Below are 115,343 nucleotides of genomic sequence, written 5' to 3'. Positions count from 1 at the left end.
AATAAAATAGTAAAGACTTTTTCTTTTGTTTGTACTATAATAAAAACATATGAGGTGAAATAGATGGAAATTTTATTAAAAACAGATTCAAGAAAAGTAAAACCTGGAGATACATTTATTGCAATTACTAATGTGGTTAGAGATGGACATGATTATATCGAACAAGCCATAGCTAATGGAGCAACTAAAATAATTGCTGAACATGGTAATTATAGTGTTGAAACGGTGATTGTTGAAAATACACGTAAGTATTTAAATGAATATTTATATAAAAACTATTATCCTTTGATTAAAGACATTAAATTAATTGGAGTTACGGGAACTAATGGAAAAACAACAACTTGTTTAATGATTTATCAAATGTTATCAATGTTAAAACAAAAGGTGGCTTATTTAGGAACTGTTGGTTTTTATTATGGTAATATAAAAAAAGAAGTTGTTAATACTACCCCAGATGTTGATGTATTATACAGTATGTTATTAGAAGCCAAAAATAATGGAGTAGAATATTTTGTAATGGAAGTAAGCTCGCATGCTCTAGCAAAACAGAGAATTTATGGATTAGAGTTTGATGAAGTTGCTTTTACTAATCTTACTCAAGATCATCTTGATTATCATAAAACATTGGAAAATTATGCTAATGCTAAAAGAAAATTATTTGAAAAAACAAGAAATAACAAAATTGCAATAATCAATGGGGATGATATTCATCATCAACATTTTATGTTAGAGGGTAATAATAATATTGTTATTGATCGTGATGTAAAAATTGAAAATGTTGATTTTTCACACTTAGGAACTGAATTTGATTTTAGATATTTAGATAATAGCTACCATGTAAGATTAAATATGGTTGGTAGATATAATATTTATAATTATTTAACAGCGTTATTATTAGTAAATAAATTAGGGTTTAAGATTGAAGATATTTTATTGTTAAATGAAAAATTAAAAGCTCCAGCTGGACGAATGGAATTGATAAAATATAATACAAATAGTATTTTTGTTGATTATGCTCATACCCCTGATGCAGTTGAAAATGTTTTAAAAAGTGCTCAAGAGTTCAAAAAAGGAAAAATTATTACAATAATTGGTTGTGGTGGTAATCGTGATGCTACTAAGCGTCCAATCATGGGTAAAATTGCAGTAGATAATAGCGATTATGTTATTTTTACAAGTGACAATCCTCGTAAAGAAGAACCAGAAGCTATTTTAAATGATATTACAGCTAATTTAATTAGTGATAATTTTGAAATCATTGTTGAGCGTCAAGATGCTATTTATAAAGGAGTAAAAATGCTTGATGAAAATGATATTTTGATGATTTTAGGAAAGGGTCATGAAAATTATCAAGAAACAAAAGATGGTAAAAGACATTTTAGCGATCAAGAAGAAGTGCTTAAGTGTATTGATGGGTGTAATTGTTAATGAGAGTTCAACAAGTCGATATTGAAGAGATTATTTTTATTAAAAAAGATTATCGAAAAAGTATGTATGAATCAATTAAACGAATTGGCTTATCGTTTCCTATAAAAGTAGTTATTGAAGATGGTAAATATTATTGTCAAGATGGTCATAAGCGTTTATCAGCAATCATGGATATGAAAGAAGAAGAGATTTATTTTAAAAGACGGAAGATAAATATTATTGTAATGAATAATGGTAATAGTCGTTCTAATGATTGTTGGCGTTCAAAAAATATGCATTAAAAAACTGTAACTTTTGTTACAGTTTTTATTTGACTATCTTATTCATTAATTCTACTGTATCCATAGCATCTTTAACATAAAAATCAGCATTTATTTCTTTAGCAAAATCAGCTGTTAATACAGCACCTCCAACAAAAATAGGACACATATTATCGATTTCTTTTAATAATGCAATAGTTTTTTCCATGGAAACAACAGTAGTAGTCATTAAAGCACTTAAACCAATGGCTTTTGGTTGATGCCTATGATATGCTTCAACAATTGTTTCAGGTGGTACATCTTTACCTAAATCAATTATTTTATATCCATAACTTTCTAAAACCACTTTGACAATGTTTTTACCAATATCATGGATATCACCATGAACAGTAGCCATAATAATAGGACCTTTAGTTGCTGAAGTTTCTTTAAAAGTTTCTTTAATTACACCAAAAGCTATTTTTGAAGTTTCAGCTGCTTGAATTAGTTGTGGTAAAAAAATGATATTATTTTCATATTGTTTTCCTACAGTATCTAAAGCTGGAATTAAAATTTGGTTGATAATTTGTAAACCAGGTTGTTTTTCTAGTTGTTTTTTTGTTGCATTTATAACTTCTTCTTTTAGACCATGAATAATAATGTCATTTAAGCTAAAATCTGATGGTTTTGATTGGCTTGTAATAGTTTGATTAGATTGTTTTTGAATATAATTAGTAGCATCATGATCATAATTAAATAAAACATTAAAGGCATCAATAGCTGCCATCAATTCTTGATCTAAAGGATTGATGATTGGTAAATCTAATCCATTAGTCATAGCCATTGTAAGAAATGTTTTATTTAATAATGGTCGATTAGGTAAACCAAATGAAACATTACTAACTCCAAGAACAGTATGAACCCCTAATTCTTTTACCATTTTTACAGCTTTAATTGTTTCTATAACATCTTTTTGTTGAGCAGAAACAGTTAAAACTAAGCAGTCAATAATAATGTTTTCCTTACTAATACCAAATTTTTTTGCAGTAGCAATGATTTTTTTAGCAATTTCATAGCGGTCTTTTGCCATAGATGGAATACCATTTTCATCTAATGTTAAACCAATTACGACCCCACCATATTTTTTTACAATAGGAAAAATTGCTTCCATTGTTTCCATTTTACCATTAACTGAATTAATCAATGGTTTACCATTATAATAACGACATGCCTGTTCAATTGCCTCAGGATTAGAACTATCAATTTGCAATGGTAATGAAATTACTTCTTGTAATAACTTAATAACTTTTTTCATTGTACTAACTTCATCAATACCTGGAAGTCCAACATTAACATCAAGTACATGAGCACCAGCTTGATCTTGTTTAATTGCTTCGACAATCAATTCATCATAACGTTCTTCTTTTAACGCTAGTTTTAATTTCTTTTTCCCAGTTGGATTTAAACGTTCACCACAAACAACAATATGATGACCAAATTCAACTGTTTGATTACCGCTAGATACCCTAGTTGCAATCACTGGTTTAGTTAAAGTAATTTTTTCAGGTAAAGCATCTTTTAATCTTGCGATAAATTCTGGTGTAGTTCCACAGCAACCACCGATGATTCGTACACCATTTTTTACATGTTCAATACTTTTTGATACAAATGTATCAATATCCATGTTATAACACGTTTTACCTTCGACTAAGCATGGTAATCCAGCATTAGGTTGAATCATCACAGGGACAGTAGCAACTTTTAAAATATCATTGATAATTGGAGTTAATTCAATTGGCCCCAAAGAACAATTAACACCTAATACATCAACATTTAATCCTTCTAAAACATTAACCATTGTAATAGGATCACAACCTGATAAAGTTCTTAAATTACTTTCAAATGTCATTGTTACAAAAACTGGTAAATTACTATTTTCTTTAACAGCTAAAATACCAGCTTTAGCTTCATAAATATCAGTAAATGTCTCTAATAAAATCGCATCAACTTTATCTTTTGCAATCAAAACTTGCTTTTTTATAATTTCATAAGCTTCATCAAAAGTCAAAGTACCCATTGGCTCTAGTAATTGTCCAATTGGTCCAATATCTAAAACAATATAACTGTCATTTTCTCGATTAGCTTTTTTACGAGCTATAATTGCATTATTGATCGCAGTTTCAATTATTTCATTATATTGATATGGCGCATCTTTTAATTTTAATGGATTAGCTCCAAATGTATTAGTTGTAATAAAATTAGCACCAGCATTTAAATAGTCAAGATGAATCTTTTGAATTAAATATGGATCAGTTATATTTAAATACTCAGGAATTTCTCCAGCTTTTAATTTTGCGGCCTGCAATTGTGTTCCCATGGCACCATCAAAAACTAAAATTTCTTTTTTCAATCTTTCTTGTAACATCTTTGTCCCTTCTTTCTATATATACAATCATTTAAATTAACACATGAAAAACAATGTCTAATCTTTCTTGTATCCCCAATACCGATTAATCCAATCATTGATTTTTGTGGAATCAATAGATTGTTTTCCTGGACAGTTAACCCAATATGTTTATCACAAGCTAAAGCTTGTGATAATTTTTTATTTAGTTCAAGAGGTACACTACCATAACCAGGACAAAAACGATAAGTATGACTACCAAAATGTTGCTTATTTTCAAATTCATCACATTTAGCTTCTAGATAACTACTAGCTAACGCATCTAAGACAGTCATTTTAGTTATATCGATCATTGCATAATAACGAAGCATTTTATCAATTTCAATACCTAATGAACAAGCAATAATAACTACTTTATTACAACTATCAAACAAATCGATTAATTCAGGATAATCTAATGAAATATCTAATTCTTTTATTTTTAGTGGATGATGTTTTAATGTATAAATTTGATACATGAATTTAGGTTGAATCTTTGATATTTCTTGTAAACATTCATCCAATAATAAATCAGTTTTTTTATCGACTTGATTATTTAAATAACCTAAATACTTTAAAGCATTTTCTTTAATCATTGATAAATTCTTTTAAAATATTATCTATTCTAGCGATTATTTCTTTGGCTATTTCAGGTCGATTCATCGTATAAATATGAATTCCTTCAACACCATTAGTAATCAAATCGATTATTTGGTATACAGCATAATTGATTCCTACTTCTTTCATAGCTTTAGGATTGTTTTTGAAACGTTCAATCATTGCTGATAAATTATATGGGATATTGCTACCACTAAGTTTAGCAATCTTTAATAATGATTTAGAATTAGTTGCTGGCATTATCCCAGCAATAATAGGGACATTGATGCCTTTGATTCTAGCTTCTCTTAATAAACGATAATAATAGTTATTGTCAAAGAAAATTTGAGTAATTAAATATTGTGCTCCAGCATCAACTTTTTTCTTCAAAGCATCTAAATCATTTTCTAATGAAGTAGCTTCTTGATGTACTTCAGGATAACAAGCACCACTTAAACAAAAAGTATCAGGATAGTTTTTGGTAATAAATTCATTTAATTCACTAGCGTATTTAAAATAATGATATGTATTCTTAGGATCATAATCTTTAGGATAATCACCACGCAATGATAAAATATTTTCAATTTTATTTTCTTTTAAAGCATCGATAATTTTAATAAGTTGTTTAGGTGAAGCATCGATACAACTTAAATGAGCAACAGCTTCAATGTTGTAGTCATTTTTAATTTTTGAAGCAATTTCAACTGTATTTTTAGTAGTCGATCCCCCAGCCCCATACGTTACAGAAATAAAATCAGGTTTTAATTTTGATAACTCATCAATTGTTTGATAGATTGAACTAATATCACCATCATAATTTTTAGGTGGAAATATTTCAAACGATAATGTCGGTCTTTTATGTAATAAATCAATAATTTTCATACTTCTTCCCTCCAATAAAATATTATGATTATTATAGCGATAATTGAGGTATATCGTCAACTAAATATTTTTAGAATCGTTGTCAATAATTCCTTCAATAACATTAATTATTTGATTAGCTAAATTTGCTAGAACTAAGATTGCAATTAGTTTTTCATTTTTATCATTAATATCAAGTTGATTAGTATTGATAAGATTATCAATTAATGGCTTTAATTGTGTTTGGTTAGTAGTTATTTCAATAAAACGATCATAGATTATTTCTAAATTTTCGTTTGTTTCATATATTGGTAATAAAAGATCTTTGATTTCTTGAATTGTAATAATATTTTTTAAATTATAAATTATTAACATGCCAATAATTTGTTCTTTAGTATATTTTTTTCCTTTAACTGGTTTAATGATTCCTGCTTTGGAGTAATTATTAATCATTGTTTTAGTAAGTAACTTATCATCTTGATAGCGTTTATTGTCATTTAAATTTGTTTCAAATAAAGTCATTATTTGATCCATATATAAATCTAATGAAGGAATATCTTGACTTTTTAAAATACTTTTATTAATTACTTTATCAATAATCTGTTCTAGTTCGTTCATATAATCACCTCAATGATATTTTATCTTATTTATATATAGGATTCAATAACTGATTGACATATATTATAATAATGATATTATATAATATAGTTATGATAACTATATAAGGAGGTATTATATGTGGATAATTGATAGAGCAATGGATAGAGTTAGTTGTTTGACACATTTGATTGGAGCGATATTTTCGTTTTTGATGCTGTTTGTAATGATTATAATGGCAAAGATTTGTAAAAGTGATTTAGTAAGTTTAATAGGGGCGATTGTATTTGGAGTATCGTCAATTGCTTTATACAGTGCTAGTAGTATGTATCATTATTATAATGGAGATAATAACAATAAAATAAAACGTTTTTTACGTAAATTAGATCATTCAATGATTTATGTATTGATTGCAGGAACATATACACCAATATGTCTAAAATATTTATCATATCCTCATAGTGTTTATTTCTTGAGTGTAATTTGGTTTATTGCAATCGTTGGCATTATTATTAAATTATTTTGGTTAAATGCGCCTAGATTTATTTCTACTGCTTTTTATTTATTGATGGGATGGGCTTTGATTTTTGATTTTCAAGCATTCAATAAAGTACCTTTAGGATGTTTTGGTTTAATTGCTGTAGGAGGGATAAGTTATACAGTTGGAGCAATTATTTATATTATAAAAAAACCAAATTGGTTTAGCAGTTTTGGTTTTCATGAATTGTTTCATATTTTTGTAATGATTGGTTCATTGTTTCATTTTTTAGCAGTGATTATTTATGTTTTATAGGGGTGTTTATTGTGGTTAGCAAAAGTTTATTGTATAATGTCTTTGGGTGATAAAATGAAATTAACAAAAAGAGATAAAATATTGTATTTGGTTACATTGATTTTAATAATTGGTGGAGATCAGTTTACTAAACATTTAGTATCATCATCAATGCAACTTGGACAGTCACAGGAAATAATCGATAACTTTTTTTATTTTACATATGCACAAAATACCGGTGTGGCCTGGGGAATGCTTGCAGGTCATTTAGAATTATTTATTATAATTGCATTATTGTCGGCTATTTTTATGATTTATTTTTTTACCAAAACCAAAAGTAGAGAAGTTTTAACACGTTTTGGATTAGTACTTACTTTTGCTGGAATGGCTGGTAATTTAATTGATCGTATTGTACTTGGTTATGTACGTGATTTTATAGATTTTGTTATTTTTAATTATAATTTTCCAATTTTTAATATTGCTGATATTGCAGTTGTAATAGGAGTTATATTAATCATTTTTGAAATTATTTTTGAGGAGCGCATACATGGAAAAAATTAATTTATTGGTAGAGAATAACAATAATTATCGATTAGATAAGATTATTGCTTTAAATATGGAGGAATTATCAAGAACACAGATTCAAGAAATGATTGGTCGAGGTTTAGTTTTAGTAAATGGAAAAGTAGAAAAGGCGAGTTATAAGACAAAGTTAAATGATCAAATTGAAATCACTATTGAAGACAATAGTGATTTAGAAATTGAAGCTGAAGATATTCCTTTAAATGTTGTTTATGAAGATAAGGATGTAATTGTGATTGATAAACCTACAGGAATGATCGTTCATCCTTCACCGGGAATTACTAGTGGGACTTTAGTTAATGCCCTTTTATTTCATTGCAAAGATTTATCAGGAATCAATGGAGTAAATCGTCCGGGAATAGTTCATCGAATCGATAAAGAAACAAGTGGATTATTAATGGTAGCTAAAAATGATATAGCACATCGTTTTTTATCAGAACAATTAAAGGATCATAGTGTTACAAGAAGATATGTTGCTTTAGTACATGGTTTGATTCCTCATGTTCAAGGCAAAATTGATGCACCGATTGGACGTAATCCAAATGATCGTCAAAGTATGTGTGTAACAAAAAATAATAGTAAAAATGCGATTACAAATTTTACAGTTTTAAAACGTTATAAAAATATGAGTTTAATAGAATGTCGTTTAGAGACAGGACGAACTCATCAAATTAGGGTACATATGAGTTATATTGGTTATCCTGTGTATGGTGATCCTAAATATGGATATCGTAAAGATGATTGTAGTCATGGACAGTTTTTACATGCTAAAAAATTAGGTTTTATTCATCCTACGACAAAAGAATATATGGAATTTGAAAGCGAATTACCGGATTATTTTAAAGCTAAATTGGATGAATTAGAGGAGGAAATGAAAGATGAGTAAAGTTATAAATTGGACACAATATTTTATGGGTGTTGCAAAATTATCGGCTTTTCGTTCTAAAGATCCTAATACTCAAGTAGGGGCGTGCATTGTTAGTCCAGAAAATAAAATCGTTGGAGTAGGCTATAATGGTCTTCCTTGGGGTTGTGATGATAAAGAATTTCCATGGGAAGTTAGAGAAGGGGATTTATATGATACTAAATACCCATATGTAGTTCATGCAGAATTAAATGCAATTTTAAATAGCATTGGAAATTTAAAAGGATGTCGTATTTATGTTTCTTTATTTCCATGTCACGAATGTGTTAAAGCAATTATTCAAAGTGGTATTAGCGAAATTGTTTTTGAAGATGATAAATATAGTGGAACTGATAGTGATCGTGCGGCAAAAAGAATGTTGGATGCAGCTGGAGTAAAATACACTAAAGTACCACCGATTTCAATTGAGTTTAAATAAGATATAATTTGTAATTAAGTTATATCTTTTTTTATTTTATTAAAACCTAATATAAAAAATCGATTATCCGCATAAATATGGTATTTAAAGACTATTCATCAATTAGAAAAGTAACTATTTTACTACGAATTTACCATGATTGAATAAGTCTTGATATGACGGAAAAAAGTAAGGGAGATTGAACAAGATAGTGTCTCTCCCTTTTATCGACTATGCTTATAATGTATTTTCCTTTGCACCAGCTTTCAATGCTTTTTTATGTCACGTTTTTTAAGTCCTAACACAATATCACTCCTAAAAATAGAATAGTTCCTGAAATTTTTTATCAAGTGCAATACACAAAATAAGTGCAAGTTTAGCAGTAGGATTGAATTGTCCTGTTTCAATGGAACTAATTGTATTCCTAGATACTCCAACCATTTCCGCTAAAGCTGATTGTGATAGTTTTTTTTGTTCGCACCTTTTTGAGATTGTTTTTTAATACCAGTTTATCCTTCATTAAAATAATTCCACACAAAATTTATAAAAGCAGTATGCAGAAAGTACCAATAGAATATTTCCACAAATAAGATTAAATTTCTTTTTCAGTTTGATACCCTCATAAACAAATGCTAAACCTGATGTGCAAGTAAAGAGGGATATTATATCTGCTGGGGATTGAACTCTTATCAATTTAATTATCATTATGGTGCAACCTAAAATAATAAATCACCAAAGCGAAAATGCGTCACTTTTGGTACGTATATCTTTTTCTCGTTCATCGCCTAAAAAATTTTCTCGTTTTGCTTTTGCTAAAACTTCTTCTTTATTCATAAAATGCCCTCTCTTTTTGTTAAGTTTTATTGTCGATTGCTTTTGCACAGTTTACTTGTCAAAAATACTGTGTGCAAATCTGATGAGAAATGTATGTGTAAAGCATATATTTAAGGTATTGTATTGAATGTTAAAGTTACTACTTTAAAGATAGAAACCATAATTAAAAGTTAAAGTTATAGGTTTCTATCATTTTTTTATCAAATAATTAATAATAGACATGTGTTGTTATTTACTTTTAATTTATAAAAAAGAATTTTTTTCAATGTAATATTGGTAGTTTTTCTTGAATTTTATTACGTTTAGTGATATATTTATTACAGTAACCGTAGTAAGGAGGGATAACTTATGCGGGATAATGTAAATGGTGGTGCGCTTACAGAAGTTACATTTTATATCTTACTTTCTCTTTATACACCTAAACATGGATATGCTGTTATGCAATTTATTGAAGAAAAAACAACAGGACGACTTTTATTAGGTGCAGGGACTTTGTATGGTGCATTGAATTCATTGAAGAAAAAAGGCTGGATTATGCCTTATGGAGATAGCGAAGATAGAAGGAAAGAATATATCATTACCACGCTTGGAAAAGAAATAGTAAAAAAAGAGCTTATAAGACTAGATCAACTTGTAAGTGTTGCAAATGAAATTGTTGGAGGGGCAATATGAGAAAAAAATGTTATCGCTTTTTTGGAGGGCTGTTGATTGTGCAAGCAAATTGGTTAAATAAAATGTCTGAAAAAGGTTATCGTCTTGTTCAAACAGGGAAAATGTTATATGAATTTGAAGAATGCAAACCAAATCAAGTAAAATATTGCGTGGAGTTTATTGGTCATAAAACAAAAGATGATGCAAAAGATTATTATGATTTTTTAGAAGATATGGGTTATAAGGTATTTTATAAAAATATTAATCTTAATTATTCAATTGGAAAAGTACGCTGGCGCCCATGGGCTGAAAAAGGTGGGCGAATTGCAACCAATAATAGTACTTTTAATCGAGAATTGCTAATTGTAGAAAAGAAGAATGATGGAAAGCCATTTGAACTTCATACTTCTTTTGAGGATAAAGAAAACTACTATCGTAATTTACGTAATCCATGGCTCTTAATTCTACTTATGTTTGTCATATTTACTGTTATGGATCGTTCTTTAGTTTTTGGTGTATTTGCTTTAATTTCTTTATTTCCTGTTATTATATATCAAATGGAAATAATGAAAGTAAGATATGAAGCAAAGACAAAAGAATGGTAACTTATATATGCATTAAATAACTGATTTATTATGATAGTAGCCGCATTGATTTTCTTGTTTAATAAGATGAAATTAAAAAACTAATCTGTTTATGGATTTGAGTTATATCAAAACGAATTAGGAAATAGATTGCATAATTCAAAAAGCAGGTATACTTAGAGGTATTACCTGCTTTTAACATGTTCAATATGTAATAGTATAATAATTATTGACGAAGTCTAAATGTTTTAGAAGCATAACGATAAACTAAGATACTAGCAATAATTATATAAATGACACAAAAAGCAATCATTATCAAACCAAATACAAATGCATTCATTCGTAAATAAATAAAAGCAAAACAAATTAAATAAGTTAAAGACATAATAACATTATATGTACTACTTTTTGTTTCGGTCATACTATTATAGGGCTGTAAAAGATAATAACAAGTAAGATAATGAATTGAAAAGAAAATACTTGTTGCAATAATACAAATAAAAACTATCAAATATATCCATGGATCAGTATTTTTATCAGTTATGTATAATAAAATAGGAAGTCCAATAGCGATTATCGATGCTGGCATTAAATTAATACAAATGACATCACGTAAACGTAAATAAAATAAAGAAATAATTACGTCTTTACGACGATAAAACGAGTATGTAAGCATACTGTGATCACAATTACGAAACATTGCTTGAACGACTGATTTTCCAGAATTAAAAGAATAAATAATGAAAACAAAATATGGTAAAAAGTTTAATAACATTTTATTCATTTGAGGGTGTATATTTGGAAAAGAAAGTAATGCTATAATTGCTGCAATTAATAATCCAAGTGCAAATACAGTAATTCTTTTAGCGCTACGCCATAGTAGTTTTTGATGACGTTTAACAAATAGTTCATTAAAATAAGCATATCCTTTTTTCTTACTAGTAATTGATGCATCACTACTAATTGATTTTAAATAATTATCGTTTGTTATTTGTTTTATTGAAACATTAATAGCCGAAAATTTTTGTCCAAGTAAAACTTGATACATTGGTCGATATAAAGAAAAACGATAAATATAGCTAAATCCACAAATTCCTAAAGACATGATAATCAAAATTATTATGCCAACTGATAATGGTAAAACAAAACCAGTAAGGAATGGAAGATAAGCTAATAACCAACAAATTCCAATCGTTGTCCAAACAGCTTTAACAGGACTATTTTCATTACGGATTTTACCTTTAGCTTTATATTGATAAAGTGAATAACAGCCAGAAATAATCTTAGCACCACAAAGAGCTAAAGGAGATAACAAACAAAGATAAAACGGAAAACCAAATACAATATTAGCATAAATTAAAAAGCCCAAAAAACCAATTACAATTTTTAATAATTCATATAAATAATTAGTAACTGTATATTTAGTAGCATCCATCTTCATTAAAATAATTGCATAATATTTATCGCGACTAGGATCAAAGAGACGATTATTAGAAACAGCTCCAGCTATCGTTAAAAACAATAAAATATGAACAAAATATGTTGGTTGAAGACTGATATCAATTCTACCAAGCATTATAGGAGCGATTAAAAAGATTCCTAAATAAAGACCTTTATACAAAAATATTTCAACAATTTCCCATAGCAAAGAAATAACATATGCGATTCTTTTTAAAATATTGCTTGCATATAAAGAAGCAGGAAGAATTTTTTTTATTAGAGGTAATTGTTTTAATGAATAGATAATTGTGTTGACTCGATAAGTAATTTTTAATTTAAAGGCAATCCAAAATGTTTTAAGCATAATCTTCCTCCCTTAGCATCGCTAAGATCTTATCTTTAAATTCATCATTATCTAATTGATCTTTTGATACTTCCTGTAGTTTACCATGATTCAAAATAACAATTTCATCACATAAATCCAATGCTAACTCCATAATATGTGTAGATAAAATTAAAATACGATCTTCTTTTAAATGACGTAAAACATTTTTCATTTCTTCAGCAACTACAACGTCTAATGAAGTTAATGGTTCATCTAAAAGTAAAACATTAGGTTTTAAAATAATATTTATCAGCATTTGCATTTTATTTTTCATTCCATGAGAAAAATCTTTCAACAAACGATCACGATCTTCTTTTTTTATATTAATATAATCAAAATACTCATCAATACTTTTTAAATCAGTAATTTGTTTTTCATTAATTTCTAAAAAGAATTTTAAAAACTCACGTGCTGTTAAAAACTCAGGAACAGTAGGAGTTGAAAGTACATATCCAATATCTTCAATTTCAAGAGCACGTTGTTGATTATTTTCTTGTAATAATACAATACCTTTATCTATTGTTATATCTTGATTAAGACAGTTAAATAATGTTGTCTTTCCCGCTCCATTTCGCCCTAATAGACCATATATTTTCCCCGGTTTAAACGTAAAACTAATGTCTTTTAGTACTTCTTTTTTTTCAAAACTTTTTTGTAAATGTTCAATAATTAGTTCCATTAATATTCCCCTTTATAATAAAATATATATTATTATATAATATTTATAATTATTTTAAAATAAATAATTTCTAAATAAATATGATATTTTATTTAAAGTATATTTGAATCATATCAATACATAATAAAAAAAGGATAACAAAAGTTATCCAATTAAATTTTTAATGCGTTTGTAATTAGTCATATTAGTTTTTGTAACTTTGTTTAACATCTTAGGACCGTATTTTTTTGCAATTTCAACTGCAATAGCATCAACACTAGTGCTATTACCATGAGGTAGATTCATTTTTAAACTACGTGACATATTAGTGAAATATTGCAAATATGCATATTTTGACAATATCATTGAGCAAACTATGGCTAAATACTGTTCTTCTCCTTTTTGAACAAAGGTCAAGTCTTTTACAACAATTACTTCATGTTTTAAATAATTATAATACGTTTTTGGGGAAACAAATTGATTAATTAATTTGTTTTTAACTGGCATACCTACTTTTTGCATGACATTAGTAACAGCCTGATTATATAATTTTGCTTTAATATTAGCTAAATTATTCCCTGCTTTTACCATTGCATTATAATGCGAATTATCAAGGAGCAATAAACTATAAATTAACCGGTCTTTTATCTCTCTAGCAATACGAACTAATTCGTGTACATCCATTTCTTTTGGATCACGGATATTTAGACTAACTAACCAATCTATGTCACGTTCATCTACATAACAAGCAACAACGCAAAGTGGGCCGAAGAAATCAGCTGACCCAGTTTCATCACAACCAATATGGCTAATCTTTTGATAATTATTAGGGTCTTTAGAAGAGCTGTTTGCTGTTTTAGAGTCGCTAAAAGCCACAAGTTTATCGTAAGCATGCATATTAATAAAGTTCATTCTTTTAGAATTATTGAGTTTTGCTACATTCATGTTCATTACTTGTCCTCCTAGTCCTACTAAAATAGTATAACATATTTTTAAATTTTTTGACAGTATAAATTTGTTTTGTTAAAATGTATATCAAAGAAAATGAGGTGTTTTCATGGATTTTGCAATAAATTCATTAATTATTGATGTAATAATAGTTTTTATTTTATTAATAATGTTAATTTTAGGGTACATAAAAGGTTTTGTTTATCGGGGCTATGATTTAATGGCAACGATTGTTTCTTTAGTGATTAGTTTATATGCTTCTTCACCGTTAGCTAATATATTTAAAATTTATCAAGTTGAAGGAATAGGGGAAGTTATTGGTGATATAGTAAATCGTTTTATTATCTTTTTGATTTTATTAGCATGTTTAAAATTGCTGCTTTTTTTTCTTGGTTTAATTATTAAACCACTTTTAAAAAGGATTATTTATGCATTTAAATTATTTGAGCATATTGATCGTTTGCTTGGAATAATTGCTAGTTTTATTGAGGGAATAATTATTATTTATTTAGGATTAGTTTTTATTATTATGCCAATATTGTCTGGAGGTAAGGAAGCCGTTGAAAATACTATTTTTGCTAAAAAAATTTTGAATTTAGTACCGACTGTTACTAATGAAATAGAAGCGATTAATAATGTTGGTATAGTTATTGATAATGGAATCAATTATGATAGCTTTAATAGTGAAAACATTTATTATATTGCACTTACTTTAAATAAAGCATATGATAGTGGTATTATTAGTCAAGAAAAATTAGATAAAATGATGAATAATTATTGGCAAGACTTTAATCAAATTGAAAATCCTATTAATTTAACTCAAAAACAATATGATGAAGTAATCAAATTATTAAATAAGTTAGATAGTACGAAAATAAATGTAGAGATGATATTAAATAAAATAGTAGTGAGTGAGTAAAGATGAAAAACATATATGATACATTAGAATTTAATCAAATTAAAAATAAAGTTATAAGTTTTTGTGTAGGAAATTTAGCTAAAGATAAAATTACTAAATTACAGCCCTTTGATGATTTAGACGATTTAAAATTAAACCAAAAGTATCTTGATCAAGCGATGCAGCTTATTTATAAATATGGTCGTTTACCAATTGGATACTACAATGATATTGAAACTTTATTATCAAAAGCTAATAAAGATGGGATGTTATTTGGTGAAGATTTTGTACAAATAGTTTATTTATTAAATAATGTTAAAGAAATAATTAATTATTTATCAGATAAAGAATTAGAAGAAAATGAATTGATTCAATTATGTAATCAATTCATTTTACCAAAACAACTATTAAAAGAAATTAATCGTTGTATTGATAGTAGTGGTAATGTTTTAGATAGTGCTAGTAAAGAATTACGTCGAATCAGAAGACAAATATTATCGATTGAAACAAATATTAGAGCTAAAATGGAACAAATTAAAGTTGCCAATAAAGATTATTTATCACAAGAAGCTATTTCTAGTCGTAATAATCATTTGGTTTTACCGGTTAAAGCTGGAAATAAAAATAGTGTTAAAGGAATTGTTCATGCTGTTTCAGCTACTGGTTCGACAATGTTTATTGAACCAGAAGTGATTGTAGCAATGAATAATCAGTTGATTCATGCTCGTGATGATGAAATCAAAGAAATTAATCGAATTTTAATGGAACTTTCAAAACAAGTTAAAGATAATTATGATTGTTTACATGAAAATCAAGAATTATTAGTAAAAGTTGATGTAATTTTTGCTAAAGCTGGTTATGGAATTCAAATTGATGGTGTTGTTCCTAGTATTAACGAAGATTATGCTAATTTTAGTTTAATTAAAGCTCGTCATCCGTTGATTGATCGTGATAAAGTTGTTGCAAATAGTATTGTTTTAACTAGTCCTAAGCGAATATTGTTAATCAGTGGATCAAATACTGGAGGAAAGACAGTAGTTTTAAAAACAGCTGGGTTATTAAGTTTAATGGGATTATGTGCAATGGCGGTTCCTTGTAATCAAGCAACGATTCCAATGTTTGATCAAATATGTGTTGATTTAGGTGACGAACAGTCAATTGAACAATCATTATCAACATTTTCAAGTCATATGAAACGTTTAGTTGAAATTACTAATGAGGCAACTGAAAAATCGTTAGTTTTATTAGATGAAATTGGTTCGGGGACTGATCCTAAAGAGGGTCAAAGTATTGCAGAAGCAATTTTACGATATTTACATCAAGTAAATCCAATTATCGTAGCTTCTACACATTATTCTGGTTTAAAGGAATATGCCAAAAATGAAGAATATATTTTAGTAGCTGCAGTAGAATTCGATCAAGAAAATATGAAACCGACATATCGTTTAATTGAAGGTAGTGTTGGTAATTCATATGCTATTGAGATTTCTTCAAGATTAGGTTTAAAAAAAGAAATTGTTGAATTAGCTTATCAAATTAAAGAAAGTAGTTTGACTGATAGTGATAAATTATTGGAAAAGCTTCAAGATGAATTAGCCCAAATTCAGATTCAAAAAGATCAATTAGAAGCTTTAAATCATGAAGCTACTAATAAGATAAATAAATATAATCGTTTAATTAGTAATTTTGAAAAACAAAAAGATGATTTAATGGAAAAAGCTAAAAAAGAAGCTAATCAATTATTAGAAGATTCAAAACAAGAAATTGATTTAGTCGTTGAGGATTTAAAAAAACAAGCAGTATTAAAACAACATGTTGTTATTGATGCTAAAAGAAATCTTGATTTATTAAAACATGAAGAAAAGAAAGTTGTTAATGAAACAAATCATGTTTATCAAGTGGGGGATATTGTTAAAGTATTGTCTGCTAATCGTCAAGGAGAAATTCTTTCAATTAATAGAAAAGGGATTTTAACAATTGATATGAGTGGTTTAAAACTAAATGCTAAACCTGAAGAAGTTAGCTTTATTTCTAAAAAAGTTAAACCTAAAAAAGTTAAATCAAATCTTAAAGCATTACGTAAATCAACAAATCAAAGTTTTGAATTAAATATAATTGGTAAACGCTATGAAGAAGCAATGGCACTTGTTGATAAATTTTTAGATGATGCCTTAGTAAATAATTATTCAATGGTAAGAATTATTCATGGTATGGGTACTGGTGTTTTAAGAAATGGTGTGCGTAAATTACTTGATAAAAATAAATATGTAGTTAGTTATCGTGATGGCGGTCCTAACGAAGGAGGGCTAGGGGCAACCTTAGTATATTTTGAATAATGAACCGTAAAATGATAAAAGATAAGCTTTCTTTATTACCGCTATTACCTGGTTGTTATTTGATGAAAGATAAAAACGGTGATGTTATTTATGTTGGAAAAGCTAAGAAATTAAAAAATCGTGTTTCTTCTTATTTTGTTGGAGCTCATAATTATAAAACAACTAAATTAGTTCATGAAATTGTTGATTTTGATTATATTGTTACTGATTCTGAAAAAGAAGCTTTGTTATTAGAAATAAATCTAATCAAAGATTATTCACCAAAATACAATATCTCTTTTATGGATAATAAATATTATCCATACATCCAACTTACTAAAGAAAGACATCCCCGTTTAAAAATTGTCAGAAATGCCCAAGATAAAAAACATCGTCATTTTGGACCATTTCCCGATGGAACTGCTGCAAGAGAAACATTTAAATTATTAAATCGTCTATATCCATTAAGAAAATGTAATCACATTCCTAAAAAACCATGTTTATATTATTCCTTAAATCAGTGCCTAGCACCATGTATTCAAACAGTAAATGAAGAAACATATAAACAAATAACATCAAATATTACTAAATTTATTCAAGGGGATACTAAGCAAATAATTAATGAATTGCAAGAAAAAATGTATAATGCTAGTGAAGTGCAAAATTATGAATTGGCTAAAGAATGTCGTGATTTAATTAGTCATATTCAACATGTTACTAGTAAACAACATGTTCAGTTTAATGATTTAGTTGATCGTGATATTGTTGGATATTATCATGATAAAGGATATTTGTGTTTGCAATTATTTTTTATGCGTAATGGTAAGCTTTTGGCCCGTGATTTGAACTTAGTACCAATGCAAGATGATTTTCAAGAACAAATTATTTCTTTTTTAGTGTTATTTTATCAAGAAAATACGGAACCAAAGGAATTATTAGTACCAAAAGAATTGGATGTTTCGTTATTGCAGGAAATTATTAAATGTAAAATTATCAAACCCCAAAAAGGAAATAAAGCTAATTTAGTAGCTATGGCCAATGAAAATGCTAAGGAACAATTGGAAAAGAAATTTTTATTGATTCAAAAAAATGAAGCTTCTACAATTGGTGCAATTAAGCAATTAGGTTCATTGTTGAATATTGACTTACCTAGAAGAATTGAATTATTTGATAACTCTAATATTCAAGGATCGTATGCTGTTGCTGGAATGGTTTGTTTTAAAGATGGATTGCCATCTAAAAAAGATTATCGAAAATTTAAAATTAAGACAGTTGAAGGACCTGATGATTATGCAAGTATGAAAGAAGTAATTTATCGACGTTATTATCGGGTTTTAATGGAAAATTTAGAAAGACCGGATTTAATTATTGTCGATGGTGGTAAAGGGCAAATCAAAGTAGCTAAAGAAGTAATTGATAGTTTGAATTTAAATATTATGGTTTGTGGCTTAGCTAAAGATGATAAACACTCTACTTCAATGCTTTTAGATAGCGAAGGTAATGAAGTTGCTATTGATAAAAAAAGTGAATTATTCTTTTTATTAGTTAGGATGCAAGATGAAGTACATCGTTATGCAATAAGTTTTCATAAAAATGTTCGTTCAAAGTCATTGTTTCAATCAATTCTTGATAATGTTGAAGGAATTGGACCGAAACGTAAAAAATTATTATTAAAAGAATTTGGCAGTGTTAAACAATTAAAAGAAGCAAGTTTAGAACAATTAGAAAAAGTGTTACCCAAAGAAGTAGCAGCTAATCTTTTTAACGTTTTGAAAAAAGACACGTAAAATTAATTCTCTCATATATTAAATTAAGAGGTGAATTAATTAGTGAATATCATTCTTACTCCAAGAGAAAGAGAGGTTTTTACTCTTTTAATAAATAATCATTCAACTAAAGAAATTGCTCAAATATTAAAGATTAGCGAAAAAACGGTTCGTAATCATATTTCTAATGTTATTCAAAAATTAGGAGTTGATTCAAGAATTCAAGCGGTTTTTGAATTGGTTAGATTAAAGGAATTGGAGTTTTAATAGACCGAATTAAATTCGGTCTATTAATTTAAAGTGGTTTTTTATTTATTGTTGGTATATAATGATACAAGGTGATGTTATGAAATTAAAGAGATGGCATTTATATGTAGTAGTAACGTTATGTTTTTGTATTGCATTTATTTCAATAAATCGTAAATATGATGAGTTTTATCGAGTGAATGGAATTAATAATGATAATCGAGCATTGATTGAAATGTATTTAGATGATGAAGAACAAGAGTATTTGATTGAAAATGCAATTGCAGTCAATGAGTTTATTAAATATATTGAAATTCCGGATTTTAATTTAATGAATTATAAGTTTTATAATGCTTTGGATAAAATAAATAAATATCCTGATTTAAATAATTTGATTAGTGTGGGTAATCAGTTGGCAGATAAATTAGAGGTATCTTTTGCAAGTAGGGCTTTAAGTTATTGTGATATATTGATTAAAAATGATCTTGTAGAAGCATATATTAATCAAGAAAATTTTGATTTTGATAATATTGAATATTATCAGATGTTAAGAGCTATTTATGATGAAACTGATTATACATATGTGAGTGATACAAATAATTATTTAAATAAAATGAAAGAGATTGATCAATTAGATGATAATGAATTATATGATAGTTTTAAGCAATTATGTGTTAATTATAATAAAACTTCATTAGCAACACTATTTAATCAAGATCTATTACCGAATGCTAAAAGAATATATAATCCAAGTAAATTATCTATAGTTATAAATAATGAGACATTTATAGGGGGTTATGAACCTAAAAAATTAGTCATTGCCTCAGGAATTCCAAGAATTAAACATTTTATGTATTTACAAGAAGAAACATATCAAAATCTATTAGAAATGTATCGTGCTTGTTATAAAGAATGTGATAAGGGGCTTATTTTAACTAAATCATTTATTGGATATGATGTGGCTCTTTTAGAAGATCGAGGTGTAGTAGCTGGGTATAATGAGTATCAATTAGGAAGTACTGTTGATTTACAAAAATCAGAAATAAGCGTAAAAGATTTTAACCAAACCGATATTTACGCTTGGCTAATGGAACATAGTTATGAATATGGTTTTATTTTACGTTATCCAGCAGATAAAGTAGAAGTAACTGGACATGAATATAGTCCAACTACATTTAGATATGTAGGTAAAGAAATCGCTACTATTTTACATAATCAAAATTTAGCATTAGAAGAATATAAAGATAATAAGGAGTAATTAAATGGAAAGAGCAATCGGAGTTTTTGATTCAGGAGTAGGTGGTTTAACCGTTTTAAATTCAATTAAATCATTGCTTCCAAATGAAAATATCATTTATATTGGGGATAATTATCATTGCCCTTATGGCGATAAGACCCCAGCTCAATTGTTTAAATATGCTAGCGGTATCGTTGAATATTTTATTAAACAAAATGTTAAATTGATTGTTTTAGCATGTAATACAACTAGTTCTACAGTATTAGAACGTTTACAAATGACTTATCCTGAAGTAATGATCATTGGGGTAATTGATGCAACAGTTAATGATTTTATTAATCGTAAGGTAGCAAATACTTTAATAATTGCTACTGTAGCAACAATTAAGTCTAATAAATATCCTGAAACAATTAAACAAATTGATAGTAAAATTGAAACTTTTTCACTAGCAACTCCTAAATTGGTACCTTTGGTAGAATCAGGAAAATATAAAGAAGGAATTTATGATATTTTACATGAATATCTTGATGAATATAAAGAAAGAATTCAATCGATTATTTTAGGATGTACACATTATCCTATTTTAAAAGAGCAAATAGAAAATGTATTGCCTAATATTGAATATGTTTCTAGTAGTGAGGCAATTAGTAAAAGTGTTAAGGATATTTTATTAAGGAAAAAGTTATTAAATTTTAATAAATGTAGTTATACTAAAATATATACTACTGGTGATGTTGATGAATTTATTTATTCATCATCAGGCTTTTTTGATTATACTAATTTAAAAGTTGAACATTTGATTATAGATTAGCTAAGCTAATCTATTTTTTATATTAATGAAAAGATTTTTTGGTATTTTAAAGTATCTGTTTCATAAAATATGATGAGGTGGTAAGTATGCGAATCAAAGTACTTTTAAGCATTTTTGTATGTTTATGTTTAGGATTTGGAATCATTTATTTTAAACAAGATGATAAAAAGGAAAAAAAAGAAGTAGTAAATACAAATTATCAAACCGTTGTTTTTAGAGATGATGATAATATGCTAGTACCGATTGAGATTGATTTAAAACAAAATTTAGAAGACGATAGTAAATATCGTAATTTAATTGAAGTAATGAAATCTAAAGACTATGAGTATTTAGGATTACATCCAATTTTAGATGCAAATTTACAAGTAAATGCGATTGCTATTAATGATAAATCATTAACATTTGATTTTAGTGATCATTTATATGTTGAAAATAATCAAGAAGCTTTGGATATTTTTGAAATGCTATCTTATGTTTTTTGTGTAGGCGACATTGAAAAAATTAATTTAAAAATTGATGGTAATGATGTTAGTACGTTAAAAAATAGTACTATTCCAGCTAGCTGTATTACTAATAGACTTGGAATTAATAATTTTGAATCAACAAGTAATTATTTATATAAAACTGTACCAGTAGTTGTTTATAATACTAAAACAATTAATAATCAAGAATATTATGTTCCAATTACTAAAAGAATTGAGACTCAAGATAATGATATCGATACTAAAGTATCATTGATGTTAAAGGAAATTGAATCTGAACAACCTTTAACATTAGTACAACAGTGTTCATTAAATGAAGGGCATTTAAATATCTATTTAGCAAGTAATATTTTAAATGATAATGAATCAATTGATAATAATTTATATAATCAAATAGTAAAATCAGCAAGTCATTTAGAAAATGTAAAAAAAGTTTCTTTATACATCGATGGTCAAGAAATAGCACCAGTAGAAGATGTAAATGGTAAAGTTGATAATCGAATTAAAATATAATTCAAATTTGTAAATTAATTGTGTATAATGTTATTGGTGATGTAGATGAAGAAAATAGTAATAATGTCTGATAATCATGGATATCGAAATATAATTGAAGAAATAAAAAGATTAGAACCAGATGGGGATTTTTATGTTCATTGTGGTGATAGTGAAGGAATGGAAAAGGATTTAAAAGGTTGGATAAGTGTTCGTGGTAATAATGATTGGATGGCCAAGTTAGATGATGAAATTATGTTCGAAACAGAAGGTTTAGCATTTTTGGTAACACATGGGCATCGATATGGATATTTAAATAGAGAAACGATGATGGTAGATGATTTGCAACGTCATGGTTGTGATGTTTTATTATCTGGACATACCCATGTTCCTCAATGTGATAATATTGATGGATTTTATTTAATTAATCCTGGCTCTACAACTTTGCCAAGACAAGGGAGTAATAAATCGTATTGTGTAATTTATGTAGATAAAGGGCAGCTTGAAGTAGAATTTAAAGAAATTATTTAAAAATACTTGCGCATCTCTTTTGAATATGTTATAGTATTTAAGCAGTCAAGAGAGAGGTCTACGTAGCTCAGCTGGATAGAGCACACGCCTTCTAAGCGTGCGGTCAGGGGTTCGAATCCCTTCGTGGACGCCATTTTAAAAATAATGAGATTGATGAAATCTCTGCAAACCTTTGATACTAATGGTTTTTATCAAAGGTTTTTATTTTTCGTGTAATATGTTTATGTGCAAGCTATGTCCGTTAATTTTAAAACAATATTGTTTAAATGTAATGTCAGATATATAATTATATGAAAATAAAGTGAGATAAAATTTTCTTTTAGTATTTTAAGGTAAAGATAAAATAAAAAATACTTGCATTATATAATTTTATATGTTATATTATTTGAGCAGTTGATAAAGAAGTCTACGTAGCTCAGCTGGATAGAGCACACGCCTTCTAAGCGTGCGGTCAGGGGTTCGAATCCCTTCGTGGACGCCATTAGAAAATAACACACATTAGTGTGTTTTTTTGTTAGTGTGCCACGCATGACATAAGACTAGGTGGTGAAAGTCCACTGTGGGGGTTTCGTACTACCAACCACTAGCCGAAGACAAGGTATCCATCGTAAGGTGTGAACGGGAGGAAGTTGGAGGCAAAGTCCTGACCCAAGGAATACGAACTATTTTAGGCAGAAGCTTATCGGATGAGATTGCTAAACAAATCGAAGTCCAATAGTACGACGGAATAAGCAGTGTAAAGATAGTGGGTACATAGGATGAAAGTGTTATGTCTTACCGTGGGAGGTCCTAGGAACATGATGAAAATGTAATCATGGTGGAAACGTTTGTCCTAGGAAGTCAGCCGAGGTCATAGTAGTGATGATGATAACTGTAATGGTTATCTAGCGAAGGACCGAACATAAGGAGGTGAACTGGAAATGAAAGATACTCAAGATAAAATAGGATACTGTCAACTATCATTAGGCTTACTCTATGAAGATAGTACGGAATACGACAATAGTGGAGAAGTGTATCCTACATCAAAACAAGAGATATCACATACGAAGAACACCAATAGATTTGTAGTACATGAGAAGTTACTTGAAACAATTATGGAGGATGCCAATATAGAAAAGGCAATCCAAAGGGTTATGAGTAATAAGGGAAGTGGTGGTGTAGATAAAATGCAAGTCGCAGAAGTTCGTACGCATTTCGCACAACACTGGTCTTATCTAAAGAAACTTATCATGGAGGGACATTATAGTCCACAAGCCGTTAAAAGAGTAGAAATACCAAAAGATAACGGAAAGAAAAGAGAGTTAGGAATTCCAACAGTGACGGATAGGGTCATACAACAGGCGATAGTACAGGTACTGACACCAATATTTGAACCCCAATTCAGTGACAATAGTTATGGGTTCCGACCAAGAAGAAATGCCCATCAAGCAGTAAGAAAAGTAGTCGAATACGCCAATGAAGGATATCGATATACAGTAGACCTAGATTTAGAGAAGTACTTTGATACAGTCAACCATTCAAGACTTATACAGATATTGTCACAAACTATTAAAGACGGAAGAGTTATATCACTCATACATAAATATCTCAATGCAGGAGTCATAGTAAAACATAAGTTTGAAGAAACTACAAAAGGAGTACCCCAAGGTGGGCCACTCAGCCCATTATTATCAAATATATATCTTAATGAATTTGATAAAGAAATGGAAAGAAGAGGAAATCGATTTGTAAGGTACGCAGATGACTGTGTCATACTATTCAAAAGTAAAAGAAGTGCAATGAGAGTCAAAGAAACAGTGACAAGATATTTAGAAGAGAAATTATTTGTAAAAGTGAACCAAGAGAAGACAAAGGTAGCCTATATTACTGATATAAAATTCTTGGGCTTTGGATTTTATATAGAGAAGAGTGGTAATGTACGAATCACTGTTCACAAGAAATCTAAAGAAAAGATGAAAAAGAGAATAAAGGAAATCACCAAAAGGAACCGACCAATATCAAGTAAGGAATTAGCTAAAGAGTTAAAAGAATACATTACAGGTTGGGTGAATTACTATAGGATAGCGAATATGAGTAAACATCTAAGGGAAATAGACTCATGGATGAGAAGAAGAATACGAATGATATATTGGAAAAGATGGAAGTTAGTAAGAACAAGGTATAGAAATTTACAAAAACTAGGTATTAATAAAAGTAAGGCATGGGAATGGGCAAACACAAGAAAAAGCTACTGGCACATCGCCAATAGCTTCATACTAAAAAGGACACTTACAAATGAAGTATTAAAAATATACGGATTTATAAGTGCACTAGATTATTACAACTCTATAAACTTATGAAACGCCGTGTAGGGAACCCTACGCACGGTGTTGTGAAAGGGGCGAAAGATTTTAATTCTTAGCCCCTATTCAATTTTCTTTAAATAAAAAAAGACGGAATAACCGTCTATAACAATCCTAAAAGTGCTTGCATCAATAAACATACACATGTAATAGAAACCCAACATGTAAACCCTAATAAAATTGGCTTAGCACCACTTTTTATCAGCTTTACAATGTTTGTATTTAACCCGATTGCTGCCATTGCCATTACAATAAAAAATTTACTTAAATCTTTAATTGGAGCGGTAATTGTTGTTGGTAAACTAAATACGGTTGTAATAATTGATGCTAAAACAAAGAAAAGGATAAAATATGGAAAAATATTTTTGAGATTTACTTTGCTGTTATTTTTTTCATTATCACGAGTACGTTTAAAAGCTAGAACTAGAGTAATTGGAATGATTGCAAGCGTTCTTGTTAGTTTGACGATTGTTGCATGGTCTAATGTATTGCTACCATGAATTCCATCCCAAGCTGTAGCTGTAGCTGTAACTGATGAAGTATCATTAACTGCACTTCCTGCAAATAATCCAAAACCATCATTTGAAAGACCAAGGATCCCACCTAATGTAGGGAAAATTAACGCTGCTAGGATATTGAATAGAAAGATAACCGAAATTGCTTGGGCGATTTCTTCGTCATCGGCTTCAATTACTGGAGCGGTTGCAGCAATTGCAGAACCACCACAAATTGATGAACCAACACCGATCAATGTTGCAATTTTTGATGGAATCTTTAAAAGTTTACATAATACATAAGCAACTACTAATGATGTTGTAATTGTTGACAAAATGATTGGCAAAGATGTTGTCCCAATTTTTAAGATATCTTTTAAATTCATCCCAAATCCAAGTAAGATAACAGCGTATTGTAGAATCTTTTTAGATGTGTATGTAATCCCATCTTGAACTTTACTTTTGTCTTTAACGAAATAAGTAATAATCATCCCCATTAAAATAGCAAACACAGGACCACCAACTAGTGGGAAAAGAGTTCCTAAATAGTATGCAGGTAAAGCGATTGCTAAACATAAAATAACGCCTAAAGTATTGTTTTTGATTTTATTCATTGTCTTCCTCCTTTAATCGAGCATATTATACATGATTATTATAATAAATAAAAATTATATATATTTATATAATAATAAAAAAATGTTATGATTGATAAGGGTGATACAATGTTAGATTTTCGAATTGATACTTTTTTAACAGTATGTAAATTTATGAACTTTACTAAAGCTAGTCAATTTCTGAATATTACACAACCAGCTGTTTCAAATCATATTCATTATTTAGAAGAATACTATAATGTTAAATTATTTTATTTTCACGGTAAAAAAATGCAACTTACTAAAGAAGGGCAAATTTTATTAGAATATGCAACTACATTAAAACATGACGATATTTTTTTAAAAAAGCGATTTAATGATATGAAAGAAAAGCATGAATTGATTTTTGGAGCAACACTTACAGTTGGTGAATATATCATGCCTAATATTATTGATGGTCTTTTATCAGATGAAAGTAATACAGTGATTAAAATGAAAGTTGCCAATACTAAAGAATTATTGAACTATATAAATGAAGGAGCGATTGATTTTGCTTTAGTAGAAGGATATTTTAACAAGTTTGAATATGATTTTTTACATTATTGTCAAGAAAGATATGTATGTGTTGCATCAAATGATTTTAAATTAGATCATGTTGATGATATTAGTGAACTGTTTAAATATAATTTAATTATTAGAGAAGTTGGTTCGGGTTCTAGAGAAATCATCGAGCGTTATTTGGGTGATCGTAATTTAAATGTCAATGATTTTGCAAATTTAATTGAGATAAGTAATATTAATACGATCAAACAATTGATTAAAAATAATCATGGTGTTAGTTTTATATATAAAATAGCGGTTGAAAAAGAGTTAGAAAGTGGTTTGTTGAAAGAGATTGATATTGCGGGATTATCAATTGAACATGATATTAATTTTGTTTGGCGAAAAAATAGTGTTTTTATAGATTATTATCGACAGTTATTTAAATTGTTTTTTGAGTATCGATAATTATGTAAATATGAGTTTTTCAATTGAAAAATATTTGAGGGTTGTTATAATAAGTGGTTGAGGAGTGATGAATATGCCTTTAACAGATGATGATTTTTTAAAGAATGGCGTGTTAGGTCAATATATTGATGTAATTGAAAGTTTACGCCAACAAGAAGGTGAAGAAAAAGAACCTGAATATCAATTAGACTTAGATGATGAAGAATAACTAATTTTTTTAAGGAGAATGTATGATTGAAGAATATATTGCAAATAGTCAATTTCAGGATGCTTTAGATTTACTTACAGATTTAGATGATGAAACTGTTCGTTATCAAAGATTGGTTTGTTTATATGGTTTAGGACAATATCAACAAGCTAAAAATGAAGGAATGTTGGCTAAGATAAAGGCTAGTAATACATACTATGATGTTGTAAGTATTTATTTAGCAACATTAAAAGAGTTAGAAGAATTTGAAGAAGCAATTGATATTGTAGTTGAAGAACTGTCAATGCCTTATATTCCATATGAATATGAAAGTGTTTTTAATGCCGCATATGATGAGTTGTTGCTTGCTAAAAAAGAAGCAAACGAAGGAATTGAACGTCATAATAATGCTTTTAGTTTAGATGATATGGAAAATATTTTACAAAGAGATATTGCTAATGAAGATCTTTTGTATATGGCAATTGAGCAAATGGAAGGAATGAATATTCGGCGACTATTACCGGCTATTAGAATTTTTTTGAAAGATGATAGTAAGCCAAGTTTTGCTAAAAGCTTATTGATTGAATTAATGATTGATCAAGAAATCGATGAAGAAATGGTATTAGTAAAAAATGGAGTTGAGTATGAAATTAATCCAAGTTATGCTCCAATGGTATTGAATCAAGAAGTAGGGGAAGCGATTTTATCTTTATTGAGTGAAGTGATTGAAGATGAAAATCCTTCGTTATATAATCTATGTTTTCAGTTTTTGAATTTTTATCTGTATTTAATGTATCCTAAATACATTGATGAATTTGAATATCGAGCAATTGCTGGAGCAATTCATTATTATTTAGCATCGATGCAATATATCGATGTAGAGTTAGAGGATATGGAATTGTTTTATAATTGTGATAAAGAAGAAATTTTGGAAAAATTAGAAGAAATTAAGCAAATTGAATATTAAAGTCACAAAAAAGTCACAAATTTTAAGATATTAGTGTTTAAATAAGTTGAATTAATGAAATTGATAGTATATAATACGTGATGAAACTAATGAAGGAGAATTGTATGAAAATTAATAATAAAAAACTAGAAAATGCAATTGTTGAAGTAACAGTAGCATTTGATAAAGAAGAATGGAAAGAATCTCAAAAAAAAGCATTAAACAAACTATCAAGAAAAGTTAAAATTGATGGATTTAGACAAGGGAAGGCACCAATAGCTGTTGTTAAAGCAAGAATTGGTAAAGGTAAAATTCTTGAAGAAGCAACTGATATGATTTTACAAGCTAATTTTGCTAAAGCACTTGAAGAAGCAAAAGTTGAACCAATTGCACAACCTGCTTTAAGTGTTGATAAAATTGATGAAGAAGAGTTACAAGTTAAAATTTTAGTACCTGTTGAACCAGAAGTTGAATTAGGTGAATATAAAGGGTTAGAAATTAAGAAAACACGTGTAACTGTAACTAAAAAAGAAATTGAAGAACAATTAGCAAATTATCAAAGCCAATTTGCAGAATTATCTGTAAAAGAAGGTGGAAAAGTTGCTAAAGGTGATACTGCAGTAATTGATTTTGAAGGATTTATTGATGGTGTTGCTTTTGAAGGTGGTAGTGGTGAAAACTATCCATTAGAAATTGGAAGTGGATCATTTGTTCCTGGATTTGAAGATCAATTAATCGGAATGGGTGTTGATAAAGAACAAGAAATTACTATTAAATTCCCAGATGATTATGGAGCTGTTGATTTAGCTGGTAAAGAAGCTACTTTTAAAGTAACTGTTCATGAAATTAAAGAAAAACATTTACCTGAAATTGATGATGAATTAGCTAAAGATGTTAATATTGATGGTGTTGAAACATTAGATCAATTAAAAGACCATATTAAAGCAAACATTAAAGCTCGTAAAGAAAATGAAAATGAACAAAAATTCATGAATGATATTTATCAAACATTAATTAAAAACTCAAAAATTGAAAACAGTGAAGCTTTAATTAAACAAGAACAACAAATGATTTTAAAAGAGATTGAACAAAATCTACAAAGTCAAGGATTAAATTTTGATATTTATAAACAATTTACAGGAAAAGATGTTCCTGATATTTTAGAAGATATCAAACCACAAGCTGAAGAACGTTTCAAAATCAATGCAATTATAAAAGCAATTATTAAAGAAGAAAAACTAGTTGCTAGTGATGAAGAATTAGAAGCTGAATTACAATCAATTGCTGATTATTATAAAAAAGAATTAGATGAAGTTAAAAATATTTTCAAAGGAAATATGAGCCGTGTTGAAAATGATATTTTAACTCGTAAAGCTATCGATTTAGTAAAAGATAACTTAAAGAAATAATTAAAAGACGCTCAAGCGTCTTTTTAGTAAATAGAAGATAGGAGGAATTAAAGTGAACGAACAAACTGTATTAAATTTACCGGTAGTTTGTACTCGAGGTATGGTTGTTTTCCCAGAAAACAAATTAACATTAGATGTTGGACGTCCTATGAGTTTAAAAGCACTTGAGTTAAGTTCAAATGAACACGATAACAATATCGTTTTTGTTTCTCAAGTTAATCCTTTAACGGATAATCCTTCTTTTGATGATGTATATCATATTGGTACTATTTGTAAAATTGATCGTAAAGTACGTCGTGATAGTGCAGGAACAGTTAAACTTACTGTACTTGGAGTAAAGAGAGTACGTTTAGATGGTTTTGTTGAACAAAATGGTGCTATATATTCTCAAGTAACTATTCTTGAAGATGAAGTAGGCGATCGTAATGAAGAAGTTGCTTTAGTTCGTAAAGCTACATCTTATTTTGAAAAAGCTAGAAGAAGTATGCCAAATATTCCGCTAGATTCAATTAATCGTCTTACAAGTGGTGTTTCTGCAAGTGTTTTAGCAGATACAATTGGACAATATTTACCTGTAGAATTTACTCAAAAACAAAAAATATTAGAAACTATTAATGTAAATGAACGTTTACTATTAGTAATTAGTTCAATCGAATCTGAAAAAGTAATTAATGAAATTGAAGAATCAATTAATCGTAAAGTACGTGAAAGCATTGACGAAAATCAACGAGAATATTATTTGCGCGAAAAACTTAGAGCGATTAAAGAAGAATTAGGGGATAGTGTTCCTAAAGAAGATGATGCAGAATCAATTCGTGAGGAATTACAAAAAAATCCATATCCACAATATGTTAAAGATAAAATCGAAGAAGAATTAAGAAGATTTGAAACAATGCCAGCTGCATCAGCTGAATCAAATGTTGTTAGAACATATATTGATTGGATGTTAAAAGTCCCTTGGTATCAAGAAACTAAGGATGTTGAAGATATTCAAAAAGTTGAAGATGTTTTAAATGCTGATCATTACGGTTTAGAAAAAGTTAAAGAAAGAATCGTTGAACATTTAGCTGTTAAACAAATGACACAAAATCTAAAAGCGCCAATTATTTGTTTAGCAGGTCCACCAGGAGTTGGTAAAACTTCACTAGCAAAAAGTATTGCTAGAGCATTAGAACGTAAGTTTGTTAAAGCATCTTTAGGTGGTGTTAAAGATGAAGCTGAAGTAAGAGGACATCGTCGTACTTATTTAGGTTCTATGCCTGGTAGAATTATTCAAAGTATGAAAAAAGCCGGGGTTATTAATCCTGTTTTCTTATTAGATGAAATTGATAAAATGTCAAGTGATTATAAGGGTGATCCTACTAGTGCAATGTTGGAAGTTCTTGATCCAGAACAAAATAATCAATTTTCAGATAATTATTTAGAAGAACCTTATGATTTATCAAAAGTATTATTTATCGCTACTGCTAATGATTTAGGTAATATTCCTGGTCCTCTTAGAGATCGTTTGGAAATCATCGAGCTTTCTTCTTATACTGAACAAGAAAAATTAATGATTGCAAAAAATCATTTAATTAAAAAACAATTAGGTATGCATGGTTTGACATCTGAACAATTAACTTTTGAAGACGAAGCAATCATGAAAATCATCCGTCATTATACTCGTGAAGCTGGGGTTCGTGATTTAGAAAGATTAATTGCTAAAGTATGTCGTAAAGTCGTTTTGATTATTTTAAAAGATAAACAAAGCAAAATTACTGTTGTTGCTAAAGAGCTTGAAAATTATTTGGGTAAAGCACCATTTGAACATACTAAAAAATTAGATCATGATCAAATTGGTGTCGTTACAGGAATGGCATATACTCAATTTGGTGGTGATATCTTACCAATTGAAGTAAATCATTTTGATGGTTCTGGTAAGTTTGTAATTACTGGACAACTAGGTGATGTTATGAAAGAATCTGCATCAATTGCTTTAGATTATATGAAAGCTAATAAAGTTAAATATGGTCTTGAAGATGTTAAATTTGATAAAGAAGATATTCATATTCACGTTCCAGAAGGAGCGGTGAAAAAAGATGGACCTAGTGCGGGTGTTACATTAACTACAGCAATTTACTCTGCGTTAAAAAATAAACCAGTACGTAGTGATGTTGCAATGACTGGTGAAATTACGTTAAGAGGTAATGTACTTGCAATTGGAGGATTGAAAGAAAAATCTATTTCGGCACATCGTTCAGGAATTAAAAAGATTATTATTCCTAAAGATAATGCTAAAGATATTGAAGATATCCCAGAGTCTGTAAGAGAAGAATTAGAAATTGTATTAGCTGATCATATTGATACAGTTTTAGAACATGCACTTGTTAAATAAGGGTTAAAAAATTTAACCCTTTTCTTATTTTATGGTACAATGAAATAGGTGATAGAAATGGTAAAAATAAAAAAAGCAGAATATGTACTTTCAGCCGCTTGGAAAAGTCAGTGGCCTCAAGAAACTTATCCTGAAATGTGTTTAGCTGGACGAAGTAATGTAGGGAAAAGCAGTTTTATCAATGCAATGTTAAATCGAAATGGTTTGGCTAAAGTATCTAGTACGCCTGGAAAGACAAGAACATTGAATTTTTTTAATGTCAATGATGCATTGTATTTTGTTGATGTTCCAGGCTATGGTTATGCTAAAGTAAATAATAATGTAACTAAACAGTTTGGAAAAACAATGGATGAGTATATTAAATTACGTTCTAGTTTAAAAGGATTTATTTTATTAGTTGATTATCGTCATAAACCAACTAAAGATGATGTGATGATGTATGAGTTTGTTAAACATCATAATGTACCGGTAATTGTTGTGGCAACTAAAGAAGATAAATTGAAACGAAATGATTTAAAGAAAAATGAACAGTTAATAAAAAATACTTTAGGATTCCATAAAGAGGATAAGTTTATTCGTTTTTCTAGTTTGAAAAAAATTGGAATTGAAGAGGCATGGAATGCTATATATGAATTATGTGATATTGATTTTAATTAGACAGTTTGACTGTCTTTTTTCATATCTAATATTTTTTTGCATATATTTGTATGGGAGGTATATATGCAAAGAATATATTTTGAAAAATGGATTGATTTGAATCATGAATTAACAGAGTTATTGTCTTTATCGGTTGATGAATCAATTAATTATAAGATTGAAAGTGTTGGTGTAAGGGCGATTGGAAGTTTAATTGTAAAGGGGGAATATAACGATGGTAAAAAATTCCATGATGATGTTGATATGGATGTTTTAGCGACTTTTGATAAGATTGTTGATCAGCGTGATTTTAATATTAAAGTAGAAGATTTTGATTATCATATTAAAGATGGTAATATTCAAATAAAAATTGAAGTTGGAATTCATGGGGTAGTTGATGGAGAAGATCGTTATGTTAAAGATGATTCATTGTTTGAAAAAGAAACAGTTGATGAAATTGAAGATTTAATTCGTAAAGAATCGATGATTGATGAACAAGCTTTAGAAAATAATGAAATTGTAAAAGAACCATTAGAAAAAGAAAATAAAGTTGCTGAAAGTAGACCAATAGAACCAATTAGTGATTATGATACGGTTAAAAAAGATGTTGTAAGTAAGGATGTAGAGAGTAAAGAAAAAGCAGTAACTGAAGAAATTGAAGAACAATTACAAGAAAAAGTTTATCCAAGCAAATCACGACCTATTTTTAAAGATTCTAGTGATAGTATTGGTACTTATTATTTGTATATTGTTAAAGAAAATGATAATTATGAAGATGTAGCTAGTCGTTATGAAATTGATGAAAGTATTATTAGAGATTATAATCAAGATAAACCACTAGTTGCTGGCAATGTTTTAATTATTCCTTATGTATGTAAGTAAAATAATTGAAGAAGCCTATTGTTTAAAGGTTATTGGATTAATTAAGGTTTCTCAAAGGGTATATAAGGTAAAGTGTAATGAAGGATTTTTTTGTTTGAAGTTTATTGAAAACAGTAATTTGACAGTTATTTTTGATCATATTGAAAGTTTACATTTGGAATGTTTTTTAAAAGTAATAAAAAATGTAAATCATCAGGCAATTACAATCTATGAAGATAAGATGTTTTATTTAAGTAGATGGATAAAAGAAGATAATATGATTGTAAAAGAGTTGAAATTAAAATTTTATTATGAATGTTTGGCTTATTTGCATTCAAAAACTTTTTTCAATTATAGTGCTTCTAAAAGTTTTTTTAAACAGCAAATTGAAGATCTTGAAAGAATTATTCATGAACGAAAAGCTTATTATAATGAGTTAATGAATAATTTTGAAACAATGATTTATAAAAGTCCAACAGGATGGATGTTTGTTTTAAATTATCATAAAATTGAATGTTGTTTGAAAAATGCCTTGGAGATATTAGATTGTTATCGAGATTATGTATGTAATTTAGATACAATTAGATTATGTTTGACTTACAATAATTTTAGTTATGCTCATATTATGATGAAAGAAGGTAAGCTGATTTCGTTTGATCATATTAAAATTAATTTATGTATTTATGATATTTATAATATGTATCAAAAGATACCAGAACTTATTTTTGATTTTGATGTAATTTTGGATAGTTATTTTTGTAAGTTAAAACTTTTAAAAGAAGAGAAGTTATTGCTTAGATGTTTGTTGCATGTTGTACCGATTATTAAATTGGGACATGATGAAATTAATAATATTATTGTTATGTCACGTTTATTATATTATTTAGATTCTATTTCTTCGTTAAATAAAAAGCTTTCAATTGACTAGTGGAATGGTTTTTGTTAAAATGTCTTTAGCAACGATTAGGAAGAGTAGGTTTTGATGTTTGATAGAGAGTCCTTGTTGGTGGAAATAGGATAAAATAAGAAATTGAAGGTAGCCTAGGAGCATGTTTATTGAAACTAAGTAGGTAAACACGTATAACTGCGTTAAAGTTTTTGAGGCATAAATATTATGCAAAGTAAGGTGGTACCACGAGCATTCGTCCTTATGACGATGCTTTTTTATTTATTAAAAATATGGAGGTAAAAATGATGAAAAAGCAATTAGAACCAAAGTATAATCATCATAAAGTAGAAGAAGGAAAATATCGTAAGTGGATTGAAAAAAAATATTTTGAAGCAGGTGATACAAGCAAAAAACCATATTCTATCGTTATTCCCCCACCTAATGTAACTGGTAAATTACATTTAGGTCATGCTTGGGATACTACATTACAGGATATGATCATTCGCTATAAAAGAATGCAAGGATATGATGCTTTATGGCTTCCAGGAATGGATCATGCTGGAATTGCCACTCAAGCAAAAGTAGAGGCTAGAATGCAAGAAGAAGGTGTTTCTCGTTATGATTTAGGAAGAGAAGGATTTTTAAAAAAAGCATGGTCTTGGAAAGAAGAATATGCCTCAATTATTCGTAGTCAATGGGAAAAATTAGGTTTATCACTTGATTATTCTAAAGAACGTTTTACTTTAGATGAAGGATTAAGTGAAGCGGTTAAAGAAGTATTTGTTAAATTATATAATGAGGGATTGATTTACCAAGGTAAAAGAATCATTAACTGGGATCCCATGCAACGTACGGCATTAAGTAATATTGAAGTTATTCATAAAGAAATTGAAGGGGCAATGTATTATTTCAAATATAAAATTGTTGATAGTGATGAAGAATTAGTCATTGCAACAACCCGTCCTGAAACAATGTTTGCCGATCAAGCAATTTTTGTTCACCCTGATGATACAAGATATACGCATTTAGTAGGTAAAAAGGCAATTAATCCAGCTAATGGAGAACCTTTACCAATTATGGCTGATAGTTATATTGATATGTCATTTGGAACAGCAGTTATGAAATGTACGCCAGCTCATGATCCTAATGACTTTGCTTTAGCTAAAAAATATAATTTAGATATGCCAATTTGTATGAATGATGATGGAACAATGAATGAATTAGCAAATAAATATCAAGGAATGGATCGTTTTGAATGTCGTAAAGCGTTAGTTGCTGATTTTGAAGCTAATGGAATCGTTGATCATATTGAAAAACATATGCATCAAGTTGGACATTCTGAAAGAAGTAATGCTATTGTTGAACCATATTTATCTAAACAATGGTTTGTAAAAATGAAACCTCTAGCTAAGATGGCTCTAGATAATCAATTAAAAGATTCTAAAGTAAATTTTGTTCCAGAACGTTTTGAAAAAACATTCAATCAATGGATGGAAAATATTGAAGATTGGTGTATTTCTCGTCAATTATGGTGGGGTCATCAAGTACCTGCTTGGTATCATAAAGAAACTGGAGAAGTTTATGTAGGTAAACAACCTCCTAAAGATATTGAAAATTGGAAACAAGATGAAGATGTTTTAGATACTTGGTTCTCTAGTGCACTTTGGCCATTTTCAACTTTAGGTTGGCCAAATGAAGATAGTGAGTTATTTAAACGCTATTTCCCAACTAATACTTTAGTAACTGGTTATGATATTATCTTTTTCTGGGTAAGTAGAATGATTTTCCAATCATTACACTTTACTGATCAAAGACCATTTGAAAATGTATTGATTCATGGTTTGATTCGTGATGAACAAGGACGTAAAATGTCTAAGTCTTTAGGTAATGGTGTTGATCCAATGGATGTTATTGATGAATATGGAGCTGATACGCTTAGATTCTTTTTAACAACAAATTCGGCACCAGGAATGGATTTACGCTATATTCCTGAAAAGCTAGAATCTTCATGGAATTTTATTAATAAAATTTGGAACAGCGCTAGATTTGTTTTAATGAATATTGATGAATCGATGAAGTATGAAGATTTAACATTTGACAATTTAAATTTATGTGATAAGTGGATTTTAAATCGCTTAAATGAAGTGATTAGAGAAGTAGATATTAATATGGATAAATTTGAATTTGTTAATGTTGGAACAGAGTTATATAAATTTATCTGGGATGATTTTTGTTCTTGGTATATTGAATTAACTAAAGTTCATTTAAATAGTGAAAATGAAGTTGAAAAACAAGCAAGTTTGAATACTTTAGTATATGTTTTAAATGCTATTGTAAAGATGTTACATCCATTTATGCCATTTGTAACTGAGGAAATTTTCCAAGCAATTCCACATCTTGAAGAATCTATTTGTATTGCTTCATGGCCAGAAGTAAATGAAGATTTTAATGATGAACAAATTAATGATCAATTTACATATTTAATTGATATTGTTAAAGGAATTCGTGAAATTAGAAGTCAATATACAATTAAAAATGCAATTGAAGTTGCATATATTATTGATACAAAAGATAGTCAGTTAGAAAGTTTAATGGACCAATGTTTACCATATATTAAAAAATTATGTAATGCAATTTGTTCAGGTTACAATTTAAAAGCAACTGGTGAAGTAGCAAATATTACAATTAAAGGTGGTAATTCTTTATTAATAGAATTAGGTGATTATATTGATAAAGATGCTGAAAAAGAAAAGTTACAAGCTCAATTAAGTAAACTTGAAGGAGAAATTAAACGTTGTCAAAATATGTTAGCTAATGAAAAATTTGTTTCTAAAGCACCAAAAGAAAAAGTTGAATTAGAAAGAAAGAAATTAGCTGATTATCAATCAAAATATGACGCAGTTAAAGAAAAATTAGATACGATGTAATTTATTAAGCCATTAACATTTGTTAATGGTTTTTTTATATTTTTGTAGTAAAAAAATTATTTTAATTGTAAAAGATAATAAGAGGTTTAGTGGATGTGTGGCCTTGAAATAAAAGGAGGATGAAAGACGAGAATGAATGAATTGCAATTAAGTAGTCAAATGGAGATTTCTGGCGGTGGAATAGGAACAGTAGTTTTTTGTGTTGTAATTGGGGCGGCGGTTTATAAAATGGTAAGATCTTCAGCAGGAAGAATTTCAATTCCAAGAATTATTTCAATTGAATGGAGATAGTATGAAAGAATTACCAATCAGTATACAAAAAGAAACTAATGGTGGATTTGCTTTACCATTTATTATTACTATAGCTGCTGTTGTTGCGGGATTAAATACTGCAAGATTAATTAAAACTCATTATTCTATTACACGAAATCGCTAATATGAAAGGCTATTAGCCTTTCATATTTTATAATTATGAGCATATTCTTTTATTGGAGGTAGAATATGAAGATAATTAGATTAGCAATAGTTAGTGCAGTTGGGTTGTCGATATTATTTGGTGGATTTTATTTAAAAGTTTTTTCATCACTTGAAAGTGAAATTGATGCTTACATAGTTCAAGTAGGAATATATAAGCAAGAAGAAAATGCCAATGAGATGATTAATCAGTTAACAAATTTAAAACAACCAAATTACAAATATCAAAAAGATAATAACTTTGTAGTTATAGCTGGAGTATTTTTAAATGAACAGGAGGCAAAGACTATGGGTAATGGTATTAGTGAACAAGGTATTACATGTGTAATTAAACAAGTTAAATTTTCTAATGAACTAAAAGATGATATTGAACAACAAAATTATGAAGCAATTATTAAAGAATTGAGCTCATGAAAATAAAAAATTATCCTGAAAAAGAACGCCCTCGTGAAAAAGCCTATTATTATGGGATTGATAGTTTAACTAATAATGAATTATTAGCATTGATATTACGAACGGGTAGTAAAAAAGAATCAGCATTACAGTTAGCACAGCGGGTTATTAATGAAGTGGGCGGTTTGTCATATTTAAAAGATGTCACATATCATCAGCTAGTTTCTATCAATGGAATAAAAAAGGCTAAAGCAATTAGTATCCTTGCTGTAATCGAGCTTACAAAAAGAATCAAAGGAATTCAAAAGGAACAGACGGTTATTAAAGAACCTAAAGATGGATATTATTTAGTTAAAGATAAGCTGATGTTTGAACAGCAAGAACATGTTATCATTTTATGTTTAAATTCTAAATTAGAAGTAATGAAAGAAAAAACGGTTTTTATTGGTAGTAATAATATTTCAATTATTAGTGGTAGAGAAATATTTAAAGAAGCATTAATTTGTGGTAGTAGTAGGATTATGGTGATTCATAACCATCCCTCAGGTAATCCAAAGCCCTCTTTTGAAGATATTGAAATAACTAAACGATTGTATCGGATGGCTGAGGAATTAGAAATTGAAATTGTTGATCATTTAATTATTGGTAGAAATAAATTTTATAGTTTTGCATCAAAAGAAATTATTGAAGTCTAAAGTTAATTGATTATTTTATATTAATGCCTTATAATGAATGTACGTGTGAGGTGATAATTTGAATAATCGAAAGAAGCAAAGAAATAGAAAGATCATTTTAATTATTACAGTTACAATTATTGTTTTTTCAAGTATTTCATTAATTTTTTCACGAACACAGTGGGGAATTGAAAGAATGATAAGTGATACAGTAGCTGTAGTAGAGTACTATGTAATTAAAAAACCAATTGAGTTTATAAGTAATTTATTTAATGAATATAACGAATTAAAAGATGTTTATGATGAAAATAAGATTTTAAGAGAACAATTGGCAGCTTACGCTAGTGTGGAAGTTAATACAAATGTTTTATCTAATGAAATAGATGATTTAAAAAAGGCTTTAGATTTAAAGGAACTTACAACTGATTATAATGTTAAAACAGCTACTGTTATTTCACGTGATGCAAGTAATTGGACAAATGAAATTACCATTGATTTAGGAAGTATGGCAGGTGTAAAGGAAGATATGGTTGTTGTTGCTTCTAAAGGAATGATTGGAAAAGTTACTTCTGTTACAGAAGTAAGTTCTACGGTTCAATTATTGACAGCTGAAAAACCAGTTTCTGATTTACCAGTACAAATTATGAATGGTGATCAAAATGCATATGGTTTATTAAAAGGTTATGATGTAGAAAGTAAGTGTTATGAAGTAACATTATTAAGCAATATTGATAAACTTGAGCCTAATGCTAATGTTATTACTTCGGGATTAGGTGGAGATCAAAAAGCCCCTAAAGGAATCTATATCGGTGTTGCTGAGGGGATGGATGTTTCTAGTGATGGAACAACGAAGACGCTTAAAGTTAAACCGGCTGAAGATTTTAGTGATTTAACATATGTTTCGGTTGTTTTTAGAGGAAATAATAATGAATAAAAAACTATATCGTTATTATTTAGTGATGGCACTTAGTTTTATTATTGATAGTGTAATAAGCTATTATCTTCCATTTAATTTTGATAAATCAGGAATTACGATTATTCCTTATATTAGTTTAATGATGTTTACACTTTTAAATAATACGATTGGAAATGAACATCGTTACATATTTGCAACGGTATCTGGTTTGTATTATGCTATCGTTTATGCAAATAGTTTATTGATTTATGTTTTATTGTATTGTATGTATGCTTTTTTAGGAAAAAAGTATACAAAATTAGCAACTTTTACGTTATTAGAGATGTTTATCGCCGTAATTGTGACAATAATCGTGCAAGAAGTTGTGTTATATTGGTTGATGTGGATAACTAATATTACGCAGCTTTCAATTGTTATCTTTTTGAAAAATCGCTTGTTACCAACGGTGTTATTTAATTTAGTATTGATTGCTCCAGTGTATTTTATCCATAAAAAATTAGGATTCGAGGGAAAAGTCAATGCATATCAAAGTAAAAGGAGTTAGTGGTCATCTAGTGTTTGTTTTAGATGATAGTCAAGAATTTAATAATTTAATAAAAGAACTAGAAAGTCTTTTGGATTCACCATTATTTAAAAGTAATGGTTTTTATCCAAAGGCTTTTTTTGATTTTAAAAGTCGAATTTTGAGTGTTCGTGAATTAACATGTTTATTGGATTTGTTGTTTGAAAAACAAGTATTGTTATTTGATGGAATCAATATGATTAAAAAAGAACCTAAAAATAAAATTAAAATAATTAATAAAACAATTCATTCTGGAGAAGTATTGAAAATTGATCAGGATGCATTAATTATTGGTCAAATTAATCCTGGGGCAATTGTTCGTTTTAGTGGTAAATTGTATGTTATGGGGCGTGTAAGTGGCTTTGTTGAAGGGATGACACCTAATTCAAGAATTAGTGGACAATGTTTTAAAAATGCTCATATTAGAATTAATGGGGTTTCTCGACAGAGTTATACAAGTTTTGAACTTACAATGCTTTATTATAAAGACAGTGAAATATTTTTAGATAAGGGGGACATGATTTATGTCTAGAGTTATTGTAGTTACTTCTGGTAAAGGTGGGGTAGGTAAAAGTAGTGTTAGTGTTAATGTTGCTAGTGCTTTAGCTTTTAGTAAATTTAAAGTTTGTTTGATTGATGGTGATTTTGGATTGAAAAATCTTGATGTGATGATGGGGTTGGAAAATCGTGTTGTTTATGATTTAAATGATGTAGTAGAGGGCCGTTGTACAATTGAGCAAGTATTAGTTAAAGATAAACGAATTGCCGGACTTAGTTTATTACCTTCATGTAAATCTTTATCATTTGAAAATTTAGATACTGAAATAATGAATGCTTTAATAGAAAGATTGAGTAAAGATTTTGATTTTATTATTGTAGATAGTCCAGCTGGAGTTGAAAAAGGTTTTGAATATTCTTCATCTTTAGCAAGTGAAGCAATTGTTGTTGTAAACCTTGATGTTTCTTCTTTGCGTGATGCTGATCGCGTAGTTGGTTTATTAATGAAAAAAGGTATCAATACAATTAATATGATAGTTAATAAAGTTAATCTTGATGATATTGATAGTAATCGTTCTTTAATGATTGAAGATGCTAAAGAAATGTTATCATTGCCGTTACTTGGAATTGTTTATGATAGCCATGATATGATTGAAGCAAATAATCGTGGTGTACCAATTTTTTTAAATGAACATCATATGTTGCATAATTGCTTTTTAAATATTGCTAATCGTTTGTTAGGTAAACAAGTTCCGTATTTAAAATATCGTAAAAAGAGTTTTATTCGTCGAATTTTTAATACATAATTAACGTCTTTAATCTAATAAAATTCATATAATGAATTAGGTGATAAGATGAGTGATCTTGATGAGATAAGGAAGCGCATGCAAAAACGAAAAGGGACTAAATATCCATTAAATGATGATAATTTTAAACGTTTTTATAATTTTATGATTAAGTTTATGGTTGTTATTTTAGTTGTTTTAGTGTCGATGTCATATGTAAAATTAAATCCTAATACAAAAATTAAAGATTTGGTGTTAAATGATGCAAACTATAAAAAAGTTACTAGCTGGTTATCTGATTCATTATTATCGTTTTTACCTGATGATGCAATTACTACATCTAGTGAAATAAATTATGAACATCTTGATGGAAATTATTATACTAATAATAGTAATCAGGTTTTAAATCTTGAAGCAGGTAGAGTTATTGAAATAGGTAGTGATGGAAAATATGTAATTGTTTTAAGTAAAAAGGGTGTGGAGATTACTTATAGTGAAATTGATAATGTAATGGTAGGCTTATATGATGAAATTGATCAAGGGATGGTACTAGGTAGTTATAATGAGAAGTTCATTTTAAAATTTGAATATTTGGGTAAAGAGATTAGTTATGAAGAGTATCAAAGGATGGAGTGATTGGTATGTCCATCCTTTTACTTTGGTCTATCTTTTTGTAAGTATTGTAAATAATGATTTTTATCGATATTTTAGTGCGTTAGTAATTGTATGTATTCATGAATATGGTCATTATTATTTCGCAAAAAAATTTAAATTTGAAATTGATAAAGTGGAAATATTTCCATTTGGGGCATTTTTAAGTCTTAATGACTTTGGCTTGCATCATATTTGTCAAGAATTAATTATGTTATTAGGTGGTTTATCAGTTCATTTACCGCTTCATATTATTATTAAAATATTTACTGACAGTTCTTATTTGTTAGAAGTTAATAAATTAGTATTTGTATTTAATTTATTACCAATATATCCGTTAGATGGATCTAAAATAATATTATTACTATTATCGCTTTTTAGAGATTATTATCAAGCAATTAAACTACAAATAAAAATATCTTTGTTATCATTATCAATACTGATTGTATTATATAATGAGATGAGTTATTTACTTGTTTATTTTTATTTGTTGTATGCTAATTATGAATATATTAAAGAATTTAGGTTTATGATTATTCGTTTGTTTTTAAAAAGATTAGAAGGAAATGATTATAAGCTTTATAAAATAAATAAAAAAATTTGTTTTTATCGACCATACAATAATGTTTATGTAATTGATGGCTATACTTTTAAAGAAAATCAAATGTTAGAAAAATTAATAAAAAATTTAAAAACTAATTGACTTTACTAGACATATTCAATATAATAAAAAATGTTGTAGACCTCTAGCTACAACCGCACATAAGAGGTATTAAAGCAATGCTGCCTTGGTTGGCGAGTCTTAGAATAATTTTATAGGAGGTGCGATATGTACGCAATTATTGAAACAGGTGGAAAACAAATTAAAGTAGAAGCTGGAGATACTATTTTTGTAGAAAAATTAGATGTTGAAGTAGGAGAAAAAGTTGTTTTTGATAAAGTATTATTTGTAGGTGATAAAACAGCTAAATTAGGTGCTCCTTATGTTGAAGGTGCAACTGTTGAAGCTACTGTAGAAAAACAAGGTAAAGAAAAGAAAGTTGTTATCTACAAATACAATCCTAAAAAACATTATCATAAAAAACAAGGTCATAGACAACCTTATACAAAATTAGTAATCAATACTATCAATGGATAATGATTAATGTATTAATTAAAAAAAAAGACAATCAAATTATTAATCTTAAAGTAACTGGGCATGCTAATAGTGATGTATATGGCAAGGATTTAGTATGTGCTGGAGTTTCAACAGCTAGTATTGGTGTGTTGAATATGTTAGTTAAAAAAGGTTTTTTAGCTAATCATTTAGGTAAAATTGAGATTGATGAAGGTTATATAAATATAGTCGTTGATCATAAAGATGATGTTTGTCAAGTGGTGCTAGAGACGCTTGAAACAACATTTGAAACTATGGTTGAAGATTATGGACAATTTATAAAGATATCTAAAGTGGAGGTGTAACATATGATGTTCAAATTAGATTTACAATTATTCGCTTCTAAAAAAGGGGTAGGGTCAACTAAAAACGGTCGTGACTCTAGATCAAAAAGATTAGGAGCTAAATTAGCAGATGGGCAATTCTGTACAGCAGGATCTATTATTTATAGACAAAGAGGAACTAAAATCCATCCAGGTAACAATGTAGGAAGAGGTGGAGATGACACTTTATTTGCTACAGTTGATGGAATTGTAAAATTCGAAAGACTTGGAAGAGATAGAAAACAAGTTTCAGTTTATCCAGCTGCATAATTAATCCCTGAAAAGGGATTTTTTTGATATGATATAGAAAAGAGGTGGAATCATGCAATTTATTGACAAAGCTAAAATAAGAGTAGAAGCAGGAAAAGGTGGCGATGGGACAGTTGCGTTTAGACGTGAAGCTCATGTACCTAAAGGAGGTCCAGCTGGTGGTGATGGTGGAAAAGGCGGTAGTGTTATTTTTGAAGCTACAACATCACTTTCAACTCTTTTGGATTTAAAGTATAATCGTTTATATAAAGCGCCATCAGGACAAAATGGAATGGCTAAAAAGATGCATGGTAAAGATGCAATTGATACTCTAATCAAGGTTCCAGTAGGAACAGTTATCATTAATGAAGAAACTAATAAGGTCATGGCAGACTTAACTGAAGATAAACAACGTGTAGTGATTGCTAAAGGTGGGCGTGGCGGACGTGGAAATGCCCGTTTTGCAACATCTAGAAATCCAGCACCGCAAATTTGTGAACGTGGTGAACCTGGTGAAAAATTTGATTTGCAATGTGAATTGAAGTTATTAGCTGATGTTGGTTTAGTTGGTTTTCCATCAGTAGGCAAATCAACATTACTATCAGTTGTTTCTAGAGCAAGACCAGAAATTGCTGATTATCATTTTACTACGATCGTACCTAATTTGGGAGTAGTTCAAGTTAAAGATGGACGTAGTTTTGTTATGGCTGATTTACCAGGATTAATTGAAGGTGCTGCTCAAGGTAGAGGACTTGGACATCAATTTTTAAGACATATTGAACGTTGTCGTGTAATTGTTCATATTATTGATATGGGAGCAGTTGATGGACGTGATCCATATGAAGACTATGTAACGATTAATAAAGAATTAGGTGAATATCAGTATCGTTTGTTAGAACGACCACAAATTGTTGTTGCTAATAAGATGGATGAAGAAGGAGCTAAGGAAAACCTTGCTCGTTTTAAAGAACAAGTCGGTGATGAGGTTAAGGTTTTTCCGATTAGTGCAATTATTCATGATGGTGTTGATCAAGTATTATATGCAATTGCCGATACATTGCAAAATACGCCTTCATTTGAATTAAAAGATAATGATGAAGAAAATGTAGTTGTATATACAATGGGTGATGAAGAAGATAAACCATTTGAATTACATAATTTAGGTAATGGTAATTGGAGTATTACTGGTAAGAAAATTGAAAGAATGGTTGCAATGACATCTTTAGTAAGTGATGATTCATTAAAGCGTTTATTAATTAAATTAAGAAATATGGGTGTTGATGAAGCTCTTAGAAATGCTGGTGCTAAAGATGGCGATAATGTAGCAATCGGTGAATTTGAATTTGATTATTATGAATAGGAAAGTTTTAATGACTTTCCTTTTTTTTAGTTCAATGCTATAATTGTTGAGAAACTTTTGATACAAAGTAAAGATAAAATGTATGTAAATACGTAGTATAATAATATAAAGGAGTATATCATGTATAGCTATATAATTGGAAAAATAGTTGAGATAAATGTTGATCATATAGTTGTAGAAAATAATGGAATTGGATATTTAATATATGTAAGTAATCCTTATGAGTTTACTAAAGGTAAAGAAATTAAAGTTTATTTATATCAATATGTAAAAGAAGATGTACTATTATTGTATGGGTTTAAAACTATTGAAGAAAAAGAAATGTTTTTAAAATTAATTTTAGTTAAAGGGATTGGTTGTAAAACAGCAATTGGAATTTTAGCCACAGGAGATTTAGAAAGAATAATTAGTGCAATTGAAACTAATGATGTTAATTATTTAAAAAAGATTCCTGGAATTGGACCTAAAGCTGCAAAACAGATTATTTTAGATTTACAAGGGAAATTTAATGATGTACCAATTACAATTAAAACCAATGATGATTTACAAGAGGCTTTAGAAGTATTGATTGCTCTAGGTTATAGAAAGGTTGAGGTAGAAAAGGCATTAAAAGTTTTAGCTGATGAAAATTTAGATACTAATGGTTATGTAAAAAGAGCACTTAGTTTACTAGTAAAATAGGAGGAATAATATGACAAGAAATGAAGTTTTAGATGCTAATATATCAGAAGAAGATGAAAGTGGATTACGTCCTAGTTCCTTTGATGAATATGTTGGTCAAACAAGTTTAAAAGAAAATTTAAAAGTTTTTGTCGGTGCTGCAAAATTACGTGATGAGCCATTGGATCATGTTCTTTTATATGGACCTCCTGGTTTAGGAAAAACAACAATGTCAATGATCATTGCTAATGAAATGGGGACTAATATTAAAATTACTACGGGACCAAGTATTGAAAAAACTGGTGATTTGGTAGCAATTTTAACTGCCTTAGAACCTGGTGATGTATTGTTTATCGATGAAATTCATCGTTTAAATAAAGTTGTAGAAGAAATTTTATACCCTGCAATGGAAGATTTTTGTGTTGATGTAGTAATTGGTAAAGAGGCATCTACTAGATCAGTACGAATTGATTTACCGCCATTTACTTTAGTGGGTGCAACTACTAGAGCGGGGGATTTATCAGCACCTTTACGGGATCGTTTTGGAATTGTTTCTAAGTTAGAATATTATAGTGAAGATGAATTAAAAGTAATTATTGATCGTACTAGTAGAGTATATCAAATGCCGATGGATGATGATGCTAAAACCGCTCTAGCGATGCGTTCAAGAGGAACACCGCGAATTGCCAATCGCTTATTTAGACGAGTTCGTGATTTTGCACAATTTAATGGTGAAGAAATTATTACTAAAGAAAGAACTGTTGAAGCACTTGATCGTTTGAAAGTTGATCGCTTAGGATTAGATGAAGTGGATCATAAGTATTTATTAGGAATTATTCATCGTTTTAAAGGGGGACCAGTTGGTTTAGAATCATTAGCTGTTTCAATCGGTGAAGAACCTAGGACCTTAGAAGATGTGTATGAACCATATTTATTACAAATTGGATTAATTAAACGAACACCAAGAGGAAGAATTGCTACATATGAAGCATATAAACATTTAAATATTGAATTTAAAGACTAGATAACTAGTCTTTTTTTATGAGGTGATATGATGAAAAAACATGAAATAATAGGTCTATTTTTATTAATGATAGTTTCTACATTTTATTCACTTTCAATGCCGGAGACGACAGTTGATAAAATTGAAAATGATCTTAAGATCGTTATTAGTGTAGAAGGAAAATATAACCAAGAACTTACTTTTGATCGAGTTCCTACAATCGAAGAAGTGTTTAAAAAACTCAAGGTTGAAAATGTTTATGGCTTTGATAATAAAACCGTTCTTGCAACAAGAACGGTTTTTTATAGTGTGCCACGCATGACATAAGACTAGGTGGTGAAAGTCCACTGTGGGGGTTTCGTACTACCAACCACTAGCCGAAGACAAGGTATCCATCGTAAGGTGTGAACGGGAGGAAGTTGGAGGCAAAGTCCTGACCCAAGGAATACGAACTATTTTAGGCAGAAGCTTATCGGATGAGATTGCTAAACAAATCGAAGTCCAATAGTACGACGGAATAAGCAGTGTAAAGATAGTGGGTACATAGGATGAAAGTGTTATGTCTTACCGTGGGAGGTCCTAGGAACATGATGAAAATGTAATCATGGTGGAAACGTTTGTCCTAGGAAGTCAGCCGAGGTCATAGTAGTGATGATGATAACTGTAATGGTTATCTAGCGAAGGACCGAACATAAGGAGGTGAACTGGAAATGAAAGATACTCAAGATAAAATAGGATACTGTCAACTATCATTAGGCTTACTTGGTACTATGTCAAGATTTCGGACCACATAAATGTAAGAAATTTAATTAATTGATACTAATTAAATAATCATGCTCATATTCATTAGGTGATTTATAATCACAATGTGAATGTACTCTTATTGTATTATAAAATCCTTCTATGTATTCAAATACCAGCTTATATGCATGATTATAATTTATAATCTTAAATCTGTTCAGCCATTCCCTTTTTATCAATGCATGATATGATTCTATACACGCATTATCCCACGGTGTTCCTTTTTGTGAATAGCTTCTTTTCATCTGCTTAGTTAATCTTTTGTATTTCTTCGATGTATAGTGCACTCCGCGATCTGCATGGATTACTATTGGTTTTGCGCTTTTTCTTCTTTTTTAGCTGTTTCCAGACATTTTAATACTTCATCTACTTCTAATGTTTTGCTTAATGTCCATGCTATTATTTTTCTTGAATAGAGATCCATTATACTGGTTAAATATACAAATCCTTCATCTGCTGTCCAGATATATGTTATATCAGTACACCATGCCTGATTTGGTGCTTTTGGATTAAAATCTCGGTTTAGAATATTTTTTAGTTTATTTGAAAAATCACAGTCTTTTGTTGTTATTGTATATGGTTTGATATAATGAGCTTTAATATTGTTTTCCCTCATTATGTTTCCTACATATTTTTCACTTATTTTTTCTCCCTCTTTTTTTTAGTATTTCAGTTATTTTAGGAGCTCCATATATTTCTTTTGAATCCTTATAGATTTTCTTGATTCTTTCTGTGATTCTAGCTTTTCTGATTTTTTGTTTACATGGTTTTCTTTTCAAATATTCATAATATCCTGATTTACTCAGTTGTAATTTTTTTAGCATACCGGTAACTGAAGTCTGTTTATCTTTTTTAGATTTTTCTTTTATCCTTTTATAAAGATCCTGCTTAGTTAATTGCCCAGTATGCCAATAGCCTTTTTTAGGACTTCTAAAGCATCCTGTGTATCTTTCAGTTCTTTTTTTAATCTGGCAATTTCTTTAGCTTCGTCACTTGAATAATTACCGCTTCCTCTTGAATTAATTACGCCGTCATTACTACTGGCATCTTTAAGCCATTTATGAACAGTGCTATCAGCAATACCAAACTGTTTAGCTATAGCTACTTTAGATTCATCAGGATGTTCTAAAACATATTGAACAACTCCCTGTTTAAATTCATCTGTAAATGTTGGTTTAGTCATCATCATATACCCCTTTTCTATTTTTGATTTAAGCTTATGACATTGTATCATATACTAGCTAGTTCTTCCATTTAACTGGTACAGTTTTTATTCTAGCATCAACTCTATGAAGATAGTACGGAATACGACAATAGTGGAGAAGTGTATCCTACATCAAAACAAGAGATATCACATACGAAGAACACCAATAGATTTGTAGTACATGAGAAGTTACTTGAAACAATTATGGAGGATGCCAATATAGAAAAGGCAATCCAAAGGGTTATGAGTAATAAGGGAAGTGGTGGTGTAGATAAAATGCAAGTCGCAGAAGTTCGTACGCATTTCGCACAACACTGGTCTTATCTAAAGAAACTTATCATGGAGGGACATTATAGTCCACAAGCCGTTAAAAGAGTAGAAATACCAAAAGATAACGGAAAGAAAAGAGAGTTAGGAATTCCAACAGTGACGGATAGGGTCATACAACAGGCGATAGTACAGGTACTGACACCAATATTTGAACCCCAATTCAGTGACAATAGTTATGGGTTCCGACCAAGAAGAAATGCCCATCAAGCAGTAAGAAAAGTAGTCGAATACGCCAATGAAGGATATCGATATACAGTAGACCTAGATTTAGAGAAGTACTTTGATACAGTCAACCATTCAAGACTTATACAGATATTGTCACAAACTATTAAAGACGGAAGAGTTATATCACTCATACATAAATATCTCAATGCAGGAGTCATAGTAAAACATAAGTTTGAAGAAACTACAAAAGGAGTACCCCAAGGTGGGCCACTCAGCCCATTATTATCAAATATATATCTTAATGAATTTGATAAAGAAATGGAAAGAAGAGGAAATCGATTTGTAAGGTACGCAGATGACTGTGTCATACTATTCAAAAGTAAAAGAAGTGCAATGAGAGTCTGGTACTATGTCAAGATTTCGGACCACATAAATGTAAGAAATTTAATTAATTGATACTAATTAAATAATCATGCTCATATTCATTAGGTGATTTATAATCACAATGTGAATGTACTCTTATTGTATTATAAAATCCTTCTATGTATTCAAATACCAGCTTATATGCATGATTATAATTTATAATCTTAAATCTGTTCAGCCATTCCCTTTTTATCAATGCATGATATGATTCTATACACGCATTATCCCACGGTGTTCCTTTTTGTGAATAGCTTCTTTTCATCTGCTTAGTTAATCTTTTGTATTTCTTCGATGTATAGTGCACTCCGCGATCTGCATGGATTACTATTGGTTTTGCGCTTTTTCTTCTTTTTTTTAGCTGTTTCCAGACATTTTAATACTTCATCTACTTCTAATGTTTTGCTTAATGTCCATGCTATTATTTTTCTTGAATAGAGATCCATTATACTGGTTAAATATACAAATCCTTCATCTGCTGTCCAGATATATGTTATATCAGTACACCATGCCTGATTTGGTGCTTTTGGATTAAAATCTCGGTTTAGAATATTTTTTAGTTTATTTGAAAAATCACAGTCTTTTGTTGTTATTGTATATGGTTTGATATAATGAGCTTTAATATTGTTTTCCCTCATTATGTTTCCTACATATTTTTCACTTATTTTTTCTCCCTCTTTTTTTAGTATTTCAGTTATTTTAGGAGCTCCATATATTTCTTTTGAATCCTTATAGATTTTCTTGATTCTTTCTGTGATTCTAGCTTTTCTGATTTTTTGTTTACATGGTTTTCTTTTCAAATATTCATAATATCCTGATTTACTCAGTTGTAATTTTTTTAGCATACCGGTAACTGAAGTCTGTTTATCTTTTTTAGATTTTTCTTTTATCCTTTTATAAAGATCCTGCTTAGTTAATTGCCCAGTATGCCAATAGCCTTTTTTAGGACTTCTAAAGCATCCTGTGTATCTTTCAGTTCTTTTTTTAATCTGGCAATTTCTTTAGCTTCGTCACTTGAATAATTACCGCTTCCTCTTGAATTAATTACGCCGTCATTACTACTGGCATCTTTAAGCCATTTATGAACAGTGCTATCAGCAATACCAAACTGTTTAGCTATAGCTACTTTAGATTCATCAGGATGTTCTAAAACATATTGAACAACTCCCTGTTTAAATTCATCTGTAAATGTTGGTTTAGTCATCATCATATACCCCTTTTCTATTTTTGATTTAAGCTTATGACATTGTATCATATACTAGCTAGTTCTTCCATTTAACTGGTACAGTTTTTATTCTAGCATCAACTCTATGAAGATAGTACGGAATACGACAATAGTGGAGAAGTGTATCCTACATCAAAACAAGAGATATCACATACGAAGAACACCAATAGATTTGTAGTACATGAGAAGTTACTTGAAACAATTATGGAGGATGCCAATATAGAAAAGGCAATCCAAAGGGTTATGAGTAATAAGGGAAGTGGTGGTGTAGATAAAATGCAAGTCGCAGAAGTTCGTACGCATTTCGCACAACACTGGTCTTATCTAAAGAAACTTATCATGGAGGGACATTATAGTCCACAAGCCGTTAAAAGAGTAGAAATACCAAAAGATAACGGAAAGAAAAGAGAGTTAGGAATTCCAACAGTGACGGATAGGGTCATACAACAGGCGATAGTACAGGTACTGACACCAATATTTGAACCCCAATTCAGTGACAATAGTTATGGGTTCCGACCAAGAAGAAATGCCCATCAAGCAGTAAGAAAAGTAGTCGAATACGCCAATGAAGGATATCGATATACAGTAGACCTAGATTTAGAGAAGTACTTTGATACAGTCAACCATTCAAGACTTATACAGATATTGTCACAAACTATTAAAGACGGAAGAGTTATATCACTCATACATAAATATCTCAATGCAGGAGTCATAGTAAAACATAAGTTTGAAGAAACTACAAAAGGAGTACCCCAAGGTGGGCCACTCAGCCCATTATTATCAAATATATATCTTAATGAATTTGATAAAGAAATGGAAAGAAGAGGAAATCGATTTGTAAGGTACGCAGATGACTGTGTCATACTATTCAAAAGTAAAAGAAGTGCAATGAGAGTCAATGATGCTAGAATAAAAACTGTACCAGTTAAATGGAAGAACTAGCTAGTATATGATACAATGTCATAAGCTTAAATCAAAAATAGAAAAGGGGTATATGATGATGACTAAACCAACATTTACAGATGAATTTAAACAGGGAGTTGTTCAATATGTTTTAGAACATCCTGATGAATCTAAAGTAGCTATAGCTAAACAGTTTGGTATTGCTGATAGCACTGTTCATAAATGGCTTAAAGATGCCAGTAGTAATGACGGCGTAATTAATTCAAGAGGAAGCGGTAATTATTCAAGTGACGAAGCTAAAGAAATTGCCAGATTAAAAAAAGAACTGAAAGATACACAGGATGCTTTAGAAGTCCTAAAAAAGGCTATTGGCATACTGGGCAATTAACTAAGCAGGATCTTTATAAAAGGATAAAAGAAAAATCTAAAAAAGATAAACAGACTTCAGTTACCGGTATGCTAAAAAAATTACAACTGAGTAAATCAGGATATTATGAATATTTGAAAAGAAAACCATGTAAACAAAAAATCAGAAAAGCTAGAATCACAGAAAGAATCAAGAAAATCTATAAGGATTCAAAAGAAATATATGGAGCTCCTAAAATAACTGAAATACTAAAAAAAGAGGGAGAAAAAATAAGTGAAAAATATGTAGGAAACATAATGAGGGAAAACAATATTAAAGCTCATTATATCAAACCATATACAATAACAACAAAAGACTGTGATTTTTCAAATAAACTAAAAAATATTCTAAACCGAGATTTTAATCCAAAAGCACCAAATCAGGCATGGTGTACTGATATAACATATATCTGGACAGCAGATGAAGGATTTGTATATTTAACCAGTATAATGGATCTCTATTCAAGAAAAATAATAGCATGGACATTAAGCAAAACATTAGAAGTAGATGAAGTATTAAAATGTCTGGAAACAGCTAAAAAAAGAAGAAAAAGCGCAAAACCAATAGTAATCCATGCAGATCGCGGAGTGCACTATACATCGAAGAAATACAAAAGATTAACTAAGCAGATGAAAAGAAGCTATTCACAAAAAGGAACACCGTGGGATAATGCGTGTATAGAATCATATCATGCATTGATAAAAAGGGAATGGCTGAACAGATTTAAGATTATAAATTATAATCATGCATATAAGCTGGTATTTGAATACATAGAAGGATTTTATAATACAATAAGAGTACATTCACATTGTGATTATAAATCACCTAATGAATATGAGCATGATTATTTAATTAGTATCAATTAATTAAATTTCTTACATTTATGTGGTCCGAAATCTTGACATAGTACCACAAAGAAACAGTGACAAGATATTTAGAAGAGAAATTATTTGTAAAAGTGAACCAAGAGAAGACAAAGGTAGCCTATATTACTGATATAAAATTCTTGGGCTTTGGATTTTATATAGAGAAGAGTGGTAATGTACGAATCACTGTTCACAAGAAATCTAAAGAAAAGATGAAAAAGAGAATAAAGGAAATCACCAAAAGGAACCGACCAATATCAAGTAAGGAATTAGCTAAAGAGTTAAAAGAATACATTACAGGTTGGGTGAATTACTATAGGATAGCGAATATGAGTAAACATCTAAGGGAAATAGACTCATGGATGAGAAGAAGAATACGAATGATATATTGGAAAAGATGGAAGTTAGTAAGAACAAGGTATAGAAATTTACAAAAACTAGGTATTAATAAAAGTAAGGCATGGGAATGGGCAAACACAAGAAAAAGCTACTGGCACATCGCCAATAGCTTCATACTAAAAAGGACACTTACAAATGAAGTATTAAAAATATACGGATTTATAAGTGCACTAGATTATTACAACTCTATAAACTTATGAAACGCCGTGTAGGGAACCCTACGCACGGTGTTGTGAAAGGGGCGAAAGATTTTAATTCTTAGCCCCTATTCAATTACCTGAGGGTGAAAATTTAATTTCTTTAAATAATGCTTCTAAAGAACAATTAATGACTATTAAAGGAATTGGTGACAAAACTGCCGATAAAATAATTGAGTATCGTCAAAAACAGCGCTTTAATATGATTGAAGATATTAAAAATATTTCTGGTATTGGTGATAAAACATATTTAAGGATACGGAGTTTATTATGTTTATAAAATATCGTTTGATTTATTATGGAATTAGCTGTTTGTTGGTTATTGTTAGTTTGCTGGTACACCCAATTTTTTGGCTGTTTTTATTTGTTTATGGGATATTTGTTATATATCGTTTAAAATTGCATAATTTTATCACAATTTTAATTTTTACAATAATTTTTTCTTGTTTAATCAATTGGCCAAAACCAATTGATGAACCAGTTATTAAAGGTGAAATAATTAATCTTGATGAAAATAGTATTGTTTTAAAAACAAAAGAGACGAAAGTTAAAGTATATGGTGAATTTGTCGGATATGAAATAGGTGATTATTTAGAGATGGAAGTAGTTTATTTTGATATTACTGAACCAACAAATGATCATGCTTTTAATTATAAAAATTATTTATATAGTCAAGGAATTACTAATAATGCTTCGATTAAACGTCTATTAAATTATGAATCAAAACAAACTTTATTTCAAAAACTACAAGAACGTATTTCTGGTAAAAGTAATGTTGATAATTATGCTTCAATGTTTGTTTTAGGAATTAGAGATGATCTTGCTCAAGATGAATATGAACAGTTAACTAATTTATCAATTATTCATTTATTTGCTTTATCAGGTTTACATATTCATATGTTGATGGATATGATTAAAAAAGTATTAAGATTTATTATGCCAATTAAATTTTGTAATTATCTTGGAATTGTTTTGATTGGTATATACGTTTATATTATTCCGTTTAATATTTCATTTGTTCGTGCTTATTTGATTATGGTATTAAGTGTATTGTTTAAAAATTATTTAAATAAGCTGGATTGTTTAGCAATAGTTACAGTATTGATGTTAGTAATTAATCCCTATGTTATTTATAGTTTATCATTTATTTTTTCTTATTTTATTTATTTTGTTATTTTATTAATTAATAAAAATAAATATTTTAATTTATTAGTATATTTTGGTAGTTTGCCAATTATTTTAATGGTTCAATATCGCATCAATATTTTATCTTTATTACTTGGAATCATTTTAGTACCATTAATTACTGTTTTATATCAATCAATTTGGTTATATGTTATTTTTGGAAATATGTTTAATGGGATAGTAGCTATTATTATTTATTTTTTGAATAATATTGTTGTTTTTTGTAATGATTTTTCGATTTATCTTAATTTTTTAAAACCTACTTTATTTTTTATACTAAGTTATTATTTTATTTATTTTAAAATAATTTTAAAATTAAATGTTAAACTTAAAGTTACTAGAGAAGTATTAATGTTATTTAGTTTATTATTAATGTTTTATTTAAAACCATTTTATAATATTGAAGGAAAAGTAGTAATGATTGATGTTGGTCAAGGTGATTGTTTTTTGATTCAACAGCCATTTAATAAAGGAAATATTTTAATTGATACAGGTGGTTTACAAACTAGAGATCTAGCTAGTACGACACTTGTACCATATTTAAATTCACAGGGGATTTATAAATTGGATTATGTATTTATTAGTCATGATGACTTTGATCATAATGGCAGTTATGATTCATTATCTAAGCAAATAAAAATTGATAATACAATTACAACATATCAATCACAAATGAAGATTGGTGATGTTCAAATTGAAATGCTTGATGATGGAATTAGTCATGATAATAAAAATGATGATTCTTTAGTTATTAAAGCTAAAATCAATAATTTAGTCTATTTGTTTATGGGTGATGCTTCAAGTGAGGTTGAAAAAGAATTGATAAAAAAATATCCAGAGTTAAAAGCCGATGTTTTAAAAGTTTCTCATCATGGTAGTAGTACAGGTACGTGCAGTGAATTTTTAGATGTTGTAAGACCTAAAGTAGCTTTAATTAGTTGTGGAAAGAATAATCGTTATAATCACCCCAATGAAGATGTACTTTTACGTTTAAAAGATTATGGAGTTAAAATATATCGCAGTGATTTAATGGGAATGGTAAAAATTGTATATTACGGTAATGACAATTATATTTATTCATGACTTTAGGCAAAAAGTAGGTTATAATGATGATGGAGTGATGGAAATGATAATTGTTATTTATGGTGAAGAAAGTTTTTTAATGAATCAAAAATTAGAATCATTAAAAAAAGACTTTGCCTGCAATGAAGAAAATATGAATTTCTCTATTTATCGTGGTGATGAAGATAGTATAGAGGCGGTATATGAGGATTTAATTACGCCGCCTTTTTTTACGGATAAAAAGATGGTAGTGTTAAAAAAAGCTGATTTTTTAACTACTAAGAAAATAAAAAAAGATGACATGGCATTAAGTTTTTTTGAAAAGTGTTTGGATAATAATAATGATGATGTGATTTTTGTTTTATATCATGAAGGAAATGATTTTGATGAACGTAAAAAGCTTGTTAAAAGATTACGTAAAGAAGCAAAGTTTTTTGAATATGAAAAAATTAATCACTATAAATTATCTGATAATGTTCGTCAGGCAATAAAAAGACGGCAGGCAACTATTGATGAAGATGCCTTAGAACTTTTATTGAGTCGAGTAGGTGATAGTTTAAGTACGGTTGTTTTAGAAGTAGAAAAGTTATGTTTGTATGATAAGCATATTACAATTGAAGGCGTTGACAAACTTGTAAGTAAACCTTTAGATGAAAATGTTTTTTCTTTAACTAGCGCGATTCTTCAAAAAGATCGTCAAAAGATTTTTTCTATTTATAAAGATTTAATGGTTTTAAATGAAGAACCAGTGAAATTAATTGTTTTAATTGCAGGACAATTACGACTTATGTATCAAGTGAAATTATTAGATCGTAAAGGGTATAATGATAAAGAGATTGGTAAAATTCTAGCAATTAATCCTTATCGTTTGAAGTATATTAGACAAGAAGGTAAAGATTTTGATTTAGATGAATTATTGAAGCGTTTAAATGATTTAGCTAAGTTAGATGAAGCGATTAAAACAGGTAAAATAGATAAAAAAATAGGTTTAGAATTATTTTTGATAAAAATATAGGAGGATTTATGGAATCACTAAGAGAATTATATAAAATTGGAGTTGGACCTTCTTCATCACATACGATGGGACCACAAAAAGCGGCTTTTAAAATCAAAGAAACTTATCAAGATGCAAATCATTATGAAGTATATTTACATGGCTCATTAGCATTAACTGGAAAAGGTCATTTGACAGATAAAATTATCGAAGAAGTTTTAGGTAAAGAAAATGTTGAGATTCATTTTGTCAGTGAAGAATTACCAAAACATCCAAATGGGATGATTTTTAAAATGTACCATGATGATAAGTTACTTGATAGTATTACAGTATATTCAATTGGGGGTGGAGCTTTACTTTATGATGATGATAATTTACAGCCCCCTAAGCAAGTTTATCCTCATAAAAATTTAAATGAGATATTAGAGTATTGTGATAAAAAAGGAATTAATTTATATGACTATGTTTTAGAATTTGAAGGCGATGACTTTAAAGCTTATTTATATGAAATAGTCGATGCAATGTTTGCAAGTGTTGAAGCTGGATTATTTGCTACTGGTGTGATACCTGGTAAATTAAAATTAAAAAGAGTCGCTAAATCAATTTATCAACAAGCAATCAATACCCATCGAAGCGGTGATCGTGATCGTCTTTTAGTAAGTAGCTACGCTTATGCTGTTAGTGAAGAAAATGCGAGTGGTCACCGTATTGTTACGGCCCCAACTTGTGGTGCAAGTGGCGTTTTACCGGCAGTAATGTATTATTGTTATAAACAATTAAATATTTCTAAAAAAGAAATTATTAAGGCTTTAGCAGTAGCTGGTGTTTTTGGTAATGTAATAAAAGCAAATGCTACTATTTCTGGAGCTGATGGGGGTTGTCAAGCAGAAATTGGAAGTGCTTGTTCGATGGCAGCAGCTGGTTATGGCTGGATTTTGGAGCTAAATAATAATTTAATTCAATATGCCGCTGAAATGGGATTAGAACATAATTTGGGTTTAACTTGTGATCCGGTAGGTGGCTATGTTCAAATTCCTTGTATTGAAAGAAATGGTTTTGGGGCTTTAAGAGCAATGGATGCTGCAATGTATGCAAAACAATTAGGATATTTAAGAAAAAATAAAGTTTCTTTTGATGCAGTTGTTCGTGTAATGAAACAAACAGGTAAAGATTTAAATAGCGCTTATAAAGAAACATCTTTAGGTGGTTTGGCTAAAGAATTTGGTTTTGAAGATGAAAACTAGTTCTTTATATATTCATATTCCTTTTTGTTTACATATTTGTGCATATTGTGATTTTTGTAAAGTTTTTTATAATAAGGAATTAGTTGATGACTATTTAGAAGTATTGAAAAGAGAATTAAATGATTTAAATCTTAATATACCATTAAAAACAATATATATCGGTGGCGGAACACCAACTAGTTTAAATGATGAGCAGTTAAAATCATTAATGGATATGATTAGACCATATATAAATAATGATTGTGAAGTAACGATTGAAACTAATCCTGAAACATTAGATTATTATAAGTTGGATATTTTAAAAAAAGGTGGTGTAACAAGGTTAAGTATTGGAGTCGAGACATTTAATGATAACATATTAAAAAAGATCAATCGTAAACATACTAGTGACATGGTTAAACGCATTATTCGCTATGGTCAGCAGCTTGAATTTGATAATATTTCAATTGATTTAATGTATGGTTTACCTGATCAAACACTTCAAGATATTAAAAATGATTTAAATATTATTGAATCATTAAATATACAACATGTTTCATATTATTCGTTGATTTTAGAAGATCATACTGTATTAAAAAACCAAAATTACCAATCACTTGATGAAGATAGCGAAGCGTTGATTAATCAAATAATTGATGAAAAATTAGAGAGTCTAGGATTTATGAAATATGAAATTAGTAATTATTCAAAAAAAGGTTTTGAGTCATTGCATAATTTAACATATTGGCAATATGATAATTATTATGGAATTGGTTTAGGAGCAAGTAGTAAAATTGATAATTGTATTATTGAACATAGTCGCAATTTAAATGCATATTTAAATTATCGTGATACTACTAGTAAAATAGAATGTTCTAAAGAAGAAATAATGTTTAATCATTTAATGATGTCGTTAAGATTAGTTAAGGGATTGGATTTAAAAGAATTTAAGGAACGTTATAATAAGGATATATATGATGTTTATCAAGTAGCGCTTGATAAACATTTAAAACTTAAAACATTAGTAATTGAAGATGGGTATTTGCGTTGTAATAAAGAATCAATTAAATTATTAAATATGATTTTATTGGATTTTATGTAAAATATCATTCTAAATTAGAGTGATATTTTTTCTTTTCTTTTTTTTATAATTTTTAGCACAAAGTTGTTGACAGTGCTAAAAATTGATGTATAATGTATTTAGCACAAAGGAAGAAAGAGTGCTAAGGATGGTGAGAAAAATGCTAACAGCGCGGCAATTACTGATTTTCAAATGTATCGTTGATGAGTTTATTGAAACGGCAGAACCAGTTGGTTCTAAAGCTTTGATGACAAAATATCAATTGCCATATTCTAGTGCAACCATCCGTAATGAGATGAGTTTTCTTGAGGATTATGGATATTTAGAAAAAACCCATATTTCTTCTGGAAGAGTTCCTTCAGTAGAAGGATATCGCTTCTATGTTGATAATCTTGAAAAGCGAGATTTAGATGATGGGTTGAAGAATCAAGTCGCACAAATATTTAGTGATCGTCATCGCACGTTAGATGAAATAATTCATAAAAGCTGTCAAATGTTGAGCGAATTAACACATTTAACATCAGTTGTGTTAGGACCGGATTCAAGTAAAGATACGTTACAAAGAATTAGTGTAGTTCCTTTAGATGATGATCGAGTTACAGCAATTATTATAACTAATCAAGGATACGTTGAAAATAAAGTCTTTGATTTAAGTCGACATCATAATATTGATGATTTAATTAGCTGTGTTAATGTGATGAATGATTTGTTGATTGGAACACCAATTGAACAAGTGGCATTTAGACTTGAACGTGATGTTAAACCTATTTTATCGGCAAAGATTAAAGAACATGAAGAGTTATTTAATGCTTTTCTAGAAGCGTTTGTGAAATTTGCATCAAGTAATGTTTATTTTTCTGGAAAAGAGAATATGTTATATCAACCAGAATATAATGATGTAAATAAATTGAGAAGAATTGTTAGTGCATTTGAAAACTCTCAAGTATGGAATGCCTTACAACCTCTATCTGATGAAGAAGGGGTAACGGTAAGAATTGGAACTGATTCACCAATTAATGAAATTGATGATGTTTCAGTAATATCTGCTTCGTTTAAAACCGGAGCGACAACCAAGGGATCTATTTCAGTAATAGGGCCAACGAGAATGCCTTATGAAAAAGTAGTTTCTTTAGTGGATTATATTTCAAAGAATATTGAACAGGCTTTCTTTGATGAATCAGATGATAAAAAAGATGAATAGAGGTGAATGTAATGGCTGATAAAGAAGTAGTAAATGAAGAATCTGAAAATGAAACTGTAGAAGAAACAGTTGAAAATAAAGAAGAAAAGGAAGCTACTATCGAGGAACAATTAGTAGCTTTAGAAGAAGAAGTAAATACATGGAAGACTGATTATTATAAAGTGTTTGCAGATATGGAGAATCTTAAGAAAAGATTACAAAACGAACATGCAAATGCAATGAAATTTATGATGCAATCTTTCATTGAAGAATTGTTGCCGGTAGTTGACAATTTTGAAAGATCGTTAGCTGTAGAAAATCCAAGTGATGAAATTAAAAATTTCTTAAAGGGATATGAAATGATTTATAATCAGTTAATGCAAGTTTTAAAATCTCAAGGGGTTGAGGTAATTAAAACAGAAGGTGAAGAGTTTGATCCAAACTTCCACCAAGCCGTAATGACAGTAAAAGATGATAACTTTAAACCAAATATGGTTGTTGAAGAGTTACAAAAAGGATATAAATTAAAAGATCGCGTTATTCGTGCATCTTTAGTAAAAGTAAGTGAATAAATAGGAGGAATTTATTATGAGTAAAATTATTGGTATTGACTTAGGTACAACAAATTCATGTGTTAGTGTTATGGAAAATGGTGAAGTTAAAGTAATCGCCAATCCAGAAGGAAATAGAACTACTCCTTCAGTAGTATCATTTAAAAATGGTGAAATTATTGTTGGTGAAGCTGCAAAACGTCAAGCAGTTACTAATCCAGATACTGTTATGTCAGTAAAACGTCATATGGGTACTAGCCATAAAGAACATGTTAATGGTAAAGATTATACACCTCAAGAAATTTCTGCGATGATTTTACAAAACTTAAAAGCAACTGCTGAAGCATATTTAGGTGAAACAGTTACTAAAGCGGTTATTACTGTTCCTGCTTATTTCAACGATGCACAACGTCAAGCAACTAAAGATGCTGGTAAGATTGCAGGATTAGAAGTTGAACGTATTATTAACGAACCAACTGCTGCTGCTTTAGCATTTGGACTTGATAAATTAGATCAAGAACAAAAAGTACTAGTATATGACTTAGGAGGAGGTACATTTGACGTATCTATCCTAGATTTAGCTGATGGTACATTTGAAGTATTAGCTACAGCTGGTGATAACCAACTTGGTGGAGATGACTTCGACCAAAAAATTATGAATTGGGTTATTGATGAATTCAAAAAAGAACAAGGTATTGATTTATCTGCTGATAAAATGGCAATGCAACGTATTAAAGAAGCTGCTGAAAAAGCTAAAAAAGATTTATCAGGAACTATGCAAACACAAATTTCATTACCATTCATTTCAGCTGGAGCTAGTGGACCATTACATTTGGAATTAACTTTAACAAGAGCTAAATTCGATGAATTAACTCGTGATTTAGTTGAAAGAACTGAAGTTCCTGTACGTCAAGCATTAAAAGATGCTGGTATGGATCCAACTGAAATTCATCAAGTATTATTAGTTGGTGGATCTACTCGTATTCCTGCCGTTCAAGAATCAGTTAAAAGATTATTAGGTAAAGAACCAAATAAATCTGTTAACCCTGATGAAGTAGTATCAATGGGTGCTGCAATTCAAGGTGGAGTTATTGCTGGTGATGTTAAAGACGTATTATTATTAGATGTTACACCATTATCATTAGGTATTGAAACAATGGGTGGAGTTATGACAGTATTAATTGAAAGAAATACTACAATTCCAACTACTAAATCACAAATATTCTCAACTGCTGCTGATAATCAACCTGCTGTAGATATCAATGTATTACAAGGTGAAAGATCAATGGCTAAAGATAATAAACAATTAGGTTTATTTAAATTAGATGGTATTGAACCAGCACCACGCGGTGTGCCACAAATTGAAGTAACTTTCAGCATTGACGTAAACGGTATCGTAAATGTTAAGGCTAAAGATTTAAAAACTCAAAAAGAACAATCTATTGTTATCCAAAACTCAACTGGATTAAGTGATGAAGAAATCGATAGAATGGTTAAAGAAGCTGAAGCTAATAAAGCTGAAGATGAAAAGAAACGAAAAGATATCGAAACAAGAAATAAAGCTGAACAAATGATCAATGAAATTGATAAAGCATTAGCAGAACAAGGTGATAAAATTGATGCAACACAAAAAGAATCTGCACAAAAATTAAGAGATGAATTAAAAACAGCTTTAGATAATAATGATATGGCTACATTAGAAGCTAAAATGAGTGAATTAGAACAAATGGCACAACAAATGGCTTCATATGCATATCAACAACAAGGTGCAAATACAAATGCTAATAGCACAAATACAGCTCAAGATGACAATGTTGTTGATGCAGATTTTGAAGAAAAGAACTAATTTATTAAAGCCAAGGCTTTGCCTTGGTTTTATATAATGTAAAGAGGGTGGAAAGATGGCTGATAAAAGAGATTACTATGAAGTTTTAGGGGTGTCGAAACAAGCTTCACCTGATGAAATAAAAAGAGCTTATCGTAAAAAAGCAAAACAATATCATCCTGATATTAATAAAGAGCCTGGGGCTGAAGAAAAATTTAAAGAAGTTCAAGAAGCTTATGAAGTTTTATCAGATCCAAATAAAAAAGCCACATATGATCGTTTTGGGCATGCTGCATTTGAACAAGGTGCTGGAAATGGTGGAGCTGGAGGATTTGGTGGCTTTGGTTTTGAAGATGTTGATTTAGGTGATATATTTGGTTCATTCTTTGGTGGTGGAGGTAGAAGCCGTCAAAGAAATAATGGTCCAAGACGTGGTGATGATCATTTGATGGGCTTGAACATCGAATTTATGGAAGCTGTTCATGGTGTTAAAAAAGATATCAAGGTAACTTATGATGCACCATGTAGCCATTGTAATGGAACAGGGGCTAAAAATCCTAATGATGTTCAAACATGTTCTCGCTGTGGTGGTCGTGGAACAATACAACAACAGCAGCGTTCTCCATTTGGAACATTTGTAAGTGAAACTACATGCCCAGATTGTAATGGAACAGGTAAGGTAGTGCGTAATAAATGTCCACATTGTCATGGTAAAGGCTACGAAACAAAAACAGTTACTGTTGAATTAGATATTCCTGCTGGTATTAATTCTAATCAACGTTTGCGAGTATCTGGTAAAGGTGGTCGCGGTAGCAATGGCGGACCTAATGGGGATTTATATGTGGAAATTCAAGTAAAACCACATGAACATTTCCAACGTGAAGGTAGAAATATTCATATTACGGTTCCGGTTTCCAATGTTGATGCAACTTTAGGTTGTGAAGTTGATGTACCAACTGTCCATGGTGATGTTACTGTTAAGATTCCTGCAGGGACTCAATCGGGTGCAATTTTACGATTAAAAGGAAAAGGTGTCAAGGACTTAAGAGGTTCTACTTATGGTGATGAAATGGTTAGAATTGAGGTTAAAATCCCAACTAAGTTATCAATGGAAGAACGAGAATTGTATACTAAACTTTCTAAATTATCTAAGAAAAAAGAATCACCATTTGATATATTTAAACGTAAGTTTAAAAAATAGCATTATAGATCTAGATTTTTGTAAAAATCTGGATCTTTTTTTATTGTGAAACAAAAACCACGTGCTATGCGCGTGGTAACAATAAAGCTTTAGCGTCTGGGTAAAAAACCTCCTCGTGATATAATAATTGTAGCCTGGCAGCTGCAAATAAAATAACGAGGAGGTTAGTCTATGAAAGACACAAAAAGTTTATCACATGCATCATATAGATGTAAATATCATATTGTAATAGTACCAAAATTTAGAAGGATGGTAATATACAATAAATTAAGACATGATATAAGATTAATTATAAAGACCTTAATTGAAAGAAAACCGGGAGTAGAGCTGATAGAAGGAGAGTTATGTCCTGATCATATTCATCTTCTATTAGAAATACCACCAAAGTATTCTGTGGCGGAGTTTATGGGATACCTGAAAAGCAAGTCAACGCTTATGATATTTGATCGTCATGCAAGTATGAAATATAAATATGGAAATCGAAAATTTTGGGCAAGAGGCTATTTTGTAGATACAGTAGGAAAGAACGAGAAGACAGAGAGAGAATATATTCAAAATCAGTTAGCGGAAAATAAGTTGAGTGATCAAATGAGTATGGAAGAATTTATTGACCCGTTCACAGGAGAACCAGTGGAAGGGTACAAGAAAAAGAAAAAAAGTAAAAGACCCTTTGAGGGTCAGTGAGTAAATGACGTTGCGGCTGTCAAGGCGTTCAGTGGTCGAATGACTAGCGCAACAGCATGCCCTTACAGGGCGGGTGCATACCACGTCTTTTAGGCGTGGTTATGATTTTTTTGAATAAATATTGTATAATAAATAGGAATAAGGGGTGAAAGCGTTATGAAAAAAATAGTATGGATATTAATAATTACATTAATATTAATGGGATGTAATGGTGATCCTACTAAAAAGAGCTCTTATGATGAAAGGCTATATTTTGTTTTTGCAACACCATTAAAAGAACATGAGGTATGGTTAAAGGCAAAAGAGGGTTTTGATGATGCTTGTAAGGAAAAGAAAATACATGGAGATTGGATTGGACCGATTGCAATTGATACGCAAAAAATGGAAGAAGTAATTGAAACAGCAATTTCTCAAAAAGCAGATGCGATAATTACTCAAGGAGTAATTAATAGTTGGTTAATCAATAAGGCTAAAGAAAAGGGAATACCTATCATGTTGGTTGATTCTGATGTTGAAGAAAGTGAGAGATTTGCATATTTGGGAAAAAATTTTAATGAACAAGCTAAATTATTTTTAAATGATATTGAAAAACATTTGGGTAAAGATACATTTTTAGAAATTGGTATTCAAGTTGCTGAAAAAAATTTTGATATTGCAACAGATCAAATCAAAGAAATAGAAAATGTATTTAAAACGCATCCAGGGGGATATGAAATAAAAGTAGTTAGTGAATCTAAATCGGATTCTATCCGTGCTAAAAAAGAGTGGCATAATATACTGTCAACAACAAAGATTAATGTTGCTATTAACTTTGCAGGTGAATCGGCAGTTTCTTGTAATGAAGTAGCTAATCAATTGAATGTCAGAGATTCAATGCTTATATATGGAGTTGACGATATGCCAGAAACAATCGAGCTAATTAAAGATGGTCAAATTGATGGAAGTGTTGTTACATCGTTTTATAATTATGGGTATGAAGCAACAAATTGGTTATATGATTATCTTGTGAATGGAAAAGAGCTAACACAGACAGTTAATAGTGTTAAACTAATTTTAGTGACTAATGAAAATGTATCTAATTATCAAGAGGAATTGAAATGAAAAATAAATCAAAGATCAGTTTTAAAAGAAGTATTATTCAAATAGATATTTGTTTAATTGTAGTAATTGCCGTTTTTATTGGTCTCTATTTCATGTTGAGTAGTAATGCTTCCAAAAAATATAACAATGCCATTCAACTATACAGTGATATTAGTGGGTTTTATGATTATATTGAAAAAGCTAATTTTAGTTTTAAAAGTTATTTATATACTGAAAATGTTGATGATATTGAAAAATATAAACAATCGATAAAAAGAGCTCGAGATAAATTAAACAGTGTAAAAGATGGAATCGATGAAGAATATAGATGGCGAATTGATTTACTTAATAATATGGTTAAAAGTTATCAAAATGCTGCAACAGATACTAAAAATGCAAGTCCAACTGATTATCAAAGTAAATATAATGAATTTTTAAAGCAATATTCTTTATTAGAAAAAACAAGTATTACATATTATGAATATTTAACTGATGATATAAAAAATCAACAAGAAGAAATTCATGATTATGAAAAGAAGTTATTTATAATGTTAGCAATGATAATGATTTTAGGAATAGTTTGGCTGATTTTATTTTCAATTATTACAATAAAATCATTTACAAAGCCATTATATCAAATTCTAAATAACATAAAATCGATAAAACGTGGTGAATATGATTTATCAGATATTTCTAATACTTCAATAGAAATGGAAAATTTATGTATAGCTTTAGATGATATGGCACAGCACGTACAAAAAAATATCGAAAATGAAAAAGAAAAAGCAGCATTAAAGCATCAATTATTAGAAAAAGAAAATGAAAATTTGAAAAAAGATGAATTATTAGCTTTAAGTGAATTAAAAATGCTCCAGAATCAAATAAACCCACATTTTTTATTTAATACTTTAAATATGATTTATAAGACAGCTTATCGTGAAAATGCAACAGATACAGGAGCTATGGTTGATAAAACAGCAATGTTATTACGTTATGCTTTAGATAAAGCAAATAAAACGAGTGATTTATATAGTGAAATAGAGTCTGTTGAAAATTATATTTATATTCAAGAAAAACGTTTTCATCAAAGAATTAATTTTATTTTAAATGTAGAAGATGGTTTACCTAATATTCAAGTACCTGGCTTATTAATTCAACCATTAATTGAAAATGCTGTTAAACATGGATTGAAAAATGTTATTGAAGATGGTGAAGTTGTTGTTAATATTCAAAAGATTGATGAAAGTGTTGTAATTAGTGTAAGTGATAATGGGGTTGGATTAGAAACGGATGTATTAGAAAAGAGTGTTTTGAATGATTTTCAAACAGATAATGAAAAAAGTAATTTAGGATTATATAATGTCATTCAAAGAATTAAAATGTTTTATGGTAAAAATGCTAGTATTTCATTTAATAGTTATCCTGAATGTGGATTTGAAGTTATTATTGAAATTAGGGTAGGTAAGGGATATGTATAAAATATTAATTGTTGAAGATGAAGAAATAGAACGCAAAGCACTAGTCGATTTGTTAAAAGAACATTTTTTTGAGACATTAATTGTCTATAGTGCTACAAATGGATTAGAGGCTCTAGAAATATTAAAAAAAATTGAAATCCATATTTTAATATGTGATATTAATTTACCAGGGATAAATGGCTTAGAAACGATTGCAAGTGCAAAAAAGATAAATAAAGATATCGTAAGTTTAGTTTTAACATCATATAATTATTTTGAATATGCTAAAGAGGCAATTAAATTAGGGGTTGAAGATTTTATTTTAAAACCGGTGTCTAATGAAAAGATGTTTAATGCTATATATCAAGTAATTAATAAGATTGATAGTAGAGAAAGTCAAAAAAACCAAACAACACGTTTGGTAATGAAGATTGAGGAAATAAAGCCAATTGTTGAAAGTGATTGTATTCATAGTATTGTTCAAAATTCTAAATCTAGTGAAATTGAAAAATATTTTTCATTACTTAATATTGCCCCAAAATCAGGTTTTGTTTAGTTTTTCAAGATGATAGCTTTGAACCATATAAAATCCATCAGTTTATCATAGAAATTGAAGATTTAGGATGTTGTTGTATGATGGATAGTTATTATGAAGTGCATGTATTATTTGTATTTAGTTTAGCTGGTTTATCGAAACAAGATATTTTGATATTTGAATCATTGATTAAAAAATATTTTAATGATTTGAAACAAATGGGTGTTGGTACTATTTGTGAAGGGTTTGATGAATTTTATAATTCATATGCTAGTGCAATTGAAAATATTGGTGGTACAATAGAATTACAAAAAAATAATTATAGTAATCGAATGAAGCTTAATTATGATCTTGAAAAATTGTGTTCTGGTTTAATTAATGATTTTTTAAGTATGAATACTTTGGGAATTAAAAGAAAAATTAATTTATTTTATTTAGAAATTTTATATCTTGATAAAGAAGCATTACTCAAGTTAATTTGGAATTTTAATGAAATTTTAATAAATTTATTTAATCAAGAATTTGGCTTTAAAATAAGTATGTGTGATAAGGCTTATGTAATTAAATTAGATGTGGATGATCCGTATCATGAGTTATTAGATAGAATTAATGATTTAATTGATATTTTAATTAAAACGATTAAAAATATTGATACTAAAACTTCTAATGTTTTAGTTAAAAAAGCATTAAATTATATTTCAATTAATTATAATAAAGCAATTACTTTAAATAATGTTGCAGCATATTTAGAAGTAACCCCAGGATATATTAGTAATTTGTTAAGTAGTTATACATCTAAGAATTTTACAGATTTAGTTACCGAATGTCGAATTGAAAAAGCTAAGGAATTATTAAAAGAAAATTATCAAATTAAAGAAATTGCATCTAGTTTAGGATTTGGCAGTCATAATTATTTTTCTAAAGTGTTTAAAAAGGTAACCGGATTAACTCCTAAAGAATATAAAGCTAAATTTGATTAATAGTAAATAAAAAAAAGAGCTAACGCTCTTTTTTAATATTAATTTAAGTAAAATAAAAATAGTATCGAAATACTATTTATATTTTTAAGCAGATTTTCTCAAAGTTCTTAATTCTCTAGCAGAAATTTTTACAGTTGTAGGTTTACCATCTACTAAAATAGTAGCTTTTTGTAAATTAACATTCCATTTTCTTCTACTTGAGTTTAATGCATGAGAACGTGTGTTTCCAGACATAGGTCCTTTTCCACTAATTTGACATTTTCTTGACATTGGTTCTCCTCCTCTTCATTAGCAGTGTTTTAACGTACTGTGATATTCTAGCATTGTTTTTGGTTAAAATCAATCTTTTTTTCTAAAAAGATAACTTTTTCTTGAAATATGATGAAGATTTGAATAAAATCAAGTGGTAATAATTGTAAAGATATTCTTTTTAAGATATAATTATTTAATGACAGGTAAAAATATATTATATACAAGGAGGTATATAAATGATTGAAAAGAATAATAATATGGGTACGATTAATATTTCATTAGATGTCGTAGCTACAATTGCTGGTGGTGCTGCAACAGAGTGTTATGGTGTAGTAGGAATGGCAAGTAAAAAAAGGTTAAAAGATGGTTATTATGATTTGTTACGTAAAGAAAATTATTCTAAAGGAATAGTTGCTCGTAATGGTGAAACTGGGCTTATTTTAGATTTATATGTATTGTTAGGATATGGAATTAAAATGACTGAGATTTTACATGAAGTACAAAAGAAAGTTAAATATGTAGTTGAATCTACTTTAGACGTTAATGTAGAAGCTGTAAATGTCTATGTTCAAGGTGTACAAGGAATAGAGTAGAGGAGAAAGATGATGAAAGTTATAACGGGTAAATTATTTAAGGAAATGGTATTATGTGGAGCAAATACTTTGCATAATAATTATCCTGAAATTGATGCATTGAATGTTTTTCCAGTGCCAGATGGTGATACAGGGACAAATATGTCATTAACTTTTTTAGCTGGTGCTAAAGAAGTTGAAAATTTAGATTCTAATAATATTGGTGAAATTTCTAAAAAACTTTCTAAAGGACTTTTAATGGGAGCACGAGGAAATTCTGGAGTTATTCTATCACAGATTTTTAGAGGTATTTCAATGACCTTACAAGGTCATGAAGAAGCTGATGCCCTACTTTTTGCACAAGCTTTAGAAAATGGTGCTAAGGTTGCTTATAAAGCAGTAATGCGTCCAGTTGAAGGAACTATTTTAACTGTAATTAGAGAAGCTAGTGAAGCAGTAGTTAAATATACAAAAGCTGATATGAATATTGAAGACATGTTTTCTTATTTTGTAAAGAAAGCAGAAAATTCACTTGAACGAACACCAGAATTATTACCAGTGTTAAAAGAAGTTGGAGTTGTAGATAGTGGTGGAGCAGGTTTGTTATTAGTGCTTACTGGTTTTATGGCTGCAATTGCTGGTGAAAAGGTTGATTATGTTGAAATTAAGTCTTCTGTGGCATCTATGGAAGCTATTAGTGAAATTGAAAATGGTGAAGAGGGTTATGGATATTGTACAGAATTTATCCTTCGTTTAGAGCCATCGTTAGTTGATAAATTTAAAGAAGATCAGTTAAAAAAAGAATTAGCAAGAATTCCTGGAGAAAGTATTGTTGTAGTGCAGGATGAAGAAATTGTAAAAGTTCATGTTCATACTTTAAAACCTGGGAATGCTTTAAATATTGCACAAAGATTTGGTGAATTTGTTAAATTAAAAATTGAAAATATGCAAGAGCAAGCAGATACAATCCAAAATAATGGTGGTTCAATTGTTGGAGTGGATGATAAAGGTACTAAATCTAAAAGTGAACCAAAAGAAACAGCAGTTATTTCTGTATGCGCTGGTGATGGATTGAAAGATGCATTTTTAGAATTACACTGCGATTATGTTGTTAGTGGTGGACAAACAATGAATCCTTCGACAGAAGATATGGTTCAGGCTGTAAGGGATGTAAATGCGAAAAATGTAATTATTTTACCTAATAATTCAAATATTATTATGACTGCCCAACAAACAGCAACAATTTTAGAAGATGAGGTAAATGTTATTGTAATTCCAACTAAAACTATTCCTCAAGGATTATCAGCATGTATTATGTTTAATCCTGATGCTACATTAGATGATAATGTTGCTGAAATGAATGAAGCAGTTGGTAATGTAAAAACAGGACAAGTAACATTTGCAATTAAGGATACTAATATTGATGGTGTTGAAATTAAAGCAAATGATTATATGGCTTTAGTTGAAAAAAATATTGTTGCATGTGTTAGTAATAAACTTTCAGCATTAAAAGTTGTATTAGAAAATTTAATTGATGAAGATGCTGAGTTAGTAACACTTATTTATGGTGAAGATGTAAATGATGAGGATGTTGAAGAAATTGAAAGTTTCGTGGAAGATAATTTTGATGTAGAACTTGAAATTGTTAATGGAAAACAACCAGTATATTCATTTATTGTAGGTGTCGAATAATTAAAAATATTGTTGATGAAGTTGTCAATGAGACAGCTTCATTTTTTCTTTATACATTTAAAGTTGAATTGCTTGTTTAATTTTTCTATTTATATTTTATTATTTGGATGCTAGTACTAGAAAATATTTATCTAAAACAAGAATCAAATCATATATTTTAGAAGTAGCAAGTGAACAGCAAAGAGAAATTGGATAAAGCTATCGAAGAATACAAAAAGAGGATTAAATAACAATTGTTAGTATAATTTTTCTAAAAATATTACGTTGAATAATTCTTAATATTTGTATATAATAATGGTGTAAGGAGTGGTTGTTATGCCAATTATTAAACCTATTTCAGATTTAAGAAATTATAATCAAGTGCTAGAAAAAGTATCTGTTGGTTCACCTGTCTATCTGACAAAAAATGGTCATGGTTGTTATACGATTATGGATATTAATGAACAGGAAGAAATGTATGAAAAAGCGAAGAAGTATGATAAACTTGTTGCTGAAGTTGAGCTTATGAGTATGTTAAATGAAAGTGTCGTTTCTGCCAATGAAGAGGGCTGGATCGATGAAGATGAAATGCTAAAACATTTTGAAAAGAGATTTAACAATGACTAAAATTCTCTATTCACCAAAATCAAGAAAAGATTTAGATAATATTTTTGATTATATCCACGATGATTTAAATAATCTAGTTGCAGCCAAAAGAACAGTAAAAGGAATTCTCAATAAAATTAATGAACTTAAGGAATATCCTCAACTTGGACCAGTGTGGTATTTAGAAAACAATATTGACAGTGGTTTTCGTTTTTTAAGATATGAAAACTATATTTTATTTTATCAAATTACTAAAGATGTTATTTTGATTGTACGAGTACTGCATCATCTGCAGGATTATGTTAAACAGTTATTTTAAAAAAATATATTTTTATATGATAAATCTAGAATGTAAAATTGATGTTTATATTGATTCTATGCATAATATTGATATAGGAACGTACTAGAGCATCTGCAACAATTCGTCAAAATTATAATGAAATTTTAAAAATGTATAAAAAATAAAAGAACTTGTTTTCTTTACAGAAAAAGGAAATGGAAATCTAATAGATATGGATATTGAAACATTTTATCGCAGAGAAAAATGTTGAAACTTCGAGAAGAACTTCTGTCAGTGGAAGAAGATAAGATGAATGGTAGTCAAGGATATTCTGTTAGTGAAGTTGTTCAAATGATGAATAATGTTATTAAAAAGGTAAATGATAAAAATATTCGACATTTTGGATATATGATTGGTGATGAAATGATTATTATTTCAGATTATAGATTTTTAAAATCAAATACAAAATGATTATTCGCATGTAAAAGCACTGGTAGTCGCAGACATCTGCACCACCTCAATCGCATAAAGTGCACTACTTATATTTATACACAATTATAGTCAATCATGTCCAAACATGATTGACCTTTTTAAAAAATTATTTTTTGATTCTAAAGTTTTCATTACCCATATACACATCTATTCTATTATGAATGATTCTATCAAGCAATGCCTCTGTTAATGTCGATTTATGCAATTTATCATACCAGTCTCCTGATGGATACTGACTGCAGAAAATTGTTGAACATTTATCATGTCTTATCTCCATAAGCTCAGATATAAACTGTTTTTCTTTATCAGTCATTTCATACATTAACCATTCATCTAATACAAGCAGATCGTATTTTGCGTATTTCTTAACTACTTGTGATAGACTTTTACCCATATTCCTCAGTTCATTATACTTTTCTAATAGCTCAGGCATTCTAATGTAAAATATTTTATATTTTTGTTTTGCCGCTTCATTTGCTAATGCACATGAGAGCCATGTTTTCCCTGTACCACATGGTCCATGAATAATGATGTTGGTTTTTAATGTAATATAATTACATGTAGCCAGTGAGCTAATCAGCTGATGTGTAATGCTTCGATTGTCAGTATAGTGAATATCTCTTAGATCTGCATCTACATAGCGTAATTTAGCCGATTTCTTTAATCTTCTTACCGTTTCGTTATATCTTTGCTGATAAACAAAGTCGATGACCATATTTATTTTTTCATCAAATGTCAAAGTAATATAAGCAGGATTTGTTTCAATCAATTTAATGGCATCTACAACATCTATAATCCCAATTTCTGATGCTTTTCTTACAGTTTCATTATCTATCATTTTGATTTGCCTCCGTAGAACTCTGCACCTCTCAGGTGTCCTGTCGTTTTTCTTTCTTCAGATGCATTTCCTTGTTTTCCTAGTTTATCTTGATTGTTAGATAGAATGGCATTAAGATGTTTATATCTAGGTGATGGATATTTACTTAAAGCTATCTGGCAGGATAATTCAAGTCTTTCATTTGAATATTTATCACTTAGATGTAATACACTCATTGCAGGGTTATAACCCTGTTCCTTAACTTTACATCTTTCAAATATAATCTCTACAACCTTTCTTGTGTAGGTAAACTGTACCCTGTAAAACGGACACCAAAATAAAAAGGATATAACTGTATAATTATTGGTGACTCTGTTTTACAGGGTCTTTTCTTTTGCCTATAATGATTAATAAAGGAGATGATAATTTCATGGGTGTTAATTATTTTTCAGATGAGCAGGTTGCTTTATTAAAAGATAATCCTTATATAGAAAAAATAACAAATAAAAGCATAAAATATTCAATAAAATTTAAAGAAGAATTTTGGAAAAGATATTCCCAAGGTGAACTTCCCTCTGCTATAGTTCAATCTTTTGGTATTGATCCAAAAATTCTTGGTAACAGTCGTCTAAGCAACATCGTTCAAAGAATAAAAATGGAAGCGGATAGACTTGAATCTTTTGAAGATACACGGAGAAAAAACAACGGAAGACCTAAAACAAAAAATTTAACATATGAAGAAAGAATAGCTTACCTTGAATATAAGGTTGCCTATCAGAAACAGGAAATTGAGTTTTTAAAAAAAATAAGATCTGTGGAAAAGAAAGCATTGTGGAAACAGCAAAAGAAAAATATAAAATAATAGAAGAAATGATTTCGCGTGATAATAATCTGCTTAATATATCAAAGCTGTGTAAAGTTGCAGATGTATCAAGAAGCGGTTTTTATAGCTGGAGAAAAAATAAAGACAAAAGAGAAGCCAAAGAAGAAAAAGATCGAAATGATTTTGAACTTATTTTAGAAGCATATAGATATCGTGGATTTGATAAAGGTGCAAGATCTATACATATGAGACTGCTTCACACCGGTGTGAGAATGAATATCAAGAAAATACGAAGACTAATGAAAAAATTCAATTTAAAATGCAGTATAAGGAAAGCCAATCCATACAGAAGAATGGCAAAATCTATGCAGACCAGCAATATAGCTGCCAATTTGGTTGATCGTAATTTTATACAGAAGCCAAGACTAATTATATTGACAGATATAACTTACCTTTTTTATGGAAAAGAAAGAAAAAAAGCATATATGTCAGTAATGAAGGACTGTTTTACAAATGAGATACTGTCGTATGTAGTGAGCAAATCACTAGAGGTTGATTTTGTTTTAAAAACAGTTAATCTGCTTATGGAAAATCATGGAAGTTCGTTAAAAACCAATAAAACAATTATCAATAGCGATCAGGGTTGCCATTATACAAGCATTGCATTTCGAGAATTATTGAAAGATAAAAAACTGAGACAGTCAATGTCAAGAAGAGGGAACTGCTGGGATAATGCACCACAGGAATCATTCTTTGGTCATATGAAAGACGAAATCAACCTAAAAGACTGCGGGACATTTGAAAAATTAGTTGAAATTATCGATGATTATATAGATTATTATAATAATGAAAGATATCAGTGGGATCTGGCGAAGTTATCGCCGAACGAGTATTATCAGTATTGGCTAACAGATAAATATCCTATAAATGTATAAAAGATGCTTTTCAGTCAAGAAAAGCATCTTTACCGTACTGTTCGCGCATGTATTTATAATAATTCAATCTTGCATATTCAAGCCATTTGTCGACATCATTATTTTCCAGATGTAATTCAAATTCCAGCAGCTGTCTTGAAAGGCTTTCACATTCAGTTTCAAGCCAAAATATATATTCTCTAGTTGAAACAAAGTGATGACCATCAAAATATGTTGAATCATCATTAAACATTGATTTTAAATGTTCAATAACATTCAAAACAGATGTGATCTGATTAGGTGATTTAAATATTAAACTTAAAGCTTCTTCATTCCAAAACACATCATCGAATGATGCAAGTTCACAGCAGACATTAAATTCAGGAAAAGCGATCCAGTTAAAATAATGCCCCTTATTAAGAATACCATGTATTCTATATCCGTTATCTTCAACGATAAATTCAATAGAATCTTTAGATTTAATAGCTTTATCAATTTTCATAACTTTAACTAAACACAAACCCACTGATTTTGACCAGTGGGTTAAAACTGTGTCATTCCTCCTGACACAATCATATTAAATTTTCAACATTAAAAATATACCTTTTAATTTAATTGTCCTTGACATAGGGTACACTTTAAGGGTCCGATTTTGCTCGCCCATTTTTTTATACGCACATCATCCCACTCACTTACTTTCACTGATTCAGGCATATCCTGTTCATAGGTAGAATATTTATTCTTTATATAGGCAGGAAACAGCTTGTGGATGTTGATTCGCTTGTTTTGATAATAAATAGTCAATGTTGTTTCTGACACTTTTAGATCAACGGATTTGCCTACATATTCATAAGGAACTGAATACCAGTTTTTTTGATAGGTGATATGGCAATTGACTTGTACTTTTCTGGAATAAAACCAATGACATACTTCAAAAGGTATTTCAGGAAGTGGTTTAAGTGCCTGCTTTTCAACAGCTTCAAATATTTCTTTTCTGCTTCCATCTCTTTTCTGGAATGGAGTAGTATTAAACTCATCAAGCTTTTCTCTTACTGCTTGATAAAGTTCTTCGAATGAATGAAACTCTACATTTCTTAATGATGCAATAATGGTTGTAGCTATTTTGCCAACGGTACCTTCGACACTCGCTTTCTGCTTAGGTTTTCTGACTTGTGCAGGCATAATAGCTGTCATATAATGATTTCCAAAATCAGAATACATATCTGTGAGAATGATTTCTCCTTCTTTAGGATGACTGACAACACCTGTTTTAAGATTGTCACATACAATTCTAACTGTTGAACCACCGAAGTATTCAAACATATGTTTATTACAGTTAATCCATGTATTCATTTTCATATCCTTGGTAGGTTCCACATAAGAATATTGAGAAAATGGTAAAGTTGCGACAAACAGATAAACTTTAACCAATTCACCAGTAGAAGGAACCATGTAATGCATTGTAGGCCCGGACCAATCAATTTCTGTACGAATCCCGGGTTTGTGTTCAATGTGGTTGGTATAGTTGTGTCTTTCGACATGTTGAGCATAACCTCTACAATATTTTGAGTAACTTACTGGATATTTACCATCCTTAGCACTCAAGCAATATTCTTTCCATAATAGTTTTAAGTTAACACCAGGCTTAGACAATTCTTTATGAACATAGTCATAATCCACTGCTAAATAAATGTTTTCAGATTCGTACATTTCAGGGAAAAATAATTTACCCAGCTCATCATCTGAGTACTGATCAATAGTACTGACATCAAATTGAAGCACCTCCATTCTATGTTTTGTTTTGGATGAGGTATGTTTACTAATATGATATTGTTTGGATATCGTATTGAGGGATATGCCTCGATCAATCAATTGTAAACATAGTCTCAAATTGAATTTTACAGCCATAATAAAAGCTCCTTTCATATAATATTAGAGACAAAGTCTCTAACATTATAATAATATAAAAAAGACCACCTATAATATAAAAGGTGGTGCAGTTGTGTATATTCAATAATATCATCTCAGTGGTGTAGTTGTTGAAATTGGTGGTGCACTTTATGCTATTGATGGTGCAGTTCATTGCAAATAATCACAAAATTCAAAGTAAGATGGAATCAGTTTATAAACTGATTCTTTTTTTACAAAAAATTCGTTAATATAAATAGTTAACTTAGACTCATAATTTTTAAGTGTCTCAAGATTATTATACTTGATTATCCCTTTTCTGATAGTGATTTCATTAATGCCAACATCATTTACAACTTCTCTTAAATTTTTTTCTTTATATATTTACTTAACATTAGAACCAGATTTAAATATTTATTTTGAATATTGCAGTATTCATTTAATTTGTTTATTTATTAAGGAAAATTATATTAAAAAAGATCATCCTAATTGATACAAAGTGTAACCACTTATTTGTAATAATTAGGATAATCTTATTTGAATTTTTATAACAATGTTGTCATTTTTTGTAAAAGTAATTTTAATGGTAATCTTTTTTATTATATTGATTCTTACAAAAAATGAATATGTAAAAGGAAATGAGGTTAACCTAATAAATAGGAATTAAGAAAGAATCGTTTATTCCCTTATGCTATGTGACAGAAATTGTGTTTTTTTAAGAAGGAATGTTTTTAATATAAGTGAATTATAAAGATATATGATATAATATTTATAATAAATATGGACTTTTAAATAATGTATTTTGGTTATAGAGGAGTAAAAAATGAGAAGGAAAGATAGAGAAATAACAGATTTTGATGAAATTATGAATATTATAAATAAATGTGATACTTGTCGCTTAGCTTTATTTGATAAGGAATTTCCTTATATTGTACCACTAAATTTTGGTGTAGATATCAGGGATGAACAATTATATTTATATTTTCATTGTGCTAAAAAGGGAAAAAAATTAGATCTAATTTTACAAAATAATAATGTCACTTTTGAAATGGATTGTGAACATAATATTATTCTTTATGAAGAAAGAATGTCTTGTACAATGGGATATGCAAGTGTAATTGGTCATGGTAAAATTGAATTTGTAGACGATGAGGATAAATTAGAAGCGTTAAAAATTATTATGAGACATTACCATTCAGAAGAATTTAAATTCAATACAAATATGATGAAAGCAACAACTGTATTGAGATTAAAAGTTCTAGATATGACAGGAAAAAGAAGAAAAAATATCCATCCTAATGAAAATAAAAAAAGACATATTACACTAGAATAAACATTATTAGTACAATAAATATATTTTTTATTTCTTTAATAAAGAATTTAAATTTTCTTTATAATTATATGATATAATAATTACATAGTTATAAAGATGGAGGTATTATATGGGAGAAAATGAATTACAGAGTAATGGAAGTAAAATTTGTCGGATGTTACTATTTTACTTAGTAGTAACATCATTGTTATATGTAGTTGCAGAAGCAATTTTTAAAGCATTGAATTTAAATGTAATTTTAGTAGATTATTTAAGTAGTATTGTTTCAATAGCAACTACAACTTTATATTTTGTTAAAAGATATCAAAAAAAGTGGGATATTAAAATAAATTGGCGAATCAATGAAAGTTTTGAAAAAAAAGATCTCATTAAATATATTTTATTAGGTTTAGGAATTTCTTTTTTAATGAGTATTCTGGTTTCGTTAATGATGAGTGCATTAGAAAATGTTGTAATTTTTGAAACACCAGACTTTACTGCTAAATACACAACAATTGATAATTTCGTAATTTTTATTTTTGTTGTTTTAATTGGACCAATAATGGAAGAGTTATTATATCGCGGTTTGATTTTTAAAAAGTTGCAAAATTATGGCTGGTGGTATGGAGCGATAATTGTTTCATTATTATTTGCATTAGGGCATGGTAATATTCCTCAAGCAATAGGAGCTTTCTTTATTTCGCTAGTATTATGTTTGGTAACTTTTAAAAGTGATTCGCTTATTCCAGCTATTATTATTCATATGTTAAATAATTTTATTGCTCAAATAAGTGAATATAATAATGAAGTTTGGCAATATATAATGTCTGCGTTTATATTAGTTGTTGCATTAATTGGATTAATTTTATTAATTAAAGAATTTAAAAAACGTCCTAATTTACAATTAAATTATCGTATATCTGATTTTTTTAAGAATGTATGGGGTATCGTATTTTTAATTTTTATGTTACTGATGATTGTTTCAATGATTAAATTTAAATAAAAAATAATATTATTTAATAAAAAGCCTGAAGATAAGTAATTATATAAATTTACATATAATCACTTATAATCAGGCTTTTTTATCATAAATGTTAAATTATATTACAAGTTTAAAAGAGGCTCTATGGATAAAATTATGAAAGTAATATAAAATTTTATTGTAATTATAAATTAATTAATATTTTTGATAAATTTGGATTAATTGAAAATTTTAAAGCAGCGATACCAAGACTTCAAGTCTTTTTATAAAATAAGCCTTTAATACATTTTTAATTTATAATTGAAATATTTTAGAGTATAATTTGCGAAGAATCTTTGTTTTTCATTTAGCATTCAAACTATTATCTCTATAAATGTCTGTTCCATATGAAGATACTAACTTAACTAACTCATCATGAAGATTTCGAAAGACAAATTGATTGCCGTGAAAAATAATTCTATTTTAAGTACTTTATTTCTATATAGCATTATATTTTAATTGAATTTTTTATACAGTAACCTTACTATACATTTTTGTTAATAGTGTAGATATTGCATCACAAGTCATTTTAAATGAAATATCTTTTGCGTACTTATAATCTGTTGAGTATTTGTTCCATATATCTCGAAGTCTTTTATCATTCTCTATAGTCTCTAAAATATTTTCATAATCAGATAATATATATGTACTTCCTCTTTTGATTGTGGTTTTTTCTAAAGCTTCTTTTAATGTTTCTTCATTTATATTTTCGTTATGAAGTGAGTACAAAATATAAATATCATAATAATCTCTAGGACGAGTATTGGCGATACTTCTTGAAAGAACAGTTTCGATTTTTTCAGCAAGAATAGTTTCTAAGTTATAAGCTAATATACAAATAACTTTGTCATCAAACATAGAATTGTGATGGTATTTGATTTCTTTAGGTGTAATTATATCACCAGTTGTTACATCTACTGTTAATGAAACACTAATGGGTGCATAATAGGCTTTTAATGAGACTCTTATTCCAGGGTAATCATCTGTTTTTCTAATATCTGTTACATTGATAAATTCAAATGTAATATCATCATCAATTTCAATGTCACATATTTCTTTGAATATAGCTGTTATTGAATTATGAGTTAAGGTGAATCCTTTAATAGTTGTATCTAAATCCATTGTTGCTCTTGAACTTAATCCTACAATTGAAGAAATAAGAAAACCACCTTTGAAAATGAAATTATTATGGTAATTAGATAATGAAATTCTTTCTAATAATCTTTCTAACATGTAATTTTGCATTACAAGTTGTGGAGAAATATTCTTTTCTTTTGCCATTTTCTTTATGACAGCTTTAAATTGCATTGCATTTTTTGTGATTATAGTAACACCTCCATATAACGCATTACTTTGTCTTTTACCTTTAATTGTTTTGCATATTGCATAAGTAGGTTGATATTTTTGTTTTTAGAATTAGCATATTTTTTCATTGCAGCATTTATAATTTGGATATCGCTACCTTTACCTCTTAGAATATCGCATAGAGTTCTTTCTAGATTATAAATGCAAATAGGGTTGTTGCTAGGCGATTGAATTTCGATAATACCTAAGTCATAGTTTTCAGGAATGACCCGGATCATTTTGATATTTTCTTGTTTAATTGAAGGAGCATTATAGCCTTTAGGAAATGTCATCGTATAAAAACTAGGTGTACGATCAGAATATCCTAATAAATATAGTGCAGTATCATGGGAGTAGATGCCTTTTCTATATTTTTGTTGTAGTGAAAAAAAATCATCTTCCCAAGCACTATTAATTGTATATAGACCACGACCAAATTTTGTTAATTCACCATTTTCTATAAATTTATTTAGTATTTCTCTTGAAATGTTTTCAGCAAAAATTTCTTGTGTACTAATGATTCCACTTGTAGATTTACTTATCAAATTTTCCATTTTATTAAAACCCGTCATAAATATCACCAACTTTCACACATCATATTATAACAAAATAATGTGTGAAAAACAATGAATTGATTAATTCACTTGTAATTTTGATTATCTTTCTAACCTTTGTTTTCTTTTTTATGATTTAAATATTCATTCATTATTAGTTGGATAAAAATTCATGATTTCTTGAAAATTAAGTTCAGTCATATAAATTTCCTCCCGCACATCTTATTACCTTAATGATGTCTTTTTTATTAAAATCAACAATAATTGACGATAATAAAGATTTTATATCAAAATTATTTATGGTTAATTAGCTATAATTGCTTCTGGTTGATGGAGGAGAAAATTAATAAGGAAAATATTTTCATTATATTTTTTGTTTTTATGTTTTAGATAAGTTGTAAATTATATTACTAATGCAATTAAAAATGACTTAATAGTAGGTGATAATTATCTAAATTTTGCGGCTTGTTAAATAATTTAGACAAAAGTGATATGATACAAATTCAATAAATATAGATAAAAAAGAGTTATTTTTATCAGGTTTAAATACTTTAAAATAGACACTATATTTAATATAATTAGGTTATGTATAATTTATAAGTGAGGCAGAAAATGAATATCGGTTTTATTGTATGTATATGTTGTTGTTTGCTTTTTTTAATCTTTGCATTAATTTTTACAATATTAAAAGATAAAGCAGCGATTTTAATTAGTGGATTTAACAGTATGTCTAAAGACCAAAGAGAAATGTATGATCAAAAAAAGATGAGTAAAGATCAAAGAAATGCTTTTTTAATTTGGGGATTGATTTTTGCTGTTGGGGCAATATTGGCTAATTTTATTTCGCAGTTTTTTGCTATCATTGCATTTATTGTATGGTTAATTATCTTTTTTAAAGATGTACATCTTGATGAAGAAAAAGCTTTTGGAAAATATAAAATTAAATAAAGGAGAGTTTAATATGAATGAAACAGTTTTAGATTTAATTAATCAAGCAGATTTAGCGATTAAAGAAGAACGTTTTGATGATTTAATGGAATTTTATATGGATGATGCTATTTTAGTTGTTAAACCGGGATTAGAAGTACAAGGTAAAAAGGCAATCAAAGAGGCATTTATAAAGATTGCAGCATATTTTAAAAATAGTGTTGTGCCTACTCAAGGAAAGATGATAATGCTTGAAACGTCAGATACTATTTTGGTGTTATCAAAAACGTTGTTGGATGCAAGTAATAAAGAAACATCTGAGTATGCAATGGAAAGAAAAGCAACGTATGTTTATCGTAAAATAAATGGTAAATGGTTATGTGCAATCGATAATTCGTATGGTACTTCATTATTAGATATGTAATTAAAAAGGAGATAGTTATGGAAATATTGGAATGTATTAAAACAAGAAGAAGTCATCGTAAATTTAGTGATCAAATTGTTGAAGATAAAAAAATTGAAAAGATTATTGAAGCGGGAAGATATGCACCAAGTGGTAATAATAATCAAACATGTCATTTTATTGTTATTACTAATAAAGAAGTTTTAATGAAATTAAAAAATCTTGTGCAAGAAGAATTTAGTAAAATGGAAATTGTTGATGGAATGTATCAATCAATAATAAATTCGATTAATAATGCTAAAAAAGGCAATTATGTATTTCATTATAATGCACCGTTATTTATTATCGTGGCTAATAAAAAAGGTTATGGAAATGCTATGGCTGATTGTTCTTGTGCACTTGAAAATATGATGTTAGAGGCAAATGAATTAGAACTTGGAAGCTGCTGGATCAATCAATTACGCTGGTTAGATGAAAATCCCAGAATTAATGAGTACTTAAAAACATTAGGGTTATTAGATGATGAAATAGTTTGTGGTTCATTAAGTGTTGGCTATGTTGAAAAATTAAATCGAACAATAACTAAAAGAACTGGTAATGTTGTAACATTTATAAAATAAAGAAAGGGTGGAAATTATGCTACAACAAGAACGCCACAATCAAATACTTGCAAAACTCAACTTAGAAGGGCAAGTAATTGTTAAGGAATTAAGTCAGGCTTTTAATGTTACTGAAGATTGTATTCGAAAAGATTTAACCACATTAGAAAAAGCTGGGCTATTAAAAAGAATTCATGGTGGAGCAATTCAAGTACGTGAAAATTTACATACAATTAATGTAAACGAACGTTTAAAAATACACTCTCCAGAAAAAAGAATCATTGCTAAAAAAGCGGTTGAACTAATTGAACCAGGAACAATGGTATTTTTAGGAATTTCAACAATTAATTTAGAAATCGCTAAATTAATTTATCAAAAAAACTTAAATATTACTTTAATAACTAATATGATTGATATTATGAAACTATTTACTAATGAATCCTCTACACGGCTTGTTTTTTTAGGAGGTAGTTTTAATCGAGCTAGGGATGGTTTTTTAGGTTCGATAACGATTGAACAAATTAAACATTATAAATTTGATATATCGTTTTTAGGAGTAGTAGGAATAGATGTTTATGATGGGAAGGTTACTACTTATGATGTTGATGATGGTTTAACAAAAAAAGAAGTTATTAATTCTAGTAAAAAAAGTTATATTGTTGCTGAAAAGGTAAAATTAAGGCAAGATGGAAATTATGTATTTGGACATATTGCAGATTTTACAGGGTTTATCTTTGAAGATGAAATTCAAGATAACCTGAAAGAAAGGATTGTAAGATATGGATTAGAAATCATTTAAAATGATTTCTTTTTTTATTATTTATTATTGTATTTTATTGAAATTAATTATAAATAATGTATAATTAAAGTATAAACAAGACAAAACAATAAAAGGAGAATAAAAATGGATAATTTAGCGCAAACCCAAAGAATTTCTATATTAAAAGAAAAAATGTTAAATGAACCACGATATGCTTCTATCGAACAAGCTAGAATCATTACTCGTATCTACCAAGAAAATGAGAATTTATCAATTCCTAAAAAAAGGGCACTATCACTAAAAGCTGCATTAGAAAACTTAGAAATAAGTGTTGAAAAAGAGGAATTGATAGTTGGAAATCGAACTAAAGGTGTACGTTATGGTGTTATTTTTCCTGAAAGTGGCTGTTCATGGATAAATAAAGAATTTGAAACATTACCAACTAGAGATCAAGATAAGTTTTTAGTTAGAGAAGAGGATATTAAAGAATTTAAAGAAAATATTTATCCATATTGGAATGCAAAATCAATGGAAGATGTAATTAAAAATAATTACGGTAAAGAAATTGAGGCAATGGCTAAAGTTGTAAAAATTAATCAAAAAGATCATGCACAAGGTCATATTTGTCCAGATTCTGCATTATGGTTAAAATTAGGACCGCAAGGATTGATGGAAAAAGCTAAGGAAAAATTAAAAACTTGCAATAAAAATCAAAAAGAGTTTTATGAATGTACGATTTTGGTTTTACAAGGTGCTTGTCATTTTATGATAAGATATCATGATTATATTATGAAGATGTTAGATGAAGTTGAAGATGAATATAAAAAATCGTTAGAAAATGTAGCAAATATTTGTTTAAATCTTGCTAAAAGACCACCTGAGACATTTCATGAAGCAATTCAGTCATTATGGTTTTTGTTTGTAATTCTACATATGGAATCTAATGCCTCTTCATTTTCACCAGGTAGAATGGATCAATATACGTATCCTTATTATCAAAAAGATATTGAAGCAGGTAAACTTAATAAACAAGAGGCTTTAGAGATTCTTGAATGTTTATGGCTAAAATTCAATCAAATTGTTTATTTAAGAAACCAACACAGTGCTAAATATTTTGCTGGTTTTCCAATTGGCTTCAATATTGCAATTGGTGGAGAAGATAAAGATGGCAATGATACTTATAATGATTTATCACTATTAATTTTAAAAGCTCAAGAACATTTAGGGTTACCGCAGCCTAATTTATCAGTTAGATTAAATAAAAACTCATCTCATGAATTAATGCAAGCAGCAATTAAAGTTGTGGCAAAAGGAAGTGGAATGCCACAATTCTTTAATGATGAAGCAATTATCAAAACAATGATTAACGACTTAAATATTGAAAAAGAAGATGCTAGAAATTATGCGATTGTTGGATGTGTTGAATTAACCACTCATGGTAATAATTTAGGATGGTCAGATGCGGCTATGTTTAACCTAAATAAAGCTTTAGAATTGACTTTAAATAATGGGAAGTGTTTATTAACAAGTAAACAAATTGGATTGAATTTAGGAAGTCTGGAAACCTATGATACTTTTAATGATTTAGAAGAGGCTTTTAAAAAACAAATTGATTATTTTATTGATCAAATGATGGAAGCGGAAAAAATTGTTGAAAAAGCTCATCAAGATTGTTTGCCAACAGCATTTTTATCTACTGTTATTGATGATTGTTTAGAAAAGGGATTAGATGTAACTAAAGGTGGTGCAAAGTATAATTTATCAGGAATTCAAATGATTCAAGTTGCTAATTTAGCGGATTCTTTAGCAGCAATCAAAAAATTAGTATATGATGAAAAAATGATTAGTAAACATGAGTTACTAGTTTCATTACAAAATGATTTTAAAGGTCATGAAATCATTCAAACAATGTTATTAAATAAAGTACCAAAATATGGTAATGATATTAAGTGGGTAGATGAATTAGGGGCAAAATGGGCTGGTTATTTTAGAGAACGAATGAAAGATTATACAAATTATCGAGGGGGCCCATATCATACAGGTATGTATACTGTAAGTGCCCATGTTCCTATGGGAGAAAATGTAGGAGCTTCTCCAGATGGTAGAAATGCTTTGACTCCACTTGCAGATGGTGGTATGTCACCAGTATATGGTCGTGATATGAATGGACCAACGGCTGTTTTAAAATCAGTGTCACGAATGGATAATTCTTTTACAACAAATGGTGGTTTATTGAATATGAAATTTTTACCAGAGTTTTTTGAAACGGAAACAGGAATGAATAAATTTGAAAATTTCTTAAGAGCTTTTGTTGATTTAGAAGTACCACATATTCAATTCAATGTCGTCAGACGTGAAGATTTACTTGATGCCAAAATCCATCCTGAAAAACATAAATCATTAACCATCAGAGTTGCTGGCTATACTGCCTACTTTGTTGAATTAGCTGGTAAATTACAAGATGAAATTATTGAAAGAACAACTTATGGAAATATCTAAAGCGCTAGTATTTGATATTAAAAGATTTGCAGTTCATGATGGTTTTGGACTTAGAACGACAGTCTTTTTTAAAGGATGTCCATTGCGTTGTAAATGGTGTCAAAATCCAGAAGGATTATTTACAAAAAGAAGATTACTTTATTTCAAAAATAGTTGTATTCATTGTCAACGATGTAAACAGTTTGCAAGTGAAAAACAAATGACATACAAAAATAATCGACCATATTTTAATCATGAATTTCAAGGAGATTTTGATAATCTAGTAATGGCTTGTCCAAGTGGAGCGATTCGTTATGATAGTGAAGTATACGATATTGAAACTTTGCTTGAAAAAATAAAAGAAGATGAAGTGTTTTTTAGAGATGATGGGGGTGTAACTTTTTCTGGTGGTGAGCCGTTAATGCAAGGACAATTTTTAGTTGAAATACTAAAAAGGTGTAAGGAAGAAGGCTTACATACAGCTATTGAAACAACAATGTATGCTTCACTAGACTTAATTAAAAAAGTTTTACTGTATTTAGATTTAATATATATTGATTTAAAAATTTTTGATGAAAAAGAACATGAAAAATATACTAATGTTTCTTCTAAGATAATTAAAGAAAATATCCAATATATTTTAGAAAGTGAACATAGAGATAAAGTTATTATTAGAACCCCATTAATTCCTACAATAACGGCAACAGATGAAAATATTACTAAAATTACTAATTTTCTAGTTAATCTTTACCCTGAAGTAAAATATGAATTATTAAATTATAATCCCTTAGCATCATCAAAATATGAATTAGTTGGTTTAGAATATGGAATAGATAAACAGTATAAAATGTTTGATCAAAAACAAATGCAACGTTTTTATCAAATTGTAAAACAAGCAGGTTTAAAAAATTTAATTATAGAATAAAAGGAGAAAATACAATGGAATTTATAATCGATACAGTAAATTTAGAAGAAATCAAAGAAGCAGTTGAATACTTACCAATTGTTGGAGTAACAAGCAATCCTTCAATCGTTAAAAAAACAAATCCTCAAAATTTCTTTAAACATATGAAAGAAATCAGAAAAATCATCGGTCAAGAAAGAAGCTTGCACATTCAAGTAATTTCAAAAGACTGTGATACAATTATTAAAGAAGCTCATCGTATCTTAAAAGAAATAGATGACAAAGTATATATCAAAGTACCGGTATCATATGAAGGAATCAAAGCCATCAAGCTTTTAAAAGAAGAAGGAATCAATGTTACAGCAACAGCAGTATATGATTTAATGCAGGCATATATGGCTTTAGAAGCCAAAGCAGACTATATTGCCCCATATGTAAATCGAATTGGAAACTTAGGAGCAGATCCCTTTGAATTAATCAATGAATTATCAAATCGAATCATTATGGATGGATATGAAAGTAAAATAGTAGCAGCATCATTTAAAGGGGTACAACAAGTAAAAGATGCCTTAAATAATGGAGCCCAGGCAGTAACAGTACCAGTAGAAGTGTTGAAACAGATATTTGCAAATCCAAATATTGAAAAAGCAGTAAATGATTTTAATCAAGACTGGTATTCAATGTATGGTGATAATATAGGAATCTGTGATTTAAAAGATTAAAAACGCACTTATGTGCGTTTTTTATATATAGGAAATAATGTGATACTTACTTTTAGCTTTAAATATACAAGATTATGGTGTAAAATATGAGTTGGAAGATTGGAGGGGGATAATATGAGTAAAGAAGCATTGATTTTAGATACAATTTATTTATTAGTCATGGTTATTGGCTTTATCTGGTGTTTGCCATATTCAAAATCTATAGATGTGCTTTTTAGTATTTTGATTGGTTCGATAATTTGGGCATTAGTTAGTTATGGAATGTGGGGAGTTTATAAAATATTAGATAGAAAGAATGTATTAAGTGACTTGGTAAATAAATCGTTATCAATCATGATGTATTTACCATATATGTATTTAATTATCTTTTTATTGATTGCCTTTATTGGGATGGTTAGAGTATTTGTTTTTAAAGATTATATATATGCATATACGTTTTTTTCAGCTTTAACGGTTTGTCATGCGACAAAAAAAGCAGTTGAAATGATTGAAAAATAATTAAAAGAGCTTTGTTATAGACTAATGTTTATTAATAAAGCTTTTTTGATAAAAATAGAATTAAGATTTTTTTAAGAATTTTAAATATAGTTCTTTTATTTTTTGATATTATAATGAATATAAAAGGGGGATAAAAATGGAACATACAATATTGATTGTTGAAGATGAGATGGGAATTAGAGATACTGTAAGTGTCTTTTTAAAAAATCAGGGATATAAAGTATATACTGCTACGAATGGACAAGAGGGCTTGGAAGTAGTATCAAAACATGAAATTCATTTAGCCATAGTAGATATTATGATGCCAGTTATGGATGGAATTACGATGACAATGAAACTAAGACAGAAATATGATTTTCCAATTATATTTTTAAGTGCAAAATCAGAAGATATTGATAAAATAACAGGGTTAAATATTGGTGGTGATGATTATGTTACTAAACCATTTGAACCAATGGAATTAGTTGCCCGAGTTAATACTAATATTCGACGCTACGAACAAATCATTAAATTAAAAAATATGACAACAAATGATAATGCTCAGCATAAATTAGTTGTGGGTGGCTTAGAACTAGATAAATATACAAAAGAAGTAAGCGCCAATAATAAAACTGTACGTTTAACAGCAAAAGAGTTTCAAATTTTAGAATTATTAATGAGTTATCCAGGAAGAGTATATTCAGCTGAAGAAATATACCAAGCTGTTTGGAAAGAAGAAGCAATTAATACCGAGACAATTATGGTGCATATTAGAAAACTTAGAGAAAAAATTGAAATTAATCCTAAAAAGCCGGAATATTTAAAGGTTGTTTGGGGAATTGGTTATAAGATTGAAAAGGTGTAGAATAATGAATAAAACAAAAAGAATATTTGGTGTTATTTTTGTAGCTTTTTTATTAATGCTTTCAACAACTGTCATATCTTTATTTGATAATGTTAAAGAGAATATTACTTTTAAAGATAGTTGGGATATTGCAGAATTTTTTAATGAAGAATTCCAATATTTTACTTTAGCAATGATAAAAGAAGTAGATCCAAACTACGAAATTTTATCATATAAACAGGAATTACCAGAAGAAATAAAACAAGGGATAAATAAAAGAGTATCAGATTTAATTAGTGATATGAAATATAATTTTCAAAATGATTCATATTTTGTTTATTTAATAAAAAATAGTGAAACTAATATAAGTGTGACTAATAATACTGATAAAATTTCTGATAATGATGATAAATCAAAATATAATTTCTATGGTAAAATGACATGTGATGCAAATGGCAATTGGCAAATGGAAGGGGATATCAACAATGAAACATTTGCACATTCAAAAACATTAACTAATTTATTGTATTATAGTAATTTAATTGAAACATATGATCAAACTATAATAGATATTGATGGTTATCAAATACCGATAGACAGTCTTGAAATTAATCGTCCGACGAATTTAGAAATAACTTATATTATTCCAGAAAAAGTAGAAGGTTATGGATATATTTCTAGCTATATTAATTCATGGGAAATATATAATGGTTTTTCTGCTATTGCATTAAGTACATGTGCTGTTTTATTGGCGATATTTATTTTCTGTTATCCAATTAGAATTGTTAGTGAGGTTAATCCTTTTAAAACAATAAAAAAATGGAAGGCAGAATTTAATGGAATTTGGTTATTTTTTGGGATAGTATTACTTGTTTCAGGTTGCATGGTTTTGATGGGAAATACAATTAATGGGAGTTTGATTTCTTTTATTAATAAGTTTGATTTTATAAATGGTCTTTTTGTAGTTGTGATTTTAAATTATTTAATGTTATTTTTTACGTTATTAATAATTGCGATAGCCTTATTTATGATTAAATATATTTTTGTATGTGGATTTTGGCGTTATTTAAAAGAAGATACTTTAGTTGGAACATGTTTAAGATATTTAAAAAGTAAACTTGATCTTATTTCGGAAATAGATTTATCATCACCAATTAATAAAACAATCATGAAATATGTATTACTTAATTCTTTGGCAATTATGGTAATGCTGATGTTTTGGAATATTGGAATTATTTTAGTAGTGATTTATACATTTGTAGTATTTTTCTGGTTAAAAGATAAAATTTTGAAGATTCAAAATGATTATAATCAGTTATTAGATGCCACACATCAATTAGGACAAGATAATTTTCAAGTAGACATTGATAGTGATTTAGGAATCTTTAATAGCTTAAAAGATGAATTTAATAATATTAAAGTTGGTTTTAAAAAAGCAGTAGAAGAAGAAACAAAATCACAAAATATGAAAAATGAACTTATTAGCAATGTTTCACATGATTTAAAAACACCATTAACATGTATTAAAAACTATATTGTTTTACTACAAGACGATACATTATCCCCTAACACAAGACAAGAATATATTAGTAGTTTAAATCAATATGTTAATCGTTTGACTTCATTAATTGAAGACTTGTTTGAAGTAAGCAAGGCTAATAGTGGTAATATAAAATTAAATTTGATTAATTTAAATATTGTAGCTTTATTAGAACAAACATATACTGAAAATAAAGAAGTGCTAGAATCTAAAAATTTAACAACGATTAAAAACTATGCTAATAATGAAATAAAATTAAACTTAGATGGAGATAAAACATATCGTATCTTTGAAAACTTATTTACAAACATTTCTAAATATGCAATGGCTAACAGTCGGGTATATTTAGAAATAAAAGAAACTGACGATGAAGTGCTTATTGAATTTAAAAACATTTCAGCTACCCAAATGAACTTTTCAGCTGAAGAAATTGTTGAACGATTTGTACGAGGTGATAAATCACGACATGAAGCTGGCAGTGGTTTAGGTTTAGCGATTGCTAAAAGCTTTACAGAAATCCAAAATGGTAAGTTTGAAATTGAAATTGACGGTGATTTATTCAAGGTTATTATCACTTTTAAAAAATAATTTTGAATATTAAAAAAAAGTAGTATTTTTTATTTCGTTGTGGTAGAATCGTTCCATGATTATTCAAATGGAGGTATGTTATGTATAAGATTTTACTTTGCTGTAGATCAGGTTTAACAACAAGTAAATTAGTGAATTCAATGAAAAAAGAAGCAGCTAGTCAAAATATTGATGCAATTGTTTGGACTGTTGGGCAACATGCACTTGATACATCTTGTTTTGATGCTGATTGTATTTTAATTGCACCACAAAATGAATTTGAATATAAAAAAGTTAAATCTGTAGTAAATGATATAATTCCTGTCAGTATAATTGATTGTGATGATTTTACTAGAATGGATGGAAAAGCTGTTTTAAATAATGCAGTTGAATTAATTGAAAATACTAGGCTGTAATAAAGCAAATTTTGCTTTATACAGCTTTTTATATTATATGAAGATAAGTAAGTATTATGATTCAAGAGTTAAAATTGGTAGATATTTTTTGATAAATAATATACAATATCTTTGGTGATGTTATGTCAAAACAAATTCCATTAAAGCAAATAAGAATAAGTGATAAAAGAATTGAGGTATTAAATAAGATGAATATATATTGTCTTAAAGATTTAGTACTTCATTTTCCTTATCGTTATGATAGTATCGAAGCAACAGCATTGATTAATAATGAAAAAATTACAATTGAAGCAACTCTTGTAGATGAACCTAAGGTATTTTATAATGGTCGAATGTCAAGAATGATTTTTCCAATTTTATATAATCATGAAATTTATCAAGTGACGATATTTAATCGTCATTTTTTAAAGAAAAATATGGTTAAAGGAATGATTCTAACTATTATTGGTAAATATAGTAAAGGTAATATTACAGCTAGTGATATCAGGCTAAAAAAATTAGAAGAAGTTTCTGGGATTACACCGGTATATTCTTTAAAAGATGGATTGACTCAAAAGTCATTTCAAAATTATGTAAAAAAGGCCTTGGCGTTTTATCAAGATCATATTCAAGATGAAGTGCCAATTGCTTATATGATCAAACATCATTTAATTCATAAAGAATTAGCATTAAATTTAATTCATTTTCCAAATAGTAATCGTGATATTCAAGAAGCAATGCGTTATTTAAAATATGAAGAATTTTTAAAGTTTCAATTAACGATGCAATATATTAAATTATCACGTAAAAAGAATTTAGGAATAAAAAAACAATTTGATCAACAAATTATTAATAAATTTATAAATGAACTTCCTTTTGCTTTAACGACTGATCAAAAACAAGCAGTAAATGAAATTTTGGAAGATTTAAAAAGCGATACTACAATGTATCGCTTTGTTCAAGGAGATGTAGGTAGCGGTAAAACTGTAGTTGGAGCAATTGGTTTATATGCTAATTATTTAGCAGGTTTTCAAGGAGCATTAATGGCACCCACTGAAATTTTAGCTACACAACATTTTACTTTGTTGCAAAAATTATTTAAAGATACTAATATTAATTTAACACTACTTACAGGGCATTTATCAAATAAAGAAAAACAAATAATTTATCAACAATTAAATGATGGTAAAATCAATATTGTAATTGGAACCCATGCTTTATTTCAAGAAAAGGTAAATTATTATAAATTAGGTTTGGTAATTACTGATGAACAACATCGCTTTGGAGTAAACCAACGTAAAGCATTAAAGGAAAAAGGACAACAAGTTGATTTCATGATTATGTCAGCAACGCCAATCCCTAGAACATTAGCAATATCTTTATATGGGGATATGGATGTTTCAACAATTAAAACAATGCCTAAAGGTAGAAAACCAATAATTAGTGATGTAGTTAGATCACACAGCATGAAGCCAATCTTAAATAAATTAAAAACCTATTTAGCAAGTGGTGGCCAATGTTATGTGGTTTGTCCATTAGTTGAAGAAAGTGAAGCGATTGATAGTAAAGCTGCAACAAGTATTTATGCAGGAATGAAAAGTTATTTTAGTGGACATTATGAAGTTGGATTGCTTCATGGTAAAATGGATGATGAAACAAAAAATAAGATTATGGATGACTTTAAAGACAATCAGATTCAAATTTTAGTTTCAACGACAGTAATTGAAGTTGGGGTAGATGTTGAAAATGCTAATTGGATGGTTATTTATAATGCTGAACGTTTTGGCTTAAGTCAGCTTCACCAGTTAAGAGGTCGAGTTGGTCGTGGTGATAAGCAGGGATATTGCTTTTTGTTGACAAATTCAAAAAGTAAAGAAGCACTTGAACGATTAGAATTTTTGAAAAATTGTTATGATGGTTTCGAAGTTTCTTTTTATGATTTGAAATTAAGAGGACCAGGAGATATCTTAGGGGACCAACAAAGTGGGTTACCAAATTTTATGATTGGAGATGTTTTTAAAGATGTTAATATTTTAGAAGTATCGAGAAAAGATGCTTTAGAATTATTAAAGAGTGAATCTAATGATCCAGTTTATTTAAAATTGATAAAAGAAATAGAAGAACAGTTAGTTGATAATAATAAATATATTGATTAGATGAGGTGAAAGATATGAAATTAGGAATCGATGCAATGAGTGGTGATTTGGGAAGTAAGATAGTTGTTGATGCTTGCTTGTCATTTCTTGAAAAAAATAAAGATGATGAATTATATGTAGTAGGTAAAATTGAAGAATTAGAAGCGTTAAAAAATTATTCACAAGTTACTTTGATTGATGCTCGAGAAGTATTAGAAATGACAGAAAATATCTTAGCGATTCGTCGAAAAAAAGAATCGAGTATGGTAAAAACAATCATGTTAGCAAAAAAAGGTGAGGTAGATGCAGTTTTATCTTGTGGTAATACGGGAGCTTATTATGCAAGTGCAATGCTTTTTTTTAAACGTTTAGAAGGTGTTGAAAAATCTTGTTTAATGGCTACTTTACCAACGTATAATGATAAAGGTGTTTTGATGCTTGATGTTGGTGCTAATAGTGAAAATACCCCTGAACAATTGAAATCATTTGCAATTATGGGAAATATTTATGCTAAAAATGTTCGCAAAATTACTAATCCTAAAGTAGCTTTATTGAATATTGGAAGTGAGCATCATAAAGGTGACGAAATTCATCAGAAAACTTATAAATTACTTGAAAATATGCAAGAAATTAATTTTGTTGGTAATATTGAAGGTAAAGAAATCTTAAATGGTGATGTTGATGTTATCGTTACTGATGGTTTTAGTGGAAATATTGCTTTAAAAACGATTGAAGGTGTTGCTAGTGTATTAGTAAAAAGTTTAAAGGACGGTTTTATGTCTTCATCGCGTACTAAAATTGGTGCTTTAATGGCAAAACCAGCTTTAAAGCAGTTAATGAAAAAATTTGATACTAAAGCTGCTGGAGGAGCCTTAATGGTTGGTTTTGATAAACCGGTGATTAAAGCTCATGGTGCTAGTGATGCAATTGCTTTTGAAAATGCAATGCATTTAGCATTTGAAATGGTATCAAGTGATGTGGTTAGAAAAATGAAAGAAGGATTGAAATAAAGTGGAATTAGAAAAATTTTTACAGGCTATGGAAATACCATATCATGATATAGAAATTTTTAAACAAGCATTTACACATACTTCGTATGCTAATGAAAATAAACTAAAAAATCATGATTATGAAAGATTAGAGTTTTTAGGGGATGCTGTTTTACAATACCATGTTTCAAGATATTTATTTGATTTATATCCTACTATGCCTGAAGGAAGATTAACAAAATTGAGATCTAAATTAGTTAGAGAAGAGTCGTTAGCACGATTTGCTCGAGAATTGGATTTAGGAACTTATATTTATTTAGGGGCTGGGGAAATTAATAATGGTGGTCGTGATCGTGATAGTGTTTTAGCGGACATATTTGAAGCTTTTATGGGAGCAATCTGTCATGATTGTGGAATGGAATATGTTGATATGATGCTTAAAAAAACGATTTATCGTCATGTTAATGATGTTAATTATGATGATATTACGGATTTTAAAACCAAGTTACAAGAATTAATTCAAGCAGATCAACGTAAAACGGTTACTTATGAATTACTTTCAGCGACTGGCCCATCTAATAATCCTGTTTTTGAAATGGCAGTTAGAATGGATGATATGATTTTAGGTACAGGTATTGGTTCAAGTAAAAAAAGAGCTGAACAGCAAGCGGCTAAAGATGCTTTAAATAAATTAGCAAAATAGCAGGTTTTTAAACCTGTTTTTATTTTTATGTAATAAAACCCAAATGCATTCATATAGTGCATTAAAGGGGTTGAAAGTATGATACATAGAGGGGAAATTTATTATGCAGATTTATCACCAGTAGTGGGAAGCGAGCAGGGTGGTTATCGTCCTGTAGTAGTTCTTCAAAATAATAAAGGGAATCGTTATTCAACAACAATCATTGTTGCACCAATTTCATCGAAACTAACTAAAAATCCATTACCAACACATGTAATGGTTGAAAATAATTGTTTAGAAAAAAAGAGTGTTATTTTATTGGAACAAATTAGAACTATCGATAAACAGCGAATCAGAGAAAAGGTTGGGTTTATTGATAATAAGGTAATGCAACAAATTAATGAGGCAATTAAAACTAGTTTAGATATTAAATAAATTTACTTTTATGGTGTATTTTTGTATAATACGCTCATGGAGGTAATTGGAATGAACATACGTGATATTAAAATGAAAGCAAGGAGCGTTTTAGCAAATCAAAAAAATATATTTTATGTTTTTATTTTTATTAGTATTATTACAACTTTAGTTGATTATGCTGGAGCATCATTTAGCAGAGCAATGATTCCTTTTGCATCATTAATTATATCAATTATCATGTTGCCGTTTTCTCATGGTAATATTGTTGCGTCTTTGATGGTAGTAAATGAACGCGGTGATGAAATTGATATTGAAAATGTTGGTCTTACTGGATTTAAAAGATTTAAACAATTATTTTTTACTTATTTTATCCAATATGTATTTTTCTTTGTAATTGTTTTATTTATTGGTTTAATTATGTTATTGATTACAAAGTTAACAGTAGATGTTGATATATTTAATGAGTTTTCTAATTTATTATTAGCAGAAGGAATGTATGCAAGTGATTTTAATGGAATAATAAATGATCCAACCTTTAGTAATACTGTAACTTCACTAGGTTTAATTGTTGTACTTGGATCATTGATTATTGCAATCGCATCATTAATTTATAGTTTGATTTTTGCGTTAACACCATATATTTTAGAAAAATATAAAATTACTGGAATTAAAGCAATGAGTGAATCAGCAAGAATGATGAAGGGTTATAAAAAGACATTATTTATTTTAAATCTTTCTTATTTAGGATGGATTATTTTAATTTATATAATTGCAGTATTTGTACAGACAATTTTACCTATTCCTATAATTGTTGATTTATTGGTAGCAATTGCTTCTGCTTATTTGTATGCAGTTGAATTACAAACATGCACTGCTGTTTTATTTGAAGAAATTGATTTAGAAGATAAAAATCTTATTTAATGGGGTGTTAGATTGAATTTAATGACAAAAATAAAATTAAATGGACGTCAAAAAGCAATTGGAACAATTCTCATTTTTCCGTGGTATTTGTATTTTGCGCCAATTATATTTAAGTTTTTGATTACATTATATACTTCATATGTTAATAATAATGTTTCGGTTGAAAATATTAATGTTTATTATAATGTATTGATTACATTGTCTACCGCAATCTTTTTATTGATTGTATTTAAAGATTTTATTAGGGAAAATTTAAAAGCATTTAAAGAGAATTTATTAGAAAATATTATTTGGACATTAACGATTGGAATTGGTGCTGTATATGTATTTAGTTTTATTGGTGAAATGATTGTAAATTTATTTTTACCAGCAAGCTTACAAGAAGCATCAAATCAAACGTTAGTTGTTTCTTTGGTTTCATATAATGCAGGGTTAATGGCATTTAATGCTGTGATTTTAGCGCCTATAGTTGAAGAATTGCTTTTTAGAGGTCTGATCTTTAATTCGTTGCGTCAAAGAAGTATGCTTTGGGCCCATTTGATTTCTGCGTTTTTATTTGGTTTTTTACATGTATATAGTTATATTTTAAGTGGTGATATGAGCGAATGGATCAAACTTATCCCATATATGATGGCTGGTTTTGGTTTTTCATTTGCATATGAAAGAAGGCAAAACATCGTTATACCGATTTTTTTGCACAGTATTAAAAATCTAATTGCAATGATTTTAATTTATATTATGTTATAAAAAAAGCGTGTTGAAAAAACACGTTTTTTTATAACATCATGGTAATAATACCGACTCCAATACCTAAAATCATACCAAAAATTATGTCACTTAAGTAATGTACAAATAAATACAATCTTGAAAAAGCCATTAAAAAAGAAAATAATATGTAAAATGCACCGACCTTAGGATAGAAAAAGCATATTACTGTTGCACAGGCAAAACTAGAAGCTGTGTGTCCTGAAGGAAAAGAATAGTCGCTAGGAATAGCAACAAGCATATTTACATCATGAAAAGTATGACATGGCCGTTTTCTTTTTACTAATGATTTAATCGTTACTTGACCAATAATTGTAGCTAAGAGCAGTGCAGTAAGCATTTTTTGTGATAATAGTTGTGTTTTAGTATGAAGGCTTAAAGATAAGATTAAAACTAACCAAATCATGCCAAAATCACCAACACCGGTTATTATCTTCATAAAATTACTAAATAGTTTGTGATGGTAGTATTTTGGGAAAATATAAGAACATTTGATATCGACTTCTTTAATTTTCTTCCGTAAGTTCATCTTCATCCTCCACTTCATTTAATAAAGAAAGTCCAAATTTAAACACATATACAATAATTAGATTAAAAATGATAAATAAAATTAATTTAATTGCAAGTGATGATAAAAAATCATTACCCATAATTAAATGATTATAATCAGGAATAAAACTAATAATATGATGTAATCCATTAAAAATAAAAGTATATATAGATAAAACGATATTAACATAAATATCAATGATTTTTTTAATTATGCTAGCAATAACACTAGGACCATTAATAAAATCTTGAAATGCGACAAATACTAATAATCCAATAAAAGAAACAAGTGCTACGACGGCTAGTGTATAAAGAAAATGTAAAAAACTATCAAAAGATTTTTTCTCTTGTTTTGTTGTTTTTACTTCATTGATTTCATTTTCTGTTTCTATCGGTTGATTTGAATGACCGTTTATGATATCCATTAATTCATTAATGTGTTCAGGGTCATCTTTGATAGTTGGTTTTTTATGAATTGTTTTTTCTGGTATATCATTAAATTCAAAATGATCCACTAATTCTTTAGAATTTGATTCACCTGATACTGTTTCATCTATAGTTTTGTTAGTATCAACAGATTTATCTGTTTTTTTTGTATCTTTATTTTCTTCTTCAAAAATTGAAGATATTGTTGATGAATCCTTTTTTAATATCTCATTTAAAAAATATTGATAAGTATTATTAACTAAATCAATTAATTGCTCGTCATTTTCATATTCTTTAAGTAATCGTTTATATGTTTGCTTAAGAGCAGGTAATGGCATATCACTAGACATTCCTAGTAATGGAGAATACATTTCCATTGTATCATATCTAGCAAAAAGCATAATATTAATAACATCTAAGTTGTTTTTAGCAATTTTAAAGGCACTAGAAATAATTGAATTAGTTGCTGGGCAAAGATCGTTTAAGTATATTACATTCATGAATTTACGATTTGCTGCATAAAGTAGGTTAGGGTAGTTGGCAATTACTAGGGCATTATTTGAAGCAACACTTAATTGTTCCAAAGTAATTGTTAGTACAGATGGATCAGGTAATGGTAGGTTATTATTATCTCCACCGATTACAAAATCAATATGATTATATAATCTTGTTAGTTGAAGATATTGGATAGCTCGTTTTATTTTATGGGTTGAAATTACCGCTATTTTTATATTTTTTTGTTTAAAGAACTGTAATAAATCTTCTGTTCCTTCTTTTATTAATGAATTAGGTTTTAGTTTAGCGTATTCATATAAATCATGTTCAATTAATTTATTTAAATCATCAGGAACAATATCATTAGCAATAGGTAAATTAATATACATTGTTTCCATATTACCTAATGATTTTTCAAATTCTTCTTTTGTTATTGTAATATCATGTGATTTACATATTTTTTTTAAATAATTAAATCTTAATCGATTTAGATCTAACAAGCCACCATCTAATGATAAAATTACAAGCTTTATATCATCAATACTTTGTTTATAAAACATATTAACCACCCCACTGCTTTTTGATTATAGCATAATTTTTGTGTTTTATCATTAAAAACCGCTTGATTTTATCTAAAAATGGGTGTATTATAATACATGTCATCTCTCCTTAGCTCAGTTGGTAGAGCATCTGACTCTTAATCAGAGGGTCCACGGTTCGAGACCGTGAGGGGAGACCAATTGAAAATATAGCTTAAACACTAGGTTTTGCTAGCGTTTAGGCTTTTTTTATTGCTTTAAATTGATATTATTCTTGTTTGGATTTACTGGAATTTAGTTGGATTAAATTATATTAATAGTAGTCAAATGGTAGTCAAAAAAAACTACTCATTGTTGAGTAGTCGTTTTAACATATCTTCACGGTTATTTTTTAATTTATTTTGAACAAAATTTTCAATAATATCATTTTCTCTTAGCTGTTTTTTATCAAGATGAATGTATACTTGTGATAGCATTTTACTATCACTGTGGCCCATGTAGTATTCAGCATCTTTAAGTCTTACACCTGAGTAATATAAAAGGGTAGCATACGTATGTCTAAAGACATATGGAGTAAAGCCAGTAGGATTAAAATCAATATTAAGTTCTATTGCTTTTAACTTAATTTTATCAATTATTTTTTTAATCATCCATTTATAGCTTTGATTTGTCATATAATTGTCGTCACCATTGATGTTTGTGAAAAGTTTAGATGTTTGTATACTAGAAAGATAATAGCTGACAAACGGCAAAATATTAGCGAATAGAGGTACTTCACGAATACTGCTATTATTTTTAGTAAATGCTTGAAAAATGGGCTGATTAAAAGTATATACAACTGTTTTATTTATAATAACGTATCCAGTATTATTATTTATAATAAAATCATCTTTTGTTAGTGCTCTTGTTTCTTCTGGCCTGAGACCACAGTACTTACTCATAATTACGAACATTTTTTCACGATCGGTAAACTCAGCAACTTCAGTTAAATAGAATTCTTCATCTGTTAAAATTCTTTTTTGTTTTTTAGTTTCAATTTTTGGTTTCACTATACGTCGACATGGATTTTTATTTATGATATCATCATCAACAGCATTTTCTAAAATTTGATTCAGCGTCATATATACTTTATTTGCTGTATTAGGTTTATCAATAAGTATGTTGATTAATCTTTGAATATCAGTTTTCTTTATATCAGTAATTTTTTTATAATCTATTTCTACAAAATGATTATTTAAGATTGATTTGTAACTTTGTGCCGATTTAGCGCTGATCAGTGGTTCTTTTGTATTGAACCATTCCCATTTATAATCTTTAAAAAGAGCTTCTGTACTTCTTAATATTAAACCTTGTTCATATTTTGATTTTATTTGAAAAAGTTTTTTATCAACTTCTTTAATTGTTTTTGCACATACTTGATATCTTTTACCACCTAAAGTTACTGATGTTGCGTATCTCCCGTCTTTTCTTTGTTTGTATTTTCCCATAATAAAAACACGTCCTTTCAATTGTTATTTGCCTTAGACGTGCTCTTGTGGTAAAATTGAGTACGTAAAAGGACTTTGGTAGGTCTTTTTGATTATGAAGTATTGGTAGTACTTCATTTGAACTTCACTGTTGGTAGCAGTGGAGTTTTTTATTTTAGTATTAGAATAAGAAAATTATCAATGTTTGTTTTTTGTCTTTTGTATGCTCAATAAGCATTAACTAGTTATCATCTTTATATTTTTTTACACTTTCTTTTATTTCTAAATACTGTTTATAAATAATAGTATCTCTTAAGAGTATTGTTAATATAAAAGAAATTAAAAAAATAGCAGATGTGACAAATCCTTCAGCAATTAGTGAAGTTATTTCATCAAAAATTTTTTTAAAAATTAAAATTTTAATGTTGTAATCAATACAGTTATCAGCGATAAATAATGCTTTATTCAAAAATTCAACACTTTTTACAGGATCGTTTATAAATGAAATAGTTTTTAATATGAGATTAAATTCCTTATAATCAACTATTGGTTCATCATAGTTTTCATCATTTATTGTTGCATACATCTCAGCAATGGAAGTTTCACTGTTTTGCATTAATGAACAATCAAAATTTTTTAAATCAATAAAACTTTTATTTAATTGATTTTGTTCTATAGCATTTATTGAACTTGATAAAATTTGAATATTTTGATTTAGTGTATTTATTACAGATGTGTAATCTAAACGTTTAAATTTTTTATTTAATGATTCCATAGTCTCCAAAAGAGGGTTAAGAGCAGCAACTAATCCATCAAAATTTATTTCACTTGTTGTAAATGCTTCTTGCAATGGTTCTAAACTTTTAGAAAATGATGAATTTAATTGATTATATTTATTTGTTTCTTCTTGAATTGTTTTTATCATTTTTTCTAATGATACAAATTCTTTATTGGTTTCCTTTTTCAATTGCTTTGATTTTTCAAAACCACCATTATTTTTGTTAACCATATCTTTTCTCCTAACAATTTAATAAATATTATGTGTATGTTATCATTTATTTAATTTTTCTGTATTCAGACAAATACTTGTGCTCAATTTTTTCATTATCTAATAAATAAGACATTAGTGCAGAAAATCCATTTTTACTGAAATAATGTTTGGGAACTTTGCAATCTATTATACATTTATCAATCATTGATTTTTTAAAATACAACTTATTACTACTAAAATATTTAATAATACCTGGAGCAAGCATTAGTTCATGAAAACTCTCTCTATAATTATTGCAATAACCACTCATGTCACAGTAAAATACTTCTATGTAATAAAGCATCTCTTTTTCGTAATCATCTTGTAAATGGTAAAATTGAGCTTGATATAATTTATTATTTCTATATAGCCCCCAGTTTTCTTTGTTTGCATATCTATCTTCATTGTTATAAAATTCGTTAATATAAACTTGTTCATATGTTCCTAATTTCTGCAATTTATTTGCAAAGTCAGTTGGGGACAATTCAAAAGAGTTTTTATGGTATTTTACAAAGTCATAATTATTTTCTAAAGTTTCTTTTCCTAAATTACTTATTATATATGCTGTATTGTTAATGTATTCATTTATATTTGGGATTGTTAAAAGCTTATCTATTAAAATAGCTTTTTTTCCAGTAGTAGGTATATTTTCAGTTTTACATATTTTTTTTAGTTCAGAAACATTTAACATATTTAGCTGTTGTTTAGTATTAGCTAATTCAATTGCTTTAGTTAAAATTAATTTTTTTATTTCCGCTTTTACATCTATTTGATATTTAGTTGTGAAATACATAGGGAACTGCTCATTAATATTACGTGCTTTTTCAAAATACCATAATAATATAATATCGCTAACTAAATATTTCTTTTTGTTTTCTTTGGATTTAAAAAAATTGAAAAATCCCACTTTCTTCCTCCTCACTACACACCATAAAGTGTGTTTACCTAATTAAAATTTATTTTATGTTAGTTGTTTTTAAACTTTTAATGTTAAATCCCCATATTTTTGGAGAAGTTTTTATCTTATCTCCTATTTGTTCTAAATTCATCCCGCTTATATTTGAAGTATTTAATTCTGATGTATATTGACATTCTATATCGAATTATTTTCCATTAACACATTATTTTTCACTATCTTGATTATTTATCATAACATTAAGAATAGAGATTATTTGATGAGCCTCATTAAATGCTTTTTGGTAGTCTTTGCTTGTATTTTTTATAGGTTTATTAATTAAAATAATCATAATGCAAGGAAAATCAAAGTCATTCATAGTTATTTTAACAATTAATTTAGTAATTTTTCTTTTAGTAGTCTTTTTTCCGGTTACTGCGCCTACAACTGCTCCTGTACCACCTAATGCCACTCCCCCAACTAATGCACGTCCAAGTCCTCCACTAGCAATGCTGATATCATCTTCCAATAATTCAAAATCTATAATATCACTAAAGTTAAAGATTTTATTACAAGAAACATTTTTAACTTTAAATAACTTATTTGTTGTATCAATTTGCAAATCACCGATTTTTTTATCTAGACTAAATAATTTTTTTATTGCTTTTTCTTCAATTTTTGCCTCTTTTTTCTCAATTCTATTTTGTTCTATATCATCTAATTTGTTTTCTAAGGTTTCTTTGGTGGCTTCCAAAGTTGCTTTTCCAATTTTTTTAGAAACCTCTAATGTTTCATCTAAAATACTGCTAAATTTATCCTTAAATCCCATAATTTAATCCTCTCTATTTTAAATTTATGTTCCTATAATTTCATATAAATCATTAACAATTTTTCCAACTTCATTTTCACATATATATTCATCTTCTTTTAAATAGGAAAAATGGTTTTTAAATATGTGAATCAATTCATGAATAGTTGTTTTTATATTTTGTTCTTTACTGTATTTTTTATTTATTATGACTAAATAAGAATAGCCATTGTAATATGCAAAACCTCTAACCGAAGAGGGTATATCGACATAATTAAGATTAATATCATAGAATCTTAAAAAGTCCTCAAATTCCATATAATCATCTCGTTTCTTTGTTGAATGTGTCGATGATTTTTAATACTTGTTCTAAGTCCTCAGGACTTAGTTTTTTTGCTTTGTCAAATAATAAAACTAATTGATCATTAGCAACTATATCTCCATAAAGCTCCAATAACTCTGGTTTATTTTTTAAATAAGAAATATTTTTCTCATAATCACCAAAAGACGAGTTATTTGAATTATGAAAACTAACTTCATTTTCAGCCTCTTTTATTACATCAACATAATTGATATTTAATGCTTTGCATATAATTTGCATATAATAGGTAAAACATCCATATCAATACGTGATTTACCATCTTCATATCTTTTTAATGTGCTTTTCGTTTTAATGTTATTAATACTTTCAACAAGTTGATCTAAACTCGTTTCTTTGTTTAATCGTTCTCGTTTTAAAATTCTTCCTATTTCTTTATAAAGCATCATATCAATTTTTGTCATTATATCACCTTTTTTTAAAATTATTATACAAAAAATGCTATATTACAACAAGAAATAAAAAATATGCACCATAAATACGGTACGAAAAAGGAGGTATAAATGGAAGACTATACAGTAGAGCAGGCTAGACGTCTAGCAAAAATTTCTCAAAAAAGATGGCACAATATCTTAATATAGGTGAAAATGCATAAAAATGCATATATTAATAAAAAAAGGGTGAGACAAAATTTTATGGTGATGAAGCATTAAAATTTGCTAAACATGTAAACATTCCTTTTGATAAAATAAAGTTTACAAGAATTCAATTTTTTTGCATTTACTGTACTGTAAATATGGAATATATTTAACTATATTCATCGACCGATTAAATCATAACAAATTATGTGATTTGAAAAAATGATGAACAAAACCAAGTAATTAGCGTTTAAATTGGAAAGGAGAAAAGTATGTAGAAAAGAAAGAGGTAGTCGAATTTTTAAAAAATGAAAAAGATATTGTATGATTAATGGCTTTAACGAAGTTTATTGGAAGTCATATAGAATATTTGGAATCCATGAATGATTTAGAAAAGTATTTAAAAGAAAAAGAACAAAATTAATTGTTTTTTGATTCAATGTTGTTTAATTCATCAATATCTAGTTGAGCAATAATCATAGATACACACGATCTAATAAATCTTTTCAAGTCTTGTACATCGTAGTTCTCGTGCTTATTAAACGTATGAGAGTGATCATTGCCTAACCATGTAATTTTTTGAAAGACGGGTTGGAACATACTATCTTTAAAAAATTTAGTTATAACATTTGAAAGAGGCATTTGAAGTATTTCTGTATTTTCGATAGTTGGGTTAAGAAAAATTGCGTAATCTTTAACAAGAATTTCAAAAGCTTTTCTAAATGCTAATCCAGTTATTTCATTTAAATGATGTGCTTCAGCAATAATTGCTTGATTGTAAACCTTAATAAAATATGGACTTATTTCTTCTATTCTTTTATCAAATGACGTTGGTAGGGGATTAAGTGGGTATGTAGCTTCTAATGAGTAATTCTCTCCATCATATGAACTGTATTCATTTATAAAGACTTTATGGCAACGTGGACATTGAAAGATATCATAGTTAATATCACAAATTTTGTAACAATATCCATTTTCTTCTACAGTTTCATCTCGATGTAATGAAATAACTTTGTCAACAAATAAATCATGATTGCAAAGAGGACAATGAATGCTTTTAGGCATAAACAATTTTCACCTCACTTTCAAAAGTATTATAACATGAGGTGAACAGATATATCAAAAAGGAGGAAATCAAATCGGAGTCAAAAAAGAGTATCCAAAAAGGTATATGACAATCAGTGAATTATTGCCTTATGGATTTGCAAGATGTGAACTGATGAAATATGTAAAAAATCATGGTTCTCCAGTATTGTTGATTAGTTTTTTTAACATATTTTACGATTATTTTTTTATAGCTTTGATTTTTCATATAACTATCATCACTAGTGAGAGATTGGTGATTCTTGAATTATTTGTTGATCATAGAAATCTATAAATAGATTTTTTATGTAATTAGAAAATTTTTTAAGAGTAGTATATATTTTTATAGCTAGTTGAATAGCTATTGTAAGTCTATTTGTTTTATATATTAGCTAAAATTAAATAATATTTTTGTTGTATAAAGCATATTTTTTATCTAAAATATGGCGTTTATTCATGAAAAAAGAAATAAAATACAAAAAAATGATTATTAAAATATGTTGATTATAACAATGAAAATTTAGGAAATATAGTAATTAAAAGTACGAAAAACAATATTTTTATCAAAAATATATTGCAATATTAAAATATTCATGTTATTATATATGGGCAGTCGAGGAAACGGAGACATACTCAAGAGGCTGAAGAGGCGCCCCTGCTAAGGGTGTAGGTCGGGAAACTGGCGCGAGGGTTCAAATCCCTCTGTCTCCGCCATTCAATTGGTCTGGTAGTTCAGTTGGTTAGAATGCCGCCCTGTCACGGCGGAGGTCGCGGGTTCGAGTCCCGTCCAGACCGCCAATTAGAAATTTAGTTCTATGTAAATAGAACTTTTTATTTTGTTTAAAAAAGATCAACTTAAGTTGATCTTTTATTAATATATGCATGCATAATTGCAATTATTGTTTTAGAATCAAAAATTTTTCCGCTAACAACTTGTTTGTATGCTTCATCAATATCTAAAGCAATAACTTCAATCATTTCATCATCATCACAAGCACGAGGATTTTCTACTTTAAAAACATCTTGTGTTTGATAAATATATAACCATTCATCACTATAACCTGGAGTAGGTAAGAACTTTGAGATTTTAATAGCATCTTTAGCGCTATATCCTGTTTCTTCTTCTAGTTCTCTAAGTGCACATTCTTTTGGGTTTTCATTTAATTCTAGTTTTCCAGCGGGAATTTCTAATGTTGTAATGGCATTTGGATAACGAAATTGTTTTACTAATAATATTTTGTTATCAACGATTGCTAGTATTCCTACACCGCCATTATGTCTAACTACTTCTCTAGTAGCTTTATTGCCATTATCGCAAAGTACACTATCTTTATATAATTTAATTATTTTTCCATCATAGATTAATTGACTATCAAGTTTCTTTTCCATCTATTTCACCTCGTTTAAATTATAACAAAAAAGAGGCTGTAACGCATTAAAATAATGTGTTTGACCAAAAATAAAAAAATAGCACTTAAACTCAGATGAGTATAAGTGCTATTTTTGGTATAATTAGATTATGCAAAATATAAAAATAATAGAATCTAATTACCCGATTGACAATTCTTATTATAATACATTTCAATGTAAACTTCCACTAGATTTTTTTACAGTTGTTCCTGTAGATGATCCGGTGACATCTTTCGTAGAAATTATGAAAGGAATTAACACTTCAAAGTATTTTAACTGCCCCCATAGAGGCAACAGGGGCTACGACCCTAATATGATGTTACAGGTTACATTGTTTGCATTTATAAACGGTCAATATGAATTAAGAAAAATGGAAGAATTATGCAGATATGATATCCGATATATGTGGCTGGCTAATGATGAAACTCCTTCTTTCATGGCTTTTCAAAGATTTATATCAGAAAAATTATCGATGTCTATCGAAGATATTTTTTATGATGTTGTTAAAAGAATCATTGAATTAGATGATGTTGATATTTCTAAACTTTATATTGATGGAACTAAGATAGAAGCCAATGCAAGGAAAAACAGTTTTGTTTGGAAAAAAGCTATTCTAGGCTATCAGGAAAAAGCATTTCTTAAAGTGACAGATCTGATCATAAGATTAAATGATGATCTTAACTTTAAATATGATATAAAATCAAGATATTCTGCTGATGATACAGGACTGATTGCAGAACAGTTAATGGAACTGATGATAAGACAAAATATAGAAATAGTATACGGAAAAGGCAAAAGACGTTCCTTATTACAGAAATATTATGATGAATTTCTTGAAATCTATATAAAATTAATGAGATATGAAGAATCATTGAACATATGTGGCGACAGGAACAGTTATTCAAAGACTGATCATGATGCTACCATGATGAACATGAAGTATGACTATTATAATCATACAGGTATATTTAAACCGGGATATAACCTGCAAATAGGTGTAAGTGATGAATATATTATGCATATGGATATATTTTCAAATCCTGCTGATACAAAAACATATATACCGTTTATGAAAAAATATAAAGAAAGATACGGCTGTTATCCAAAATGGCCAATAGGCGATGCCGGATATGGAAGCTATGATAATTTGCTTTTTAATGTCATAAACGGGATGGAACTGGGATTAAAGTATAATTATTATGCAAAAAAGAATACAAAGGAATTTAAAAAGAAAATATATAATCAGATGAACTGGGAATATGATGAAAAGGGATTTAAAGTCTGCCCACAGGGACATTCATTTAATATTGAAAAAGAAGAAAGATGGAACACAGCAGGTGAATATCTACAAATCAGCAGAGTATTCGAATGTGGTAAATGTCATGACTGTAAAGTAAAAGAAAAATGCACAAAGGCAAAGGAGCAAAGAAAAATACAGATAAATTATGCCTTAAATGAAATGCAGGAAAAAGTAGATGAAAATCTTGGAACCGAAGAAGGAAAAGAGATGAAAAAGCAAAGAAGTATACAGTCAGAAGGGACATTTGGAATAATAAAGCAGAATATGGATTATGTCCGATTAAAAAGAAGAGGAAACATAAATGTAAAAACAGAACTGCTGTTAATAGGGATTGCCTATAATATACGCAAATACCACAATAAAAAGATGAAAAAGAAGGAAATATCAATTTCCTAAAAAGCTAAATAAAAACATGTAAAAAGCACATGATGTTTTTATAGTACCAAAAAAGTTATCTAAATATGGATAACTTTGTTTTTTATCTAAATATACTGTATCAAGCAAAAAAAGGCGTAACGCCTAAAGATTAAAAATCCTTATTCGTTACAGCCCCTTTTTAAATGATTTTATATAAGGGTGATAAATAGGGGGTATTAAAGTGAACTAACTTCACTTGACAATGTCATTATAACATCAGATGATAAAAATGTAAAGGGTTTCATTTTAAAAAGATTAGGTGTTTTAAATAAAATTTGATATAATAACTGCGGTGATAAAATGAAGAAAATACAAATAACAGAAAATGATGCTAATCAAAGAATTGATAAATATATAAAGAAACTATTGGTAAATGCACCAACTAACTTTATTTATAAGATGTTTAGAAAAAAAGATATTAAAGTAAATGGAAAAAAAGTGAATGAAAAATATATTTTAAAGAATAATGATGTTGTAGAGATGTTTTTATATGAAGATAAATTTAAGGAATTTACAGCTACAAAAGACATTTATAATGTAAAAAAGACATTTAAAGTTTTATATGAAGATAATCATGTTTTGATTGTTTATAAGCCAGCTGGTCTATTAGTTCATGAAGATAAAAATGAAAGTGTTAATACACTTACAAACCAAGTATTGAGTTATTTAGCTAATAAAAATGAATTAGATTTAAGCCGTGAAAATACTTTTATGCCAGGACCAGTCCATCGATTAGATCGCAATACGAGTGGGATTGTAATTTTTGGAAAAACCTTAGGTGCTTTGCAAGTATTAAATGAAATGATTAAGCAAAGACATTGTATTGAAAAAAGTTATTTAACTATTTGTAAAGGAAAAGTTAATCAAAAGCGTAACTTAAAAGGATATATAGTTAAACTTGATGATCAAGCTCAAGTAAAACTAGTTAGTAAAGATTATCCTGGAGCTTTAACAATGGAAACAATCGTTAAACCAGTTAAATATAATAATGATTATAGTAAAGTCGAAGTTACATTAGTAACTGGTAGAATGCATCAAATTAGGGTACATCTTAGTAGTATTGATCATCCAATTATTGGTGATCGTAAGTATGGTGATTTTGAATTGAATAAATTTGTTAAAAAGGAATTTGGTTTAAATCATCAATTATTACATGCTTATAAAATTAGATTTGTTAAAAGTTTTGGTATTTTAGCCTATTTACAAGATAAAGAAATTGTTTGCCCAGTTCCTAAACTATTTGAAAAAATTGAAAATAGATTAATATAGATATCTTTTAATATAGTGTGTATAATTATAATATATATACAGGAGGGAAGATATGAAATATTATATTGGAATTGATTTAGGAGGAACTAATGTTCGAACTTTATTAGTTGATGAAAAAGGTATTGTCCATAGTGAAGTAAAAGATAGCACAGAAAGTAATAAAGGGCCTGATTATGTTTGTAATAAAATCATTAAGCAAATAGAAAGTTTAGATACCACAGTTTGTAATGGTTTAAAGGGTGTAAGTGGAATTGGAATTGGGGTACCTGGACCTGTTGATACTAAAAAAGGATATATGATCATGGCTACTAATTTGCCTGGTTTTAAAGAATATCCAATTTGTGATAAATTAACTGAGCATTTTAATCTTCCGGTATTTATTGATAATGATGCAAATGTTGCTGGTTTAGCTGAAACCTTGCTAGGAGCTGGAAAAGGTTATCCAACTTGCTATTATGTAACGATTTCAACAGGTGTAGGTGGTGCGTTTATTGTTGATGGAAAATTAGTATCTGGAGGACGTGGTCATGCTGGTGAAATTGGAAATATTATTGTAAAAAATAATGGTTATAAATTTGGTGCTTTAAATCCTGGGGCCGTTGAAGGTGAAGCTAGCGGAACAGCGATTACTAGAAAAGGTAAAGAATTATTAGGTGAAGATAAAGTTAAACATGCTGGAGATGTTTTTGAATTAGCTAGTAAAGGTGATTTAAAGGCTCAAAGTATTGTTGATGAATGTGTTTTACAGCTAGCAACAATGTTTGCAAATATTGCTCATACTGTTGATCCACATTGTTTTATTGTTGGTGGTGGAGTGATGAAATCTCGTGAGTATTTTTATGATCGTTTAGTTGAACAATTTAATGAATTGATTCATCTTGGAATGAAAGGACATATTCCTCTATTATTAACAAAATTAGAAGATAGTGGAGCAATTGGGGCGGCAATGTTACCGATGTCAAAACTTAAGTAAGAAAGAATTTAATTTTCTTTCTTTTTTTTTATAGAAATGTTATTATATGCAAGTGAGGTGACGAGAATGTCAAAAAGAGTAGTATTAGGTTTAAGCGGTGGTGTTGATTCAGCTGTTGCTGCATATTTATTAAAAAAACAAGGTTATGAAGTTATTGGGGTGTTCATGCGAAATTGGGATAGCCAGCTTAATAATGATATATTAGGTAATCCGACTAATGACAATGATATCTGTCCTCAAGAACAAGATTATAATGATGCTAAAGCTGTAGCAAAATGCTTAGGAATTGAAATTAAAAGAGTAGATTTTATTAAAGAATATTGGGATAATGTATTTACATACTTTTTAGATGAATATCGTAAAGGAAGAACGCCAAATCCAGATATTCTCTGTAATAAACATATTAAATTTAAAGCATTTTTAAATTATGCTAAAACATTAAATGCTGATTATATTGCAACTGGTCATTATGCAAGAGTGGTTCATAGTGAAAATAAAGATTCAATAATGTTAAAAGGAATCGATAATAATAAAGACCAAACATATTTTTTATGTCAGTTAAATCAACAACAATTACAAAATTCATTATTTCCATTAGGTGAAATCGATAAAAAAGAAGTTCGTCGATTAGCTCATGAATTACAATTACCGGTAGCTGATAAAAAAGATAGTACAGGAATTTGTTTTATCGGTGAACGTGATTTTAAAGAATTTCTTCAAAATTATATTCCTGCTCAATCTGGCAAAATGGTTGATATTGAAACTGGTGATATTATTGGTGAACATTCAGGAATTATGTATTATACGATTGGTCAACGTAAAGGCTTAGGAATTGGAGGACCTGGTGGGGCTTGGTTTGTGGTAGGAAAAGATTATGATAAAAATGTTTTATATGTCTGTCAAGGCGATCAAAAAGATTGGCTATATTCATCAGGAGCATTAATTAGTGATGTAAATTGGATTGCTTCTAATAAACCAACTGAAAAAATTTCATGTAATGCAAAATTTAGATATCGTCAAGCAGATAATCCAATTAAATTAGAATTTATCGATGAAGATAAAGTTTATTTAACTTTTGATAAACCAGTAAAAGCGGTAACTCCAGGTCAAGCAGCGGTATTTTATGATGGTGATATTTGTTTGGGAGGAGGAACAATCGAAACTGTCTATAAAGATGGTAAACCGATTGAGTATTTATAATGATTGAATATACAGGATATATTAGGGAGATTCGTTTTTATAACGAATCTTCTAATTATATAGTGGCATTAATTGATGTAGAACAAGAAGATAAACTAATTACGATGAATGGTTATATGAATAATTTTAATGATTATGATAAGTATTTATTTGTTGGTGACTATGAAATTCATCCTAAATATGGAAAACAATTTAAACTTAGTGAGTATCGCATTATTTTAGCGAAAGAATCTGATGAAATCATCAAGTATTTATCTAGTCCGTTATTTAAAGGAGTTGGTCAAAAGTTAGCTAAACAAATTGTCGATAGTTTAGGTGAAGATTGCTTAACGATGATTAAAAATGATAAACATAGCTTAGATTGTGTTATGGGAATGACAGAAAAAAGACGGGATTTGATATATGAAGTTCTAACAAATAGTGATTATGATCAAGAAGTTATGCAATTTTTTATGGGGCATGGTATTAGTTTAAAAAATTTAGGTTTGATTCAAGCATTTTATAAGGAAAAAACATTAGAAGTTCTACAAAATAATCCTTATCAATTAATTGAAGATATTGATGGAATTGGATTTAAAACAGCTGATGAACTAGCTTTAAAAACTGGTGGGACTTTAGATAATCCTCATCGTATCAAAGCAGCAATCGTTTATAGTATTAAACAATATGGTTTTAATACAGGAAGTACATATTGTTTAATTGAAGAAATAATTAAAACTTTTAAACAGCTTATTTATAGTATTGAAGAAAATGTTTTTTATGAATATTTAGATGAATTAATTGATAATGGTTTAATCATTAAAGAAGATGAACGTTATTATTATCATGAAATGTATGAAGCTGAAGTAAATATCTCAAACTATTTAAAAATGAGAATTAATCATGATGATGAAAATATTGATGTATCAAGAGTTAATCAATTATTACAAGATTTTGAAAAAAATCAAGGAATTACTTATGCTAAAAAGCAAAAAGAAGCATTATTTTATTTTTTAAAATCATCAGTGATGATTTTAACAGGTGGTCCTGGAACAGGAAAATCAACGATTGTTCATGCTTTATTAAAAATTTATACATCACTATATCCAGAAGATCGAATTGGATTAGTTGCTCCTACTGGTAGAGCTGCTAAGCGATTAACTGAATTAACAGGAATTGAAGCTTGTACGATTCATCGTTTGTTGAAATGGGATTTACATACTAATACTTTTGCAATAAATAAAACTAATCCATTAGATATAAATGTATTGATTATTGATGAGTTTTCAATGGTTGATTGTTTACTTTTAAGTAAACTATTTGATGCTGGAAGAAATATTGATAAAATTTTGTTTATTGGCGATTATTATCAATTACCATCAGTTGCTCCTGGTAATGTGTTAAAGGATTTAATTGAAGCTGGTGTTAAAACAATTGAATTAGATGAGATTTTTAGACAAGCTAAAGATTCAGGAATAATTCAATTAGCTCATCACATCATAAATAATGAAATTGATGATATTGACTTATTTAGTCAATATCAAGATATTAACTTTTTTCCAATGTTAAATTATGATGTAATAAAAAATGTCAAAACAATTGTTAATAAAGCATTAGAAGAAGGTTATGATACAAGTGATATTCAAGTTTTAGCACCAATGTATCATGGCGTTGCGGGAATTGATGCATTGAATGATGCTTTGCAGGATGTATTTAATCCTAAAGATCAATGCGTAGATAGTTATAAAATTGGACGTATAGAGTATCGAATTGGTGATAAAATATTACAGTTAAAAAATCGAGTTGATGATAATGTTTTTAATGGTGATATTGGAATATTGATAGATATTTGTCGTAAAGATAATTTTGAATATCTTCAAGATACTTTGATTGTTGATTTTGATGGAAATATTGTTGAATATACGTCACAAAATTTTAATACAATCACACTTGCTTACTGTATGTCAATTCATAAATCTCAAGGTAATGAGTTTAAAATTGTGATTATGCCAG

At 28.6% G+C, this 115,343-nt stretch carries 126 protein-coding genes, 5 tRNA genes and 2 other annotated features (1 of these 133 running past the window's edge); of the genes, 98 read left to right on the top strand and 33 right to left on the bottom strand.

Annotated features, from left to right (window positions below; all coding sequences use genetic code 11):
* Positions 1 to 63: 63 nt before the first annotated feature.
* Both NQ543_RS07675 and NQ543_RS07670 read left to right on the top strand, forming a co-directional pair.
* Complete coding sequence (locus NQ543_RS07675; RefSeq protein ID WP_004608685.1) at positions 64 to 1,428, top strand: UDP-N-acetylmuramoyl-L-alanyl-D-glutamate--2,6-diaminopimelate ligase; 1,365 nt, start codon at positions 64 to 66, stop codon at positions 1,426 to 1,428.
* The gene (locus NQ543_RS07670; protein ID WP_004608684.1) at positions 1,428 to 1,709 is read left to right on the top strand and encodes a ParB/Srx family N-terminal domain-containing protein; all 282 of its coding nucleotides are present in this window, start codon (positions 1,428 to 1,430) and stop codon (positions 1,707 to 1,709) included. Before NQ543_RS07675 ends, NQ543_RS07670 begins: the two co-directional genes overlap by 1 nt.
* Positions 1,710 to 1,734: 25 nt before the next feature.
* On the opposite strand, the gene NQ543_RS07665 is transcribed toward NQ543_RS07670, so the two are convergent.
* Genes NQ543_RS07665 through NQ543_RS07650 form a run of 4 tightly spaced genes read right to left on the bottom strand, consistent with a single transcriptional unit; the run spans position 1,735 to position 6,186 of the window.
* The gene (locus NQ543_RS07665) at positions 1,735 to 4,092 is read right to left on the bottom strand and encodes a homocysteine S-methyltransferase family protein (RefSeq protein WP_004608683.1); all 2,358 of its coding nucleotides are present in this window, start codon (positions 4,090 to 4,092) and stop codon (positions 1,735 to 1,737) included.
* Positions 4,074 to 4,706 (bottom strand): hypothetical protein, encoded by a 633-nt coding sequence (locus NQ543_RS07660; protein WP_004608682.1) that lies wholly within the window; start codon positions 4,704 to 4,706, stop codon positions 4,074 to 4,076. The genes NQ543_RS07665 and NQ543_RS07660 overlap by 19 nt, the downstream gene beginning before the upstream one ends.
* Positions 4,699 to 5,589: a methylenetetrahydrofolate reductase [NAD(P)H] gene (metF, locus tag NQ543_RS07655; RefSeq protein WP_004608681.1), complete on the bottom strand. Its 891-nt coding sequence runs from the start codon at positions 5,587 to 5,589 to the stop codon at positions 4,699 to 4,701. The genes NQ543_RS07660 and metF overlap by 8 nt, the downstream gene beginning before the upstream one ends.
* Positions 5,590 to 5,649: 60 nt before the next feature.
* The gene (locus NQ543_RS07650) at positions 5,650 to 6,186 is read right to left on the bottom strand and encodes a DUF1836 domain-containing protein (RefSeq protein ID WP_004608680.1); all 537 of its coding nucleotides are present in this window, start codon (positions 6,184 to 6,186) and stop codon (positions 5,650 to 5,652) included.
* A gap of 118 nt (positions 6,187 to 6,304) precedes the next feature.
* On the opposite strand from NQ543_RS07650, the gene trhA reads away from it, so the two are divergent.
* From trhA to NQ543_RS07630, 4 genes are read left to right on the top strand one after another with little or no spacing between them, the layout of a single operon-like run.
* The gene (trhA, locus tag NQ543_RS07645) at positions 6,305 to 6,958 is read left to right on the top strand and encodes a PAQR family membrane homeostasis protein TrhA (RefSeq protein WP_004608679.1); all 654 of its coding nucleotides are present in this window, start codon (positions 6,305 to 6,307) and stop codon (positions 6,956 to 6,958) included.
* A gap of 54 nt (positions 6,959 to 7,012) precedes the next feature.
* Positions 7,013 to 7,498, top strand: a complete 486-nt coding sequence (gene lspA / locus NQ543_RS07640; protein WP_039903526.1) for a signal peptidase II — start codon at positions 7,013 to 7,015, stop codon at positions 7,496 to 7,498.
* Positions 7,485 to 8,405, top strand: coding sequence for an RluA family pseudouridine synthase (locus tag NQ543_RS07635; protein ID WP_004608677.1), 921 nt, complete (start codon positions 7,485 to 7,487; stop codon positions 8,403 to 8,405). Before lspA ends, NQ543_RS07635 begins: the two co-directional genes overlap by 14 nt.
* Positions 8,398 to 8,862 (top strand): deoxycytidylate deaminase, encoded by a 465-nt coding sequence (locus NQ543_RS07630; protein WP_004608676.1) that lies wholly within the window; start codon positions 8,398 to 8,400, stop codon positions 8,860 to 8,862. Before NQ543_RS07635 ends, NQ543_RS07630 begins: the two co-directional genes overlap by 8 nt.
* A 294-nt stretch (positions 8,863 to 9,156) precedes the next feature.
* Here NQ543_RS07630 and NQ543_RS12160 read toward each other — a convergent pair whose 3' ends face one another.
* On the bottom strand, positions 9,157 to 9,282 hold the full coding sequence (locus NQ543_RS12160; protein ID WP_004608675.1) for a helix-turn-helix transcriptional regulator: 126 nt from the start codon (positions 9,280 to 9,282) through the stop codon (positions 9,157 to 9,159).
* Between the two features lie 741 nt (positions 9,283 to 10,023).
* Between NQ543_RS12160 and NQ543_RS07620 the strand changes: the two genes are divergently transcribed.
* Both NQ543_RS07620 and NQ543_RS07615 read left to right on the top strand, forming a co-directional pair.
* Complete coding sequence (locus NQ543_RS07620; protein ID WP_004608672.1) at positions 10,024 to 10,347, top strand: PadR family transcriptional regulator; 324 nt, start codon at positions 10,024 to 10,026, stop codon at positions 10,345 to 10,347.
* Positions 10,344 to 10,931 carry a DUF2812 domain-containing protein gene (locus NQ543_RS07615; protein WP_117604546.1) on the top strand — a complete coding sequence of 196 codons (588 nt, stop codon included), beginning with the start codon at positions 10,344 to 10,346 and terminating at the stop codon, positions 10,929 to 10,931. Before NQ543_RS07620 ends, NQ543_RS07615 begins: the two co-directional genes overlap by 4 nt.
* A gap of 205 nt (positions 10,932 to 11,136) precedes the next feature.
* On the opposite strand, the gene NQ543_RS07610 is transcribed toward NQ543_RS07615, so the two are convergent.
* From NQ543_RS07610 to rnhC, 3 genes are all read right to left on the bottom strand, one after another.
* A complete protein-coding gene (locus NQ543_RS07610; RefSeq protein ID WP_004608669.1) occupies positions 11,137 to 12,714 on the bottom strand; it encodes a hypothetical protein in 1,578 nt (525 codons plus the stop codon).
* Entirely contained in the window at positions 12,707 to 13,414 is a 708-nt protein-coding gene (locus NQ543_RS07605) for an ABC transporter ATP-binding protein (protein WP_004608668.1), read from the bottom strand. Before NQ543_RS07605 ends, NQ543_RS07610 begins: the two co-directional genes overlap by 8 nt.
* A gap of 144 nt (positions 13,415 to 13,558) precedes the next feature.
* Positions 13,559 to 14,344 carry a ribonuclease HIII gene (gene rnhC / locus NQ543_RS07600; protein ID WP_039903414.1) on the bottom strand — a complete coding sequence of 262 codons (786 nt, stop codon included), beginning with the start codon at positions 14,342 to 14,344 and terminating at the stop codon, positions 13,559 to 13,561.
* 106 nt (positions 14,345 to 14,450) lie between these two features.
* On the opposite strand from rnhC, the gene NQ543_RS07595 reads away from it, so the two are divergent.
* The 11 genes from NQ543_RS07595 (at position 14,451) to ltrA (NQ543_RS07545) (ending at position 25,458) form a co-directional block, all read left to right on the top strand.
* Positions 14,451 to 15,260 (top strand): CvpA family protein, encoded by an 810-nt coding sequence (locus NQ543_RS07595; protein ID WP_004608666.1) that lies wholly within the window; start codon positions 14,451 to 14,453, stop codon positions 15,258 to 15,260.
* 2 nt (positions 15,261 to 15,262) lie between these two features.
* The gene (locus NQ543_RS07590) at positions 15,263 to 17,575 is read left to right on the top strand and encodes an endonuclease MutS2 (RefSeq protein ID WP_004608665.1); all 2,313 of its coding nucleotides are present in this window, start codon (positions 15,263 to 15,265) and stop codon (positions 17,573 to 17,575) included.
* Positions 17,575 to 19,341, top strand: a complete 1,767-nt coding sequence (uvrC, locus tag NQ543_RS07585) for an excinuclease ABC subunit UvrC (RefSeq protein ID WP_004608664.1) — start codon at positions 17,575 to 17,577, stop codon at positions 19,339 to 19,341. The genes NQ543_RS07590 and uvrC overlap by 1 nt, the downstream gene beginning before the upstream one ends.
* A 42-nt stretch (positions 19,342 to 19,383) precedes the next feature.
* On the top strand, positions 19,384 to 19,587 hold the full coding sequence (locus NQ543_RS07580; RefSeq protein ID WP_004608663.1) for a helix-turn-helix domain-containing protein: 204 nt from the start codon (positions 19,384 to 19,386) through the stop codon (positions 19,585 to 19,587).
* A 79-nt stretch (positions 19,588 to 19,666) separates the two neighbouring features.
* Positions 19,667 to 20,824, top strand: a complete 1,158-nt coding sequence (locus NQ543_RS07575; RefSeq protein ID WP_230197271.1) for a M15 family metallopeptidase — start codon at positions 19,667 to 19,669, stop codon at positions 20,822 to 20,824.
* 4 nt (positions 20,825 to 20,828) lie between these two features.
* On the top strand, positions 20,829 to 21,614 hold the full coding sequence (murI, locus tag NQ543_RS07570; protein WP_004608661.1) for a glutamate racemase: 786 nt from the start codon (positions 20,829 to 20,831) through the stop codon (positions 21,612 to 21,614).
* A gap of 86 nt (positions 21,615 to 21,700) precedes the next feature.
* On the top strand, positions 21,701 to 22,609 hold the full coding sequence (locus tag NQ543_RS07565; RefSeq protein WP_004608660.1) for a GerMN domain-containing protein: 909 nt from the start codon (positions 21,701 to 21,703) through the stop codon (positions 22,607 to 22,609).
* Between the two features lie 45 nt (positions 22,610 to 22,654).
* Positions 22,655 to 23,119: a metallophosphoesterase family protein gene (locus NQ543_RS07560; RefSeq protein WP_004608659.1), complete on the top strand. Its 465-nt coding sequence runs from the start codon at positions 22,655 to 22,657 to the stop codon at positions 23,117 to 23,119.
* 56 nt (positions 23,120 to 23,175) lie between these two features.
* Positions 23,176 to 23,252: transfer RNA gene (locus NQ543_RS07555), tRNA-Arg, on the top strand.
* Positions 23,253 to 23,523: 271 nt separating this feature from the next.
* Positions 23,524 to 23,600: transfer RNA gene (locus tag NQ543_RS07550), tRNA-Arg, on the top strand.
* Between the two features lie 439 nt (positions 23,601 to 24,039).
* Complete coding sequence (gene ltrA / locus NQ543_RS07545; RefSeq protein ID WP_004608658.1) at positions 24,040 to 25,458, top strand: group II intron reverse transcriptase/maturase; 1,419 nt, start codon at positions 24,040 to 24,042, stop codon at positions 25,456 to 25,458.
* 106 nt (positions 25,459 to 25,564) lie between these two features.
* Here the strand turns inward: ltrA (NQ543_RS07545) and NQ543_RS07540 are convergent, their stop codons facing one another.
* Positions 25,565 to 26,569, bottom strand: a complete 1,005-nt coding sequence (locus NQ543_RS07540; RefSeq protein WP_004608657.1) for a YeiH family protein — start codon at positions 26,567 to 26,569, stop codon at positions 25,565 to 25,567.
* A 108-nt stretch (positions 26,570 to 26,677) separates the two neighbouring features.
* On the opposite strand from NQ543_RS07540, the gene NQ543_RS07535 reads away from it, so the two are divergent.
* From NQ543_RS07535 to NQ543_RS07410, 26 genes are all read left to right on the top strand, one after another.
* Positions 26,678 to 27,556: a LysR family transcriptional regulator gene (locus tag NQ543_RS07535; protein ID WP_039903409.1), complete on the top strand. Its 879-nt coding sequence runs from the start codon at positions 26,678 to 26,680 to the stop codon at positions 27,554 to 27,556.
* A gap of 73 nt (positions 27,557 to 27,629) precedes the next feature.
* On the top strand, positions 27,630 to 27,764 hold the full coding sequence (locus tag NQ543_RS07530; protein ID WP_259295643.1) for a hypothetical protein: 135 nt from the start codon (positions 27,630 to 27,632) through the stop codon (positions 27,762 to 27,764).
* A 22-nt stretch (positions 27,765 to 27,786) separates the two neighbouring features.
* The gene (locus NQ543_RS07525) at positions 27,787 to 28,710 is read left to right on the top strand and encodes a hypothetical protein (RefSeq protein ID WP_004608654.1); all 924 of its coding nucleotides are present in this window, start codon (positions 27,787 to 27,789) and stop codon (positions 28,708 to 28,710) included.
* A gap of 104 nt (positions 28,711 to 28,814) precedes the next feature.
* Complete coding sequence (gene tig / locus NQ543_RS07520; RefSeq protein WP_039903407.1) at positions 28,815 to 30,098, top strand: trigger factor; 1,284 nt, start codon at positions 28,815 to 28,817, stop codon at positions 30,096 to 30,098.
* A 52-nt stretch (positions 30,099 to 30,150) separates the two neighbouring features.
* Positions 30,151 to 32,472, top strand: coding sequence for an endopeptidase La (gene lon, locus NQ543_RS07515; RefSeq protein WP_004608652.1), 2,322 nt, complete (start codon positions 30,151 to 30,153; stop codon positions 32,470 to 32,472).
* A gap of 57 nt (positions 32,473 to 32,529) precedes the next feature.
* Positions 32,530 to 33,129 carry a ribosome biogenesis GTP-binding protein YihA/YsxC gene (yihA, locus tag NQ543_RS07510; RefSeq protein ID WP_004608651.1) on the top strand — a complete coding sequence of 200 codons (600 nt, stop codon included), beginning with the start codon at positions 32,530 to 32,532 and terminating at the stop codon, positions 33,127 to 33,129.
* A gap of 63 nt (positions 33,130 to 33,192) precedes the next feature.
* Positions 33,193 to 33,990 carry a LysM peptidoglycan-binding domain-containing protein gene (locus NQ543_RS07505; protein ID WP_004608650.1) on the top strand — a complete coding sequence of 266 codons (798 nt, stop codon included), beginning with the start codon at positions 33,193 to 33,195 and terminating at the stop codon, positions 33,988 to 33,990.
* Positions 33,991 to 34,084: 94 nt separating this feature from the next.
* Entirely contained in the window at positions 34,085 to 34,897 is an 813-nt protein-coding gene (locus tag NQ543_RS07500; RefSeq protein ID WP_244942726.1) for a hypothetical protein, read from the top strand.
* A gap of 22 nt (positions 34,898 to 34,919) precedes the next feature.
* Positions 34,920 to 35,122 (top strand) — a binding site (T-box leader).
* Positions 35,123 to 35,163: 41 nt separating this feature from the next.
* Positions 35,164 to 37,785 carry a valine--tRNA ligase gene (locus tag NQ543_RS07495; RefSeq protein WP_039903405.1) on the top strand — a complete coding sequence of 874 codons (2,622 nt, stop codon included), beginning with the start codon at positions 35,164 to 35,166 and terminating at the stop codon, positions 37,783 to 37,785.
* Between the two features lie 132 nt (positions 37,786 to 37,917).
* Positions 37,918 to 38,076, top strand: a complete 159-nt coding sequence (locus NQ543_RS07490; protein ID WP_004608647.1) for a hypothetical protein — start codon at positions 37,918 to 37,920, stop codon at positions 38,074 to 38,076.
* A 1-nt stretch (position 38,077) separates the two neighbouring features.
* Positions 38,078 to 38,221, top strand: a complete 144-nt coding sequence (locus NQ543_RS07485) for a hypothetical protein (RefSeq protein ID WP_004608646.1) — start codon at positions 38,078 to 38,080, stop codon at positions 38,219 to 38,221.
* A gap of 65 nt (positions 38,222 to 38,286) precedes the next feature.
* On the top strand, positions 38,287 to 38,673 hold the full coding sequence (locus NQ543_RS07480; protein WP_004608645.1) for an SPOR domain-containing protein: 387 nt from the start codon (positions 38,287 to 38,289) through the stop codon (positions 38,671 to 38,673).
* Positions 38,670 to 39,347: a RadC family protein gene (gene radC / locus NQ543_RS07475; RefSeq protein ID WP_004608644.1), complete on the top strand. Its 678-nt coding sequence runs from the start codon at positions 38,670 to 38,672 to the stop codon at positions 39,345 to 39,347. The genes NQ543_RS07480 and radC overlap by 4 nt, the downstream gene beginning before the upstream one ends.
* A 58-nt stretch (positions 39,348 to 39,405) precedes the next feature.
* Positions 39,406 to 40,260 carry a rod shape-determining protein MreC gene (mreC, locus tag NQ543_RS07470; protein WP_039903403.1) on the top strand — a complete coding sequence of 285 codons (855 nt, stop codon included), beginning with the start codon at positions 39,406 to 39,408 and terminating at the stop codon, positions 40,258 to 40,260.
* Positions 40,253 to 40,786 (top strand): rod shape-determining protein MreD, encoded by a 534-nt coding sequence (locus NQ543_RS07465; RefSeq protein ID WP_039903401.1) that lies wholly within the window; start codon positions 40,253 to 40,255, stop codon positions 40,784 to 40,786. Before mreC ends, NQ543_RS07465 begins: the two co-directional genes overlap by 8 nt.
* Positions 40,761 to 41,336, top strand: coding sequence for a septum site-determining protein MinC (locus tag NQ543_RS07460; protein WP_004608641.1), 576 nt, complete (start codon positions 40,761 to 40,763; stop codon positions 41,334 to 41,336). The genes NQ543_RS07465 and NQ543_RS07460 overlap by 26 nt, the downstream gene beginning before the upstream one ends.
* Positions 41,329 to 42,108 (top strand): septum site-determining protein MinD, encoded by a 780-nt coding sequence (gene minD / locus NQ543_RS07455; protein WP_004608640.1) that lies wholly within the window; start codon positions 41,329 to 41,331, stop codon positions 42,106 to 42,108. The genes NQ543_RS07460 and minD overlap by 8 nt, the downstream gene beginning before the upstream one ends.
* A 78-nt stretch (positions 42,109 to 42,186) precedes the next feature.
* A complete protein-coding gene (locus NQ543_RS07450) occupies positions 42,187 to 42,723 on the top strand; it encodes a M23 family metallopeptidase (protein ID WP_230197270.1) in 537 nt (178 codons plus the stop codon).
* Positions 42,698 to 43,441, top strand: a complete 744-nt coding sequence (locus tag NQ543_RS07445) for a site-2 protease family protein (RefSeq protein WP_004608638.1) — start codon at positions 42,698 to 42,700, stop codon at positions 43,439 to 43,441. Before NQ543_RS07450 ends, NQ543_RS07445 begins: the two co-directional genes overlap by 26 nt.
* Before the next feature lie 41 nt (positions 43,442 to 43,482).
* Positions 43,483 to 43,551: a sequence feature (ribosomal protein L21 leader region), on the top strand.
* Between the two features lie 16 nt (positions 43,552 to 43,567).
* Complete coding sequence (rplU, locus tag NQ543_RS07440; protein WP_004608637.1) at positions 43,568 to 43,876, top strand: 50S ribosomal protein L21; 309 nt, start codon at positions 43,568 to 43,570, stop codon at positions 43,874 to 43,876.
* On the top strand, positions 43,876 to 44,199 hold the full coding sequence (locus NQ543_RS07435; RefSeq protein ID WP_004608636.1) for a ribosomal-processing cysteine protease Prp: 324 nt from the start codon (positions 43,876 to 43,878) through the stop codon (positions 44,197 to 44,199). Before rplU ends, NQ543_RS07435 begins: the two co-directional genes overlap by 1 nt.
* A 3-nt stretch (positions 44,200 to 44,202) precedes the next feature.
* On the top strand, positions 44,203 to 44,487 hold the full coding sequence (gene rpmA / locus NQ543_RS07430; protein ID WP_004608635.1) for a 50S ribosomal protein L27: 285 nt from the start codon (positions 44,203 to 44,205) through the stop codon (positions 44,485 to 44,487).
* Positions 44,488 to 44,539: 52 nt separating this feature from the next.
* Entirely contained in the window at positions 44,540 to 45,826 is a 1,287-nt protein-coding gene (gene obgE / locus NQ543_RS07425; RefSeq protein WP_004608634.1) for a GTPase ObgE, read from the top strand.
* A 120-nt stretch (positions 45,827 to 45,946) separates the two neighbouring features.
* Complete coding sequence (gene ruvA / locus NQ543_RS07420) at positions 45,947 to 46,507, top strand: Holliday junction branch migration protein RuvA (protein WP_004608633.1); 561 nt, start codon at positions 45,947 to 45,949, stop codon at positions 46,505 to 46,507.
* 10 nt (positions 46,508 to 46,517) lie between these two features.
* A complete protein-coding gene (ruvB, locus tag NQ543_RS07415; RefSeq protein WP_004608632.1) occupies positions 46,518 to 47,510 on the top strand; it encodes a Holliday junction branch migration DNA helicase RuvB in 993 nt (330 codons plus the stop codon).
* Positions 47,511 to 47,537: 27 nt separating this feature from the next.
* Complete coding sequence (locus NQ543_RS07410; protein ID WP_004608631.1) at positions 47,538 to 47,816, top strand: hypothetical protein; 279 nt, start codon at positions 47,538 to 47,540, stop codon at positions 47,814 to 47,816.
* Between the two features lie 482 nt (positions 47,817 to 48,298).
* Here the strand turns inward: NQ543_RS07410 and NQ543_RS07405 are convergent, their stop codons facing one another.
* From NQ543_RS07405 to NQ543_RS07390, 4 genes are all read right to left on the bottom strand, one after another.
* Entirely contained in the window at positions 48,299 to 48,577 is a 279-nt protein-coding gene (locus NQ543_RS07405) for an integrase core domain-containing protein (RefSeq protein ID WP_259935268.1), read from the bottom strand.
* Between the two features lie 20 nt (positions 48,578 to 48,597).
* Positions 48,598 to 48,906, bottom strand: a complete 309-nt coding sequence (locus tag NQ543_RS07400) for a DDE-type integrase/transposase/recombinase (protein ID WP_259935267.1) — start codon at positions 48,904 to 48,906, stop codon at positions 48,598 to 48,600.
* Between the two features lie 19 nt (positions 48,907 to 48,925).
* Complete coding sequence (locus tag NQ543_RS07395) at positions 48,926 to 49,114, bottom strand: IS3 family transposase (RefSeq protein ID WP_259935266.1); 189 nt, start codon at positions 49,112 to 49,114, stop codon at positions 48,926 to 48,928.
* A 68-nt stretch (positions 49,115 to 49,182) separates the two neighbouring features.
* Positions 49,183 to 49,524 (bottom strand): transposase, encoded by a 342-nt coding sequence (locus NQ543_RS07390; RefSeq protein WP_004609083.1) that lies wholly within the window; start codon positions 49,522 to 49,524, stop codon positions 49,183 to 49,185.
* A gap of 90 nt (positions 49,525 to 49,614) precedes the next feature.
* Here NQ543_RS07390 and ltrA (NQ543_RS07385) point away from each other — a divergent pair, with 90 nt between their 5' ends.
* On the top strand, positions 49,615 to 50,445 hold the full coding sequence (gene ltrA / locus NQ543_RS07385; RefSeq protein ID WP_259935265.1) for a group II intron reverse transcriptase/maturase: 831 nt from the start codon (positions 49,615 to 49,617) through the stop codon (positions 50,443 to 50,445).
* Here ltrA (NQ543_RS07385) and NQ543_RS07380 read toward each other — a convergent pair.
* Genes NQ543_RS07380 through NQ543_RS07370 form a run of 3 tightly spaced genes read right to left on the bottom strand, consistent with a single transcriptional unit; the run spans position 50,438 to position 51,664 of the window.
* Positions 50,438 to 50,674, bottom strand: a complete 237-nt coding sequence (locus NQ543_RS07380) for an integrase core domain-containing protein (protein ID WP_259935264.1) — start codon at positions 50,672 to 50,674, stop codon at positions 50,438 to 50,440. The two genes, ltrA (NQ543_RS07385) and NQ543_RS07380, sit on opposite strands and share 8 nt — an antisense overlap.
* 4 nt (positions 50,675 to 50,678) lie before the next feature.
* Positions 50,679 to 51,299 (bottom strand): IS3 family transposase, encoded by a 621-nt coding sequence (locus NQ543_RS07375; protein ID WP_259935745.1) that lies wholly within the window; start codon positions 51,297 to 51,299, stop codon positions 50,679 to 50,681.
* A 23-nt stretch (positions 51,300 to 51,322) separates the two neighbouring features.
* Entirely contained in the window at positions 51,323 to 51,664 is a 342-nt protein-coding gene (locus NQ543_RS07370; RefSeq protein WP_004609083.1) for a transposase, read from the bottom strand.
* A gap of 90 nt (positions 51,665 to 51,754) precedes the next feature.
* On the opposite strand from NQ543_RS07370, the gene ltrA (NQ543_RS07365) reads away from it, so the two are divergent.
* From ltrA (NQ543_RS07365) to NQ543_RS07280, 18 genes are all read left to right on the top strand, one after another.
* The gene (ltrA, locus tag NQ543_RS07365) at positions 51,755 to 52,576 is read left to right on the top strand and encodes a group II intron reverse transcriptase/maturase (protein WP_259935263.1); all 822 of its coding nucleotides are present in this window, start codon (positions 51,755 to 51,757) and stop codon (positions 52,574 to 52,576) included.
* A gap of 7 nt (positions 52,577 to 52,583) precedes the next feature.
* Positions 52,584 to 52,925: a transposase gene (locus NQ543_RS07360; protein ID WP_004609083.1), complete on the top strand. Its 342-nt coding sequence runs from the start codon at positions 52,584 to 52,586 to the stop codon at positions 52,923 to 52,925.
* Complete coding sequence (locus NQ543_RS07355; protein WP_333790947.1) at positions 52,850 to 53,809, top strand: IS3 family transposase; 960 nt, start codon at positions 52,850 to 52,852, stop codon at positions 53,807 to 53,809. The genes NQ543_RS07360 and NQ543_RS07355 overlap by 76 nt, the downstream gene beginning before the upstream one ends.
* A 56-nt stretch (positions 53,810 to 53,865) precedes the next feature.
* The gene (locus NQ543_RS07350) at positions 53,866 to 54,408 is read left to right on the top strand and encodes a group II intron maturase-specific domain-containing protein (RefSeq protein WP_004609346.1); all 543 of its coding nucleotides are present in this window, start codon (positions 53,866 to 53,868) and stop codon (positions 54,406 to 54,408) included.
* 67 nt (positions 54,409 to 54,475) lie between these two features.
* Complete coding sequence (locus NQ543_RS07345) at positions 54,476 to 54,685, top strand: ComEA family DNA-binding protein (protein WP_050752802.1); 210 nt, start codon at positions 54,476 to 54,478, stop codon at positions 54,683 to 54,685.
* The gene (locus tag NQ543_RS07340) at positions 54,676 to 56,673 is read left to right on the top strand and encodes a DNA internalization-related competence protein ComEC/Rec2 (RefSeq protein WP_004609344.1); all 1,998 of its coding nucleotides are present in this window, start codon (positions 54,676 to 54,678) and stop codon (positions 56,671 to 56,673) included. Before NQ543_RS07345 ends, NQ543_RS07340 begins: the two co-directional genes overlap by 10 nt.
* 43 nt (positions 56,674 to 56,716) lie before the next feature.
* A complete protein-coding gene (holA, locus tag NQ543_RS07335) occupies positions 56,717 to 57,667 on the top strand; it encodes a DNA polymerase III subunit delta (protein ID WP_039903863.1) in 951 nt (316 codons plus the stop codon).
* A gap of 8 nt (positions 57,668 to 57,675) precedes the next feature.
* The gene (locus NQ543_RS07330) at positions 57,676 to 58,890 is read left to right on the top strand and encodes an L-serine ammonia-lyase, iron-sulfur-dependent, subunit alpha (protein ID WP_004609342.1); all 1,215 of its coding nucleotides are present in this window, start codon (positions 57,676 to 57,678) and stop codon (positions 58,888 to 58,890) included.
* Positions 58,880 to 59,971, top strand: a complete 1,092-nt coding sequence (gene hemW / locus NQ543_RS07325; RefSeq protein ID WP_004609341.1) for a radical SAM family heme chaperone HemW — start codon at positions 58,880 to 58,882, stop codon at positions 59,969 to 59,971. Before NQ543_RS07330 ends, hemW begins: the two co-directional genes overlap by 11 nt.
* 139 nt (positions 59,972 to 60,110) lie before the next feature.
* On the top strand, positions 60,111 to 61,151 hold the full coding sequence (gene hrcA, locus NQ543_RS07320; RefSeq protein WP_039903823.1) for a heat-inducible transcriptional repressor HrcA: 1,041 nt from the start codon (positions 60,111 to 60,113) through the stop codon (positions 61,149 to 61,151).
* Between the two features lie 2 nt (positions 61,152 to 61,153).
* Positions 61,154 to 61,702 (top strand): nucleotide exchange factor GrpE, encoded by a 549-nt coding sequence (gene grpE, locus NQ543_RS07315; RefSeq protein ID WP_004609339.1) that lies wholly within the window; start codon positions 61,154 to 61,156, stop codon positions 61,700 to 61,702.
* 16 nt (positions 61,703 to 61,718) lie between these two features.
* The gene (gene dnaK, locus NQ543_RS07310) at positions 61,719 to 63,527 is read left to right on the top strand and encodes a molecular chaperone DnaK (RefSeq protein WP_004609338.1); all 1,809 of its coding nucleotides are present in this window, start codon (positions 61,719 to 61,721) and stop codon (positions 63,525 to 63,527) included.
* A gap of 55 nt (positions 63,528 to 63,582) precedes the next feature.
* Positions 63,583 to 64,707, top strand: a complete 1,125-nt coding sequence (gene dnaJ / locus NQ543_RS07305) for a molecular chaperone DnaJ (protein WP_004609337.1) — start codon at positions 63,583 to 63,585, stop codon at positions 64,705 to 64,707.
* Positions 64,708 to 64,878: 171 nt separating this feature from the next.
* Complete coding sequence (gene tnpA / locus NQ543_RS07300) at positions 64,879 to 65,391, top strand: IS200/IS605 family transposase (RefSeq protein ID WP_004609336.1); 513 nt, start codon at positions 64,879 to 64,881, stop codon at positions 65,389 to 65,391.
* Between the two features lie 156 nt (positions 65,392 to 65,547).
* Positions 65,548 to 66,492: a substrate-binding domain-containing protein gene (locus NQ543_RS07295; protein WP_004609335.1), complete on the top strand. Its 945-nt coding sequence runs from the start codon at positions 65,548 to 65,550 to the stop codon at positions 66,490 to 66,492.
* On the top strand, positions 66,489 to 67,949 hold the full coding sequence (locus NQ543_RS07290; protein ID WP_004609334.1) for a sensor histidine kinase: 1,461 nt from the start codon (positions 66,489 to 66,491) through the stop codon (positions 67,947 to 67,949). Before NQ543_RS07295 ends, NQ543_RS07290 begins: the two co-directional genes overlap by 4 nt.
* Positions 67,942 to 68,484: a response regulator gene (locus tag NQ543_RS07285; RefSeq protein WP_004609333.1), complete on the top strand. Its 543-nt coding sequence runs from the start codon at positions 67,942 to 67,944 to the stop codon at positions 68,482 to 68,484. The genes NQ543_RS07290 and NQ543_RS07285 overlap by 8 nt, the downstream gene beginning before the upstream one ends.
* 77 nt (positions 68,485 to 68,561) lie before the next feature.
* Entirely contained in the window at positions 68,562 to 69,443 is an 882-nt protein-coding gene (locus NQ543_RS07280) for a helix-turn-helix domain-containing protein (RefSeq protein WP_004609332.1), read from the top strand.
* Between the two features lie 84 nt (positions 69,444 to 69,527).
* On the opposite strand, the gene rpmB is transcribed toward NQ543_RS07280, so the two are convergent.
* Positions 69,528 to 69,713: a 50S ribosomal protein L28 gene (gene rpmB / locus NQ543_RS07275; protein ID WP_004609331.1), complete on the bottom strand. Its 186-nt coding sequence runs from the start codon at positions 69,711 to 69,713 to the stop codon at positions 69,528 to 69,530.
* Positions 69,714 to 69,931: 218 nt separating this feature from the next.
* On the opposite strand from rpmB, the gene NQ543_RS07270 reads away from it, so the two are divergent.
* The 5 genes from NQ543_RS07270 (at position 69,932) to NQ543_RS07250 (ending at position 73,295) form a co-directional block, all read left to right on the top strand.
* The gene (locus NQ543_RS07270) at positions 69,932 to 70,288 is read left to right on the top strand and encodes an Asp23/Gls24 family envelope stress response protein (protein ID WP_004609329.1); all 357 of its coding nucleotides are present in this window, start codon (positions 69,932 to 69,934) and stop codon (positions 70,286 to 70,288) included.
* Between the two features lie 12 nt (positions 70,289 to 70,300).
* Positions 70,301 to 71,959 (top strand): DAK2 domain-containing protein, encoded by a 1,659-nt coding sequence (locus NQ543_RS07265; protein ID WP_039903820.1) that lies wholly within the window; start codon positions 70,301 to 70,303, stop codon positions 71,957 to 71,959.
* Between the two features lie 315 nt (positions 71,960 to 72,274).
* Positions 72,275 to 72,565, top strand: coding sequence for a hypothetical protein (locus NQ543_RS07260; protein ID WP_004609327.1), 291 nt, complete (start codon positions 72,275 to 72,277; stop codon positions 72,563 to 72,565).
* A complete protein-coding gene (locus NQ543_RS07255) occupies positions 72,558 to 72,863 on the top strand; it encodes a type II toxin-antitoxin system RelE/ParE family toxin (protein WP_004609326.1) in 306 nt (101 codons plus the stop codon). The genes NQ543_RS07260 and NQ543_RS07255 overlap by 8 nt, the downstream gene beginning before the upstream one ends.
* A gap of 225 nt (positions 72,864 to 73,088) precedes the next feature.
* Positions 73,089 to 73,295: a hypothetical protein gene (locus tag NQ543_RS07250; RefSeq protein ID WP_004609325.1), complete on the top strand. Its 207-nt coding sequence runs from the start codon at positions 73,089 to 73,091 to the stop codon at positions 73,293 to 73,295.
* A 127-nt stretch (positions 73,296 to 73,422) separates the two neighbouring features.
* Here the strand turns inward: NQ543_RS07250 and NQ543_RS07245 are convergent, their stop codons facing one another.
* A complete protein-coding gene (locus tag NQ543_RS07245; RefSeq protein ID WP_004609324.1) occupies positions 73,423 to 74,154 on the bottom strand; it encodes an ATP-binding protein in 732 nt (243 codons plus the stop codon).
* Between the two features lie 409 nt (positions 74,155 to 74,563).
* Between NQ543_RS07245 and NQ543_RS07240 the strand changes: the two genes are divergently transcribed.
* Together NQ543_RS07240 and NQ543_RS07235 are read left to right on the top strand one after the other, a co-directional pair.
* The gene (locus tag NQ543_RS07240; RefSeq protein WP_039903817.1) at positions 74,564 to 74,995 is read left to right on the top strand and encodes an HTH domain-containing protein; all 432 of its coding nucleotides are present in this window, start codon (positions 74,564 to 74,566) and stop codon (positions 74,993 to 74,995) included.
* On the top strand, positions 74,965 to 75,891 hold the full coding sequence (locus tag NQ543_RS07235) for an IS3 family transposase (protein WP_004609321.1): 927 nt from the start codon (positions 74,965 to 74,967) through the stop codon (positions 75,889 to 75,891). The genes NQ543_RS07240 and NQ543_RS07235 overlap by 31 nt, the downstream gene beginning before the upstream one ends.
* Before the next feature lie 10 nt (positions 75,892 to 75,901).
* Here NQ543_RS07235 and NQ543_RS07230 read toward each other — a convergent pair whose 3' ends face one another.
* Positions 75,902 to 76,396 carry a DUF6618 family protein gene (locus tag NQ543_RS07230; RefSeq protein ID WP_004609320.1) on the bottom strand — a complete coding sequence of 165 codons (495 nt, stop codon included), beginning with the start codon at positions 76,394 to 76,396 and terminating at the stop codon, positions 75,902 to 75,904.
* A gap of 80 nt (positions 76,397 to 76,476) precedes the next feature.
* A complete protein-coding gene (istA, locus tag NQ543_RS07225) occupies positions 76,477 to 77,778 on the bottom strand; it encodes an IS21 family transposase (RefSeq protein ID WP_187362844.1) in 1,302 nt (433 codons plus the stop codon).
* Positions 77,779 to 78,601: 823 nt separating this feature from the next.
* On the opposite strand from istA, the gene NQ543_RS07220 reads away from it, so the two are divergent.
* Both NQ543_RS07220 and NQ543_RS07215 read left to right on the top strand, forming a co-directional pair.
* Positions 78,602 to 79,111, top strand: a complete 510-nt coding sequence (locus NQ543_RS07220; RefSeq protein WP_004609316.1) for a pyridoxamine 5'-phosphate oxidase family protein — start codon at positions 78,602 to 78,604, stop codon at positions 79,109 to 79,111.
* Between the two features lie 109 nt (positions 79,112 to 79,220).
* The gene (locus NQ543_RS07215; RefSeq protein ID WP_004609315.1) at positions 79,221 to 80,093 is read left to right on the top strand and encodes a CPBP family intramembrane glutamic endopeptidase; all 873 of its coding nucleotides are present in this window, start codon (positions 79,221 to 79,223) and stop codon (positions 80,091 to 80,093) included.
* A gap of 486 nt (positions 80,094 to 80,579) precedes the next feature.
* Here NQ543_RS07215 and NQ543_RS07210 read toward each other — a convergent pair whose 3' ends face one another.
* Together NQ543_RS07210 and NQ543_RS07205 are read right to left on the bottom strand one after the other, a co-directional pair.
* Entirely contained in the window at positions 80,580 to 81,392 is an 813-nt protein-coding gene (locus tag NQ543_RS07210; protein WP_222848074.1) for a nucleotidyl transferase AbiEii/AbiGii toxin family protein, read from the bottom strand.
* Positions 81,393 to 81,433: 41 nt separating this feature from the next.
* A complete protein-coding gene (locus NQ543_RS07205) occupies positions 81,434 to 82,027 on the bottom strand; it encodes a type IV toxin-antitoxin system AbiEi family antitoxin domain-containing protein (RefSeq protein WP_004609313.1) in 594 nt (197 codons plus the stop codon).
* A gap of 594 nt (positions 82,028 to 82,621) precedes the next feature.
* Between NQ543_RS07205 and NQ543_RS07200 the strand changes: the two genes are divergently transcribed.
* The 17 genes from NQ543_RS07200 (at position 82,622) to NQ543_RS07120 (ending at position 98,516) form a co-directional block, all read left to right on the top strand.
* The gene (locus NQ543_RS07200) at positions 82,622 to 82,957 is read left to right on the top strand and encodes a DUF3784 domain-containing protein (protein ID WP_004609312.1); all 336 of its coding nucleotides are present in this window, start codon (positions 82,622 to 82,624) and stop codon (positions 82,955 to 82,957) included.
* 13 nt (positions 82,958 to 82,970) lie between these two features.
* Entirely contained in the window at positions 82,971 to 83,360 is a 390-nt protein-coding gene (locus NQ543_RS07195; protein ID WP_039903859.1) for a YybH family protein, read from the top strand.
* Between the two features lie 17 nt (positions 83,361 to 83,377).
* Positions 83,378 to 83,959, top strand: coding sequence for a nitroreductase (locus tag NQ543_RS07190; RefSeq protein WP_004609310.1), 582 nt, complete (start codon positions 83,378 to 83,380; stop codon positions 83,957 to 83,959).
* A gap of 16 nt (positions 83,960 to 83,975) precedes the next feature.
* Positions 83,976 to 84,737 carry a DeoR/GlpR family DNA-binding transcription regulator gene (locus NQ543_RS07185; RefSeq protein WP_004609309.1) on the top strand — a complete coding sequence of 254 codons (762 nt, stop codon included), beginning with the start codon at positions 83,976 to 83,978 and terminating at the stop codon, positions 84,735 to 84,737.
* Between the two features lie 105 nt (positions 84,738 to 84,842).
* On the top strand, positions 84,843 to 87,197 hold the full coding sequence (locus NQ543_RS07180; protein ID WP_004609308.1) for a glycyl radical protein: 2,355 nt from the start codon (positions 84,843 to 84,845) through the stop codon (positions 87,195 to 87,197).
* Positions 87,160 to 88,101 carry a glycyl-radical enzyme activating protein gene (locus NQ543_RS07175; protein ID WP_004609307.1) on the top strand — a complete coding sequence of 314 codons (942 nt, stop codon included), beginning with the start codon at positions 87,160 to 87,162 and terminating at the stop codon, positions 88,099 to 88,101. Before NQ543_RS07180 ends, NQ543_RS07175 begins: the two co-directional genes overlap by 38 nt.
* Positions 88,102 to 88,115: 14 nt before the next feature.
* Positions 88,116 to 88,802, top strand: coding sequence for a fructose-6-phosphate aldolase (locus NQ543_RS07170; protein WP_004609306.1), 687 nt, complete (start codon positions 88,116 to 88,118; stop codon positions 88,800 to 88,802).
* 114 nt (positions 88,803 to 88,916) lie between these two features.
* Positions 88,917 to 89,300, top strand: a complete 384-nt coding sequence (locus NQ543_RS07165) for a hypothetical protein (RefSeq protein ID WP_004609305.1) — start codon at positions 88,917 to 88,919, stop codon at positions 89,298 to 89,300.
* A 136-nt stretch (positions 89,301 to 89,436) separates the two neighbouring features.
* Entirely contained in the window at positions 89,437 to 90,144 is a 708-nt protein-coding gene (locus NQ543_RS07160) for a response regulator transcription factor (RefSeq protein ID WP_004609304.1), read from the top strand.
* A 4-nt stretch (positions 90,145 to 90,148) separates the two neighbouring features.
* Positions 90,149 to 92,251, top strand: a complete 2,103-nt coding sequence (locus tag NQ543_RS07155; protein WP_004609303.1) for a sensor histidine kinase — start codon at positions 90,149 to 90,151, stop codon at positions 92,249 to 92,251.
* An 80-nt stretch (positions 92,252 to 92,331) separates the two neighbouring features.
* Positions 92,332 to 92,646 (top strand): PTS sugar transporter subunit IIB, encoded by a 315-nt coding sequence (locus tag NQ543_RS07150; protein WP_039903809.1) that lies wholly within the window; start codon positions 92,332 to 92,334, stop codon positions 92,644 to 92,646.
* Positions 92,647 to 92,768: 122 nt separating this feature from the next.
* Positions 92,769 to 94,781 carry an ATP-dependent DNA helicase RecG gene (gene recG, locus NQ543_RS07145; protein ID WP_004609301.1) on the top strand — a complete coding sequence of 671 codons (2,013 nt, stop codon included), beginning with the start codon at positions 92,769 to 92,771 and terminating at the stop codon, positions 94,779 to 94,781.
* 14 nt (positions 94,782 to 94,795) lie between these two features.
* Entirely contained in the window at positions 94,796 to 95,770 is a 975-nt protein-coding gene (gene plsX / locus NQ543_RS07140; protein ID WP_039903806.1) for a phosphate acyltransferase PlsX, read from the top strand.
* Position 95,771: 1 nt separating this feature from the next.
* On the top strand, positions 95,772 to 96,452 hold the full coding sequence (rnc, locus tag NQ543_RS07135; RefSeq protein ID WP_004609299.1) for a ribonuclease III: 681 nt from the start codon (positions 95,772 to 95,774) through the stop codon (positions 96,450 to 96,452).
* A 78-nt stretch (positions 96,453 to 96,530) separates the two neighbouring features.
* Positions 96,531 to 96,866: a type II toxin-antitoxin system PemK/MazF family toxin gene (locus tag NQ543_RS07130; RefSeq protein WP_004609298.1), complete on the top strand. Its 336-nt coding sequence runs from the start codon at positions 96,531 to 96,533 to the stop codon at positions 96,864 to 96,866.
* 51 nt (positions 96,867 to 96,917) lie between these two features.
* Entirely contained in the window at positions 96,918 to 97,769 is an 852-nt protein-coding gene (locus tag NQ543_RS07125; RefSeq protein ID WP_039903804.1) for a DUF975 family protein, read from the top strand.
* Between the two features lie 21 nt (positions 97,770 to 97,790).
* Positions 97,791 to 98,516 (top strand): CPBP family intramembrane glutamic endopeptidase, encoded by a 726-nt coding sequence (locus NQ543_RS07120; protein WP_004609296.1) that lies wholly within the window; start codon positions 97,791 to 97,793, stop codon positions 98,514 to 98,516.
* 28 nt (positions 98,517 to 98,544) lie between these two features.
* Here NQ543_RS07120 and NQ543_RS07115 read toward each other — a convergent pair whose 3' ends face one another.
* A complete protein-coding gene (locus NQ543_RS07115) occupies positions 98,545 to 99,063 on the bottom strand; it encodes a phosphatase PAP2 family protein (protein ID WP_083784276.1) in 519 nt (172 codons plus the stop codon).
* Positions 99,041 to 100,564: an HAD family hydrolase gene (locus NQ543_RS07110; RefSeq protein WP_004609294.1), complete on the bottom strand. Its 1,524-nt coding sequence runs from the start codon at positions 100,562 to 100,564 to the stop codon at positions 99,041 to 99,043. Before NQ543_RS07110 ends, NQ543_RS07115 begins: the two co-directional genes overlap by 23 nt.
* Before the next feature lie 103 nt (positions 100,565 to 100,667).
* Here NQ543_RS07110 and NQ543_RS07105 point away from each other — a divergent pair.
* Positions 100,668 to 100,743: transfer RNA gene (locus NQ543_RS07105), tRNA-Lys, on the top strand.
* A 144-nt stretch (positions 100,744 to 100,887) separates the two neighbouring features.
* Here the strand turns inward: NQ543_RS07105 and NQ543_RS07100 are convergent.
* The 8 genes from NQ543_RS07100 to NQ543_RS07065 form a co-directional block, all read right to left on the bottom strand.
* Positions 100,888 to 102,030 (bottom strand): tyrosine-type recombinase/integrase, encoded by a 1,143-nt coding sequence (locus tag NQ543_RS07100; RefSeq protein WP_004609293.1) that lies wholly within the window; start codon positions 102,028 to 102,030, stop codon positions 100,888 to 100,890.
* A 220-nt stretch (positions 102,031 to 102,250) separates the two neighbouring features.
* Complete coding sequence (locus NQ543_RS07095) at positions 102,251 to 103,018, bottom strand: hypothetical protein (protein WP_004609292.1); 768 nt, start codon at positions 103,016 to 103,018, stop codon at positions 102,251 to 102,253.
* 46 nt (positions 103,019 to 103,064) lie between these two features.
* Positions 103,065 to 103,946, bottom strand: coding sequence for an SAP domain-containing protein (locus NQ543_RS07090; protein WP_004609291.1), 882 nt, complete (start codon positions 103,944 to 103,946; stop codon positions 103,065 to 103,067).
* A 214-nt stretch (positions 103,947 to 104,160) separates the two neighbouring features.
* The gene (locus NQ543_RS07085) at positions 104,161 to 104,763 is read right to left on the bottom strand and encodes a hypothetical protein (protein WP_004609290.1); all 603 of its coding nucleotides are present in this window, start codon (positions 104,761 to 104,763) and stop codon (positions 104,161 to 104,163) included.
* 24 nt (positions 104,764 to 104,787) lie between these two features.
* On the bottom strand, positions 104,788 to 105,060 hold the full coding sequence (locus tag NQ543_RS07080) for a hypothetical protein (protein WP_004609289.1): 273 nt from the start codon (positions 105,058 to 105,060) through the stop codon (positions 104,788 to 104,790).
* Positions 105,061 to 105,064: 4 nt separating this feature from the next.
* Entirely contained in the window at positions 105,065 to 105,343 is a 279-nt protein-coding gene (locus tag NQ543_RS07075) for a hypothetical protein (RefSeq protein WP_004609288.1), read from the bottom strand.
* The gene (locus tag NQ543_RS07070; RefSeq protein ID WP_004609287.1) at positions 105,319 to 105,525 is read right to left on the bottom strand and encodes a helix-turn-helix domain-containing protein; all 207 of its coding nucleotides are present in this window, start codon (positions 105,523 to 105,525) and stop codon (positions 105,319 to 105,321) included. The genes NQ543_RS07075 and NQ543_RS07070 overlap by 25 nt, the downstream gene beginning before the upstream one ends.
* Positions 105,526 to 106,119: 594 nt before the next feature.
* Complete coding sequence (locus NQ543_RS07065; protein WP_004609286.1) at positions 106,120 to 106,764, bottom strand: hypothetical protein; 645 nt, start codon at positions 106,762 to 106,764, stop codon at positions 106,120 to 106,122.
* Between the two features lie 641 nt (positions 106,765 to 107,405).
* On the opposite strand from NQ543_RS07065, the gene NQ543_RS07060 reads away from it, so the two are divergent.
* Both NQ543_RS07060 and NQ543_RS07055 read left to right on the top strand, forming a co-directional pair.
* Positions 107,406 to 107,496: transfer RNA gene (locus tag NQ543_RS07060), tRNA-Ser, on the top strand.
* A 7-nt stretch (positions 107,497 to 107,503) separates the two neighbouring features.
* Positions 107,504 to 107,580 (top strand) — tRNA-Asp (locus tag NQ543_RS07055).
* A gap of 57 nt (positions 107,581 to 107,637) precedes the next feature.
* On the opposite strand, the gene NQ543_RS07050 is transcribed toward NQ543_RS07055, so the two are convergent.
* Positions 107,638 to 108,171 carry an NUDIX hydrolase gene (locus NQ543_RS07050; protein WP_004609284.1) on the bottom strand — a complete coding sequence of 178 codons (534 nt, stop codon included), beginning with the start codon at positions 108,169 to 108,171 and terminating at the stop codon, positions 107,638 to 107,640.
* 130 nt (positions 108,172 to 108,301) lie between these two features.
* Here NQ543_RS07050 and NQ543_RS07045 point away from each other — a divergent pair, with 130 nt between their 5' ends.
* From NQ543_RS07045 to recD2, 5 genes are all read left to right on the top strand, one after another.
* Complete coding sequence (locus NQ543_RS07045; RefSeq protein ID WP_004609179.1) at positions 108,302 to 109,888, top strand: IS1182 family transposase; 1,587 nt, start codon at positions 108,302 to 108,304, stop codon at positions 109,886 to 109,888.
* A gap of 321 nt (positions 109,889 to 110,209) precedes the next feature.
* The gene (locus tag NQ543_RS07040) at positions 110,210 to 111,178 is read left to right on the top strand and encodes an RluA family pseudouridine synthase (RefSeq protein WP_004609283.1); all 969 of its coding nucleotides are present in this window, start codon (positions 110,210 to 110,212) and stop codon (positions 111,176 to 111,178) included.
* A gap of 52 nt (positions 111,179 to 111,230) precedes the next feature.
* Positions 111,231 to 112,151, top strand: coding sequence for an ROK family protein (locus NQ543_RS07035; protein WP_004609282.1), 921 nt, complete (start codon positions 111,231 to 111,233; stop codon positions 112,149 to 112,151).
* 66 nt (positions 112,152 to 112,217) lie between these two features.
* Entirely contained in the window at positions 112,218 to 113,351 is a 1,134-nt protein-coding gene (gene mnmA / locus NQ543_RS07030) for a tRNA 2-thiouridine(34) synthase MnmA (protein WP_039903799.1), read from the top strand.
* Positions 113,351 to 115,343, top strand: the 5' portion of a protein-coding gene (recD2, locus tag NQ543_RS07025) for an SF1B family DNA helicase RecD2 (protein ID WP_004609280.1). It continues 200 nt past the right edge of the window; the window shows 1,993 of its 2,193 coding nt (coding positions 1-1,993); its start codon is at positions 113,351 to 113,353; the stop codon falls past the right edge of the window. Before mnmA ends, recD2 begins: the two co-directional genes overlap by 1 nt.

This window comes from Thomasclavelia spiroformis DSM 1552, assembly GCF_025149465.1.
GTDB lineage: Bacteria > Bacillota_I > Bacilli_A > Erysipelotrichales > Coprobacillaceae > Thomasclavelia > Thomasclavelia spiroformis.
Note: the sequence above shows the minus strand (reverse complement) of the source record. Positions and strands in the feature narration are given on the sequence as shown.

What these genes read in the sequence shown, in the direction of transcription:
- NQ543_RS07675 (WP_004608685.1), top strand. Translation starts at nt 64, where the DNA reads ATGGAAATTTTATTAAAAACAGATTCAAGAAAAGTAAAACCTGGAGAT.
- NQ543_RS07670 (WP_004608684.1), top strand. Translation starts at nt 1,428, where the DNA reads ATGAGAGTTCAACAAGTCGATATTGAAGAGATTATTTTTATTAAAAAA.
- NQ543_RS07665 (WP_004608683.1), bottom strand. Translation starts at nt 4,092, where the DNA reads ATGTTACAAGAAAGATTGAAAAAAGAAATTTTAGTTTTTGATGGTGCC.
- NQ543_RS07660 (WP_004608682.1), bottom strand. Translation starts at nt 4,706, where the DNA reads ATGATTAAAGAAAATGCTTTAAAGTATTTAGGTTATTTAAATAATCAA.
- metF (WP_004608681.1), bottom strand. Translation starts at nt 5,589, where the DNA reads ATGAAAATTATTGATTTATTACATAAAAGACCGACATTATCGTTTGAA.
- NQ543_RS07650 (WP_004608680.1), bottom strand. Translation starts at nt 6,186, where the DNA reads ATGAACGAACTAGAACAGATTATTGATAAAGTAATTAATAAAAGTATT.
- trhA (WP_004608679.1), top strand. Translation starts at nt 6,305, where the DNA reads ATGTGGATAATTGATAGAGCAATGGATAGAGTTAGTTGTTTGACACAT.
- lspA (WP_039903526.1), top strand. Translation starts at nt 7,013, where the DNA reads ATGAAATTAACAAAAAGAGATAAAATATTGTATTTGGTTACATTGATT.
- NQ543_RS07635 (WP_004608677.1), top strand. Translation starts at nt 7,485, where the DNA reads ATGGAAAAAATTAATTTATTGGTAGAGAATAACAATAATTATCGATTA.
- NQ543_RS07630 (WP_004608676.1), top strand. Translation starts at nt 8,398, where the DNA reads ATGAGTAAAGTTATAAATTGGACACAATATTTTATGGGTGTTGCAAAA.
- NQ543_RS12160 (WP_004608675.1), bottom strand. Translation starts at nt 9,282, where the DNA reads ATGGTTGGAGTATCTAGGAATACAATTAGTTCCATTGAAACAGGACAA.
- NQ543_RS07620 (WP_004608672.1), top strand. Translation starts at nt 10,024, where the DNA reads ATGCGGGATAATGTAAATGGTGGTGCGCTTACAGAAGTTACATTTTAT.
- NQ543_RS07615 (WP_117604546.1), top strand. Translation starts at nt 10,344, where the DNA reads ATGAGAAAAAAATGTTATCGCTTTTTTGGAGGGCTGTTGATTGTGCAA.
- NQ543_RS07610 (WP_004608669.1), bottom strand. Translation starts at nt 12,714, where the DNA reads ATGCTTAAAACATTTTGGATTGCCTTTAAATTAAAAATTACTTATCGA.
- NQ543_RS07605 (WP_004608668.1), bottom strand. Translation starts at nt 13,414, where the DNA reads ATGGAACTAATTATTGAACATTTACAAAAAAGTTTTGAAAAAAAAGAA.
- rnhC (WP_039903414.1), bottom strand. Translation starts at nt 14,344, where the DNA reads ATGAACATGAATGTAGCAAAACTCAATAATTCTAAAAGAATGAACTTT.
- NQ543_RS07595 (WP_004608666.1), top strand. Translation starts at nt 14,451, where the DNA reads ATGGATTTTGCAATAAATTCATTAATTATTGATGTAATAATAGTTTTT.
- NQ543_RS07590 (WP_004608665.1), top strand. Translation starts at nt 15,263, where the DNA reads ATGAAAAACATATATGATACATTAGAATTTAATCAAATTAAAAATAAA.
- uvrC (WP_004608664.1), top strand. Translation starts at nt 17,575, where the DNA reads ATGAACCGTAAAATGATAAAAGATAAGCTTTCTTTATTACCGCTATTA.
- NQ543_RS07575 (WP_230197271.1), top strand. Translation starts at nt 19,667, where the DNA reads ATGAAATTAAAGAGATGGCATTTATATGTAGTAGTAACGTTATGTTTT.
- murI (WP_004608661.1), top strand. Translation starts at nt 20,829, where the DNA reads ATGGAAAGAGCAATCGGAGTTTTTGATTCAGGAGTAGGTGGTTTAACC.
- NQ543_RS07565 (WP_004608660.1), top strand. Translation starts at nt 21,701, where the DNA reads ATGCGAATCAAAGTACTTTTAAGCATTTTTGTATGTTTATGTTTAGGA.
- NQ543_RS07560 (WP_004608659.1), top strand. Translation starts at nt 22,655, where the DNA reads ATGAAGAAAATAGTAATAATGTCTGATAATCATGGATATCGAAATATA.
- ltrA (WP_004608658.1), top strand. Translation starts at nt 24,040, where the DNA reads ATGAAAGATACTCAAGATAAAATAGGATACTGTCAACTATCATTAGGC.
- NQ543_RS07540 (WP_004608657.1), bottom strand. Translation starts at nt 26,569, where the DNA reads ATGAATAAAATCAAAAACAATACTTTAGGCGTTATTTTATGTTTAGCA.
- NQ543_RS07535 (WP_039903409.1), top strand. Translation starts at nt 26,678, where the DNA reads ATGTTAGATTTTCGAATTGATACTTTTTTAACAGTATGTAAATTTATG.
- NQ543_RS07530 (WP_259295643.1), top strand. Translation starts at nt 27,630, where the DNA reads ATGCCTTTAACAGATGATGATTTTTTAAAGAATGGCGTGTTAGGTCAA.
- NQ543_RS07525 (WP_004608654.1), top strand. Translation starts at nt 27,787, where the DNA reads ATGATTGAAGAATATATTGCAAATAGTCAATTTCAGGATGCTTTAGAT.
- tig (WP_039903407.1), top strand. Translation starts at nt 28,815, where the DNA reads ATGAAAATTAATAATAAAAAACTAGAAAATGCAATTGTTGAAGTAACA.
- yihA (WP_004608651.1), top strand. Translation starts at nt 32,530, where the DNA reads ATGGTAAAAATAAAAAAAGCAGAATATGTACTTTCAGCCGCTTGGAAA.
- NQ543_RS07505 (WP_004608650.1), top strand. Translation starts at nt 33,193, where the DNA reads ATGCAAAGAATATATTTTGAAAAATGGATTGATTTGAATCATGAATTA.
- NQ543_RS07495 (WP_039903405.1), top strand. Translation starts at nt 35,164, where the DNA reads ATGAAAAAGCAATTAGAACCAAAGTATAATCATCATAAAGTAGAAGAA.
- NQ543_RS07490 (WP_004608647.1), top strand. Translation starts at nt 37,918, where the DNA reads ATGAATGAATTGCAATTAAGTAGTCAAATGGAGATTTCTGGCGGTGGA.
- NQ543_RS07485 (WP_004608646.1), top strand. Translation starts at nt 38,078, where the DNA reads ATGAAAGAATTACCAATCAGTATACAAAAAGAAACTAATGGTGGATTT.
- NQ543_RS07480 (WP_004608645.1), top strand. Translation starts at nt 38,287, where the DNA reads ATGAAGATAATTAGATTAGCAATAGTTAGTGCAGTTGGGTTGTCGATA.
- radC (WP_004608644.1), top strand. Translation starts at nt 38,670, where the DNA reads ATGAAAATAAAAAATTATCCTGAAAAAGAACGCCCTCGTGAAAAAGCC.
- NQ543_RS07465 (WP_039903401.1), top strand. Translation starts at nt 40,253, where the DNA reads ATGAATAAAAAACTATATCGTTATTATTTAGTGATGGCACTTAGTTTT.
- NQ543_RS07460 (WP_004608641.1), top strand. Translation starts at nt 40,761, where the DNA reads ATGCATATCAAAGTAAAAGGAGTTAGTGGTCATCTAGTGTTTGTTTTA.
- minD (WP_004608640.1), top strand. Translation starts at nt 41,329, where the DNA reads ATGTCTAGAGTTATTGTAGTTACTTCTGGTAAAGGTGGGGTAGGTAAA.
- NQ543_RS07450 (WP_230197270.1), top strand. Translation starts at nt 42,187, where the DNA reads ATGCAAAAACGAAAAGGGACTAAATATCCATTAAATGATGATAATTTT.
- NQ543_RS07445 (WP_004608638.1), top strand. Translation starts at nt 42,698, where the DNA reads ATGAAGAGTATCAAAGGATGGAGTGATTGGTATGTCCATCCTTTTACT.
- rplU (WP_004608637.1), top strand. Translation starts at nt 43,568, where the DNA reads ATGTACGCAATTATTGAAACAGGTGGAAAACAAATTAAAGTAGAAGCT.
- NQ543_RS07435 (WP_004608636.1), top strand. Translation starts at nt 43,876, where the DNA reads ATGATTAATGTATTAATTAAAAAAAAAGACAATCAAATTATTAATCTT.
- rpmA (WP_004608635.1), top strand. Translation starts at nt 44,203, where the DNA reads ATGATGTTCAAATTAGATTTACAATTATTCGCTTCTAAAAAAGGGGTA.
- obgE (WP_004608634.1), top strand. Translation starts at nt 44,540, where the DNA reads ATGCAATTTATTGACAAAGCTAAAATAAGAGTAGAAGCAGGAAAAGGT.
- ruvA (WP_004608633.1), top strand. Translation starts at nt 45,947, where the DNA reads ATGTATAGCTATATAATTGGAAAAATAGTTGAGATAAATGTTGATCAT.
- ruvB (WP_004608632.1), top strand. Translation starts at nt 46,518, where the DNA reads ATGACAAGAAATGAAGTTTTAGATGCTAATATATCAGAAGAAGATGAA.
- NQ543_RS07410 (WP_004608631.1), top strand. Translation starts at nt 47,538, where the DNA reads ATGATGAAAAAACATGAAATAATAGGTCTATTTTTATTAATGATAGTT.
- NQ543_RS07400 (WP_259935267.1), bottom strand. Translation starts at nt 48,906, where the DNA reads ATGAGGGAAAACAATATTAAAGCTCATTATATCAAACCATATACAATA.
- NQ543_RS07395 (WP_259935266.1), bottom strand. Translation starts at nt 49,114, where the DNA reads ATGCTAAAAAAATTACAACTGAGTAAATCAGGATATTATGAATATTTG.
- NQ543_RS07390 (WP_004609083.1), bottom strand. Translation starts at nt 49,524, where the DNA reads ATGATACAATGTCATAAGCTTAAATCAAAAATAGAAAAGGGGTATATG.
- NQ543_RS07380 (WP_259935264.1), bottom strand. Translation starts at nt 50,674, where the DNA reads ATGAAAAGAAGCTATTCACAAAAAGGAACACCGTGGGATAATGCGTGT.
- NQ543_RS07370 (WP_004609083.1), bottom strand. Translation starts at nt 51,664, where the DNA reads ATGATACAATGTCATAAGCTTAAATCAAAAATAGAAAAGGGGTATATG.
- NQ543_RS07360 (WP_004609083.1), top strand. Translation starts at nt 52,584, where the DNA reads ATGATACAATGTCATAAGCTTAAATCAAAAATAGAAAAGGGGTATATG.
- NQ543_RS07340 (WP_004609344.1), top strand. Translation starts at nt 54,676, where the DNA reads ATGTTTATAAAATATCGTTTGATTTATTATGGAATTAGCTGTTTGTTG.
- holA (WP_039903863.1), top strand. Translation starts at nt 56,717, where the DNA reads ATGATAATTGTTATTTATGGTGAAGAAAGTTTTTTAATGAATCAAAAA.
- NQ543_RS07330 (WP_004609342.1), top strand. Translation starts at nt 57,676, where the DNA reads ATGGAATCACTAAGAGAATTATATAAAATTGGAGTTGGACCTTCTTCA.
- hemW (WP_004609341.1), top strand. Translation starts at nt 58,880, where the DNA reads ATGAAAACTAGTTCTTTATATATTCATATTCCTTTTTGTTTACATATT.
- hrcA (WP_039903823.1), top strand. Translation starts at nt 60,111, where the DNA reads ATGCTAACAGCGCGGCAATTACTGATTTTCAAATGTATCGTTGATGAG.
- dnaK (WP_004609338.1), top strand. Translation starts at nt 61,719, where the DNA reads ATGAGTAAAATTATTGGTATTGACTTAGGTACAACAAATTCATGTGTT.
- dnaJ (WP_004609337.1), top strand. Translation starts at nt 63,583, where the DNA reads ATGGCTGATAAAAGAGATTACTATGAAGTTTTAGGGGTGTCGAAACAA.
- tnpA (WP_004609336.1), top strand. Translation starts at nt 64,879, where the DNA reads ATGAAAGACACAAAAAGTTTATCACATGCATCATATAGATGTAAATAT.
- NQ543_RS07295 (WP_004609335.1), top strand. Translation starts at nt 65,548, where the DNA reads ATGAAAAAAATAGTATGGATATTAATAATTACATTAATATTAATGGGA.
- NQ543_RS07290 (WP_004609334.1), top strand. Translation starts at nt 66,489, where the DNA reads ATGAAAAATAAATCAAAGATCAGTTTTAAAAGAAGTATTATTCAAATA.
- NQ543_RS07285 (WP_004609333.1), top strand. Translation starts at nt 67,942, where the DNA reads ATGTATAAAATATTAATTGTTGAAGATGAAGAAATAGAACGCAAAGCA.
- NQ543_RS07280 (WP_004609332.1), top strand. Translation starts at nt 68,562, where the DNA reads ATGATGGATAGTTATTATGAAGTGCATGTATTATTTGTATTTAGTTTA.
- rpmB (WP_004609331.1), bottom strand. Translation starts at nt 69,713, where the DNA reads ATGTCAAGAAAATGTCAAATTAGTGGAAAAGGACCTATGTCTGGAAAC.
- NQ543_RS07270 (WP_004609329.1), top strand. Translation starts at nt 69,932, where the DNA reads ATGATTGAAAAGAATAATAATATGGGTACGATTAATATTTCATTAGAT.
- NQ543_RS07265 (WP_039903820.1), top strand. Translation starts at nt 70,301, where the DNA reads ATGAAAGTTATAACGGGTAAATTATTTAAGGAAATGGTATTATGTGGA.
- NQ543_RS07260 (WP_004609327.1), top strand. Translation starts at nt 72,275, where the DNA reads ATGCCAATTATTAAACCTATTTCAGATTTAAGAAATTATAATCAAGTG.
- NQ543_RS07255 (WP_004609326.1), top strand. Translation starts at nt 72,558, where the DNA reads ATGACTAAAATTCTCTATTCACCAAAATCAAGAAAAGATTTAGATAAT.
- NQ543_RS07250 (WP_004609325.1), top strand. Translation starts at nt 73,089, where the DNA reads ATGTTGAAACTTCGAGAAGAACTTCTGTCAGTGGAAGAAGATAAGATG.
- NQ543_RS07245 (WP_004609324.1), bottom strand. Translation starts at nt 74,154, where the DNA reads ATGATAGATAATGAAACTGTAAGAAAAGCATCAGAAATTGGGATTATA.
- NQ543_RS07240 (WP_039903817.1), top strand. Translation starts at nt 74,564, where the DNA reads ATGGGTGTTAATTATTTTTCAGATGAGCAGGTTGCTTTATTAAAAGAT.
- istA (WP_187362844.1), bottom strand. Translation starts at nt 77,778, where the DNA reads ATGGCTGTAAAATTCAATTTGAGACTATGTTTACAATTGATTGATCGA.
- NQ543_RS07220 (WP_004609316.1), top strand. Translation starts at nt 78,602, where the DNA reads ATGAGAAGGAAAGATAGAGAAATAACAGATTTTGATGAAATTATGAAT.
- NQ543_RS07215 (WP_004609315.1), top strand. Translation starts at nt 79,221, where the DNA reads ATGGGAGAAAATGAATTACAGAGTAATGGAAGTAAAATTTGTCGGATG.
- NQ543_RS07210 (WP_222848074.1), bottom strand. Translation starts at nt 81,392, where the DNA reads ATGGCAAAAGAAAAGAATATTTCTCCACAACTTGTAATGCAAAATTAC.
- NQ543_RS07205 (WP_004609313.1), bottom strand. Translation starts at nt 82,027, where the DNA reads ATGACGGGTTTTAATAAAATGGAAAATTTGATAAGTAAATCTACAAGT.
- NQ543_RS07200 (WP_004609312.1), top strand. Translation starts at nt 82,622, where the DNA reads ATGAATATCGGTTTTATTGTATGTATATGTTGTTGTTTGCTTTTTTTA.
- NQ543_RS07195 (WP_039903859.1), top strand. Translation starts at nt 82,971, where the DNA reads ATGAATGAAACAGTTTTAGATTTAATTAATCAAGCAGATTTAGCGATT.
- NQ543_RS07190 (WP_004609310.1), top strand. Translation starts at nt 83,378, where the DNA reads ATGGAAATATTGGAATGTATTAAAACAAGAAGAAGTCATCGTAAATTT.
- NQ543_RS07185 (WP_004609309.1), top strand. Translation starts at nt 83,976, where the DNA reads ATGCTACAACAAGAACGCCACAATCAAATACTTGCAAAACTCAACTTA.
- NQ543_RS07180 (WP_004609308.1), top strand. Translation starts at nt 84,843, where the DNA reads ATGGATAATTTAGCGCAAACCCAAAGAATTTCTATATTAAAAGAAAAA.
- NQ543_RS07175 (WP_004609307.1), top strand. Translation starts at nt 87,160, where the DNA reads ATGAAATTATTGAAAGAACAACTTATGGAAATATCTAAAGCGCTAGTA.
- NQ543_RS07170 (WP_004609306.1), top strand. Translation starts at nt 88,116, where the DNA reads ATGGAATTTATAATCGATACAGTAAATTTAGAAGAAATCAAAGAAGCA.
- NQ543_RS07165 (WP_004609305.1), top strand. Translation starts at nt 88,917, where the DNA reads ATGAGTAAAGAAGCATTGATTTTAGATACAATTTATTTATTAGTCATG.
- NQ543_RS07160 (WP_004609304.1), top strand. Translation starts at nt 89,437, where the DNA reads ATGGAACATACAATATTGATTGTTGAAGATGAGATGGGAATTAGAGAT.
- NQ543_RS07155 (WP_004609303.1), top strand. Translation starts at nt 90,149, where the DNA reads ATGAATAAAACAAAAAGAATATTTGGTGTTATTTTTGTAGCTTTTTTA.
- NQ543_RS07150 (WP_039903809.1), top strand. Translation starts at nt 92,332, where the DNA reads ATGTATAAGATTTTACTTTGCTGTAGATCAGGTTTAACAACAAGTAAA.
- recG (WP_004609301.1), top strand. Translation starts at nt 92,769, where the DNA reads ATGTCAAAACAAATTCCATTAAAGCAAATAAGAATAAGTGATAAAAGA.
- plsX (WP_039903806.1), top strand. Translation starts at nt 94,796, where the DNA reads ATGAAATTAGGAATCGATGCAATGAGTGGTGATTTGGGAAGTAAGATA.
- NQ543_RS07130 (WP_004609298.1), top strand. Translation starts at nt 96,531, where the DNA reads ATGATACATAGAGGGGAAATTTATTATGCAGATTTATCACCAGTAGTG.
- NQ543_RS07125 (WP_039903804.1), top strand. Translation starts at nt 96,918, where the DNA reads ATGAACATACGTGATATTAAAATGAAAGCAAGGAGCGTTTTAGCAAAT.
- NQ543_RS07120 (WP_004609296.1), top strand. Translation starts at nt 97,791, where the DNA reads ATGACAAAAATAAAATTAAATGGACGTCAAAAAGCAATTGGAACAATT.
- NQ543_RS07115 (WP_083784276.1), bottom strand. Translation starts at nt 99,063, where the DNA reads ATGAACTTACGGAAGAAAATTAAAGAAGTCGATATCAAATGTTCTTAT.
- NQ543_RS07110 (WP_004609294.1), bottom strand. Translation starts at nt 100,564, where the DNA reads ATGTTTTATAAACAAAGTATTGATGATATAAAGCTTGTAATTTTATCA.
- NQ543_RS07100 (WP_004609293.1), bottom strand. Translation starts at nt 102,030, where the DNA reads ATGGGAAAATACAAACAAAGAAAAGACGGGAGATACGCAACATCAGTA.
- NQ543_RS07095 (WP_004609292.1), bottom strand. Translation starts at nt 103,018, where the DNA reads ATGGTTAACAAAAATAATGGTGGTTTTGAAAAATCAAAGCAATTGAAA.
- NQ543_RS07085 (WP_004609290.1), bottom strand. Translation starts at nt 104,763, where the DNA reads ATGGGATTTAAGGATAAATTTAGCAGTATTTTAGATGAAACATTAGAG.
- NQ543_RS07080 (WP_004609289.1), bottom strand. Translation starts at nt 105,060, where the DNA reads ATGGAATTTGAGGACTTTTTAAGATTCTATGATATTAATCTTAATTAT.
- NQ543_RS07075 (WP_004609288.1), bottom strand. Translation starts at nt 105,343, where the DNA reads ATGCAAATTATATGCAAAGCATTAAATATCAATTATGTTGATGTAATA.
- NQ543_RS07070 (WP_004609287.1), bottom strand. Translation starts at nt 105,525, where the DNA reads ATGACAAAAATTGATATGATGCTTTATAAAGAAATAGGAAGAATTTTA.
- NQ543_RS07065 (WP_004609286.1), bottom strand. Translation starts at nt 106,764, where the DNA reads ATGCCTAAAAGCATTCATTGTCCTCTTTGCAATCATGATTTATTTGTT.
- NQ543_RS07050 (WP_004609284.1), bottom strand. Translation starts at nt 108,171, where the DNA reads ATGGAAAAGAAACTTGATAGTCAATTAATCTATGATGGAAAAATAATT.
- NQ543_RS07045 (WP_004609179.1), top strand. Translation starts at nt 108,302, where the DNA reads ATGCAAAATATAAAAATAATAGAATCTAATTACCCGATTGACAATTCT.
- NQ543_RS07040 (WP_004609283.1), top strand. Translation starts at nt 110,210, where the DNA reads ATGAAGAAAATACAAATAACAGAAAATGATGCTAATCAAAGAATTGAT.
- NQ543_RS07035 (WP_004609282.1), top strand. Translation starts at nt 111,231, where the DNA reads ATGAAATATTATATTGGAATTGATTTAGGAGGAACTAATGTTCGAACT.
- mnmA (WP_039903799.1), top strand. Translation starts at nt 112,218, where the DNA reads ATGTCAAAAAGAGTAGTATTAGGTTTAAGCGGTGGTGTTGATTCAGCT.